The organism is Paraburkholderia eburnea (assembly GCF_002917095.1).
Lineage (GTDB): Bacteria > Pseudomonadota > Gammaproteobacteria > Burkholderiales > Burkholderiaceae > Paraburkholderia > Paraburkholderia eburnea.
In genome coordinates, this window is record NZ_PQGA01000012.1 from 1 (window position 1) to 115343 (window position 115343).

General features: G+C 64.4%; 106 protein-coding genes and 5 tRNA genes (1 of these 111 running past the window's edge). 73 read left to right on the forward strand and 38 right to left on the reverse strand.

From position 1 onward, the window contains the following. Positions 1–192: 192 nt before the first annotated feature. Both B0G62_RS20105 and B0G62_RS20110 read right to left on the reverse strand, forming a co-directional pair. A complete protein-coding gene (locus B0G62_RS20105; RefSeq protein WP_103705981.1) occupies positions 193–915 on the reverse strand; it encodes an SAM-dependent methyltransferase in 723 nt (240 codons plus the stop codon). Further along, a complete protein-coding gene (locus B0G62_RS20110) occupies positions 912–1550 on the reverse strand; it encodes a Maf-like protein (RefSeq protein ID WP_103705982.1) in 639 nt (212 codons plus the stop codon). Before B0G62_RS20110 ends, B0G62_RS20105 begins: the two co-directional genes overlap by 4 nt. A gap of 439 nt (positions 1551–1989) precedes the next feature. Between B0G62_RS20110 and B0G62_RS20115 the strand changes: the two genes are divergently transcribed. The 22 genes from B0G62_RS20115 to nagZ all read left to right on the forward strand — a co-directional run bounded on the left by B0G62_RS20115 (position 1990) and on the right by nagZ (position 22565). Continuing rightward, a complete protein-coding gene (locus tag B0G62_RS20115) occupies positions 1990–2607 on the forward strand; it encodes a DUF177 domain-containing protein (protein WP_103705983.1) in 618 nt (205 codons plus the stop codon). Between the two features lie 142 nt (positions 2608–2749). Beyond that, positions 2750–2929 (forward strand): 50S ribosomal protein L32, encoded by a 180-nt coding sequence (gene rpmF / locus B0G62_RS20120; RefSeq protein ID WP_018441573.1) that lies wholly within the window; start codon positions 2750–2752, stop codon positions 2927–2929. 154 nt (positions 2930–3083) lie between these two features. Continuing rightward, positions 3084–4250, forward strand: coding sequence for a phosphate acyltransferase PlsX (gene plsX, locus B0G62_RS20125; RefSeq protein WP_103705984.1), 1167 nt, complete (start codon positions 3084–3086; stop codon positions 4248–4250). Continuing rightward, a complete protein-coding gene (locus B0G62_RS20130) occupies positions 4250–5239 on the forward strand; it encodes a beta-ketoacyl-ACP synthase III (RefSeq protein WP_103705985.1) in 990 nt (329 codons plus the stop codon). The genes plsX and B0G62_RS20130 overlap by 1 nt, the downstream gene beginning before the upstream one ends. 135 nt (positions 5240–5374) lie before the next feature. Further along, positions 5375–6313: an ACP S-malonyltransferase gene (gene fabD, locus B0G62_RS20135; RefSeq protein WP_103705986.1), complete on the forward strand. Its 939-nt coding sequence runs from the start codon at positions 5375–5377 to the stop codon at positions 6311–6313. 30 nt (positions 6314–6343) lie between these two features. Then, positions 6344–7093, forward strand: a complete 750-nt coding sequence (gene fabG / locus B0G62_RS20140; RefSeq protein WP_103705987.1) for a 3-oxoacyl-ACP reductase FabG — start codon at positions 6344–6346, stop codon at positions 7091–7093. Positions 7094–7262: 169 nt separating this feature from the next. Next, a complete protein-coding gene (gene acpP, locus B0G62_RS20145) occupies positions 7263–7502 on the forward strand; it encodes an acyl carrier protein (protein ID WP_014897657.1) in 240 nt (79 codons plus the stop codon). A 204-nt stretch (positions 7503–7706) separates the two neighbouring features. Continuing rightward, positions 7707–8948: a beta-ketoacyl-ACP synthase II gene (gene fabF / locus B0G62_RS20150; protein WP_103705988.1), complete on the forward strand. Its 1242-nt coding sequence runs from the start codon at positions 7707–7709 to the stop codon at positions 8946–8948. Between the two features lie 18 nt (positions 8949–8966). Beyond that, positions 8967–9470, forward strand: a complete 504-nt coding sequence (locus tag B0G62_RS20155) for a hypothetical protein (RefSeq protein ID WP_103705989.1) — start codon at positions 8967–8969, stop codon at positions 9468–9470. Positions 9471–9671: 201 nt separating this feature from the next. Then, entirely contained in the window at positions 9672–10271 is a 600-nt protein-coding gene (gene rpoE, locus B0G62_RS20160) for an RNA polymerase sigma factor RpoE (RefSeq protein WP_027795258.1), read from the forward strand. 84 nt (positions 10272–10355) lie between these two features. Next, complete coding sequence (locus B0G62_RS20165) at positions 10356–11027, forward strand: sigma-E factor negative regulatory protein (RefSeq protein WP_103706110.1); 672 nt, start codon at positions 10356–10358, stop codon at positions 11025–11027. 5 nt (positions 11028–11032) lie between these two features. After that, on the forward strand, positions 11033–12103 hold the full coding sequence (locus tag B0G62_RS20170; RefSeq protein WP_103706111.1) for a MucB/RseB C-terminal domain-containing protein: 1071 nt from the start codon (positions 11033–11035) through the stop codon (positions 12101–12103). A 20-nt stretch (positions 12104–12123) separates the two neighbouring features. Further along, entirely contained in the window at positions 12124–13662 is a 1539-nt protein-coding gene (locus tag B0G62_RS20175; protein WP_103705990.1) for a DegQ family serine endoprotease, read from the forward strand. A gap of 49 nt (positions 13663–13711) precedes the next feature. Continuing rightward, positions 13712–14038, forward strand: a complete 327-nt coding sequence (locus B0G62_RS20180) for a glutaredoxin family protein (RefSeq protein ID WP_103706112.1) — start codon at positions 13712–13714, stop codon at positions 14036–14038. Positions 14039–14224: 186 nt separating this feature from the next. After that, positions 14225–16018 carry a translation elongation factor 4 gene (lepA, locus tag B0G62_RS20185; RefSeq protein WP_103705991.1) on the forward strand — a complete coding sequence of 598 codons (1794 nt, stop codon included), beginning with the start codon at positions 14225–14227 and terminating at the stop codon, positions 16016–16018. A gap of 21 nt (positions 16019–16039) precedes the next feature. Next, complete coding sequence (gene lepB, locus B0G62_RS20190) at positions 16040–16936, forward strand: signal peptidase I (protein ID WP_103705992.1); 897 nt, start codon at positions 16040–16042, stop codon at positions 16934–16936. Between the two features lie 155 nt (positions 16937–17091). Further along, a complete protein-coding gene (gene rnc / locus B0G62_RS20195; protein ID WP_103705993.1) occupies positions 17092–18186 on the forward strand; it encodes a ribonuclease III in 1095 nt (364 codons plus the stop codon). 54 nt (positions 18187–18240) lie between these two features. After that, a complete protein-coding gene (gene era, locus B0G62_RS20200) occupies positions 18241–19146 on the forward strand; it encodes a GTPase Era (RefSeq protein WP_103705994.1) in 906 nt (301 codons plus the stop codon). 68 nt (positions 19147–19214) lie between these two features. Further along, complete coding sequence (gene recO / locus B0G62_RS20205; protein ID WP_244193317.1) at positions 19215–20222, forward strand: DNA repair protein RecO; 1008 nt, start codon at positions 19215–19217, stop codon at positions 20220–20222. Further along, a complete protein-coding gene (gene pdxJ / locus B0G62_RS20210) occupies positions 20219–20986 on the forward strand; it encodes a pyridoxine 5'-phosphate synthase (protein ID WP_103705995.1) in 768 nt (255 codons plus the stop codon). Before recO ends, pdxJ begins: the two co-directional genes overlap by 4 nt. 55 nt (positions 20987–21041) lie before the next feature. Then, on the forward strand, positions 21042–21449 hold the full coding sequence (gene acpS, locus B0G62_RS20215; RefSeq protein WP_103706114.1) for a holo-ACP synthase: 408 nt from the start codon (positions 21042–21044) through the stop codon (positions 21447–21449). Positions 21450–21524: 75 nt separating this feature from the next. Continuing rightward, positions 21525–22565 carry a beta-N-acetylhexosaminidase gene (gene nagZ / locus B0G62_RS20220; RefSeq protein ID WP_103705996.1) on the forward strand — a complete coding sequence of 347 codons (1041 nt, stop codon included), beginning with the start codon at positions 21525–21527 and terminating at the stop codon, positions 22563–22565. Between the two features lie 95 nt (positions 22566–22660). Here nagZ and B0G62_RS20225 read toward each other — a convergent pair whose 3' ends face one another. From B0G62_RS20225 to earP, 4 genes are all read right to left on the reverse strand, one after another. After that, on the reverse strand, positions 22661–24046 hold the full coding sequence (locus B0G62_RS20225) for a sigma-54-dependent transcriptional regulator (protein ID WP_103705997.1): 1386 nt from the start codon (positions 24044–24046) through the stop codon (positions 22661–22663). Between the two features lie 446 nt (positions 24047–24492). Further along, positions 24493–24705: a CsbD family protein gene (locus tag B0G62_RS20230; protein WP_103705998.1), complete on the reverse strand. Its 213-nt coding sequence runs from the start codon at positions 24703–24705 to the stop codon at positions 24493–24495. 283 nt (positions 24706–24988) lie between these two features. Further along, on the reverse strand, positions 24989–25546 hold the full coding sequence (efp, locus tag B0G62_RS20235; protein ID WP_103705999.1) for an elongation factor P: 558 nt from the start codon (positions 25544–25546) through the stop codon (positions 24989–24991). 216 nt (positions 25547–25762) lie between these two features. After that, positions 25763–27004, reverse strand: a complete 1242-nt coding sequence (gene earP / locus B0G62_RS20240; RefSeq protein ID WP_103706000.1) for an elongation factor P maturation arginine rhamnosyltransferase EarP — start codon at positions 27002–27004, stop codon at positions 25763–25765. Positions 27005–27229: 225 nt separating this feature from the next. Between earP and uvrC the strand changes: the two genes are divergently transcribed. The 7 genes from uvrC to B0G62_RS20275 all read left to right on the forward strand — a co-directional run bounded on the left by uvrC (position 27230) and on the right by B0G62_RS20275 (position 31761). Continuing rightward, complete coding sequence (gene uvrC, locus B0G62_RS20245; RefSeq protein WP_103706001.1) at positions 27230–29434, forward strand: excinuclease ABC subunit UvrC; 2205 nt, start codon at positions 27230–27232, stop codon at positions 29432–29434. Positions 29435–29559: 125 nt separating this feature from the next. Then, a complete protein-coding gene (pgsA, locus tag B0G62_RS20250) occupies positions 29560–30150 on the forward strand; it encodes a CDP-diacylglycerol--glycerol-3-phosphate 3-phosphatidyltransferase (RefSeq protein WP_103706002.1) in 591 nt (196 codons plus the stop codon). A gap of 223 nt (positions 30151–30373) precedes the next feature. Further along, positions 30374–30449 (forward strand) — tRNA-Gly (locus B0G62_RS20255). 69 nt (positions 30450–30518) lie between these two features. Beyond that, positions 30519–30594: transfer RNA gene (locus B0G62_RS20260), tRNA-Gly, on the forward strand. A gap of 73 nt (positions 30595–30667) precedes the next feature. Then, a tRNA-Cys gene (locus B0G62_RS20265) sits at positions 30668–30741 on the forward strand. A 131-nt stretch (positions 30742–30872) separates the two neighbouring features. Further along, complete coding sequence (locus B0G62_RS20270) at positions 30873–31145, forward strand: DUF2164 domain-containing protein (RefSeq protein WP_103706003.1); 273 nt, start codon at positions 30873–30875, stop codon at positions 31143–31145. A gap of 94 nt (positions 31146–31239) precedes the next feature. After that, complete coding sequence (locus B0G62_RS20275) at positions 31240–31761, forward strand: GNAT family N-acetyltransferase (protein WP_103706004.1); 522 nt, start codon at positions 31240–31242, stop codon at positions 31759–31761. A gap of 7 nt (positions 31762–31768) precedes the next feature. Here B0G62_RS20275 and B0G62_RS20280 read toward each other — a convergent pair whose 3' ends face one another. From B0G62_RS20280 to B0G62_RS20290, 3 genes are all read right to left on the reverse strand, one after another. Continuing rightward, positions 31769–32638 (reverse strand): cytochrome c oxidase assembly protein, encoded by an 870-nt coding sequence (locus tag B0G62_RS20280; RefSeq protein WP_103706005.1) that lies wholly within the window; start codon positions 32636–32638, stop codon positions 31769–31771. A gap of 72 nt (positions 32639–32710) precedes the next feature. After that, positions 32711–33160, reverse strand: coding sequence for a copper chaperone PCu(A)C (locus tag B0G62_RS20285; RefSeq protein ID WP_103706006.1), 450 nt, complete (start codon positions 33158–33160; stop codon positions 32711–32713). Between the two features lie 24 nt (positions 33161–33184). Continuing rightward, positions 33185–33811, reverse strand: a complete 627-nt coding sequence (locus tag B0G62_RS20290) for an SCO family protein (protein WP_103706115.1) — start codon at positions 33809–33811, stop codon at positions 33185–33187. 401 nt (positions 33812–34212) lie between these two features. Here B0G62_RS20290 and otsB point away from each other — a divergent pair, with 401 nt between their 5' ends. Then, a complete protein-coding gene (gene otsB, locus B0G62_RS20295) occupies positions 34213–34971 on the forward strand; it encodes a trehalose-phosphatase (RefSeq protein WP_103706007.1) in 759 nt (252 codons plus the stop codon). 121 nt (positions 34972–35092) lie between these two features. Then, positions 35093–36487: an alpha,alpha-trehalose-phosphate synthase (UDP-forming) gene (otsA, locus tag B0G62_RS20300; protein WP_103706008.1), complete on the forward strand. Its 1395-nt coding sequence runs from the start codon at positions 35093–35095 to the stop codon at positions 36485–36487. An 88-nt stretch (positions 36488–36575) separates the two neighbouring features. Here otsA and B0G62_RS20305 read toward each other — a convergent pair whose 3' ends face one another. Next, positions 36576–38411: an ABC transporter ATP-binding protein gene (locus B0G62_RS20305; protein ID WP_103706009.1), complete on the reverse strand. Its 1836-nt coding sequence runs from the start codon at positions 38409–38411 to the stop codon at positions 36576–36578. 725 nt (positions 38412–39136) lie between these two features. Here B0G62_RS20305 and B0G62_RS20310 point away from each other — a divergent pair. From B0G62_RS20310 to B0G62_RS20330, 5 genes are all read left to right on the forward strand, one after another. Next, positions 39137–40201 carry a glycosyltransferase family 4 protein gene (locus tag B0G62_RS20310; RefSeq protein WP_103706010.1) on the forward strand — a complete coding sequence of 355 codons (1065 nt, stop codon included), beginning with the start codon at positions 39137–39139 and terminating at the stop codon, positions 40199–40201. A 285-nt stretch (positions 40202–40486) separates the two neighbouring features. Further along, entirely contained in the window at positions 40487–41392 is a 906-nt protein-coding gene (locus B0G62_RS20315; protein ID WP_103706011.1) for a hypothetical protein, read from the forward strand. Positions 41393–41542: 150 nt separating this feature from the next. After that, on the forward strand, positions 41543–42007 hold the full coding sequence (locus B0G62_RS20320) for a DUF2214 family protein (RefSeq protein WP_103706012.1): 465 nt from the start codon (positions 41543–41545) through the stop codon (positions 42005–42007). 301 nt (positions 42008–42308) lie between these two features. Then, a complete protein-coding gene (locus tag B0G62_RS20325; protein WP_103706013.1) occupies positions 42309–43259 on the forward strand; it encodes a hypothetical protein in 951 nt (316 codons plus the stop codon). Then, positions 43259–43519 (forward strand): hypothetical protein, encoded by a 261-nt coding sequence (locus B0G62_RS20330; RefSeq protein ID WP_103706014.1) that lies wholly within the window; start codon positions 43259–43261, stop codon positions 43517–43519. Before B0G62_RS20325 ends, B0G62_RS20330 begins: the two co-directional genes overlap by 1 nt. A gap of 93 nt (positions 43520–43612) precedes the next feature. Here B0G62_RS20330 and B0G62_RS20335 read toward each other — a convergent pair. The 4 genes from B0G62_RS20335 to B0G62_RS20350 form a co-directional block, all read right to left on the reverse strand. After that, positions 43613–43687: transfer RNA gene (locus B0G62_RS20335), tRNA-Val, on the reverse strand. Positions 43688–43736: 49 nt separating this feature from the next. Further along, positions 43737–44483 (reverse strand): DNA polymerase III subunit epsilon, encoded by a 747-nt coding sequence (gene dnaQ / locus B0G62_RS20340; RefSeq protein WP_103706015.1) that lies wholly within the window; start codon positions 44481–44483, stop codon positions 43737–43739. A gap of 62 nt (positions 44484–44545) precedes the next feature. After that, a complete protein-coding gene (rnhA, locus tag B0G62_RS20345) occupies positions 44546–44995 on the reverse strand; it encodes a ribonuclease HI (RefSeq protein WP_103706016.1) in 450 nt (149 codons plus the stop codon). Next, complete coding sequence (locus B0G62_RS20350) at positions 44992–45813, reverse strand: class I SAM-dependent methyltransferase (protein ID WP_103706017.1); 822 nt, start codon at positions 45811–45813, stop codon at positions 44992–44994. The genes rnhA and B0G62_RS20350 overlap by 4 nt, the downstream gene beginning before the upstream one ends. A gap of 20 nt (positions 45814–45833) precedes the next feature. Here B0G62_RS20350 and gloB point away from each other — a divergent pair, with 20 nt between their 5' ends. The 6 genes from gloB (at position 45834) to B0G62_RS20380 (ending at position 54914) form a co-directional block, all read left to right on the forward strand. Next, on the forward strand, positions 45834–46697 hold the full coding sequence (gene gloB / locus B0G62_RS20355; RefSeq protein ID WP_103706018.1) for a hydroxyacylglutathione hydrolase: 864 nt from the start codon (positions 45834–45836) through the stop codon (positions 46695–46697). A gap of 153 nt (positions 46698–46850) precedes the next feature. Then, positions 46851–48503: a transglycosylase SLT domain-containing protein gene (locus tag B0G62_RS20360; protein ID WP_103706019.1), complete on the forward strand. Its 1653-nt coding sequence runs from the start codon at positions 46851–46853 to the stop codon at positions 48501–48503. A gap of 624 nt (positions 48504–49127) precedes the next feature. Next, positions 49128–50270, forward strand: coding sequence for a glutamine-hydrolyzing carbamoyl-phosphate synthase small subunit (gene carA, locus B0G62_RS20365; protein ID WP_103706020.1), 1143 nt, complete (start codon positions 49128–49130; stop codon positions 50268–50270). 160 nt (positions 50271–50430) lie between these two features. Continuing rightward, complete coding sequence (carB, locus tag B0G62_RS20370; RefSeq protein ID WP_103706021.1) at positions 50431–53685, forward strand: carbamoyl-phosphate synthase large subunit; 3255 nt, start codon at positions 50431–50433, stop codon at positions 53683–53685. A gap of 206 nt (positions 53686–53891) precedes the next feature. Further along, positions 53892–54368 carry a transcription elongation factor GreA gene (gene greA, locus B0G62_RS20375; RefSeq protein WP_027817269.1) on the forward strand — a complete coding sequence of 159 codons (477 nt, stop codon included), beginning with the start codon at positions 53892–53894 and terminating at the stop codon, positions 54366–54368. Between the two features lie 87 nt (positions 54369–54455). Then, positions 54456–54914 (forward strand): DUF4149 domain-containing protein, encoded by a 459-nt coding sequence (locus B0G62_RS20380; RefSeq protein WP_103706116.1) that lies wholly within the window; start codon positions 54456–54458, stop codon positions 54912–54914. A gap of 77 nt (positions 54915–54991) precedes the next feature. Here the strand turns inward: B0G62_RS20380 and yhbY are convergent, their stop codons facing one another. Continuing rightward, complete coding sequence (gene yhbY / locus B0G62_RS20385) at positions 54992–55531, reverse strand: ribosome assembly RNA-binding protein YhbY (protein ID WP_103706022.1); 540 nt, start codon at positions 55529–55531, stop codon at positions 54992–54994. Positions 55532–55793: 262 nt separating this feature from the next. Between yhbY and B0G62_RS20390 the strand changes: the two genes are divergently transcribed. From B0G62_RS20390 to phoR, 11 genes are all read left to right on the forward strand, one after another. Then, positions 55794–56456 (forward strand): RlmE family RNA methyltransferase, encoded by a 663-nt coding sequence (locus tag B0G62_RS20390; RefSeq protein ID WP_103706023.1) that lies wholly within the window; start codon positions 55794–55796, stop codon positions 56454–56456. Between the two features lie 220 nt (positions 56457–56676). After that, entirely contained in the window at positions 56677–58569 is a 1893-nt protein-coding gene (ftsH, locus tag B0G62_RS20395) for an ATP-dependent zinc metalloprotease FtsH (protein WP_103706024.1), read from the forward strand. Positions 58570–58803: 234 nt separating this feature from the next. Next, positions 58804–59619: a dihydropteroate synthase gene (gene folP, locus B0G62_RS20400; RefSeq protein WP_103706117.1), complete on the forward strand. Its 816-nt coding sequence runs from the start codon at positions 58804–58806 to the stop codon at positions 59617–59619. Positions 59620–59731: 112 nt separating this feature from the next. Continuing rightward, complete coding sequence (glmM, locus tag B0G62_RS20405; protein ID WP_103706025.1) at positions 59732–61084, forward strand: phosphoglucosamine mutase; 1353 nt, start codon at positions 59732–59734, stop codon at positions 61082–61084. Positions 61085–61518: 434 nt separating this feature from the next. Continuing rightward, positions 61519–62550 carry a phosphate ABC transporter substrate-binding protein PstS gene (pstS, locus tag B0G62_RS20410; RefSeq protein WP_103706026.1) on the forward strand — a complete coding sequence of 344 codons (1032 nt, stop codon included), beginning with the start codon at positions 61519–61521 and terminating at the stop codon, positions 62548–62550. Between the two features lie 235 nt (positions 62551–62785). After that, positions 62786–63766: a phosphate ABC transporter permease PstC gene (gene pstC, locus B0G62_RS20415; RefSeq protein ID WP_103706027.1), complete on the forward strand. Its 981-nt coding sequence runs from the start codon at positions 62786–62788 to the stop codon at positions 63764–63766. Next, a complete protein-coding gene (gene pstA / locus B0G62_RS20420; protein ID WP_103706028.1) occupies positions 63763–64659 on the forward strand; it encodes a phosphate ABC transporter permease PstA in 897 nt (298 codons plus the stop codon). Before pstC ends, pstA begins: the two co-directional genes overlap by 4 nt. A 15-nt stretch (positions 64660–64674) precedes the next feature. Beyond that, on the forward strand, positions 64675–65511 hold the full coding sequence (gene pstB, locus B0G62_RS20425) for a phosphate ABC transporter ATP-binding protein PstB (protein ID WP_103706029.1): 837 nt from the start codon (positions 64675–64677) through the stop codon (positions 65509–65511). Positions 65512–65555: 44 nt separating this feature from the next. Beyond that, positions 65556–66260 carry a phosphate signaling complex protein PhoU gene (gene phoU / locus B0G62_RS20430; RefSeq protein ID WP_103706030.1) on the forward strand — a complete coding sequence of 235 codons (705 nt, stop codon included), beginning with the start codon at positions 65556–65558 and terminating at the stop codon, positions 66258–66260. A gap of 120 nt (positions 66261–66380) precedes the next feature. Continuing rightward, positions 66381–67082, forward strand: a complete 702-nt coding sequence (gene phoB, locus B0G62_RS20435) for a phosphate regulon transcriptional regulator PhoB (RefSeq protein WP_027817258.1) — start codon at positions 66381–66383, stop codon at positions 67080–67082. A 128-nt stretch (positions 67083–67210) separates the two neighbouring features. Continuing rightward, positions 67211–68524 carry a phosphate regulon sensor histidine kinase PhoR gene (gene phoR / locus B0G62_RS20440; protein WP_103706031.1) on the forward strand — a complete coding sequence of 438 codons (1314 nt, stop codon included), beginning with the start codon at positions 67211–67213 and terminating at the stop codon, positions 68522–68524. A gap of 115 nt (positions 68525–68639) precedes the next feature. Here phoR and ppk1 read toward each other — a convergent pair whose 3' ends face one another. Then, complete coding sequence (ppk1, locus tag B0G62_RS20445; protein ID WP_103706032.1) at positions 68640–70703, reverse strand: polyphosphate kinase 1; 2064 nt, start codon at positions 70701–70703, stop codon at positions 68640–68642. Between the two features lie 236 nt (positions 70704–70939). On the opposite strand from ppk1, the gene ppx reads away from it, so the two are divergent. After that, the gene (ppx, locus tag B0G62_RS20450; protein WP_181315622.1) at positions 70940–72529 is read left to right on the forward strand and encodes an exopolyphosphatase; all 1590 of its coding nucleotides are present in this window, start codon (positions 70940–70942) and stop codon (positions 72527–72529) included. 104 nt (positions 72530–72633) lie between these two features. Here ppx and B0G62_RS20455 read toward each other — a convergent pair whose 3' ends face one another. The 4 genes from B0G62_RS20455 to B0G62_RS20470 form a co-directional block, all read right to left on the reverse strand. Beyond that, on the reverse strand, positions 72634–73443 hold the full coding sequence (locus B0G62_RS20455; protein WP_103706034.1) for a GNAT family N-acetyltransferase: 810 nt from the start codon (positions 73441–73443) through the stop codon (positions 72634–72636). A 275-nt stretch (positions 73444–73718) separates the two neighbouring features. Continuing rightward, positions 73719–74198 carry a phosphohistidine phosphatase SixA gene (sixA, locus tag B0G62_RS20460; protein WP_103706035.1) on the reverse strand — a complete coding sequence of 160 codons (480 nt, stop codon included), beginning with the start codon at positions 74196–74198 and terminating at the stop codon, positions 73719–73721. Between the two features lie 100 nt (positions 74199–74298). Next, positions 74299–75921 (reverse strand): NAD(P)/FAD-dependent oxidoreductase, encoded by a 1623-nt coding sequence (locus B0G62_RS31390; RefSeq protein ID WP_143886051.1) that lies wholly within the window; start codon positions 75919–75921, stop codon positions 74299–74301. Between the two features lie 226 nt (positions 75922–76147). Next, positions 76148–76224, reverse strand: a tRNA-Pro gene (locus B0G62_RS20470). Positions 76225–76484: 260 nt separating this feature from the next. On the opposite strand from B0G62_RS20470, the gene imuA reads away from it, so the two are divergent. The 3 genes from imuA to B0G62_RS20485 are packed head-to-tail and all read left to right on the forward strand — an operon-like array spanning position 76485 to position 82427. Next, positions 76485–77306 carry a translesion DNA synthesis-associated protein ImuA gene (gene imuA, locus B0G62_RS20475; protein WP_103706036.1) on the forward strand — a complete coding sequence of 274 codons (822 nt, stop codon included), beginning with the start codon at positions 76485–76487 and terminating at the stop codon, positions 77304–77306. Then, positions 77227–78954: a Y-family DNA polymerase gene (locus B0G62_RS20480; protein WP_103706037.1), complete on the forward strand. Its 1728-nt coding sequence runs from the start codon at positions 77227–77229 to the stop codon at positions 78952–78954. Before imuA ends, B0G62_RS20480 begins: the two co-directional genes overlap by 80 nt. A gap of 35 nt (positions 78955–78989) precedes the next feature. Continuing rightward, complete coding sequence (locus B0G62_RS20485) at positions 78990–82427, forward strand: error-prone DNA polymerase (RefSeq protein ID WP_103706038.1); 3438 nt, start codon at positions 78990–78992, stop codon at positions 82425–82427. A gap of 60 nt (positions 82428–82487) precedes the next feature. Here B0G62_RS20485 and B0G62_RS20490 read toward each other — a convergent pair whose 3' ends face one another. Then, the gene (locus B0G62_RS20490) at positions 82488–83405 is read right to left on the reverse strand and encodes a dTDP-4-dehydrorhamnose reductase family protein (protein WP_103706039.1); all 918 of its coding nucleotides are present in this window, start codon (positions 83403–83405) and stop codon (positions 82488–82490) included. A gap of 15 nt (positions 83406–83420) precedes the next feature. Continuing rightward, positions 83421–83621 carry a heavy-metal-associated domain-containing protein gene (locus B0G62_RS20495; protein WP_103706040.1) on the reverse strand — a complete coding sequence of 67 codons (201 nt, stop codon included), beginning with the start codon at positions 83619–83621 and terminating at the stop codon, positions 83421–83423. A gap of 145 nt (positions 83622–83766) precedes the next feature. Between B0G62_RS20495 and cueR the strand changes: the two genes are divergently transcribed. The 3 genes from cueR (at position 83767) to B0G62_RS31745 (ending at position 85215) form a co-directional block, all read left to right on the forward strand. Then, on the forward strand, positions 83767–84192 hold the full coding sequence (cueR, locus tag B0G62_RS20500) for a Cu(I)-responsive transcriptional regulator (protein ID WP_103706041.1): 426 nt from the start codon (positions 83767–83769) through the stop codon (positions 84190–84192). A gap of 312 nt (positions 84193–84504) precedes the next feature. Then, positions 84505–84651, forward strand: coding sequence for a DUF3563 family protein (locus B0G62_RS20505; protein WP_103706042.1), 147 nt, complete (start codon positions 84505–84507; stop codon positions 84649–84651). Between the two features lie 219 nt (positions 84652–84870). Further along, positions 84871–85215 carry a hypothetical protein gene (locus B0G62_RS31745; RefSeq protein ID WP_167401317.1) on the forward strand — a complete coding sequence of 115 codons (345 nt, stop codon included), beginning with the start codon at positions 84871–84873 and terminating at the stop codon, positions 85213–85215. Between the two features lie 15 nt (positions 85216–85230). Here B0G62_RS31745 and B0G62_RS20510 read toward each other — a convergent pair whose 3' ends face one another. Together B0G62_RS20510 and B0G62_RS20515 are read right to left on the reverse strand one after the other, a co-directional pair. Continuing rightward, entirely contained in the window at positions 85231–86076 is an 846-nt protein-coding gene (locus B0G62_RS20510) for a 23S rRNA (adenine(2030)-N(6))-methyltransferase RlmJ (protein WP_103706043.1), read from the reverse strand. A 221-nt stretch (positions 86077–86297) separates the two neighbouring features. Next, positions 86298–87269: a potassium channel beta subunit family protein gene (locus B0G62_RS20515; protein WP_103706044.1), complete on the reverse strand. Its 972-nt coding sequence runs from the start codon at positions 87267–87269 to the stop codon at positions 86298–86300. 276 nt (positions 87270–87545) lie between these two features. Between B0G62_RS20515 and B0G62_RS20520 the strand changes: the two genes are divergently transcribed. Both B0G62_RS20520 and B0G62_RS20525 read left to right on the forward strand, forming a co-directional pair. Beyond that, positions 87546–88349 (forward strand): 3-hydroxybutyrate dehydrogenase, encoded by an 804-nt coding sequence (locus B0G62_RS20520; protein ID WP_103706045.1) that lies wholly within the window; start codon positions 87546–87548, stop codon positions 88347–88349. Positions 88350–88364: 15 nt separating this feature from the next. Further along, on the forward strand, positions 88365–89684 hold the full coding sequence (locus tag B0G62_RS20525) for a DUF3734 domain-containing protein (protein ID WP_103706046.1): 1320 nt from the start codon (positions 88365–88367) through the stop codon (positions 89682–89684). Positions 89685–89791: 107 nt separating this feature from the next. Here B0G62_RS20525 and B0G62_RS20530 read toward each other — a convergent pair whose 3' ends face one another. Next, on the reverse strand, positions 89792–90991 hold the full coding sequence (locus B0G62_RS20530; protein ID WP_103706047.1) for an amino acid aminotransferase: 1200 nt from the start codon (positions 90989–90991) through the stop codon (positions 89792–89794). A 448-nt stretch (positions 90992–91439) separates the two neighbouring features. Here B0G62_RS20530 and uvrB point away from each other — a divergent pair, with 448 nt between their 5' ends. The 6 genes from uvrB to B0G62_RS20560 all read left to right on the forward strand — a co-directional run bounded on the left by uvrB (position 91440) and on the right by B0G62_RS20560 (position 97777). Then, a complete protein-coding gene (uvrB, locus tag B0G62_RS20535) occupies positions 91440–93521 on the forward strand; it encodes an excinuclease ABC subunit UvrB (RefSeq protein WP_103706048.1) in 2082 nt (693 codons plus the stop codon). A 331-nt stretch (positions 93522–93852) separates the two neighbouring features. After that, entirely contained in the window at positions 93853–94401 is a 549-nt protein-coding gene (locus tag B0G62_RS20540) for an iron transporter (protein WP_103706049.1), read from the forward strand. 149 nt (positions 94402–94550) lie between these two features. Continuing rightward, on the forward strand, positions 94551–94892 hold the full coding sequence (locus B0G62_RS20545) for a cupredoxin domain-containing protein (RefSeq protein WP_407671228.1): 342 nt from the start codon (positions 94551–94553) through the stop codon (positions 94890–94892). A gap of 68 nt (positions 94893–94960) precedes the next feature. Then, complete coding sequence (locus tag B0G62_RS20550; RefSeq protein WP_103706051.1) at positions 94961–95806, forward strand: FTR1 family iron permease; 846 nt, start codon at positions 94961–94963, stop codon at positions 95804–95806. Continuing rightward, positions 95803–97227 (forward strand): 4Fe-4S binding protein, encoded by a 1425-nt coding sequence (locus B0G62_RS20555; RefSeq protein WP_103706052.1) that lies wholly within the window; start codon positions 95803–95805, stop codon positions 97225–97227. Before B0G62_RS20550 ends, B0G62_RS20555 begins: the two co-directional genes overlap by 4 nt. Positions 97228–97357: 130 nt before the next feature. Beyond that, positions 97358–97777 carry a GlcG/HbpS family heme-binding protein gene (locus tag B0G62_RS20560; protein ID WP_103706053.1) on the forward strand — a complete coding sequence of 140 codons (420 nt, stop codon included), beginning with the start codon at positions 97358–97360 and terminating at the stop codon, positions 97775–97777. Between the two features lie 378 nt (positions 97778–98155). Here the strand turns inward: B0G62_RS20560 and hemP are convergent, their stop codons facing one another. The 4 genes from hemP to B0G62_RS20580 form a co-directional block, all read right to left on the reverse strand. Next, positions 98156–98419, reverse strand: a complete 264-nt coding sequence (gene hemP, locus B0G62_RS20565; protein ID WP_103706054.1) for a hemin uptake protein HemP — start codon at positions 98417–98419, stop codon at positions 98156–98158. 177 nt (positions 98420–98596) lie between these two features. Further along, positions 98597–99082, reverse strand: coding sequence for an SRPBCC family protein (locus tag B0G62_RS20570; RefSeq protein ID WP_103706055.1), 486 nt, complete (start codon positions 99080–99082; stop codon positions 98597–98599). 31 nt (positions 99083–99113) lie between these two features. After that, the gene (locus tag B0G62_RS20575; RefSeq protein ID WP_103706056.1) at positions 99114–99512 is read right to left on the reverse strand and encodes an OsmC family protein; all 399 of its coding nucleotides are present in this window, start codon (positions 99510–99512) and stop codon (positions 99114–99116) included. Positions 99513–99668: 156 nt separating this feature from the next. Next, complete coding sequence (locus B0G62_RS20580; RefSeq protein WP_103706057.1) at positions 99669–100550, reverse strand: pirin family protein; 882 nt, start codon at positions 100548–100550, stop codon at positions 99669–99671. A 122-nt stretch (positions 100551–100672) separates the two neighbouring features. Here B0G62_RS20580 and B0G62_RS20585 point away from each other — a divergent pair, with 122 nt between their 5' ends. Then, positions 100673–101716 (forward strand): LysR family transcriptional regulator, encoded by a 1044-nt coding sequence (locus tag B0G62_RS20585; RefSeq protein ID WP_103706058.1) that lies wholly within the window; start codon positions 100673–100675, stop codon positions 101714–101716. Positions 101717–102220: 504 nt separating this feature from the next. Here B0G62_RS20585 and B0G62_RS20590 read toward each other — a convergent pair. The 9 genes from B0G62_RS20590 to B0G62_RS20630 form a co-directional block, all read right to left on the reverse strand. Next, on the reverse strand, positions 102221–102640 hold the full coding sequence (locus B0G62_RS20590) for an ExbD/TolR family protein (RefSeq protein ID WP_103706059.1): 420 nt from the start codon (positions 102638–102640) through the stop codon (positions 102221–102223). An 18-nt stretch (positions 102641–102658) separates the two neighbouring features. Then, positions 102659–103399 (reverse strand): MotA/TolQ/ExbB proton channel family protein, encoded by a 741-nt coding sequence (locus B0G62_RS20595; protein WP_103706060.1) that lies wholly within the window; start codon positions 103397–103399, stop codon positions 102659–102661. Between the two features lie 87 nt (positions 103400–103486). Further along, on the reverse strand, positions 103487–104221 hold the full coding sequence (locus B0G62_RS20600) for an energy transducer TonB (protein ID WP_103706061.1): 735 nt from the start codon (positions 104219–104221) through the stop codon (positions 103487–103489). Positions 104222–104484: 263 nt separating this feature from the next. Further along, positions 104485–104745: a (2Fe-2S)-binding protein gene (locus tag B0G62_RS20605; RefSeq protein WP_103706062.1), complete on the reverse strand. Its 261-nt coding sequence runs from the start codon at positions 104743–104745 to the stop codon at positions 104485–104487. Positions 104746–104994: 249 nt separating this feature from the next. Further along, entirely contained in the window at positions 104995–105852 is an 858-nt protein-coding gene (gene murI / locus B0G62_RS20610; RefSeq protein ID WP_227473028.1) for a glutamate racemase, read from the reverse strand. Positions 105853–105949: 97 nt separating this feature from the next. Beyond that, positions 105950–106429, reverse strand: a complete 480-nt coding sequence (bfr, locus tag B0G62_RS20615; protein ID WP_103706064.1) for a bacterioferritin — start codon at positions 106427–106429, stop codon at positions 105950–105952. A 239-nt stretch (positions 106430–106668) separates the two neighbouring features. Continuing rightward, the gene (locus B0G62_RS20620) at positions 106669–108192 is read right to left on the reverse strand and encodes a fumarate hydratase (RefSeq protein ID WP_103706065.1); all 1524 of its coding nucleotides are present in this window, start codon (positions 108190–108192) and stop codon (positions 106669–106671) included. Between the two features lie 67 nt (positions 108193–108259). Then, entirely contained in the window at positions 108260–108865 is a 606-nt protein-coding gene (locus B0G62_RS20625) for a TIGR00645 family protein (protein WP_103706066.1), read from the reverse strand. 233 nt (positions 108866–109098) lie between these two features. Next, complete coding sequence (locus tag B0G62_RS20630; RefSeq protein WP_103706067.1) at positions 109099–110004, reverse strand: DMT family transporter; 906 nt, start codon at positions 110002–110004, stop codon at positions 109099–109101. Positions 110005–110304: 300 nt separating this feature from the next. On the opposite strand from B0G62_RS20630, the gene acs reads away from it, so the two are divergent. The 4 genes from acs to B0G62_RS20650 form a co-directional block, all read left to right on the forward strand. Further along, complete coding sequence (acs, locus tag B0G62_RS20635) at positions 110305–112287, forward strand: acetate--CoA ligase (protein WP_103706068.1); 1983 nt, start codon at positions 110305–110307, stop codon at positions 112285–112287. A gap of 103 nt (positions 112288–112390) precedes the next feature. Then, on the forward strand, positions 112391–112756 hold the full coding sequence (locus tag B0G62_RS20640) for a DUF4212 domain-containing protein (RefSeq protein ID WP_103706069.1): 366 nt from the start codon (positions 112391–112393) through the stop codon (positions 112754–112756). Then, complete coding sequence (locus B0G62_RS20645; protein WP_103706070.1) at positions 112753–114771, forward strand: VC_2705 family sodium/solute symporter; 2019 nt, start codon at positions 112753–112755, stop codon at positions 114769–114771. The genes B0G62_RS20640 and B0G62_RS20645 overlap by 4 nt, the downstream gene beginning before the upstream one ends. A 109-nt stretch (positions 114772–114880) precedes the next feature. Beyond that, positions 114881–115343 carry the 5' portion of a YebB family permuted papain-like enzyme gene (locus B0G62_RS20650; protein ID WP_244193318.1) on the forward strand. The gene runs 149 nt beyond the window's last position, so 463 of the gene's 612 nt are visible here — the first part of the coding sequence; its start codon is at positions 114881–114883; its stop codon lies beyond the right edge, outside the window.

A 115343-nucleotide genomic window follows, 5' to 3' on the forward strand; every position in this document is an offset into this window, starting at 1 on the left:
TTTCGACCTGCTCGACGACCGACAGCTTAAAAGCCAGGCTGTAGTCCCGTTGCGTCCGCTTGATCCCTTGCTCCACCTGACACCTCCTCGATTCGTCGGAAAAGTGTCAACCTAGTTCAGGACGGGTCAGCGGATAAAAAATGGCCGCTGCGTTTTGCGCAGCGGCCATTTTATTTTGGCGACAACGGTTGCTTAGATCGCGAGCAGCAGGAAGATCGCGGGCCGTTTTTGCAGGTCCGGCCCCGGCTTCTTCTTCCAGTCGGACACGGCGCGGCTCAGGATCGTCTCGGTCGGCAGCGTGAGGTCGGCGGCCACGCACACGAGCGTCGAAGGCGCGCAGGTGGAGAGCAGCGTATCGAGCATCGATTTGTTGCGGTACGGCGTCTCGATGAAGATTTGCGTCTGCTTTGCCTTGCGCGAGGTCTGTTCGAGTTCGCGCAGCTTTTTCGTGCGCTCGTTCGCGTCGACGGGCAGGTAGCCGTGGAACGCGAAGCTCTGGCCGTTCAGGCCCGAGGCCATGAGTGCGAGCAGGATCGAGCTGGGCCCGACCAGCGGCACGACCTTGATGCCGCGCTCGTGCGCGCGGCGCACCAGCAGCGCGCCGGGATCGGCCACGGCGGGCACGCCGGCTTCCGAAACCAGCCCCGTGTCGATGCCGGCCAGCAGCGGCGCGAGCAGCTTGTCGATCGCGCCGGCGGGCGTATTGACGTTCAGCTCGCTGATCTGGATTTCCTGGATCGGCCGCGTGGTGCCGACGCGCTTGAGGAACGCGCGCGTGGTCTTGGCGTTCTCGCCGATATAGCTCGCAAGCGTCCCCGCGCGTTCGCGCACCGGCGTGGGCAGCACATAGGCGAGCGCGGCTTCGTCGCCGTCGCCCAGCGTGTTCGGGATCAGGTAGAGGGTGCCCGTGCTCACGATTGCGCCTCCAGCAGCGGATAGCCCGCGGCCAGCAACATGCGCGTGAGCGCGATGAGCGGCAGGCCGATCAGGGCGGTGGGATCGTCGGATTCGATGGCTTCGAGCAGCGCGATGCCGAGACCTTCGGATTTGGCGCTGCCTGCGCAGTCGTACGGCTCTTCGGCGCGCAGATAGGCGTCGAGCGCCGCGTCCGGCAGATCGCGAAAACGCACCTTCGTCACGACATCGACGCTATCCGTTTGGCCAGTCGACGTGTCGAGCAGGCTCAGGGCACTATGGAACAACACTTCGCGGCCGCGCATCGATTGAAGCTGTTCGAGCGCGCGCTCGTGCGTGCCCGGTTTGCCGATCTGGCGGCCGTCGAAGGTGGCGACCTGGTCGGAGCCGATCACGAGCGTGCGGGCCGCACCGGCGGGCAGGGCGGCGGCGACTGCGCGGGCCTTTTCCCCGGCGAGGCGCAGCGCCGTGGCTTCGGGCGTTTCGCCCGCGCGCGGCGTTTCGTCGATGGCGGGCACGGCGGTGCTGAATGGAATGCGCAGGCGTTCGAGCAGCTCGCGGCGGTAGCGCGAGCTGGACGCGAGGATCAGCGCGGGGCGACCCTGGGTTTGTGCGGACGGGGAATCTGGCAGCATGATCGGAAATTAAGCGGAATCTGGGCGGGAACACTTGAGCGGCGGTGGCCGGCAAGGCTGTATCAAAGCGCTAGAAACAGGGGCGGATTTCGCCGCGTGCTGTCAAAAAGCGCTCGCCTCATGGCCGGCCGCATGACGGCTTGCGGGCAGAAGCTTAAGTGTTTGACTCACAAAGATAAAGGCGATATGATTTTGGGCTTTTCATCGGTACGTTCACCTCTTGCGTCTGTCAACGCAGATCAAGGGCGGGTACGCAAAGGCGCAGCGCTACGGAAACCCGGCGCGCGCAAAGTGTACGCGTATAGCGAAGTACAGCGAGCAAGTGCGCGACGTAGCCGATGCAGTGGGGATCAAGCGGAATCAAGCAGCAGGATCAGGCCGTTCACATCAACCGGCCTGCATCGCTTGCAGGTCACATGTCTGAAGCAGGAGAGCGCACATGACCGAACAGCTCAACCCACGCGATATCGATATTTTTGAATTCGCGCGCAGCGCCCGCGATGCCGCCGGCATGGTCCGGATCGCACAGTTGCCGCGCATATTGAATGAAGTTCCGGCCGACGCGCCCGATCGCGACACCGCGTTCACCTGGCAGGCCGAGGGCTTCACGCAGCCGGAATTGCAGGATGACGGCACCCATGCTCCGCAGCCGTATCTGCGGCTCGTGATCCACGGCGGCGCCTGGCTCGCGTGTCAGCGGTGCCTCGCTCCCTATGAGCAGGCCTTCAATGCCGATGCGGTCTTCCGTATCGTCCAGACGGAAGAAGAGGCGGATGAGTTTCCGCTCGACGACGATGAAGTCGAAGTGATCGTAGGCTCGCGCCATTTCGATCTCGTCGACTTGATCGAAGAGGAGTTGTTGCTCGCCTTGCCGCTCGTGCCGAAGCACGAAGTCTGTCCGGAAATTCACGAAAGCCTCGCCTCGGGTCCCGATGGCGCGGAAGGCGTGGATTCCGTGGACGACGTGCCGGAGCAGGAGATCGAGACGGAAGAGCGCATCAACCCTTTTGCGGCGCTCGAATCGCTCAAAAAGGACGGTCCCGGCAGCAAGCACTGAGCGTCAGTCATCTGACGTATCGGGCGGCCGCAGGGGCAGCAGTATCAGATACGTGGGCCTGAGCCCGGAGTCCGGCCATCCCCCAGGGTGGCGGCGGCCGGATCGGGCTGTGTTAGAATTCGGAAAATTTTCAGGAGTTATCATGGCAGTTCAACAAAACAAGAAGTCGCCGTCGAAGCGCGGCATGCACCGCTCGCACGATTTCCTCACGGGCGCGCCGCTGGCTGTCGAGCCGAGCACGGGTGAAGTGCATCTGCGTCACCACATCAGCCCGAACGGCTACTACCGCGGCAAGAAAGTCGTCAAGACCAAGAACGACTAATCGTTCCAGCGTGCGGCGCAGCGGCCCCGGGTGCTCCTCGGGGTTATCTGGTCACGCCGCACATGGCGATTCCGTTCGCTTGACCATTGTTCGGCTCGGCAAAAAAGGCGGCATTCAACTGCCGCTTTTTTGTGCCTGAAATTCGTCGCATTCCATGACTGTTACGCTCACGATAGATTGCATGGGAGGCGACCACGGCCCGTCGGTGACGGTGCCCGCCGCAGTCCATTTCGTCCGCTCCCACCCCGACGCGCATCTGCAACTCGTGGGCATCGAGACGGCGATCCGCGCCCAGCTCAAGAAGCTCAAGGCGCAGGACCTCCCCGCACTTTCCGTCGTTCCCGCCACCGAGGTCGTCGAAATGGACGATCCGGTCGAAGTCGCCCTTCGCAAGAAGAAAGACTCGTCCATGCGCGTCGCGCTCAATCGCGTGAAAGAGGGCGAGGCGCAGGCTTGCGTGTCGGCTGGCAACACCGGCGCGCTGATGGCCGTGTCGCGCTACGTCCTGAAGACGCTGCCCGGCATCGAACGCCCGGCCATCGCCTTTGCGCTGCCCAATCCGCGCGGCTACACGACGATGCTCGACCTTGGCGCGAACGTCGATTGCGAACCGCAGCATCTGCTGCAGTTCGCCGAGATGGGCCATGCGCTCGTCGCCGCGCTCGAAGGCAAGGATCGTCCGACCATCGGGCTCCTGAATATCGGCGAAGAAGTCATCAAGGGCAACGAAACCATCAAGCGCGCCGGCGAACTGCTGCGCGCGAGCACGCTGAACTTCCGCGGCAACGTCGAAGGCAACGACATCTATAAGGGTAGTGTCGACGTGATCGTGTGTGACGGCTTCGTCGGCAATGTCGCGCTCAAGACGTCGGAGGGCCTCGCACAGATGCTCAACGACATGATCAAGGAAGAATTCGGCCGCTCGTGGTTCACGAAGCTGATGGCGATCGCCGCCTTGCCCGTGCTGATGCGCTTCAAGAAGCGCGTCGATCACCGCCAGTACAACGGCGCGGCGCTGCTCGGCCTGAAAAGCCTCGTCATCAAGAGCCACGGCTCCGCTGACGCCTACGCGTTTGAGTGTGCGATCAATCGCGGGTATGATGCCGTCAAAAATGGCGTGCTGGAGCGTCTCACCCGCGCCATGGAAGACAACGCCGGTTCAATCGAGCCGGCGGCCGGCAGCCAGAGCGCTGCCGTGTCGACTCCCGACAGCCCGGCCGCGAGCGCAACCGCGAGTGCACCAGGTCAGGCGGCAGACGCCGCCCAACCCGTCCCGCCCGCCGCGACACCCACCTCGAAGGCATCATCCTCGAAGGCATAATGGCTCAACCGACTCTCTATTCGCGCGTGCTCGGCACGGGCAGCTTCCTTCCGCCTGAGCGCGTCACCAACCAGGATCTGGCCGAGCGCCTCGCCGCCCAGGGCGTCGAGACGAGCGACGAGTGGATCGTCGCCCGCACGGGCATCCATGCGCGTCACTTCGCGGCGCCGGACGTCACCACGAGCGATCTCGCGCTTGCCGCGTCGCAGCGTGCCATCGCCGCCGCCGACGTCGATCCGCAGGCCATCGACCTCATCATCGTCGCCACCTCGACGCCCGATTTCGTGTTTCCGAGCACCGCCTGCCTGCTGCAGAACAAGCTCGGCATCCGCAATCACGGCGCGGCGTTCGACGTGCAGGCCGTGTGCTCGGGCTTCGCGTACGCCGTTTCGGTGGCCGACAGCCTGATCCGCAGCGGCCAGCACCGCACGGCGCTGGTGGTGGGCGCGGAAACCTTCTCGCGCATTCTCGATTTCAAGGACCGCACGACCTGCGTGCTGTTCGGCGACGGCGCGGGCGCCATCGTGATGCAGGCTTCGGAGCAGCCGGGCGTGCTCGCGAGCGCGCTGCACGCGGACGGCAGCTACGCGCACATCCTGTGCACGCCGGGCCACGTGAACGGCGGTGTGATCGCGGGCAACGCGTTCCTGTACATGGACGGCCCGGCGGTGTTCAAGCTCGCCGTCAACGTGCTGGAGAAGGTCGCGCACGAGGCGCTCGACAAGGCGCAGCTCACGGCCGACCAGATCGACTGGCTGATTCCGCACCAGGCCAACATCCGCATCATGCAGGGCACCTGCCGCAAGCTCGGCCTGCCCGCCGAGCGCATGGTGGTCACGGTGGGCGAGCACGGCAATACCTCGGCGGCATCGATTCCGCTCGCCCTGGACGTCGCCGTGCGCGACGGCCGCATCAAGCGCGGCCAGAACGTGCTGATCGAAGGCGTGGGCGGTGGTTTCACCTGGGGTGCTTCCATCATCCGCTACTGATTTCCGAGCGGGCTTTCGCGCTCCCGCCTCGCCGGCCGCTCGCACTTGCCTCGATGGCAAGTTGGCGCGCAATCGGCCCGCGGCGGTTCATTCGAGCGCATCGCCCATCCGTTTTGACCGAATTTTGAGGAAGCCATGAAATTCGCATTCGTTTTTCCGGGCCAGGGCTCGCAGGCCGTCGGCATGCTCGACGCCTTCGCCGACAACGCCATCGTGCGCGAGACGCTGCAGGAAGCGTCCGACGCGCTGGGCCAGGACATCGGCAAGCTGATCGCCGAAGGTCCGGCGGAAGAGCTCAATCTCACCACCAACACGCAGCCGGTCATGCTGACCGCCGCTTACGCCGTCTATCGCGCGTGGCAGCAGGCAGGCGGCCCGGCTCCGGCGATCGTCGCGGGCCATAGCCTCGGCGAATACACGGCGCTCGTCGCCGCAGGCGTGCTCGCGTTCCGCGACGCCGTGCCGCTCGTGCGTTTTCGCGCCCAGGCGATGCAGAACGCCGTGCCGGTCGGCGAGGGCGGCATGGCCGCCGTGCTCGGTCTCGACGACGACACCGTGCGCGCGGTCTGCGCCGAAGCGGCCGCTCAGAGCGGCGGCGTGGTCGAAGCCGTCAATTTCAACGCCCCGGCGCAGGTCGTGATCGCAGGCCACAAGGCCGCGGTCGAGAAGGCCTGCGAAGTCGCCAAGGCGAAGGGCGCCAAGCGCGCGCTGTCGCTGCCGGTCTCGGCGCCGTTCCACTCGTCGCTGCTCAAGCCCGCATCGGACCAGCTGCGCGAGTACCTCGCGAGCGTCACGCTGAACGCGCCGGTCATCCCGGTCGTCAACAACGTGGACGTGGCCTTCGAAACCGATCCCGCGAAGATCCGCGATGCGCTCGTGCGTCAGGCCGCCGGTCCGGTGCGCTGGGTCGAATGCGTGAAGGCGATCGCGGCTCAGGGCGCGACGCACGTGGTCGAATGCGGTCCGGGCAAGGTCCTCGCGGGCCTGACGAAGCGCATCGACGGCAATCTGGTCGGCGCCTCGGTGCTCGATCCGAAGTCGCTCGAAGAGACGCTTGCGCTCCTCAACGCTTAACTCGCGCATAACTCGCAACGGATTCGAACGATGGAAAAGACTCTCGACAATCAAGCCGCGATCGTGACCGGCGCCACGCGCGGCATCGGCCGTGCAATCGCCCTCGAACTGGCGCGTCAGGGCGCGACGGTGATCGGCACGGCGACCAGCGAAGCGGGCGCGCAGGCCATCACGGCAGCGTTTGAGGAAGCAGGCGTGAAGGGTCGCGGCGCGGTCCTCAACGTCAATGATGCCGCTGCGGCAGAAGCGCTCATCGACGCAACGGTCAAAGAATTTGGCGCACTCGCGATCCTCGTCAACAATGCGGGCATCACGCAGGACAACCTGGCGATGCGCATGAAGGACGACGAGTGGGACGCGGTGATCGACACCAACCTGAAGTCGGTGTTCCGTCTGTCGCGCGCCGTGCTGCGCCCGATGATGAAGGCCAAGGGCGGCCGCATCATCAACATCACGTCGGTGGTCGGCTCGTCGGGCAACCCGGGCCAGGCCAACTACGCGGCGGCCAAGGCCGGCGTCGCGGGCATGACGCGCGCGCTCGCACGCGAGATCGGCAGCCGCGGCATCACGGTGAACTGCGTGGCGCCGGGCTTCATCGATACCGACATGACCAAGGATCTGCCCGCCGAGCAGCAAGCCGCGCTCAAGCAGCAGATTCCGCTGGGACGTCTGGGCAGCCCGGAGGACATCGCTCACGCGGTGGCTTTCCTGGCTTCGCCGCAGGCGGGCTATATCACGGGCACGACGCTGCACGTGAACGGCGGCATGTATATGTCTTAACCGGATTCAGGTACTATCCGCGCCTTGAAGCGTCCGGCGAATTCATCCGTGGGACGCGGTCGCGGACAGCCGTTTCCGGAACCGCGCTGCGCTGCTTTTCTGCCAGGTCAAACCTGATAAAATGCGCGCACTCGCATTCATGAGCTAACTTTTTTCCCTTGGAGGGGTAATGGACAACATCGAACAGCGCGTCAAGAAGATCGTCGCCGAACAACTGGGCGTCGCCGAAGCTGAAATCAAGACCGAAGCTTCGTTCGTGAACGATCTGGGTGCAGACTCGCTCGACACCGTCGAACTGGTGATGGCCCTCGAAGACGAATTCGGCATGGAAATCCCGGACGAGGAAGCCGAGAAGATCACGACGGTCCAGCAAGCGATCGACTACGCTCGCGCGAACGTCAAGGCCTGATACGCCTTCTTCCTGTCGGGGCCGGCGCGCAGTTTGCGCGCGAGTAGTATTGACGGCCCGCGAGGACGCTCGCCCGTGAAACCGCGTACGGCCGCCGCACTCGTTGCGGGGCATCTGCCGGTCAACTAGCCACAGGGCTCACAGGAGCATTTCCTGTGGCCTCTGTGGCTTTTGTTTTTGTCATCTATGGAAAAGGGGTTACCCGTGAGCCGCCGTCGAGTTGTTGTTACAGGCCTGGGGCTGATTTCGCCTGTTGGCAATAATGTTGCCGACGGCTGGGCCAATCTGGTCGCCGGGAAGTCCGGCATCGCCAACATCACGAAGTTCGATGCGACGAACTTTTCGACCCGCTTTGCCGGGGAAGTGAAGGGCTTCAACGTCGAAGACTACATGCCGGCGAAAGAAGCGCGCCATATGGATACGTTCATCCATTTCGGCATCGCAGCCGGTATGCAGGCGCTCAAGGATAGCGGCCTCGAAGTCACTGAAGCGAACGCGGAACGCATCGGCGTGAACGTCGGCTCGGGCATCGGCGGTCTGCCGATGATCGAAGTCACGCAAACCGAACTGCTCAACCGAGGCCCGCGCCGCATCTCGCCGTTCTTCGTGCCGGCCTCGATCATCAACATGATCTCCGGCCATCTGTCGATCAAGTTCGGCCTGAAGGGCCCGAACCTGTCGATGGTCACGGCATGTACGACCGGTTTGCACTGCATCGGCGAAGCGTCGCGTCTGATCGAATACGGCGACTGCGATGTGATGATCGCGGGCGGCGCGGAATCGACCGTGTCGCCGCTCGGTATCGGCGGCTTCGCGGCGGCGCGTGCGCTTTCGCAGCGCAACGACGATCCGGCGACGGCGAGCCGTCCGTGGGACAAGGACCGCGACGGTTTCGTGCTGGGCGAGGGCGCAGGCGTGATGGTGCTCGAAGAGTACGAACACGCGAAGGCGCGCGGCGCGAAGATCTACGCGGAAATCGGCGGCTACGGCATGAGCGGTGATGCTTATCACATGACCGCTCCGCTGGAAGACGGCGACGGCGCACGCCGCTGCATGCTGGCGGCGCTGAAGAACGCGGGCATCAACGCCAACGAAGTGAACTGGCTGAGCGCCCACGGCACCTCCACGCCGCTCGGCGACCTTGCGGAAACCACGGCGATCAAGCGCGCGTTCGGCGACCACGCGAAGAACATCGTCGTGAACTCGACCAAGTCGATGACGGGCCACCTGCTGGGTGGCGCGGGCGGCCTGGAGTCGGTGTTCACGGTGCTGGCCGTGCACAACCAGATCTCGCCGCCGACCATCAACATCTTCAACCAGGATCCGGCTTGCGACCTGGACTACTGCGCGAACACCGCGCGGGACATGAAGATCGATGTCGCGCTGAAGAACTCGTTCGGTTTCGGTGGCACGAACGGCACGCTCGTCTTCAAGCGTCACGCCTAAGCCTTTATCGGGGCTAACGTGATCGCTCCGGGCGACACCGCGGCCGTGCCGGCGCAGCTTTATTCGCCGGCCGGTCGCGACTCTCTTTCTCCTACGCGGCGCGTGCATGCGCCGCGTATCGCCTTGCGTGCGTCCTGGACGCTACAGGCCTTGCTTCTTGCGAGTATCTCGATCGCCTCGCTGGCGCTCTATTCCACGCTTGCACCGTGGTTCGGCGTCTGGCGGGCGTTGCCGCCGGCATTCGCCGCCGGTGCCGCGGGCGGTCTGGCTTTCGCGGCCTGGCGCCGCGCGCAACCGGCTTTCATCGAAATCGGGATCGATCGCTTCGCGGCGTTTTCCCGCTCGGGAACCCGTCTCGTGGATGGCCGCCTGAGCGGGGCAGCGCAATGGGGCGGGGCTTGGCTTTCGCTCGTTGTCGAGGCGAGCGGGCGTAGCCGCAACATCCTCATTGCCGCCGATTCGGTCGATGCCGAGTCGTTTCGCCTGCTCGCGGTCGCCGCGCGCAGCGCGTCCGGGCGCTGAACAGCCCCGTTTTTCTCCGCGCTTTTCCTTCCTGATCCTGCCGGCTCTTGCGGTTGGCGATAGCGTCCCCACTTAGCTCAGTTCCACCTCCGGCGGTCGGCTGTAAAGACTGTAACCGCTGTAACGCGCGTAACGTGGCGCCGTGGCGGTGACGCTACAATGAGGCCCCGCGTCCACTTCATGAGCTAACGGACTTTTCAGGTGAGCGAAAAAGAAATTGACCAGGTGCTGGTCGAGCGCGTGCAAAAAGGTGACAAGGCCGCGTTCGAACTGCTGGTCTCCAAGTACCACCGCAAGATCATCCGCCTGATCTCGCGCCTCGTGCGGGACCCCGCGGAGGTCGAGGACGTGGCCCAGGACGCCTTTATCAAGGCGTACCGGGCACTGCCGCAGTTCCGTGGCGAATCCGCTTTCTATACGTGGTTGTACCGTATTGCGGTCAATACGGCGAAGAACTACCTTGCGACCCAGGGAAGACGCGCCCCCACTTCGACGGAAGCCGATGCAGAAGAAGCTGAAACTTTCTCGGACGCCGATCAACTAAGGGATATCAACACGCCCGAGTCGATGTTGATGAGCAAGCAGATCGCCCAGACGGTCAATGCTGCAATGGCGGTTCTACCGGAAGAGCTGCGCACCGCCATTACTCTTCGGGAAATTGAAGGTTTGAGCTACGAGGAAATCGCGGAAATGATGGGTTGCCCGATCGGCACCGTCAGATCGCGAATTTTCCGCGCTCGCGAAGCCATTGCGGCAAAATTGCGTCCGTTGCTGGACACACCGGAAGGCAAGCGCTGGTAAAAAGCCACGCTCGCGCCGGGCACGGACGCAAGTCATTAGAGTGAGTGTGTCACTGCGGGGCTCTGTAAGAAAATGGGGAGCATCATGGGGTCGGTTTCGATGCAATCGGTGTCAAGCTCGCACGGCGAGCGTCTGTCCGCCTTCGTCGACGGCGAATTCGCCGCTGAATTTGCAACTGAGGCGGACACGCAGGCGCATCTGAACGCTATTTTTTCCGGATTCGACGACGAGGACCGCAAGGCCTGGTCGGCGTATCACTTGATCGGCGACGCGCTGCGCTCGGACGACCTGGCGATGAGTCAGGCCGCAAGCCAGTCGTTCATGGCCGGTTTTGCCGCACGTTTCGACGCGGAGCCGCATGTGCTGGCGCCTGCCGCCGTCGCGGCGGCTACCGCTGCGGGCACGCATAACGGTCGCGTCGCGCGTATTCTGTCGCTGCGCCACCGTGTCGTGCCGTCGCTGGCCATCGCCGCTGCGGCCGCCACGCTGACGTGGATCGTGGTGCCGCAGATGCGCGGCGTCGGCATGGCCGGCGGCTCGCAGATCGCCGCGCTCCAGCCCGCCGGCGACAACGTCCAGCGCGTGGCCATGAACACCGTGCCCGTGCAAACGGCCGCCGTTCAGGATGGCAATATCATCCGCGACGCACAACTGGACGCCTATCTCGAAGCGCACCAGCAGTTCGCGCAGCAGCCGGTCATGTCGGATTCGATGCCGCTGATCCGCTCTGCCGCCCTTACCACGCAAGGCCAGTGAGTCTGATGCAGACATTGCGGTTGAATAACAATACATTCTGGGGGCGGTTGCCGGCATTGCTGTGCTGTGCAGCCGTAATGTTCACCGCTCTGTCTGCCGCCACGCGTGCGCATGCACAAGGCGCGTCTTCGGTTTCTATTGCCGATCCCGCCACGCGCCAGAGCGCCGCACAGTGGCTCGACCGCATCCAGCAGGCCGCCCAGCAGCAGAATTACATCGGCACCTTTGTCTATCAGCGCGGCAATTTCGTGCAGTCGTCGCGCATTACGCATTACGCGACGAAGAGCGACGGCGAGTTCGAGCAGCTCGAAAGTCTCGACGGCAAGCCGCGCAAGATGCTGCGTCACAACGACGATCTCTACACGTTCGTGCCGGAGCGCAAGCTCTGCGTCGTCGAAAAACGCCAGAACAAGGACGCGTTCCCCGCGCTGCTCGCCACGAGCGGCGACCAGGTGCTGTCCGTCTATGACCCGAAGATGCTCGGTTCCGACCGCGTGGCCGGTATCGACAGTCAGGTCATCGAACTCGATCCCAAGGACGCTTACCGTTTCGCCTACAAACTGTGGGCGGATGCGAAGACGGGCCTGCTGCTGCGCTCGCAGACGCTCGATCCGTCGAATGGCCAGGTGCTGCAGCAACTGTCGTTCACGCAGGTCAGCATCGGCGTGCCGGTGGACAAGGCGCCGATCGCCGCCGGCATGCGTAACACCGCCGGCTGGACCGTGGTGCGTCCGCCGCTGCAAAGCGTCGATATGGAAGCGCAGGGCTGGACCTTCGGGCAGACCGCGCCGGGCTTCGTCAAAATCCGCGAACTGCGCCGTCCGATGGCCGCGCGCGACGCCAACGAGCCGCCGATCCCGGTCGATCAGGCTGTATTCTCGGATGGCCTGTCGGCGGTGTCGGTGTTCGTCGAACCGGTCGAGCACAACAGCCGCAAGGAAGGCGCGGGCAGCAATGGCGCGACCCATGTGCTGGTGAAGCGCAGCGGCGATTACTGGATCACGTTGCTCGGCGAAGTGCCTCAGGCCACGTTGCAGCAATTCGCGTCTGCCATAGAATACAAGGCTCCCAAGTAACTCCTTCGGCCGAATACGATATGACGATCCTCCCGCTGCGCAAATTCTTCGCGGCCGCGGTGGTGGCGGTGTGCCTGCCGTTCGCCCCGCACGTGGCATCGGCGGCGCCTGCCGCCAATTTGCCGGACTTCACCGATCTCGTCGACAAGGTGGGTCCGTCGGTGGTCAATATCCGCACCACCACGCGCGTGACGCTCTCGCAGAGCGGGAGCTTGCCGCCCGGGATGGATAACGGCGACATGTCGGAATTTTTCCGGCGTTTCTTCGGCATTCCGTTGCCGCAAGGTCCGGGTCAAGGACAGGGGCAAGGGCAAGGCGGTGGCCAGTCGCCGCGCGGTGGCGGCCAGGGCGGCAGTCAGGGCGGTCAGGACTCCGGCCCGGACGGCGGCAGCGACAGCGAACAGAACACCGGCGTCGGCTCGGGCTTCATCATGACGAGCGACGGCTACGTGATGACCAACGCGCACGTCGTGGACGACGCGGACAGCATCTACGTCACGCTCACCGACAAGCGCGAATTCAAGGCCAAATTGATCGGCGTCGACGACCGTACGGACGTGGCCGTGGTCAAGATTCAGGCGAGCAACCTGCCGGCCGTGAACGTCGGCGATTCGAACAAGGTGCGCGTGGGCGAATGGGTCGTGGCGATCGGCTCGCCATTCGGCCTCGAAAACACCGTGACCGCGGGCATCGTGAGCGCCAAGGGGCGCGATACCGGCGACTATCTGCCCTTCATCCAGACCGACGTGGCCGTGAATCCCGGTAACTCGGGCGGCCCGCTCATCAACATGCAGGGCGAGGTGATCGGCATCAACTCGCAGATCTACAGCCGCACGGGCGGTTTCATGGGCATCTCGTTCGCGATTCCGATCGACGAGGCGATGCGCGTGGCGGATCAGCTCAAGACGACCGGCAAGGTCACGCGCGGCCGGATTGCCGTGGCGATCGGCGAGGTCACCAAGGACGTGGCCGATTCGCTCGGTCTGCCCAAGGCACAGGGCGCGCTGGTGTCGAGCGTCGAGCCGGGCGGCCCGGCCGAGAAGGCGGGCATTCAGCCGGGCGACATCATCCTGAAGTTCAACGGTCAGTCCGTGGACACCGCGACCGATCTGCCGCGCATGGTGGGCGACACCAAGCCCGGCACCAAAGCGACCGTGACGGTGTGGCGCAAGGGCCAGACGCGCGATCTGCCGATCACGATCGCCGAAATGCAGGCGGACAAGGGCGCGAAGGCCGACCAGAAGAAGGCGCCGGAGCCGAAGCCGCGACCGGCGAACGCCCTGGGCCTGTCGGTGACGGACATTCCGGCCGATCAACTGGGCCAGCTCAAGATCAAGGGCGGCGTGGTGGTCGACTCGGTGGATGGGCCAGCCGCGCGCGCCGGTTTGCAAAAGGGCGACATCATTCTGCGGGTGGGCGACACCGATATCACGAACGCGAAGCACTTCCAGGACGTCACCTCGCACCTGGATTCGCAGAAGATGGTCGCTATTCTGGTGCGCCGGGGCGACAATACGCAGTTCGTGCCGATCCGCCCGCGTGGCGCCGGCCAGAAATAAGCAAACGCCAGCCAGCGACGAACGAGCCAGCACCATGCCCACCACGCCCATGCGTACCTCGACCGCCACCCAGCCTCGCGCGGTGGCGCGCGCGAGCGCGCATCTGGTCCTGTACGGCCGGGCGTGGTGCCATCTGTGCGAAGACATGCGCGAAGCGCTCGAACCGCTCGCGGTCGCGGCGGGTGCGCGTCTTGACGTGATCGATGTCGATTCGGACCCCGAACTCGTCGCCCGTTACGACGAACTCGTGCCGGTGCTGGTATGTGACGGTATCGAACTCTGCCGATACCGGTTGGACGAGGCGCGCGTGCGCGCCACGCTGGGACTGAGCGCCGACGCGCCTTATGTGCCGAAAAAGCCGCCGAGCGGAACCTGACGAAGGCCCTTTATCCCTCGTCAATTTAGCCACCAGGACTCTACCTTGGCACGACACCTGCAGGACTTCACCGCAGGGTTCGCCCCTGGCACCCCTTTTCGGCTAAAATAGTTCGGTTTTTCATCTGTTTACGAGGCGTGCCCAGCTTGTCGTTGGGGCGCGCCTTTTTCGCTTGATCGGTACTGAATGGATCATATTCGTAACTTCTCGATCATTGCGCACATCGACCATGGCAAGTCGACGCTCGCCGATCGCATCATCCAGCTGTGCGGTGGCCTGTCCGACCGCGAAATGGAATCGCAGGTGCTCGACTCGATGGATCTCGAGCGCGAGCGCGGCATCACCATCAAGGCGCAGACCGCGGCGCTCTCGTACAAGGCACGAGACGGCAAGGTCTACAACCTGAACCTGATCGACACGCCGGGCCACGTCGACTTCTCCTATGAAGTCAGCCGCTCGCTGTCGGCTTGCGAAGGCGCGCTGCTCGTGGTCGACGCCAGCCAGGGCGTCGAGGCGCAGACCGTGGCGAACTGCTACACGGCGATCGAGCTCGGCGTCGAAGTGGTGCCGGTGCTCAACAAGATCGACCTGCCCGCCGCGAACCCCGAGAACGCCATCGCCGAAATCGAGGACGTGATCGGCATCGACGCGACCGACGCCACGCACTGCAGTGCGAAGACCGGCCTCGGCGTGGAAGACGTGCTCGAATCGCTCATCGCGAAGGTGCCGCCGCCCAAGGGCGATCCGGACGCGCCGCTGCAGGCGCTCATCATCGACTCGTGGTTCGACAACTACGTCGGCGTGGTCATGCTCGTGCGTATCGTCAACGGCACGCTGCGTCCGAAGGACAAGATCAAGCTGATGGCCACCGGCGCGCAGTATCCGGTCGAGCACGTCGGCGTGTTCTCGCCGAAGTCGCGCGACCTGGAGTCGCTGTCGGCAGGGCAGGTGGGCTTCATCATCGCGGGCATCAAGGAACTCGCCGCCACCAAGGTGGGCGACACCGTCACGCTCGTGAACCGGCCGGCGGCCGAGCCGCTGCCGGGCTTCAAGGAAGTCAAGCCGCAGGTGTTCGCGGGTCTCTACCCGGTCGAGGCAAACCAGTACGACGCGCTGCGCGAATCGCTCGAAAAGCTCAAGCTCAACGATGCGTCGCTGCAGTACGAGCCGGAAGTTTCGCAGGCGCTGGGCTTTGGCTTCCGCTGCGGCTTCCTCGGCCTGCTGCACATGGAAATCGTGCAGGAGCGTCTGGAGCGCGAATTCGACATGGACCTCATCACCACGGCCCCGACCGTGGTGTACGAGGTCGTGCAGGCGGACGGCACGCTGATCAAGGTCGAGAACCCGGCGAAGATGCCGGAGCCCTCGAAGATCGGCGAAATCCGCGAGCCTATCGTCACGGTGAATCTGTACATGCCGCAGGACTATGTGGGTTCGGTGATCACGCTCTGTACGCAGAAGCGCGGCAGCCAGATCAACATGCAGTACCACGGCCGTCAGGTGCAGCTCACGTACGAAATCCCGATGGCGGAAATCGTGCTCGACTTCTTCGATCGCCTGAAGTCGGTCTCGCGCGGCTACGCGTCGATGGACTACGAGTTCAAGGAATACCGCACGTCGGACGTCGTGAAGGTGGACATGCTGATCAACGCCGAGAAGGTCGATGCGCTGTCCATCATCGTGCACCGTTCGCAGTCGCAGTATCGCGGCCGCGAAGTCGCGGCGAAGATGCGCGAGATCATTCCGCGCCAGATGTACGACGTGGCGATTCAGGCCGCGATCGGCGCGCACATCATTGCGCGTGAGAACATCAAGGCACTGCGCAAGAACGTGCTCGCCAAGTGTTACGGCGGCGACATCTCGCGTAAGAAGAAGCTCCTCGAGAAGCAGAAGGAAGGCAAGAAGCGGATGAAGCAGGTTGGCTCCGTGGAAATTCCGCAGGAGGCCTTCCTTGCGATCCTGCGCGTCGAAGACAAATAAGCCCGAACAACGGACCACTACATGAATTTTGCGCTGATCCTTTTTGTGCTCGTCATCTTGACGGGCATCGCGTGGGTTGCAGACAAGCTGGTTTTCATGCCGCGCCGGCGCCTCGCCGCCGATGCGGCCGTTGCCGAGTTCGACCGGCAGCAGCAACGCGTGGGCGAGCGTTTCGCCGACGAGAATGCGCCCGTCACGCGTCAGAACCTGCGTAACGAAAAGCTGCGCCAGCCGTGGTGGCTCGAATACACGGCGAGCTTCTTCCCGGTCATCCTGGTCGTGTTCCTCGTGCGCTCGTTCGTCGTGGAGCCGTTCAAGATTCCGTCGGGCTCGATGGTGCCGACGCTGCTGGTGGGCGACTTCATCCTCGTGAACAAGTTCGACTACGGCATTCGCCTGCCGATCACCAACACGAAGGTCACCTCGGGCCGTCCGCTCGAACGTGGCGACGTGGTGGTGTTCCGCTATCCGAAGGACGAGTCGGTCGATTACATCAAGCGTGTGATCGGCCTGCCGGGCGACGTGGTCGCGTATCAGGACAAGCAGCTCACGATCAACGGCCGGCCGGTGCCTGAAACGCCGCAAGCCGATTACTTCGACGAAGAGCGCATTGGCTACGCGAAGCAGTTCACCGAAGATCTCGGCAACGGCCGCACCAACAACATCCTGAACAACCCCGCAGTGCCGCCGTTCGTCGTGGGCGCGGATGACTATCCGTATCGCGACAACTGCCAGTACAACGCGCGCGGGGTGATCTGCAAGGTGCCCGCGGGTCATTACTTCATGATGGGCGACAACCGCGACAACAGCGCGGACAGCCGCTACTGGGGCTTCGTGCCTGACGCGAATATCGTCGGCCGTGCCTTCTTCATCTGGATGAACTTCAGCAGCCTGAAGCGCATCGGTTCGTTCGAGTAAAACGCATCGTGCGACGTGCGCGTGTCGGATAAACGATACGCGCCTCGCATCTTCGCGCGCTACTTGAAGAACCCGCGGCAACGCCGCTTCATCACGGTTTTTCGCCTGCCGCCCCGCGTTTTCGCCGGGGGCGGCGGGCGCGTTATACTCTCCCCATGCCCCAATCTCCGTTGGAAAGCCGTTTGCGCTACGAATTTCGCAATGCGGAATTGTTGCGCCAGGCTCTCACCCACCGCAGTCACAGTGCCACGCATAACGAACGCCTCGAATTCCTCGGTGATTCGGTTCTGAATTGCGCGGTGGCGGCCCTATTGTTCCAACGTTTTGGCAAGCTGGACGAAGGCGATCTCTCGCGTGTGCGCGCGAATCTGGTCAAGCAGCAGTCGCTGTACGAGATTGCTCAGGCCCTGAATATCGCCGATGGCCTGCGTCTGGGCGAGGGCGAACTGCGCAGCGGCGGCTTCCGCCGCCCATCGATCCTGGCTGACGCGCTCGAAGCGATCTTCGGTGCCATCTTCCTCGATGGCGGCTTCGACGCCGCCCAGACGGTCATCAAGCGCCTCTACGTGCCGATTCTCGATCACATCGATCCGCGCACGCTCGGCAAGGATGCCAAGACGCTGCTGCAGGAATACCTGCAAGGCCACAAGATCGCGCTGCCCACCTATACGGTGGTGGCCACGCATGGTGCGGCGCACAATCAGCAGTTCGAAGTCGAATGCACGGTGCCCAAGCTCGATGTGAAGGTTTCGGGTTCGGGCGCCAGCCGTCGCGCGGCCGAGCAGGCTGCCGCGAAGAAGGCGCTCGACGAGGTGATGGCGGCCGCCCCCGCGCTGGTCACCAAGCCGCGCCGCTCGAAGGGCGCGCGCGCACCGAAGCCCGATCTGGAGGTCGTGCCGGGCGTGACCGGCGTGCAGGGCGCGCTCGATCTGCGCGCGCCGGAGCGCCGTGCGCGCGGTGAGCGTCCCACTACCGTCGCAGCGGCTGCCGCGGCGGCGGCAGCGGGTGAGGCCGCGCCGCTCGCGGTGATCCGCGCGGCGCACGTGCAGGACAAGGGTGCTGAAAAGGGCGCCGAGAAAGCCCCTGAAAAGACCGATCGCTTCGACGCCGTGCCTTCGGCTGCTTCGATCGCACCGCGCGCTTCGCGCAGTCACACGCAACATGGCGCACCGGACGACAAACCGTCGTCCGAAACCAGCGCCGACATCGGCGCGGCCGTGCCCGTGCGCGCAGCCGACGCCGGCCACTGATTCCACCCGGGCGCGCGATCCACGCGCGCCCCGTTTTATTTCCCTGGTCCGATCATGAACGCTCCCACTTCCACTCCTGCCGGTTTTCGCTGCGGCATGGTCGCGATCGTCGGCCGTCCGAACGTTGGCAAATCCACGCTGATGAATGCGCTCGTCGGCCAGAAGATCAGCATCACCTCGCGCAAGGCGCAGACCACGCGCCACCGCATCACCGGCATCAACACGACCGAAGACGCGCAGTACATCTTCGTCGATACGCCGGGCTTCCAGACGCGTCACAGCACGGCGCTCAACCGCTCGCTGAACCGCGCCGTCACGTCGACGCTGAGTTCCGTCGATGCCGTGCTGTTCGTGATCGAAGCGGGCAAGTTCGGTCCCGACGACCAGAAGGTGCTCGACCTGATTCCGCCGGGCGCGCCCACGATCCTGATCGCCAACAAGATCGATCAGGTGAACGACAAGGCCACGCTCTATCCGTTTATCCAGGAAGTGCAGAAGCTGCGCGAATTCCGCGAGATCGTGCCGCTGTCGGCCAAGAATGCGGATGACATCAAGCGTCTGCTGGCGACGCTCAAGCCCTACCTGCCCGAAGGCGAGCCGATCTACGGCGAAGACGACCTGACCGATCGCAGCGAGCGCTTCCTGGCCGCCGAGATCCTGCGCGAAAAGGTGTTCCGCTGGACCGGCGACGAACTGCCGTACACCAGCACCGTGATCATCGAAAAATTCGAGCAGGAAGGCCGTCTGCGCCGCATCTTCGCGACCATCCTCGTCGAGCGCGATACGCAGAAAGCCATGGTGATCGGCCAGAAGGGCGCCAAGCTCAAGCAGATCAGCACCGAAGCGCGTCTCGACATGGAAAAGCTGTTCGACGGTCCCGTGTATCTCGAAACCTTCGTGAAGGTGAAGAGCGGCTGGGCCGACAACGAAGCCGGCCTGCGCGCCTACGGCTACGAGTAACGCGCAGCCCCGCGATCCCGGAACGCAACCCAGCGACGACAGCAATCTCAAGGTGCGAGTGAGCGGGCATGAGTGACGGCGAAGCCGGAACCCTGAACGACGACTGGTCCGCGCCCGACGCGGGCGCCGACGACGCCGATTTCGAATCGCCCGGCGGCGATGCGACGCGCGCGCGGCGTTCGTCGGGTTCGAACATCCCGAGCGGCAAAAGTGGCGCGACCGCGCGCAGCCGTCGTCCGCGTCTGGCGGCATCGGGCGGCCGCGATATGAGCGAAGGCGCCGACGCCACGCTCGAGCGCCGCGCCACGCCTCGCAAGACCACGACCCGCTCGCAAGCGCCGCGCGCCTCGCGCGGCACGTCCGACTATCGCGTTGCCGAGCAGCCCGCCTTCGTGCTGCACAGCTATCCGTACCGGGAAACAAGCCTCATCATCGACGTGCTTTCGCGCGATCACGGCCGCGTCGCGCTCGTCGCGAAGGGCGCGAAGCGCCCGCATTCGGCGTTGCGCGGCGTATTGCAGACCTTCCAGCCGCTCACGCTGAACTGGACCGGCAAGGGTGAAGTGCGCACGCTCACCGGCGCCGAATGGGTCGGCGGCATGTTGCCGCTCGCGGGAGACGCACTGCTGTGCGGCTTCTACGTGAACGAGCTGCTGGTCAAGTTTCTCGCCCGCGAAGACCCGCATCCCGCACTCTTCAACCATTACGTCGTCACGCTCACGCGCCTCGCGCACGATTTGCCGCCCGTGCAGGTGCTGCGATCGTTCGAGCGCGTCCTGCTGCGCGACACCGGTTACGCGCTGGCGCTCAACCGCACCGTCAACCGCAAGACCGTGATGGCCGAAGGCCGCTACGTCTTCGATCCCGAGCGCGGCGTGCGCGAGGCGTCGGACGAATGGCCCTCGCAATGGCCGGTGCTGTCCGGCCAGACGTTGCTCGATATGGAAGAGGACGATTACCATCGACCCCAGACCGTCGCGCAGAGCAAGGCGCTGATGCGTTTCCTGCTGAACACTTACCTTGGCGGCACGCCGCTCGCGACGCGCCAGATCCTGATCGACCTGCAGAACCTATGAGCTTCTTCCTGACTTCGCCCAACGTGATCGACCTCGGCATCAATATCGATCACGTCGCCACGCTGCGTAACGCGCGCGGCACGACCTATCCCGATCCGATCCGCGCGGCGCTGCTCGCCGAAGAAGCGGGCGCCGATGCGATCACGCTGCATCTGCGCGAGGACCGCCGCCACATCGTCGATGCCGACGTGCGCAAGCTGCGCCCGCTGCTCAGGACGCGCATGAATCTCGAATGCGCGGTGACGGCCGAAATGCTCGACATCGCCTGCGAGATCCAGCCGCACGATGTCTGCCTCGTTCCCGAAAAGCGCGAGGAACTGACGACCGAAGGCGGTCTCGACGTGGCGGGGCAGTTCGACGCGGTGGCCGCCGCTTGCCGTCAACTGGCCGACGCGGGCATCCGCGTGTCGCTCTTCATCGACCCGGACGAAACACAGATCCGCGCCGCGCACGAAGCAGGCGCGCCCGTGATCGAGCTGCACACGGGCCGTTACGCCGAAGCGCACGAAGCCGCCGAGCAGCAGCGCGAATACGAGCGCGTGGTGGCGGGCGTGAACTGCGGCGTGGGCCTGGGCATCAAGGTCAACGCGGGCCACGGCCTGCACTACACCAACGTGCAGCAGATCGCCGCGATCGAGGGCATCCACGAACTCAACATCGGCCACGCCGTGGTCGCGCACGCGATCTTCGCGGGCTGGGAGAACGCGGTGCGCGAGATGAAGGCGATCATGGTCGCGGCGCGCCTCGCGGCCGCGCGCGCTTAAGCACAAGCAAGCGTATTCGCGCTGCGCACGCGGCGCAATGAACGACGAGGAACGCATGGCGATCTACGGCATCGGCACCGACATCATCCAGATCAGCCGCGTCGCGGCGACGATGGAGCGCACCGGCGGACGGTTCGCCGAGCGCATCCTCGGCCCCGATGAGCTGAAGGTGTATCACGCCCGCAAGGCGCGTTCGGAGGTGCGCGGTCTCGCCTATCTGTGCACGCGCTTTTCCGCGAAGGAAGCGTTCTCGAAGGCGATCGGTCTGGGCATCCACATGCCGATGACCTGGCGCGCCGTGCAGACGCTCAACGCGCCCGGCGGCAAGCCTTATATGCTGGCCTCGGGCGAGCTTGCGCTCTGGCTCGACGAGCGCGGCATCACCACGCAGGTGACGATCACCGACGAGCGCGACTACGCCGTCTCGTTCGTGATCGCCGAGACCGACCAGCCGCGCAGCTAAACTCCCGTTGCTGTTTTCCATTCCGCCGCGCACGTCTTGACGTGGTTCGACGCGGCACTAATGCTCGACTAATCGATGAAACGAATTCCCGGACCGGTGATGCTCGACGTGGTCGGCACGACGCTCAACGATGACGACGTGCGCCGCCTCGCGCATCCCTCCACCGGCGGCGTGATCCTGTTCGCGCGCCACTACGAAAACCGTGCGCAACTGGTCGCGCTGACCGATGCGATCCGCGCCGTGCGCGACGATCTGCTGATTGCGGTGGACCACGAGGGCGGGCGCGTGCAGCGCTTTCGTACCGACGGCTTCACCGTGCTGCCTGCGATGGGGCGCTTGGGCGCGCTGTGGGACAAGGACGTGCTGCTCGCGACCAAGCTGGCCACCTCGGTCGGCTATATCCTGGCCGCCGAGTTGCGCGCCTGCGGTATCGATTTGTCCTTCACGCCCGTGCTCGATCTGGGCTACGGCCAGTCGAAGGTGGTGGGCGACCGCGCGTTCCATCGCGATCCGCGCGTCGTCACGCTGCTCGCCAAAAGTCTGAACCACGGTCTCGCGCTCGCCGGCATGGCGAACTGCGGCAAGCACTTTCCGGGACACGGCTTCGCGACGGCTGATTCGCATGTCGCCGTGCCGGTCGACGAGCGTCCGCTCGAATCGATCCTCGGCGAGGATGCGCAGCCTTACGACTGGCTCGGCCTGTCGCTGGCGGCGGCCATGCCCGGCCACGTGATCTATCCGAAGGTCGATGCGAAGCCGGCTGGCTTCTCGCGCATCTGGGTCCAGGAGATCCTGCGCGATCGCCTGCGCTTCACGGGCGCGATCTTCAGCGACGATCTGTCGATGGAGGCCGCGCGCCAGGGCGGCACGCTGACCGAAGGCGCGCGTGCGGCGCTGGAGGCGGGCTGCGACATGGTGCTGATCTGCAACCAGCCGCACGAAGCCGAGAAGGTGCTCGACGCATTGCGCACCGAGGAGCCCTCGCGCGAGCGCAAGGCATCGGCCAGACGCATCAGGAAACTGCACGGACGCGGCAAGGCGCTGAGCTGGGACAAGCTCGTGGCCGATCCTGCGTATCTGTCGGCGCAGGCGCTGCTGCGTAGCGTGATGCCTTGAGCGCAGAAGCCTGAAGCAGAAACGGCGGCTCCTTCGATAAGAAGAGCCGCCGTTTCTGTTTCGGGCTGGGCGTCCGGTGTGTCCGGGACGCTCGCTTAATTGAGGCGCATCCGTTGCAGCTTGTTATAGAGCGTCTTGGGGCTGATGCCGAGCAGCGACGCCGCGCGATGGCGCGTGCCGCCCACGGCGTCGAGCGTCGCGCGGATCAGCATTTCCTCGACATCGGCGAGCGGGGTGCCGACCGTCACCTGCACGCGGCCGCCGTTCGAATCGCGTCCCGACGCGCCGCTGCTTTCCTCGGCCTGCAGCGTTTCCAGCACGTCGCCCGACGCATGCCACGCGCGCTTCACGCGCTCCTGCAATTCGCGCACGTTGCCGGGCCAGTCGTAGGCCAGGCACTCGCGCACGAAGGAGGGCGCCACGAGCCGCGTCGTGCCCGTGAGGCCGCGCGAATGCGCCTCGAGATTCATTTCGTCGACGCAGGCGGCGGCCAGCAGCGCCGCGTCTTCCTCGCGTTCTCGCAGCGGCGGCAGTTGCAGCGCCGCGGCGTCCAGGCGCAGCCACAGATCTTCGTGCAGCATGCCCTGCCGGACCGCGTCGCGCGGCACGGCACGCGTGGCCGCGATCAGGCGGAAATCGGTGCCCACTTCGCTGCTGCCGCCCACGCGCATGAAGGTCTGCGAGTCGAGTGCGCGCAGCAACGCTTCCTGCTGCGGGCGCGGCAGTTCGGTGAGTTCGTCGATGAAGAGCGTGCCGCCGCTTGCGTGATCGACCAGACCCGGCTCGCGCTGCTCGGCGCCGTTGAAGGCACCGCGTTCGTGGCCGAACAGAATGCTCGCGAGCGGCCGGCCGCCGGCGGCTTCGGCGGCGATGGCGCGCCCGTCGCACACCACGAACGGACCCTTGCGCCGGCGGCTGAGCTGATGCAGCGTACGCGCCGCGACTTCCTTGCCGGTACCGGGCTCGCCGTGCACGAGGATCGCCGATTCGGTGGGCGCGAGCTGCTCGATCGCGTCGTACACGTGCTGGATCGCGCTGCTGCGGCCAAGCATCGGGCCGAAGCGGCCGAGCAGACGCAGGCTTTCGCGCAGCGTGCGCACTTCCTCGGTCAGTTCGTACGGACGCGGGATGCGCGCAAGCAGGCTGCGCAGCCGCGGAATGTTGACGGGTTTGAGCAGATAGTCCCAGATGCCGTGGCGCAGGCCTTCGATCGCGCTTTCGACGGTCGCATTGCCGGTCATCACGATCACGGGCAGCGCGCCGCCGGGCGGCTGGGCGGGCAGGTGAGGCAGCAGTTCGAGGCCTCCGCCATCGGGCAGATTCAGGTCGACGAGCACGACATCGGGGATGAAGCGCCCGAGTGCGGCGCGCGCGTCGGCCAGAGTGGCCGCCGTATCGACGGAGAAGCCGTCGGCGGCCAGGATGGCGGAGAGGCCTGACAGGCTATTAGGATCGTCTTCGACAATCAGGGCGTGTGGCATGGCGGAATCGGCTTACCGAGGGGCAAGAAGCGGGCAAGAAGCGAGGCGAGAAGCGGGGCGCAAAGTGGCCGGACCGGCGCGATCGTCCACGCCGTGTCGCCACGCAAGGCGAGGGGCGCGACGTAGCGGCGCGCCAGGGCGCACGATACGGAGTTAGTCACCGAGAGCACCTGCGTGTCTCGAGTCAGATTGTTCAGTTCCGGTCCTCCCCAGATTGGCGCGTGGCAAGCCGCGCTGGCTGCGGCGTTTTCGAATCACGATGAATCATTCGCCCGCAAGCCAGTCGCGCCGTACTTCCGCGCAGACCCGATGCGCCGCGCGATGCGGCGCTCGGGCCGTACTGCCCCCATGCTGCTGTTAGTCCGTCGGCAAGCCGCTTGAGCCGCTTGAACTGCTTGAGCCGCTATTGCCGCGGACTGACCTGGTATCCCGCTATGTTTGCCTGCTCAATCGTCGATCGGACGATGCGCGTCAAACCAGCGTTTCACTTCCTGCTCCGCTTCGTCACGCGTCTTGCCGTAACGCTCCTGGATCAGCCCTGCGAGACGATCGAGGTGTCCCTCGGCCTTGGTCAGCTCGTCGTCCGTCAACTCGCCCCATGCGGCCTTGGCCTTGCCGATCATCTGTTTCCACTTGCCTGCAGCGATGTCATTGTTCATCTGTTTCTCCTGGTTTCGGTGGAAGGGCGCTTGCGCGCTATCTCAAAACGAAATCAGCAGGAACCATGCCATGAGCGTCTGGCCTCGCCGCTGCAACATACGGTAATTTTAAGCGACTGCGAAACCGGTAAGGTTTTCCCATGCAGTCACAAACATACACGCTCGGGAAAAAAAGAAAAAGCGCCCCGAGGGGCGCTTTTTCGATTGCATCCGCCACGCATGGAGATTCGCATTGCGGCTGCTTTCGCGCTGCCGTGCGGCGCACCTGGCGCCGCGTTTGGGCTTATGCGCGGCTGCGGTACTCGTTCGTACGCGTGTCGATTTCGATCTTGTCGCCGATGTTGCAGAACAGCGGCACTTGCAGCTCGAAGCCGGTGTTCAGCTTGGCGGTCTTCAGAACCTTGCCCGACGACGTGTCGCCCTTGACAGCCGGTTCCGTGTAGGTGATTTCGCGCACGAGCACGGTCGGCAGTTCGACCGAGATCGCCTTCTCGTTGTAGAACACGACTTCGCAAGCCATGCCGTCTTCGAGGTAGTGCAGGGCGTCGCCCATCATCTCGCCTTCGACTTCGTACTGGTTGTAGTCGGCGTCCATGAACACGTACATCGGGTCTGCGAAGTACGAGTAGGTCACTTCCTTGCGCTCCAGCACCACGACGTCGAACTTGTCGTCGGCCTTGTACACGGTTTCCATGCCGGCGCCGGTCAGCAGGTTCTTGAACTTCATCTTCACGACGGCCGAGTTACGGCCCGACTTGTTGTACTCGGCCTTCTGCACGACCATGGCGTCGTTGCCGATCATGACGACGTTGCCGACGCGGAGTTCCTGTGCGGTCTTCATAAAAAACTGTCCTGTCCAGATTACAGATTAAGTAGCTTTCAGTGTGCGCGACGGCAAACGTCGCAAGCGATTCGCTCTATCCACGCGTGTGCACGGCATGGTTCATTGCGGGTCGGAAGGGTGTTTAAACCGGATCCGAAGCCATTCAAGTGCCATCGAAGCGCTTGAGGCCCCCGCCTGATGCACCGCTTGAGACGGCTGCCGTCGGGTAACCGCTTATTTTAACTGACTTTTTGCGAATTCGGCTAGATTTCCGCCGAGATCGCCGGCTTGCGCGAGTTCTTGCGCCCACGCCTGCGCGCGCGCCTTGTAGGCGGGCAAATGGCGGGCAAATTCGCTCCAGTTCGCGCGGCCGTCGGGTGCCGTGTCGCCTTCGTGCGCCCAGTTGCCGTTCCAGGCGTGCCAGAACTGTTCGAGCGCGCGCCGGGGCGCCTCGCCGAGCGTGCGGGCGTAATGATCGAGCGCGGCGTCGAGCTTGGGCAGATGGGCGTCGTCTCCTTGGGGGTAGATATGCCAGACGAACGGGCGCGCCGCCCATTGCGCCCGCACGAACGAATCCTCGCCGCGCACGAAGTTGAGGTCGCTGGCCCAGAGCAGTGCGTCGTAGCCGCGTTGTTCCGTGAAGGCGAGTCCGTGCGCGGTCAGCGCGCCGCGTTCGGCGCGCACGCTGGCGCCGAACGATTCCACGCCGAAAAAGCGTGCCAGCGCCCCGGAGATGCGGCCTTGCGGCACCAGCAGGACGATGGGCGTCGGGCTGTCGCGCCATTGCTCCAGCAATGCGTCCACGGCGGGATTCTCATAGGCGAACAGCGATATCACAGTGGCCTCGGGACCCGGCGGCGGGCCGCCCGTGACGCTTTGCCACCATGCGGCGCGCGCCTGCGGCGACGCTTCGAACGCCGCGCGCGCCGCGTCGAGATCGCCTTCCTTCAACACGCCGCCCGTTCCCTTGCCCAGACCTGGGAAGAAGAAATGCTTGAGCAATTCATGGCGCGGGTGCGGCGAAGGGCGCAGATGGAAATCGGCCACCCAGTCCTCGGCGCTCAGATATTCGAGGTTGAACCACACCGGCTTGCGCTCGCGCTGCGCCATCGCGGCCACATAGACGGGCGGCAATTCGCAGGCGAAGGCTTCGATCACCACATCGGCGATCTGCAAGGTCTCGCCCGCGTGCGTGGGCTCGTGCCAGTGCTCGATCACGACGCCTTCGACGGTCTGCGTCGCCCGCTGCGGATCGAGCGCGGGACACAGCCGCTGGAAGGACAGCAGGTCGTCGACGAAGAGGCGCACTTCCCAGCCGTGCTCGTGCGCGAGCTGGCGCGCGAGACGCCAGCACACGCCGATGTCGCCGAAATTGTCGATCACGGCGCAGAAAAGGTCGCAGGCGATGCGCGTCGATGACGGCGCGGCTTGTGTGTACGGTGGTGCGTCGGCGGGGCGGCTTGAGTCGTGGGGCATGATGGCGAGCGGACGCGATGAGCGAGGGGGGGGAACCGGTGGCGCGGACGGCAGGATCGCCGGTGTGCCTGCCGGCACGGCAGGCAAGCGGGTTCGGGGCCGCACGGAATGATCTAAACTTGCGATTCTAAGACACCCGCATGACGGCGTCGCGAAGGCGGCACGGCTTGCCGCATCACGCAAACGCGAACGCAAATTCAACGCAAACCCGACGCCCCCCACTGGATGACCGCTTCGACCGAACCCGACGTTTTCGACCCGAAAGAGGTGCTGGCGCAACTGCCGCATCTGCCCGGCGTCTATCGCTATTACGACGCGCAGAATGCGGTGCTCTACGTGGGCAAGGCGCGCGACCTGAAGAAGCGGGTTTCGAGCTACTTTACGAAGACGCAGCTTTCGCCGCGCATCGCCATGATGGTCACGCGCATCGCGCGCATCGAAACCACGGTCACGCGCTCGGAAGCCGAGGCGCTGCTGCTCGAAAACAACCTCATCAAGGCGCTCGCGCCGCGCTACAACATCCTCTTTCGCGACGACAAGTCTTATCCGTTCCTCAAGCTCACGGGCCACAAGTTCCCGCGCATGGCGTATTACCGGGGGGCGGTCGATCGCAACAACCAGTATTTCGGCCCGTTCCCGAGCGCTTACGCCGTGCGCGAAAGCATCCAGATCCTGCAGCGCGTGTTCCAGTTGCGCACCTGCGAGGATTCGGTGTTCAACAACCGCACGCGACCTTGCCTGCTGCATCAGATCGCGCGCTGCACGGCGCCGTGCGTGGGGGCGATCAGCCAGGAGGACTACGCGCGCGACGTGAGCAACGCGTCGCGCTTCCTGCTTGGCCGCCAGGGCGAGGTGATGAAGGAGCTGGAAACCAAGATGCACGCCTTCGCCGCCGAACTGAAGTTCGAGCAGGCCGCGGCGGTGCGCAACCAGATGAGTTCGCTCTCGACCGTGCTGCATCAGCAGGCGATCGAAACCGGCAGCGAGAGCGACGTCGATATCCTCGCGGTGGTGGCGCTGGGCGGGCGTGTCTGCGTGAATCTCGCGATGGTGCGCGGCGGGCGGCATCTGGGCGACAAGGCCTACTTCCCCGCGCATGTCGAGCGTGCGTTGACGGACGACGAGGGCGGCGTGGCCGAGGAAATCGCCGACGAAACGGTGGTTGCGGCGGCAGCGCTCAAGTCGTTGCCGTCGCTTGCGCGCAAGGCGCTGGTGGAGAGCGCCGCGGCGCATGCGCAGGAGGCCGATGAGGCTGACGCGCTTGACGACGCTGAAGCGCCCGATCCGCTCGCCATCGCTGCGGATCTCGACGATGAAGCGGGCGAGGAGGGCGACGCGTCCGCCCCTAAACCGTCCACGCGCCGCGCGCGCGCGGGCGGCATCGAATCCGAAGTGCTCGACGCCTTCATTGCGCAGCACTACTTCGGCAATCGCGTGCCGCCGGTGCTGGTGGTGAGCCACCCGCCCGCGAACCGCGAACTCGTCGATGTGCTGTCGGAGCAGGCCGGCCACAAGGTCGCGCTGGTGCGCCAGCCGCAGGGCCAAAAGCGCGCATGGCTCGCGATGGCCGAGCAGAACGCGCGGCTCGCGCTGGCGCGGCTGCTGTCGGAACAAGGCTCGCAACAGGCGCGCACGCGCACGCTTGCGCAACTGCTCGGGCTTGAACTCGACGATCTCGCGCACCTGCGCATCGAGTGTTTCGACATCAGCCACACGATGGGCGAGGCGACTCAGGCGTCGTGCGTGATTTATCACCATCACAAGATGCAGTCGAGCGAATACCGGCGCTACAACATCACCGGCATCACGGGCGGCGACGATTACGCCGCCATGCGCCAGGTGCTCACGCGCCGCTACGAGAAAATGGTCGCCCAGTCGGCGCGCAACGAAAACGACGCGGCGCAGACGCTGCAGGCCGAAGCCACCGATCCCGCCGATCCGGGCGTTTCGCCCGACGGCGCCGAGCCGGTCGCGGCGGGCAGCACGTTGCCCAATATCGTGCTGATCGACGGCGGTAAAGGGCAGGTCGAGATCGCGCGCCAGGTCTTTGACGAACTCGGACTCGACCCTGCGATGCTGGTGGGCGTGGCGAAGGGCGAGGGACGCAAGGTCGGCCTCGAAACGCTCGTGTTCGCCGACGGCCGCGCGCCGCTCGAACTCGGCAAGGAGAGCGCGGCGCTGATGCTGGTCGCGCAGATCCGCGACGAGGCGCACCGTTTCGCGATCACGGGTATGCGGGCCAAGCGCGGCAAGACGCGGCAGACTTCGCGGCTCGAAGAGCTTGAAGGCGTGGGCGCGAAGCGGCGCCAACGCCTGCTTGCGCGCTTCGGCGGCCTGCGCGGCGTGATGGCCGCGAGCGTCGAGGATCTGGCGAGCGTCGAAGGCATTTCACGCGCGCTCGCCGAGCAGATCTACCAGCAATTGCATTGATCCGTTTGCATCCCGTGCCTGCCGCCAGACGTTTGCCGCCTTACGTTTGCTTGTGGCAGGTGCAGCGACGCGGCACAATTGCATCTCCCATAATTGCAATTTCCCCTGACGGACTGCGCCACCCGATGCCGTTCAATATCCCGATTCTCCTGACGTGGCTGCGGATCGTGCTGATTCCGCTCGTGGTTGGCGTGTTCTATTTGCCGCAGACAATGCTCAGCCCGATGCAGCAAAACACCTCGGCGATGCTGATCTTCGTGCTGGCGGCGCTCACCGACTGGTTTGACGGCTTTCTCGCGCGCAAGTGGAATCAGACCTCGTCGTTTGGCGCGTTCCTCGATCCGGTCGCCGACAAGCTCATGGTCACCGCCGCTTTGCTCGTGCTCGTGCACCTGCAGCGGCTCGACGCCGTGATCGCGCTGGTGATCGTGGGTCGCGAGATCGCGATCTCGGCGCTGCGCGAATGGATGGCGCAGATCGGCGCCTCGAAGAGCGTGGCGGTGAACCAGCTCGGCAAGTTCAAGACCGCGTGCCAGATGGTGGCGATTCCGATGCTGCTGTTCTACGCGCCGCTGACGATCGGCGGGACGACGCTGTTCGATTCGCGCGTGTGGGGCACATGGCTGATCTACGTGGCGGCCGTGCTGACGATCTGGTCGATGCTCTACTACATGAAGCTCGCGTGGCCGCAGATTCGCGAGCGAGGCAGCCTGTAAGAGCCCGTAAGCGATCTTGGCCGGGGGCTTTCCTGCCCGTTGCATGGAAGCCCTCGCGAAGCCCCCGCGAATCTTTTTTCAAAAAGTTCTCACGAAGGGGTTGACACGATTCAGCGGCTTATACATAATCTCACTTCTCCGCTGCACGACAAGCAGCAAACGAAGCAGATGCGGTGGAGATGGCCGAAGATAAGTGGCAAATCAACGGTGATGCAGTAAATATGCGGGAGTAGCTCAGTTGGTAGAGCGCAACCTTGCCAAGGTTGAGGTCGCGAGTTCGAGCCTCGTCTCCCGCTCCAAATTAAGGTGCGGCGTTTTGTAGAAATACGAAACGAAGTGCCAGGCGGTTAAGCAGTACGGTAGGTTATGCGGGAGTAGCTCAGTTGGTAGAGCGCAACCTTGCCAAGGTTGAGGTCGCGAGTTCGAGCCTCGTCTCCCGCTCCAATTCGAAAGGGGAAGCAGCGCTTCCCCTTTTGTTTGGCGAGCCGAAAGGCCTTCGCACAAACAGTCCGCTTTTGGCGCGATAGCAAAGCGGTTATGCAGCGGCCTGCAAAGCCGTTTAGGCCGGTTCGACTCCGGCTCGCGCCTCCAGGCAAGACGAGAAAAGCCACCTTCGGGTGGCTTTTCTTTTTTCTGCGCTGGATTCGCCATCACGGCTCGCATGTTCCCCATGCGGTGCGTGCAGGCACAATACCCGGAATATTCTCTTCCGGATTCTCCTCATGCCCATCGAACTTACCGAAGACGAACGCGCGGCCGCGATCGCGTCGATCCAGCGCTACTTCGAAGCGAACATGGAAGAGCCGATCGGCAACATTGCCGCAGGCGGCCTGCTGGCCTTTTTTCTCGAAGAGATCGGGCCCGCTGTCTACAATCGCGCGATCGCCGAGGCGCAGGAGCGCATGCAGGCCCGCATCGTCGAGCTCGATATCGATCTGCACGAAGAGCCGTTTCAGTACTGGCGCAAGTTCGAAGCGCCGCGCCGCCGCAAGTGATGCCGCAGATCGCGCTTCGAGCGCTCGCGCGGTTTGTGAGCCGCGCACGCTGCGAGGCATAATCAGCCTTTCAGCAAGCTTCGATGGACATCCCATGACTGCGCCGTTTCCCGCCGTGCCTTCTGCCACTTCATCCGCGTCGCCTGAGTTGCCGACTGCGCAACTCGACTGGCAGTGGAGCGCTTTCGACGCCCTCGATGCCCGCGATGTCTACGCCATGCTCGAACTGCGTTCGGCGGTATTCGTCGTCGAGCAGAACTGCGTGTATGGCGATATCGACGGACTCGACGCTGATGCATGGCATCTGTTCGCCTGGGGCGAACGTGACGGCGTGCGCAAGCTGGCGGGTTATCTGCGCGTGCTGCTGCCCGACGCGAACGACGCCGACGTGCGGATCGGCCGCGTGGTGACGTCGCCGGATTTTCGCGGCATCAAGCTCGGCAACGGCCTGCTCGAACACGCGATCGGACATATCGCGCAGCAGTGGCCCGGCGTGCCGATGCGGCTGCATGCCCAGGCGCATCTGCAGAAGTTCTACGGTGCGTTCGGTTTCACGCCGGTTTCAGACATTCACGACGAAGACGGCATTGCGCACGTCTGGATGCGTTCAGCGTAAAGGCAGCCTAGCCGTGCTGCGCGGCCTCTGACGCGCTACCTGGCGCACGTACGCGCGGCACAGGCTTGAGGCGTTCGCGCGCCGACAGCCGCATCCAGTGACGCAGAGCGATCAGCGCGCCGATCACGCTCATCATCGATCCCGGAATCCACAACAGCAGGCCGCCGATCTGCTGGTCGCGCATCGGCGAGAGCCAGGTGAACGCGCGGCCGCAGATCGAATAGACGGGATAGAGCTCGCGCGGCGTGAAGAAAATGAACGCGCCCAGGATGATCTGCGGCGGGATCGCCGCGATCACCACCAGCACGCGCTTGCCGGGCGCGAGGCGCGCGGGCGGCGCGGGCCGCGGGTCGAGCACGAGCCACCAGAACAGCAGCCCGTCGATCACCATGCTCCAGTTCATGACGCGGTAGAGGCGCCAGTCGAGCATCGCGATAAAGTGAATCGGCGAGAGCAGCCAGAAGTAGATCAGCCCCACGAAGAGCGTCACCGCGACGACCGGATGCATGACGATGTCGAGCGCGATGCGTACTGGCCGCGCGGCCAGCGCAGGCCGCACGAAACGCTGCCGCCACGCGAACGGGATGCCCGCGCGCAGCGCCGCGCCCGGGTAGGCCAGCGCGATGAAGAACGGGCCGAGATGATGGAGCACGAGATGCTGCGCGCGGTGCATGAAGAACTCGTGCTCGAAGAAGTAGTCGAGCCGTGTGTGCAGCGCAACGTACAGCGCGCCGAGGCCGAACCAGAACGAAATCTGCCGCGCGAGCGAGACGCGCGCATGACGCTTGCCGCGCGCAAACAGGACCGCCGCCACGGCGATGGCGATAACGACCGTCGGCGACGGTTCCCAGGGATCGAGCCAGTAGAGCGGGTTCATCGCGGGCTTAGGGCATCGGGTTCATCGCGGACTTAGGGAATCGGGTTCATCGCGGGCCTTGCGTCATGACCATTACTGCTGCGACGGCGGCTTTACCGCGAACGGTGTGTCGAGCGTCGTGCCGTCCGAGAACTTCAGCTTCATGTGCACGGTGTCGCCTGGCGCGACCTTGTGCTTCGCGTGCTCCAGCATCAGGTGATAGCCGCCCGGCGCGATTGCCAAGGTGCCGTGCGCGGGCACCGTCGCCTGGTGCACCATCACCATCTGCTGCGTCGAGCCGTTCGAGACGGTCTGATGCAGCATCACCATGGCGTAGTCGTCGCTGGAGATATCGACGAGATCGACGCTCTGCTCGCCATCGTTCCTGAGCGTGACGTAGCCCGCAGCGGGCAGGTCGTTCGGCAGCCAGCGCACCCACGCATTTTGAGCACTGAGCGCCGCGCCCGCGGCTTGCGCCGCCGGGGCCAGGGCCGCGATCGTGCAGGCGAGGGCGGCAGTGAGGGACTTGAGTTTCATCGTCATGGCGATTCCTGTGGCGGGGGCGGCTCAGACTGGCGCGTCGATTGCGTCGATTGCATCGATCACGCGGCGCACGTCATGCGCAATGGCGTCCGGCGTATCTTTGTCGGTGGCGAGCAGGCGCGCGCGGCCTTGCGCGTCGAACACGTAGACCGCCGAGCTATGCGTGACTTCGTAGCTGCCGTCGGAATCGCGCTTCTCCATCTGGTAGGCCACGCGATAGCGCTTCGCGAGCGATTCGACCTGCGCGTCGCTACCGGTCAAACCTACCGCGTGCTGCGCATCGAACGCGTCCACGTAGGCATGCAGCGCCTGCGGCGTGTCGCGCGCCGGATCGACGCTGATGAAAAGAATGCGTACGCGCTGCGCATCGGGGCCGAGTTTTGCTAGCACCTGCATCAGACGCGCCATGGTTTCCGGACAGACATCCGGGCAATGCGTGTAGCCGAAATACACGAGCGTCGTCTTGCCGCGCAGATCCGTGGCGCTCATGGGCTGGCCGTTATCGGCGGTCAGCGCGAAATCGAGATCGGGCAGGTGGCCGCTGACGTCGGTGAGCTGCCAGGGCGTGGTCGGCTGCGAACATGCGCCCAACAGCGCCGTGCCTGCAATCGCCGAAAGCAGCGCCGTGTTCACGGCCGTCTGACGGATCAGACGGGCTAGGCGCCTGGCGGCCAACACGTCGGCGAAGATGGAAAACAAGGCTGTCTCAGCGGCTCGATGGAGGTTTGATGCAGCACGGCTGGCTGCGGCATGTCGATGGACTGTAGCAAAATTGAAGGTTCGCGGTCGCCGGCCGGCTGTTATGGCCGGGTTTAGAGACGTGCCCGGGCGCGGGGGAGACCCGCAGACGCATCGATGCCAATCCGAAGCATTGGCATCGAAATACGCGTCAAACGGCGCAATACGACCCAAAACGCCGCCGAAAGCGGCTTGCGAGGCCTGTTTTCTCGAAAATTGAAGTGATGCGCGGTAAGATGCGCTCACTTTGCCCGGCAGGCGCCAGCCCGCCGGACGCTTACCCGGCCCACGCGCCGAGGGACGAAACGAACGCGATGCAATCAACTCCGCAACATCCTTCGCAAGACCTTCCGGTTGAATTGCCGTTCGACAGGACGGCATTTTTCTTCGACTTCGACGGCACGCTCGTCGACCTCGCGCCCACGCCCGACGGCGTGCTGGTGCAGCCCGACATGCTGGCGCTGCTCGGTGCGCTGCGGCGCGCGACGCACGGCGCCGTGGCGATCGTCTCCGGTCGCGGCATCGACAGCATCGACAGCTTCCTCGGCATGCCGGACCTGCCGATCGCCGGCCTGCACGGCGCGGAACGCCGCGACGCCAATGGCGACACCCAGCGCGTCGGCTTCAATGACCAGCGCCTGCTGCATATGGAGCAGGTGCTGGCGGAAGTGGTGCGCACGCACGCCGGCATGTTGCTGGAGATCAAGGGCGCCGCGCTCGCGCTGCACTACCGCAACGCGCCGGAGCACGAAAATACCGCGCGCGCCGCCACCGAAAAGCTCGCAGCCGAATTCGCCGACGCTTACGTGCTGCAGCCGGGCAAGATGGTGTACGAGATCAAGCCGAAGGACGTCGACAAGGGCCGCGCGCTGCGCGCCTTCCTGAACGAGCCGCCATTCGCGGGCCGCACGCCCGTGTTCGCAGGCGACGATCTGACCGACGAAAAAGGCTTCGCCGTGGTCAACGAAATGGGCGGTCTGTCGATCAAGGTCGGCGGCGGCGAGACCATCGCCAGAACACGCGTCGAATCGGTCGACGCATTGCTCGCGTGGCTTGCGGCGCTCGGCGCCTGATGCCGGCGTTGCCCTCGATCACCTCGTTGGTCGCTTCTTCGGCCTCATCTGTCTTCGCGCCCGTGCCCGCATCGCCGGCATGGGCTCGCTCTGTTTCACCCCAGCACGGAACCTGTAACTCATGAGCCGACTCATCATCGTGTCGAACCGGGTCGCGCCGATCTCCGAAGGCGGCCCGGCCGCCGGCGGTCTAGCGGTCGGCGTGTACGACGCGCTCAAGGAAACCGGCGGCATGTGGTTCGGCTGGAGCGGCGATGTGCTCTCCTCGGGCCAGCCGCAGATCCAGCTCGAAGAGCGCGGGCCGGTCACCTTCGCGACCATCGGCCTGCTGCGCCGCGACTACGACCAGTACTACCGCGGCTTCTCGAACGCCACGCTCTGGCCCGCGTTCCACTATCGCGCCGATCTGCTCCAGTACGACCGCCACGAATACGAGGGCTATTGCCGCGTGAATGCGTGGCTCGCGCAGCAACTCGTGCCGCTGCTGCACGAAGACGACGTCATCTGGGTTCACGACTACCACCTGATTCCGTTTGCCCAGGCGCTGCGCGCGGCGGGCGTGAAAAACCGCATTGGCTTCTTCCTGCACATTCCGTTTCCGGCCTCGCAGGTGTTGCTGGCGGTGCCGCCGCATCGCGAGCTGGTCGATGCGCTGTGCTCGTTCGATCTGCTCGGCTTCCAGACCAAACCGGACGTGCGCGCGTTCTGCGATTACATCGTGAACGAGGCGGGCGGCACGGTCGAAAAACACGCCGACGGGCTCACGCGCATCGACGCCTTCGGCAAGACGCTTTGCGTGAACGACTATCCGATCGGCGTCTATCCCGACGAAGTCGCGGAACTCGCCAAGGCCGGCGAGCGCGGCAAGCCGGTGCGCACGCTCAAGTCCACGCTGCATGGCCGCAAGGTCATCATGAGCGTGGACCGGCTCGACTACTCGAAGGGGCTGGTCGAGCGTTTTCGCGCCTTCGAGCGCTTGCTGGAGCATTCGACGGCGCAGCGCAACAAGGTCTCGTTCGTGCAGATCGCGCCGCCCACGCGCGCGGATCTGCACGCCTATCAGGACATCCGCCTGCGTCTGGAGGCGGAGTCGGGCCGCATCAATGGCCGTTTCGCCGAACTCGACTGGACGCCGATCTGGTACATCCATCGTCAGTACGAGCGGGCCGTGCTGGCGGCGCTGTTCCGTGCCTCGCACGTGGGCTATGTCACGCCGCTGCGCGATGGCATGAACCTTGTGGCGAAGGAGTATGTGTCCGCGCAGGATCCCGAAAATCCGGGCGTGCTGGTGCTCTCGCGCTTCGCGGGCGCGGCGCAGGAATTGTCGGGCGCGCTGATCGTCAATCCGCTCGACACCGACGGCATGGCCGAGGCACTTGCCACCGCGCTCGCGATGCCGCTCGCCGAACGGCTCACGCGCTACAACGACATGATGGTGCAACTGCGCGAGAACAATGTTTCGGTGTGGCGCGACCGCTTCATGCGCGATCTGACCGGGCTGGGCGCATCGGTTTGACCTGACGCTGAAAAAGAAAAAGCCGCTTCGTTCGAAGCGGCTTTCTTGCTTTTGCGGGCCGTGCAGCGCGCGAGCCTGCGCCTGAGTCTCAGGCGACGTGTTTTTCGTCGCTTTTCTTGTTGCCCAGATGCAGCGTCGAGTGCTTGCCGTACTGCTTGGCGAGCAGATCGCGATAGAGGCCCGGACGGTTGCGCAGCTCGTCGGGCGTGCCGTCGTCGATCACCTTGCCGGTGCTCATCACGATGATGCGGTCGAAGTTGTTGAGCGTTGACAGCCGGTGGGCGATGGCGATCACGGTGCGGCCCACCATCAGCCGGTCGAGCGCCTGCTGGATCGCCTCTTCCGATGCGCTGTCGAGTGCCGAGGTGGCTTCGTCGAGCAGCAGGATCGGCGCATTCTTGAGGATCGCGCGCGCAATCGCGATGCGCTGACGCTGACCGCCCGAGAGCTTCACGCCGCGGTCGCCCACGATCGTGTCGTAGGCTTCGGGCATCGCTTCGATGAAGTCGGCGCAGCGCGCCTCGCGGGCGGCGGCGAGGACTTCCTCGCGGCTCGCCTCCGGACGGCCATAGGCGATGTTCTCGTAGATCGAGCGGTGCAGCAGCGAGATATCCTGCGGCACCAGCGCGATGGCATGGCGCAGGCTTTCCTGCGTGACCTGGGCGATATCCTGGCCGTCGATCCTGATCGCACCGCCCTGGGTTTCGTAGAAGCGTTGCAGCAGCGCGAGCACGGTGGTCTTGCCCGCGCCCGACTTGCCGATCAGGCCCACGCGCTGGCCAGCCTGAATGTGCAGGTCGAAGTGGTCGAGAATCGGCTTGCGGTGCGGATAGGCGAAGGTCACGCCCTCGAAATCCACGCGGCCGCCTTGCGCCACGAGTTCGGTGGCGTCGTTGCGGTCGGGCATGCCGTGCGGCTCCAGCAGCGTCTGCACGGCTTCGGCCAGACGCGCGACGTGCTGCGTCACGTCCACGAGCGCCACGGCGAGGTCGCGCGTGCCGTGCAGGATCGTGAAGCCGAGCGAACTCACCAGCACGATGTCGCCCGAGGTCGCCTTGCCCTCGTTCCAGAGCCACAGCGCCCAGCCGAGCAGGCCGGCCGAGAGCATCGCCGTAATGACGGCGTGCAGCAGGCGCAGCTTTTCCAGATAGAGCAGGCTGGAGCGGCGTGCGTCGAGTTCGGCCTTGACGGTCGCGCCGAAGCGGTTCTGCTCGCGAAACGTCATGCCGAAGGCGCGCACGAGGGCCATGTTGCCGATCACGTCGACCAGCTCTCCATCCACGGCGGCCGCCTTGGAGGCGAACGCGTGGTGACGCGCCGAGCCGCGGCCGGCCAGCTTGAAGAGGATCACGGAAAGGATCGCCGAGCACAGCAGCAGACCCCCCGCCATCAGCGGATTCACCGCGGTGATCATGACGATCGCGCCCACCACCGCGATGCAGGGGGGCAGCACGTTCCAGGCCGTGGTGTTCTCGGCGGTGTAGACGGCGTTGGAGGTGGCGGTGATCCGGCTGGCCAGCGTGCCGGGCTGCTTCTCCGCGTAATAGGTGGGGGAGTGCCCGCTCAGATACTGGAAGAGGTCGCGCCTCAGGTCGCCGGTCACGGCGACGAAAGTGTGGGCGGCGAACCAGCCGCCGACCCGCCAGAGCAGGTTATCGGCGGCGATCAGGCCGACGAGGATGGCGAACGCAGTCCACAGGGGGCCGGGATGGTGGCGGCCCGCGCCGAGCACGTCGATCAGATGCTTGATCGCGTATTGCGAGGCGAGCGCGCAGCCGACGGCCGCAAAAACGCTCGCCAGCACGATGGCATGAGCGAGCGGGTGGCGCTTGATGTAGCGGAAAAGAAACGCGAGCGGATGCCGCGCATAGCTCGCGAGCTTTGCGTTGTGGGCGTTACGCTGGGCGATGGTCAGATGTTCCAATTGATCGGTGGTCGGTCTGACGGAGCTTGGTCCGTGCAAGGTAGTAAAAGAGGAAGAAAGGCGCCAGCGGCAAACCTTGGTGGATCCCCGCATTGTAAACACGCGTGGCGCATGACGCATCGCCTGTGCCCGGCGGGAGGCGAATCTTATCGCGAGCGGGCGATGCTGCGTGTTCCTTCCCGACAGCGTGTCGCGCCAGTGGTTCAACAGGTTTTCAGGGCGCTTTTAGAGATACAATTACGGATTGCATTCAGGATTACCGTGTGCTTGTCCATCTGGCACTTTGTCCTGGTGCAGCCGTCGTTGCAGTTCGTGTCGGGACGTGGCCGTGATATCGGCGCGTTGCCGGGAAAACGTAGCCCTAATTTAGAACTGTCTTTGAAAACAGTGGGTTGCGGAATGTTTCCGGTTTGTAACAACGTAAAGACTTTGAAATGTTCTAGCCGGTAGCGGGCGCAAGCCCGGATAATGCCGTCTCGAAAAGCGTAGGGAATTTGACAGCTTGCATGTCAACGACCGCGAACCCTGCGCGTTTACCGCCTGAGCCGCCGCATGTGTCTTTCCACACTGCACAGCTGCGTCGGATTCTGTGTGCCGGGCTGCCGGCGCGGTTAGCGGTATGGAACGCCTGGTGAGGCGCGCGGCAAGGATGCCGCAGCACGCAAGGTCGATTGTCAAATTTGTAGCACTTAGCCCGATTTATTACGAGGAAGGAGTTCACCACTATGCGAATCGCTCAAATCGCTCCCTTGCACGAGGCGGTTCCTCCCAAGCTCTACGGCGGCACGGAACGGGTGGTCTCCTACCTGACCGAAGCGCTGGTCGAGCAGGGTCACGACGTCACGCTGTTCGCAAGCGGCGATTCGATCACCTCGGCAAAGCTCGAAGCGTTCTGGCCGCAGGCACTGCGCCTCGACCCGACGATCCGCGATGTGATGGCTCCGCACATGCTGCTGCTCGAAGAAGTCCGCCGCCGCGCCGACGAATTCGATGTGCTGCATTTCCACATCGATTACTACCCGTTCTCGCTGTTCCAGCGCCAGGAAGTGCCGTTCGTCACGACGATGCACGGCCGTCTCGACCTGCCGGAACTGCAGCCGATCTTCAACGCGTTCAGCGATGTGCCGGTCGTCTCGATCTCGGACAACCAGCGCCTGCCGCTGCAGCAAGCCAACTGGCAGCAAACCGTCTATCACGGCCTGCCGGAAGACGTGCTCACGCCGATCCCCAACGTCGAGCCGGGCTACCTCGCGTTCCTCGGCCGCGTTTCGCCGGAGAAGGGTCTTGACCGCGCGATCCGCATCGCTGGCCAGGCCGGCATGAAGCTCAAGGTCGCCGCCAAGATCGACAAGGCCGACCGCGCCTACTACGAAGAAGTCATCAAGCCGCTGATGGCGCTGCCGCACGTCGAGTACATCGGCGAAATCGGCGAGGCCGAAAAGCGCGAGTTCCTCGGCAACGCGCACGCACTGGTGTTCCCGATCGACTGGCCGGAGCCCTTCGGTCTCGTCATGATCGAAGCCATGGCTTGCGGTACGCCGGTGATCGCGTTCAAGCGCGGCTCGGTGCCCGAAGTCATCGAAAACGGCGTCTCGGGCTTCGTCGTCGAGGACGAAATCGGCGCGGTCGCCGCGCTCAAGCGCCTGCCGACGCTGCCGCGCGAAAAGGTGCGCGCCGCATTCGAAGCGCGTTTCTCGTCGAAGGTGATGGCGAAGAACTACGTCGCCGTGTACGAAGAAATGCTGCGCCAGAAGCGCCGCACCGTGCTGCGCGAAGTCAACGCCAGCTAATAAGCCGTATGTCCCTGGGCGCGCCGCGCGCGTCCAGCGTCACACCAACGCCCCGGTGCCCGCGCACTGGGGCGTTGTCGTATCTGCGCTACCTCATGAACCACGACGGACGCGGCGTATCGCCTGCGCCCGCGAGCGTGAGAGGCGCGGGCAATGTCCCTATAATGGCCGTTCCGCGTCAACCGCGGCTAGCTCATGAAATCAGCGCAAGACCACAGCGACAGCTTTGCATGGGACCCGAGTAAGGGGCTGAAACCCCCACTCCGATCGACACAGGAGAGAGCCTTGCCGAGAACCCGACCGACGCGCGCCGCCACCGTTCCCGGTGCCGGGACGCTGTTCGCGCTGCGCGCGATCGGACTCGTCATTCTTGCGCGCTGGCTCCACTCGATGGGGGAGATGAGCCACTTCCTCACCGCGCTGGAGGCGATGGCGTCATCGCCGGTCGCGTGTCTGAATATCGTTTTTCTGTTTCTGCTGATCGTGTTGCCTGGCGCCAGGGCGCGGGTCGAACGGCCGTTCCATCCGCTGCCGCAATGGCTGCGTCAGGCGTTGCGTTTCTTCGGCCTGCTGGGGTGCCTGTTCGCGCTCTGGTCGATTGGCGCGTTTGTCTGGTTTGCCGGCTGGCGGCGTGCCGTGCATGCCGTCGCCGAAACCAACGGCTGGCTCGTCGTCGCCCCCGCGCTCTATGCGGCCGTCGTGTGGATTTGCCGACCGCGCGCGCTGTGGCGCACCAATATCGCGGCGCGCCGCTTTGCGCTCGGGCGCTATGCCGTGTCGATCGACGCGGCCACGCGCACGACCATTGTCTGGCTCGAAAGCCGCAAGCTCGGGCAGTACGATGCGCGCGAGTTGTCGGTGCGCTGGCCGCAGGGCGCACAGGGTCAATCTGCTGCGAGTCGTGCCGTGGCTGCGACCGTTGCGCCCGACGATATCGTGACATCTACGGTTGTCGATGCGCACGCAACGGTTGCGCCGGCCGCGGCGCCTGGCACGAGCCTCGTCCCCGTTGTGCCCGCGCGTACGCAAACGCACACGCGAACTCGCGAACTCCGTCCGAAAATCGAATTGTTGTGGGATTCGCCGGCGGCGGCCGGACACAACCGTCAGACCGTATTCCGCGTGCGTCTCGCGACGGTGAGCGACCGCGAAGCGGCCCGCGCGCTCGACAACGCGTTGAGCCAGGCGTAAGTGATTGTGCCCGGTCGGCTGGATCGACCGCGTAGTTTGACCGACCGTTAAAATTTCAGGCTGCACCGCTTCACGAGCCGTTCCTGCGCGAAGTTGCATCTGCTTCGATTCGCGCATGTTTGCCGATCCCGTCGTCTCGAAGGAGTCGCAATGCTCATACGCTGGTTGCTGGCCGCCATCCATCTGCTCGCCTTTGGCTTTGCGCTCGCCTCGATCCTGCGGCGCACGCGCGGGCTGCGCCGCTGCACCTCCACCGAAGACCTGCCGATGATCTTCCGCGCCGACAACGGCTGGGGCGGCTCGGCCGTCGTGCTGATCCTCACTGGAGTCGCACGCGTTTTTGGCGGCTTCGAGAAGGGCGCTGATTATTATCTGCACGCGCCGCTCTTTCACGTGAAGATGGCCGCGCTCGTGCTGATCCTGGTGCTGGAGATCGTGCCGATGAGGGCGCTGGTGCGCTGGCGTTTGGCTGTGAGCCGTGGCGATGTGCCGGATCTGACCGCCGCGCCGAAGTACGCGCGCATTGGCGTGTGGCAGACGGTGTTGCTCGTCGTGATGGTGTTTGCGGCGGCTGGGATGGCTCGGGGGATTGGTGTGGAGGCGGGCGCGGAGTGAGGCGTCTGACGCTTGCCTCAGTTTCGTGTGGTCACGAAAACCTCCACCAGTGGCGCCCTGTCACGCTAAAACGAGCTTTGGCATGGCGCGCTTTACGCCATATTTTGCACCATTGTCCTTTGGCAATCCGTCCACAAGAACTGCGCGTAACGTGAAGAATCCGGAGCATTGCGGCAGTACGCCGCGGCTGCTTGCGCTGTTCACCGGATGCTCAACGCATCAAATGTGTTCCGCTCGATTTGGCGCAAGGATGGTCGCCTGGTGACGTGCTAATAAGCACGCACAACCAGGCGGAGGTCATATGTCGTTACCCGAATGGGGCCATTCTTATAATGCGCTCTATGTGCCGCTCAAGGGCGGTTGGCAGTGTGCATTGGTGCCCGCTAGCGATATTGAAGAGGTGGACCGCGGCTGGAAGCTTCCTTATGAGGAGCGCCAGGAGCGTGAAGAACAAATAGCGCAGGACCGTCGGGATTTCGATCGGCTATTCCGGGTTAGCATTTCTCGCAGAGCAGCGCGTATCTCTGGTGAATTCATTGCCTACGCGAGCTTCATCGGCAAGCATGTACGCGGGCGATGGCCCACACCAATCGACGGCGAAGACATCACGCGCATCCTGCGTGAAGCGGTTCGCGGTGGCCTGATCGTTCCCGCCATCGACCGCAACTGGAGTGGCAGTACCGGCGTATCGAAGCGCTATGCGCCGCAAACCCGGCACGAAACGAATCGGAGCGGCGGTGGTGGCGCCGTCACCGGTACGCCGCGCACCAGGACTTTTCACGAGTCGGTGATGGAATCGATGGGCCTCGATGCCGACGGCGCAACGGCTTACATCGAAAAGTACAACGCGATGGTCGCGCGCATCGACGCAATACTGGCAACGAACGCCGCCAAACGCGCAGCGGCCCTGGCGGCCAGCTGGGGCGACGATTCGCCGGGCGTGGGGCAGGCGGCAGGCGCGGTGCCCGGCGACGAGGGCAACGACGATCTGCCCACCGACGATACGGGCGAGACCTCAACGTCACTCGGCGACGCCCAGCCATTCGAGTATCACGGCGATTCATCCAGGAGCGGCCTGATAGAGCTTGCTGTGCGCGGTGTGAGTGAGGAAGATGAGGCTGGGTGTTTCTCGCAGTACGAGCGGGACCTCGACCTGTGCGAAGCGCTCGGAGGCCCGATGGGCGGCGAGCGTGGAAAGGCAATGTGCAAACAGAACGCGTTTCAGAATTACCAACAATGTCGAGGATATTGATGGCAAATCATCCCCCATACTCTGTCGTTCTGACCTATTCGGAGGAGCGTCAGCAATTGACGGTTCAAACCGTTGACCGCAACAGACTGGCCCCGCATGTTGCCGGAAAGCTCGAAATGCCGATCCTGCTGGATGAATACGACTTCAAGCTCGATGATGAATTTGCGCGTCGACTCGGTGTCGCCGTGCTCAACCTCATAGCGCTTGGTCAACCCGATATCAGGCAGTACATGTCGGTGACGCAGCAACCGAAGGAATGAAGGCAGTCGCGCGGCCGACAATGAAAAAAGCCCCGTTGCTTGCGCAACGGGGCTTTTTATCTTCGGTGCTTGTCTTTACCAACACCAGAATCCTGGTGGGTAGTACTGGGATCGAACCAGTGACCCCTGCCGTGTGAAGGCAGTGCTCTACCGCTGAGCTAACCACCCGAAGAGATTGAAATTATGCCGGGCATTTTCAATCTTGTAAAGCCCTTTTTTAAGTATTTTGCGCAGTCGCGGTAATCTCTTCTGCGGGCATCGGTTGAGTACGCCAGACCGACGTCCCCTTGACCGCTTTGTCGAGACCGTCGAGCAGCGCTTCATGCGCGCTCAGTTCGTCGGCGCTTGCCGCAATCACGGGGAGCGCGAGTGTATCGAACTTCACGCGCGGCGTCGCGACTGCGCCTGCCGTTTCGGTGGCGCTCGACATATCGATCACGAGGCTTTCCTGGCCGCGCGTCATCGCGAGGTAGACCTCGGCGAGCAGTTCCGAGTCGAGCAGTGCGCCGTGCAGCGTGCGGTGCGCGTTGCTGATGCCGAAGCGGTCGCACAGCGCGTCGAGCGAATTGCGCTTGCCCGGGAACATCTGCTTGGCCTGCACCAGCGTGTCGATCACTTCGCCGCAATGTTCCAGGAAGCGCGGTTTGCCGACCAGCGCGAGCTCGGCGTCGAGAAAGCCGATATCGAACGGCGCGTTGTGGATGATGATGTCGGCATCGCGAATGAAATCGAGAATCTCGTCGACGACTTCGGCGAACTTCGGCTTGTCCGAGAGGAACTCGGTCGTGAGGCCGTGGACGGCGAGCGCGCCCGGATCGCTATCGCGTTCCGGGTTCACGTAGAAGTGCAGGTTGTTGCCGGTCAGCCGGCGGTTCAGCAGTTCGACGCAGCCGATTTCGATGATGCGGTCGCCCGTGCGGGGGTTCAGGCCGGTGGTTTCGGTGTCGAGAATGATCTGGCGCATGGCGTGTCGGGCGTGAAGCGAAAGTATGGGGTAGCAAGAGAGGCGAGGGCGGTGCGCCCGGCTCAGAGTTCGTTGAGCGTGGCGACGCCGCGGTTCGCGAGCGCGTCGGCGCGTTCGTTCTCCGGGTGGCCGGCGTGGCCCTTGACCCAGCGCCATTCGACCTGATGCTGCGCGACGAGGGCGTCCAGACGCTTCCACAGGTCGTCATTCTTGACGGGCGTTTTCGCGGCCGTCATCCAGTTCTTCTTCTTCCAGCCGTGGATCCACTCGCTGATGCCTTTCTGCACGTATTGCGAGTCGGTATGCACGATCACCTTGCACGGGCGCTTGAGCGCTTCGAGCGCGGCGATCACGCCCATCAGCTCCATGCGGTTATTGGTCGTGCCGGGCTCACCGCCGAACAGTTCCTTTTCCTGGGTGCCAAAGCGCAGCAGCGCGCCCCAGCCGCCGGGGCCGGGGTTGCCCTTGCAGGCGCCGTCGGTAAAGATTTCGACGAAATCGGATGTACTCATGAGTCCTTGTTGCGTGTAGGGGATGGCGTGGTGGCGGCGGCCTTCAGGCTCGGCGCCAGCACGGGTTTCTTGACCTTCAGCGGCCCGACGAGGCGCATGCCGCGCACGCGCTTGATCGCCGTCACCATATAGACCGCGCCGAAGATCGCCCACCAGCGGTCGCCGGCGGCCTCCATAAATTCATAACGGCCCAGCCACTTGTCGGTCGAAAGCGGCGGCCGGTAGCAGCCAAAGCGGCCGCGCTCGAGCTCGAAGCCGAGCAGCTTGATCCAGTCCTTCAGGCGCGTGAACGCGATCAGATCCTGGCGGGCCGGCAAGAACGGGTGCCCCGTGAGCTTGCTCGCCGATTGCCGCGCGCCCCAGAGCGACAGCGAATTGAAGCCGACGATCACCAGTTGGCCTTCGGGCATCAGCACGCGTTCGGCTTCGCGCAGCAGGCGATGCGGGTCGCTCGTGAATTCGAGCGTGTGCGGCATCACGATCAGATCGACGCTCTGCGCCTCGAACGGCAAATCGAGATAGTCGCACCAGACCGTACTGCGTCCGGACGGCGCATGCAGCGCCGGCGCACGCGGCGGTTCGGCGCCAGGCACGGTGTAGGGCGCGCTTGCCGCGCTGGCGGCATCGAGCACGAGGCCGCGGCAGGACATGCGGTTTTCGCGCAGCGCATCGAGTTGCGGCAGACCAAGCTGCAGCGCATGGTAGCCGAACACGTTCGACACCATGCGGTCGAGCTGTTCCTGCTCCCAGCCGAGCACATACCTTCCAGCCGGCGAAGCGGTCCAGGCGGGCCAGTCTATAATCGTTCGGTCAGACATGTCGAAGAATACGTCGCCCCATGAAGAGTCCGCTTGAGCACGCGAGCGCGCCGGTCAATCACACCGGCGCAACGGCCGCTGAACTCGAATACATACCGGTTCCGGCTTTTGAAGATAACTACATCTGGGTCGTGTCGGACGGCCGCAATGCCGTTGCCGTCGATCCGGGCGACGCCGCGCCGGTTCGCGCCTGTCTGGCGAAGCGGGGCTGGCGGCTCGCCGCTATTTTACTCACCCATCACCACAACGACCATGTCGGCGGGGTCGCCGATCTCCTTTCGGATGAGCGCGTGCCCGTGTACGGCCCGGCCGGCGAGGCGCTCGGCCCGCTCGACGCCTTCGTCACGCGCGTGAAGGGCGGCGACGCCGTGCATCTGGACGCGCCTTCGCTCGATTTCAGGGTGATGGACGTGCCGGGCCATACGCGCGGCCATATCGCTTATTTTCAGGACGCGGATAGTCGTGGTGCCAGCGGCACGCCGCATCTCTTCTGCGGCGACACGCTGTTCGCGTGCGGCTGCGGGCGCCTTTTCGAGGGCACGCCCGCGCAGATGCTCGCATCGCTCGACTCGTTCGCGGCGCTTCCGGGCGCCACCCAGGTGCACTGCGCGCACGAGTACACGTTGTCGAATATCCGCTTTGCGCTGGCCTGCGATCCGCACAATCGGGCGCTGCACGACTGGAGCCGCGAGGCGGCCGCGCTACGCGAGCGCGGCGTGCCGACCTTGCCGACCACGATCGCGCACGAGCGTGCGGTGAACCCCTTCCTGCGCGCCGACGACCCCGCCGTGCAGGCGACGCTGGCCGAGGCGCTGCACGAAACGGTGCCGGACCGGCTGGCCGCTTTTACGCTGATGCGCGAGTGGAAAAACCGGTTCCGCTAACCCACTGAACTGCGTGGGTATGCTCAACCCAAACGTATGGAACGTCGTCCAAGCTGCGGATTTTCATGGTTTTTTTCCAATTAATCCGATTGACGGAAACGTGTGCGTTACGTACTATCGGCTGCAAATTCCAGCCATTGCAAGTAGACGTTCATGCGATTTATTCTAAGCGCGCTGCTGGTCCTCATGCTCGCCGCCTGTGCGAGCGGGGGGCCGAACGCGAATTCAGCCAGTTCACTTTCTCCCTCCGATCCGCAGGCCCGCGCCGACGCGATCCGCAAGACCTCCGCCGCGAAAGAAACGATTAACGTCGATCAAGGTTCGGTCGACCAGCTCACGAGCCCGGACGCCGATCTCTGGGGCCGCATCCGTCGCGGCTTCCAGATGCCCGATCTGCAAAGCGATCTCGTCGATATGAACGCCCAGTGGTATGCGCAGCGTCCGGACTATGTCGCGCGCATGACCGAGCGTTCGCAAAAATATCTGTACCACATCGTCGAAGAGCTCGAAGCGCGCCATATGCCGACCGAGCTCGCGCTGTTGCCGTTCATCGAGTCCGCCTACAACCCGCAGGCGCTGTCGGTCGCCAAGGCCGCGGGCATGTGGCAGTTCGTGCCGGGCACCGGCAAGACCTATAACCTCAAGCAGAACATGTGGCAGGACGAGCGCCGCGACGTGCTGGCCTCGACCAGCGCCGCGCTCGACTATCTCTCGCGCCTGCACGACATGTTCGGCGACTGGTATCTGGCGCTGGCCGCCTATAACTGGGGCGAGGGCAATGTGCAGCGCGCCATCGCGCGCAACCAGGCGGCCGGACTGCCGACCGACTACCAGAGCCTGCGTATGCCGAGCGAGACGCGCAACTACGTACCCAAGCTCCAGGCGGTCAAGAACATCGTGATGAACCCGCAGCAGTACGGTCTCACGCTGCCCAGCATCCCGAACCACCCGTATTTCGTCACCGTCACCACCTCGCACGATATCGACGTGGATGTCGCCGCCAAGCTGGCGAACATGACGCCCGACGAGTTCCGCACGCTCAATCCGTCGTTCAAGAAGCCCGTCATTCTGGGCGCGACCGATCCGCAGATCCTGCTGCCGTTCGACAATGCCAGCGCCTTCGAGCGCAACCTGAAGTCGTATTCGGGCCAGTTGTCGTCGTGGACGGTCTATACGACCGACGCGCGCACGACGCCTGCGGCCATTGCGGAAAAGATCGGCGTGGATGCGGACACGCTCATGTCGGTCAACAAGATTCCGGCGGGCATGCGCCTGAAGCCGGGTTCGACGCTCGTAGTGCCGCGCACCGACGATGCCGACGACGAAGACATCAGCGCCGACGTGGCCGAAAGCGCCGTGCTCGCGATGGAGCCGGACGTGCCCGACACGCGCAAGATGCTGATCCGCGTGCGCCGCAAGCAGTCGATGGAAATGGTCGCGAGCCGCTACGGCGTTTCGGTCGGGCAGCTCAAGGCGTGGAACAAGACGCGCCGCGATGCCGTGGCACCTGGCCAGGTGCTCGTGCTGCACGTACCGGTCGGCAAGGCGATGCCGAGCGAACCGGGGCCGGAGCGCCTCGCGACCAACGTTTCGGGCGGTGGTGTGGAGCGTATTGGCACGCGCGTCGCGGAGTCGGGTTCGAAGTCGCGTTATGATAAGAAGCACGGTCGCGCACGCACGGAAGTCGTGAAGGTATCCGAGCCAGTCAAGGAAAAAGCTTCCAGCGCAGCGCCCAGCAAGGCGTCGAAGGGTGCGGCAAGCCGCTCGAAGGCCGAAACCCACACGCAGAAGCACAAGTCCAAATAGCGGCTGGCTTAGGGTGTTCAGCCGTGCGTTGCGGGGGCAACGCATGGTGGTTTCGCTCCGATCACTTGGGCTATTTCAACGCCGTCATCCCGCCGGATGACGGCGTTTTCATTTGTGCCGCGAAAGAGAAAGAGTGGGGCAGACCATAAGCTGTCCCCGAATAACCGCGCCGCGGTGTCCGCGTGGGGCGCCTATAGTGATAGGCGATGAAAAGCGCTGCAGCGCGCCCGGGGTCCAGCAGAAAATTCGGGCGCGTTCCAGCCGCATTTCACACGGTTGTCATCTCGAAATTTGGAAGGAAGGCTCATTTCACGCTATAATTCGAAGGTTTGAGCTTATCAACCCGCACCCTAGCGCCTACCTCTCCCCATCCGTTCATCCGCCGCCCGCGCTTTCCACGTCCAAGGCTGGCTGCCGCCCGATCAAGCGCCACAAACGCTCCATTCTGGCAGGCGCCCGACGCAGTTCACTGCGAGCCTGACGACACCGAATAGCCGCGCAAGGCGCGCGCCGCGCGCGCATCTCGTCCACGACGCCGATGCCGACGCCGCAGCCGCGCCCAGGTCGCAAGATCGCAACGTCGGACAACAGGTCGGCACAGGGTGCTCCCCCAAGGAGTCTCCCGTGTTGCCGTCATTCTCTCCCGCTCTGCTCGCGCTCGCCGACGGCACGGTCTTTCGTGGTTACTCGATCGGCGCGCCCGGCCATACGATCGGTGAAGTCGTGTTCAACACGGCCATCACCGGTTATCAGGAAATCCTGACTGACCCGAGCTACGCTCGCCAGATCGTCACCCTCACGTATCCGCATATCGGCAACGTCGGCGTCAATGCCGAAGACGTCGAAGCCACGAAAGTCCATGCCGCCGGCCTGATCATCCGCGATTTGCCCGTGCTCGCCTCGAACTTCCGTATGGAGCGCACGCTCGGCCAGTATCTGAAGGACGAAGGCGTGGTTGCCATCGCCGGCATCGATACGCGCAAGCTCACGCGCATCCTGCGCGACAAGGGCGCGCAAAACGGCGCGATCCTTGCCGGTTCCGACGACGAAGCCAAGGCCATCGAACTCGCGCGTTCGTTCCCGGGGCTCGCGGGCATGGACCTGGCGAAGGTCGTCTCGACCGACAAGGCCTACCCGTGGAACACCACGGAATGGCATCTGGGCGAAGGCTACGGTACGCAGTCGGCGCCGAAGTACAAGGTCGTCGCGTTCGACTACGGCGTGAAGCAGAACATCCTGCGAATGCTGGCCGAACGTGGCTGCGATGTCACGGTGCTGCCGGCGCAATCGACGGCTGAAGACGCGCTCGCGCTGAACCCGGACGGCGTGTTCCTCTCGAACGGCCCCGGCGACCCGGAGCCGTGCGATTACGCGATCAAGGCGGCGCAGGCATTCATCGAGCGCGGCATCCCCACGTTCGGCATCTGCCTCGGTCACCAGATCATGGGTCTCGCCGTCGGTGCGAAAACCCTGAAGATGAAGACGGGCCATCACGGCGCGAACCATCCGGTCAAGGATCTGGGCGATGGCCGCGTGGTCATCACGTCGCAGAATCACGGTTTCGCGGTGGACGCCGCTACGCTGCCCGCGAATGCGCGCGTCACGCACGTGTCGCTGTTCGACGGCACGCTGCAAGGGTTCGAGCTGACCGACAAGCCCGCGTTCTGCTTCCAGGGCCACCCGGAAGCGTCGCCGGGTCCGCAGGACATCGGCTACCTGTTCGACCGCTTCACGGCGCTGATGGACAAGTCGAAGGCGGCCGCGTAAGCGCTGCGCAGGCGCTGCACGGAGCCGAAGCGAAAGAGTAGAGCAGGGTGCGCAGCGAGCCGGTTTGAAGCAGTTTGCAAACACGGCCCACGCGCGCACCCGGGCGGCAAGATGTAAGCCGTCAGACGTAAAAGACACAGGAATATTTAGCGAGAGCGTTATGCCCAAGCGGACAGACATCAAGAGCATTCTCATCATCGGCGCGGGTCCGATCATCATCGGCCAGGCGTGCGAGTTCGATTATTCGGGCGCGCAGGCGTGCAAGGCGCTGCGTGAAGAAGGCTACAAGGTCATCCTCGTCAACAGCAATCCGGCGACGATCATGACCGACCCGAACACGGCCGACGTCACCTACATCGAGCCGATCACGTGGGAAGTGGTGGAGCGCATCATCGAGAAGGAGCGCCCGGACGCGATCCTGCCGACGATGGGCGGCCAGACCGCGCTGAACTGCGCGCTCGACCTGCATCACCACGGCGTACTGAAGAAATATAACGTCGAGCTGATCGGCGCATCGCCGGAAGCCATCGACAAGGCCGAAGACCGCCAGAAGTTCAAGGACGCGATGACCAAGATCGGTCTCGGTTCGGCGAAGTCGGGCGTCGCGCACTCGATGGAAGAGGCGCTCAAGGTGCAAGGCGAAATCGCCGAAGCCACCGGCACGGGCGGCTATCCGGTCGTGATCCGTCCGTCGTTCACGCTCGGCGGCTCGGGCGGCGGCATCGCGTACAACCGCGAAGAATTCGAAGAGATCTGCAAGCGCGGTCTCGATCTGTCGCCCACGCGCGAACTGCTGATCGAAGAATCGCTGCTCGGCTGGAAGGAATACGAGATGGAAGTGGTCCGCGACAAGGCGGATAACTGCATCATCGTCTGCTCGATCGAAAACCTCGACCCGATGGGCATCCACACCGGCGACTCGATCACCGTTGCACCGGCGCAGACGCTCACCGACAAGGAATACCAGATCCTGCGCGACGCCTCGCTCGCTGTGCTGCGCGAGATTGGCGTGGACACGGGCGGCTCGAACGTCCAGTTCTCGATCGACCCGAAAACGGGCCGCATGATCGTGATCGAAATGAACCCGCGCGTTTCGCGTTCGTCGGCGCTGGCATCGAAGGCTACGGGTTTCCCGATCGCCAAGGTCGCGGCGAAACTGGCTGTCGGCTACACGCTCGACGAGCTGAAGAACGAAATCACGGGCGGCGCAACGCCCGCATCGTTCGAGCCGACGATCGACTACGTCGTCACGAAGATTCCGCGTTTCGCGTTCGAGAAGTTCCGCGAAGCCGATCCGCGCCTCACCACGCAGATGAAGTCGGTGGGCGAAGTGATGGCCATCGGCCGCACGTTCCAGGAGTCGTTCCAGAAGGCGCTGCGCGGTCTTGAAGTGGGCGTGGACGGTCTGGACGAAAAGACCACGAGCCGCGACGAAATCATCCGTGAGATCGGCGAAGCCGGTCCGGACCGTATCTGGTTCGTGGGCGACGCGTTCCGTGTGGGCATGACGCGCGAAGAGATCTTCGAAGAAACCGCGATCGACCCGTGGTTCCTCGCGCAGATCGAAGAGATCATCAAGAAGGAAGCCGCGGTCAAGGGCCGCACGCTCGCAAGCCTCACGAAGGACGAGCTGAAGTACCTCAAGCAAAGCGGTTTCTCGGATCGCCGTCTGGCGAAGCTGCTCGGCGCGAACGCAGCGGATGTGCGCAAGCGCCGTATCGAGCTGAACGTGCGCCCGGTCTACAAGCGCGTGGACACGTGCGCGGCCGAGTTCGCGACCAAGACCGCCTATATGTACTCGACCTATGAGGACGAGTGCGAGGCCAACCCGACCAGCAACAAGAAGATCATGGTGCTGGGCGGCGGCCCGAACCGGATCGGCCAGGGTATCGAGTTCGACTACTGCTGCGTTCACGCCGCGCTCGCCATGCGCGAAGACGGCTACGAAACCATCATGGTCAACTGCAACCCGGAAACGGTTTCGACCGACTACGACACGTCCGATCGTCTGTACTTCGAGTCGCTCACGCTCGAAGACGTGCTCGAAATCGTCGACCTGGAAAAGCCGGTTGGCGTGATCGTGCAGTACGGCGGCCAGACGCCGCTGAAGCTCGCGCTCGACCTCGAAGCGAACGGCGTGCCCATCGTCGGCACGTCGCCCGACATGATCGACGCGGCCGAAGACCGCGAGCGCTTCCAGAAGCTGCTGCAGGACCTGAACCTGCGCCAGCCGCCGAACCGCACCGCGCGCGCCGAAGACGAAGCGCTCAAGCTCGCCGACGAAATCGGCTATCCGCTTGTCGTGCGCCCGTCGTACGTGCTGGGTGGCCGCGCCATGGAAATCGTCCACGAGCCGCGCGACCTCGAGCGCTACATGCGCGAGGCCGTGAAGGTGTCGAACGATTCGCCGGTGCTGCTCGACCGCTTCCTGAACGACGCGATCGAATGCGACGTGGACTGCATCTCCGACGGCACCGACGTATTCATCGGCGGCGTGATGGAACACATCGAACAGGCCGGCGTGCACTCGGGCGACTCGGCTTGCTCGCTGCCGCCGTACTCGCTGTCGCAGGCCACGGTCGACGAACTCAAGCGTCAAACCGCCGCGATGGCCAAGGCGCTGAACGTCGTCGGCCTGATGAACGTGCAGTTCGCGATCCAGCAAGTGCCGCAGGACGATGGTTCGAAGAAGGACGTCATCTACGTGCTGGAAGTGAACCCGCGCGCGTCGCGTACCGTCCCGTACGTGTCGAAGGCGACCAGCCTGCCGCTCGCGAAGATCGCGGCGCGTGCGATGGTCGGCCAGAAGCTGGTGGATCAGGGCGTGACGAAGGAAGTGGTGCCGCCGTACTTCAGCGTGAAGGAAGCGGTGTTCCCGTTCATCAAGTTCCCGGCCGTCGACCCGGTGCTCGGACCCGAAATGCGTTCGACCGGCGAAGTGATGGGCGTGGGCAAGACGTTCGGCGAAGCGCTGTTCAAGTCGCAGCTCGCGGCGGGTTCGCGTCTGCCGGAATCGGGCACCGTCTTCATCACCGTGATGGATTCGGACAAGCCGAAGGCGGTCGAAGTCGCGCGCATGCTGCACGAACTCGGCTACGCGATCGTCGCCACGCGCGGCACCGCAGCCGCGATCGAGGCCGCGGGCGTGCCGGTGAAGGTCGTCAACAAGGTGAAGGACGGCCGCCCGCACGTCGTCGACATGATCAAGAACGGCGAGATTTCGCTGGTCTTCACGACCGTCGATGAAACGCGCGCGGCAATCGCCGATTCGCGTTCGATCCGCATGAGCGCGCAGGCGAACAAGGTCACGTACTACACCACGATGTCCGGCGCGCGCGCCGCCGTCGAGGGACTGCGTTACCTTAAGAACCTGGAAGTCTATGATTTACAAGGCCTCCACGCTCGCCTAAACTAAGGCTTCGATTGCCTGTCCAATATTAACGAGGCAGGCAAACATAGCTGAATGTGCCGCGGTTAAGCGGCGTCCCAACAGGGCTTTGAGGCTGCGCCAGCATGCGCCGCCGCCCTCGCGGGATGCACTTAACCGCGGTGATTTTTTTTAAGGCCGCAATCTGTTGCATGCGGCATCAATACGGCCCCAAGCGGCTGAACGAGTTGTTTATGAGCACGATTCCCTTGACCAAGCGCGGTGCAGACCAGCTTCGCGGAGAACTGCAGCGCCTGAAATCCGTCGAGCGTCCGGCGGTCATCAATTCGATCGCCGAAGCGCGCGCGCAGGGCGACCTCTCGGAAAACGCGGAATACGACGCCGCGAAAGAAAAGCAGGGCTTCATCGAAGGCCGCATTGCCGAAATTGAGTCGAAGCTGGCGGCGGCGCAAGTCATCGACCCGGCCACGCTCGAAGCGGATGGCCGCGTCGTGTTCGGCTCGACCGTCGATCTCGAAGACCTCGAATCGGGTAATACGGTCACGTACCAGATCGTCGGCGACGACGAAGCCGATCTCGAACACGGTTTGATTTCGGTGAGCTCGCCCATCGCACGCGCGCTGATCGGCAAGTCCGAAGGCGACGTCGCGGCCGTGCAGGCGCCCAGCGGCGTGCGCGAGTACGAAGTCATCGAGGTTCGCTACGTCTGACGAGGCGCGATCATGGGTCACGATGTGAAAAATGACGTGAGCGCCGACATTCGCGCGGCCCAGCCGGGCGTTGTGCACGCCTCGCTCGTGCCGCATCGCCTGTTCGCGCTGCTCGCCATGCTGTGGGTGGGCAGCCAGTTGACGATCGGCTATGCGGTGGCGCCGGTGCTGTTCGCGTCGCTCGACCGTATGTCGGCGGGGGCGCTGGCGGCACAGCTCTTTCGCATCGAAGGCATGATCGGGCTGGTGAGCGGCGTGGTGCTGCTCGTGCTCGCGAATCTGTTCGTGCGGCGCGGGGAGGCGGGGTATCGCCGCCTGCGCTGGCTGCTGGTGGGCATGCTGCTATGCGTGGTGGTCGGCTATTACGCGCTGCAGCCGTTCATGAACGCCATGCGTATGAACGCGCTGCAGGCGGGCGTGGATGTCGCGCATTCGGCGTATGCGAGCCGGTTCGGCATGCTGCACGGTGTATCGAGCCTGTTCTACCTGGTCGAGAGCCTGCTGGGCGCGTGGCTCGTCTGGCTGCTGCCTTCCACGCGGCGCTAAGTCATCGAGGCGCCAGGCCGCTGCCCATTTGGGGCGTGCCGGGCGAAAAAAAAGCGCGGCACACGGGCCGCGCTTTATTATTTCGAGCCTTGGTGGACTCGCTTCGAGCTGGTCTGACGCTTCTTGGCGCGCTTGATGTTGCCGCCTTGCGTGACGCGTTCGTTGCCCTTGACCGTCACCTTTTGCGCCTTCGGCTTGCGCATCGGGTTTTCGCTGGGCTTGACGACCTTCACGACGCGCGGGGCGCGCTTACCGGCTTCGCGTGCGCTCGGCACGTCGCCGGAGGGGCGCGTCACGGTGCCGCGGGCGCCGGCGCGCGCCGTCGTGGTCTTCGCCTTCTCTTCTTCGGGCTTGTAGATCACGAGCAGCTTGCCGATGTGCTGAATCGGCGCTGCGTTCAGGCGATCGCAGATTTCCTCGTAGATCGCGACGCGCTCTTCGCGCTCGTCACCGAACACGCGGACCTTGATGAGTTGGTGCGCGCCAAGGTGAACCTGGATTTCCTTGATGACGGCGTCGGTCAATCCCTCGGCGCCGATGAGCACGACCGGTTTGAGGGCGTGAGCCTGGGAACGCAGTTCGGAGCGCTGTTCGGCAGTAAGAGAAAGGGCGGGCATGGGATGTGGCAGACTCGACTAAAATGACGGCGCTCGCCGGGCAGCCTGACAGACCTCAAAAACGAGGGGCAGGCGCGCAGGAAGGCAAAAAGCGCGTCGGAAACAACGGAAAACCGTGGAGAACGGCGTGGCGCGGGCTGATGCGGGCAGATGTGGCGGTGCAAACACGCCAGCTTGAGCCGCACGGGCCGCGACGGCCGCACGAATTAAACGCGTATTATCCGCTAAAAGCGCGACATCACGCAGCAAGAGTTCATTCTTAATGGCAAAAAACCGCTTCAACACGTCGTGGCTTCACGACCATATCAACGATCCGTACGTGAAGTTGGCGCAGCGGGAGGGTTATCGCGCCCGCGCCGCGTACAAGCTCAAGGAAATCGACGAGCAGGACAAGCTGATCCGCCCAGGCATGGTCATCGTCGACCTGGGCGCCGCGCCCGGCAGCTGGAGCCAGTACGCGCGCAACAAGCTCGCGCAAAGCTCGAAACGCGACGAACAGCGTCAGGGCGGCATCGACGGTACGATCATTGCGCTCGATATTCTGCCGATGGAGCCGATCTCCGACGTGCAATTCCTGCAGGGCGACTTCCGCGAGGACAGCGTGCTCGAACAACTGGAAGAAATCGTGGGCGGTCGTCCGGTCGACCTTGTAATTTCGGATATGGCGCCCAATCTATCCGGGGTCGCGCTGGCGGATGCCGCGCGTATCGAACACGTCTGCGATCTCGCGCTCGAGTTTTCGCAGAATCATTTGAAACCCGATGGTGCCCTTTTAGTAAAATGCTTTCACGGCAGTGGTTACAGCCAGATCGTCGAGAAATTCAAGCATCAGTTCAAGGTCGTGGCCGCGCGCAAACCCAAGGCTTCGCGCGATAAATCGTCCGAAACGTTTATATTGGGCAAACATCTGAAGCGACCCCGTTAACCTCGGGCATTACGCAAGGATCGGTTCCAGTGTGTCAGGCGGCTCGCAGGGACGGTAAAAAATGGCCCGGATAGGCTCCGGGACGTTGTCCTGACAGGCCGCGCCGGCTATTTATGCCTTAGCGAAACGTTATGGCGAGGCCCTGCGTACTGGATTAGAATGCTTTGGTGGTGTCGCAAGGCAAATGTAGGCGCCCGTCTATGAGTGAAGGAGTGGTGCTTTGAACAACAACATGTTTTCGAAAGCAGCAGTGTGGCTGGTGATCGCACTGGTGCTGTTTACGGTGTTCAAGCAGTTCGACAAGCCCCGTGTCCAGGAAGGCGTTTCCTATTCGCAGTTCATGGACGACGCGAAGAACGGCAAAGTCAAGAGCGTCGTGGTGCAGGGGCGGAACCTCACGGTCACTCCGGCAGATGGCCAGAAATACCAGATCGTCTCCCCGGGCGACATCTGGATGGTCGGCGACCTGATGAAGTACAACGTGCAGGTGAGCGGCAAGGCTGACGAAGAGCCTAACGCGCTCGTCTCGGCGCTGTACTACCTCGGGCCGACGATTCTCATCATCGTGTTCTGGTTCTACATGATGAGGCAGATGCAGGGGGGCGGCAAAGGCGGGGCGTTTTCGTTCGGCAAATCGCGCGCCCGGCTGATTGACGAGAACAACAACGCGGTCAACTTCTCCGACGTCGCGGGTTGCGACGAAGCCAAGGAAGAAGTGTCCGAACTCGTCGATTTCCTGCGCGATCCGCAAAAATTCCAGAAGCTGGGCGGGCGCATCCCGCGCGGCGTGCTGCTGGTCGGCCCTCCGGGTACCGGCAAGACGCTGCTGGCGCGCGCCATCGCCGGCGAAGCGAAGGTGCCGTTCTTCAGCATTTCGGGTTCGGACTTCGTGGAAATGTTCGTCGGCGTGGGCGCGGCCCGCGTGCGCGACATGTTCGAGCAGGCCAAGAAGCACGCACCCTGCATCGTGTTCATCGACGAAATCGACGCGGTCGGCCGTCATCGCGGCGCCGGCATGGGCGGCGGTAACGACGAACGCGAACAGACGCTGAACCAGATGCTGGTCGAAATGGACGGTTTCGAGGCGAACTCGGGCGTCATCGTGATCGCGGCAACCAACCGTTCGGACGTGCTGGACAAGGCGCTGCTGCGTCCGGGCCGTTTCGACCGCCAGGTCTATGTCGGCCTGCCGGACATCCGTGGTCGCGAGCAGATCATGAAGGTGCACCTGCGCAAGGTGCCGATCGCCAACGACGTCGACGCAGCGGTCATCGCGCGCGGTACGCCGGGTTTCTCGGGTGCCGATCTCGCGAACCTCGTGAACGAAGCCGCGCTGTTCGCGGCGCGTCGCGGCAAGCGCATTGTCGAAATGCAGGATTTCGAAGACGCGAAGGACAAGATCTTCATGGGTCCGGAGCGCAAGTCGGCCGTGATCCGCGAAGAAGCAAAGCGCGCCACGGCGTATCACGAGTCGGGCCACGCGGTCGTCGCGAAGCTGTTGCCGAAGGCCGATCCGGTGCACAAGGTCACGATCATCCCGCGCGGTCGCGCACTGGGCGTCACGTGGCAGTTGCCGGAGCACGACAACGAGACGTATTCGAAGGACTATCTGCTTGACCGTCTCGCCATCCTGTTTGGCGGTCGTGTGGCCGAAGAGCTGTTCATGAACCTGATCAGCACGGGCGCCTCGGACGACTTCAACAAGGCTACGCAGACCGCTCGCGCAATGGTTACGCGCTTCGGCATGACCGACGCGCTCGGACCGATGGTCTACGCCGACGACGAAAACGACGGCGGTCCGTTCGGCAAGGGCTTCACGCGTGCGATTTCGGAAGCGACGCAGCAAAAGGTCGATGCGGAAATCCGTCGCGTGCTGGACGAGCAGTACAGTCTGGCCAAGCGTCTGCTTGACGAGAACCGCGACAAGGTCGAAGCCATGACCGCCGCGCTGATGGAGTGGGAAACGATCGACGCCGATCAGATCAACGACATCATGGCGGGCCGTCCGCCGCGCTCGCCGAAGAGCGCACCGTCCGCGAGCGACGCTTCGTCGTCGGGCGGCAGCACGGGCACCGAGGTCAAGCCGGGCAGCAGCGCCACCGCGCCGGCCTGATACGCTGGGGTTAGCCAGATCGAGTAAAGTTGCGGGCCGGTGTGATCTTCACACCGGCTCGTTTGCATTTCTCGCCACAATGCCGCGCTATGCCTCACGCAATGCCATGGCTAGTGGCTGCATTTCGTTACACATCTGACGTTTCTTGACGTGCCCAATCTCACATCGCAGGGTAACCTGCCCGAACCGCTGATCTGCGGTCGTTTCACGCTGACCTTCGAGCGTCCGCTCGTCATGGGGATCCTCAACGCGACGCCGGATTCGTTCTCGGACGGCGGCAGCTACATCGCCTTCGACGACGCAATGCGTCGCGCCGAGCAGATGCTGCGTGATGGCGTGGACATCATCGACATTGGCGGCGAATCGACCCGCCCCGGTGCGCCGCCCGTGCCGCTCGACGAAGAACTCGCACGCGTGATTCCGCTGGTCGAGCGCCTGAAGGGCGCGAACGTGCCGCTGTCGATCGATACCTACAAGCCGGAAGTGATGCGTCACGCGCTGGCGGCCGGCGCGGATCTGATCAACGACATCTGGGGTTTTCGTATGCCGGGCGTGATCGACGCGGTGCGCGAAAGCCATTGCGGCCTGTGCGTGATGCACATGCTCGGCGAGCCGCAGACGATGCAGGTGGGCGAACCCGATTACGTCGATGTCGTGCGCGAGGTGCGCGAATTTCTGCAGGCGCGCTGCGCCGAACTCGAAGGCGCGGGCGTCGCGAAAGCGCGCATCAGCGTCGACCCGGGTTTTGGTTTCGGCAAGTCGGTGGTCGAGCATAATTACGCTTTGCTCGCGCACTTGCCCGAGACGGCGCCGGAAGCCGCCGCAGGCGTCGCGCCTTATCCGATACTCGCGGGAATGTCGCGCAAGTCGATGCTCGGCGCGCTGGTGAACCGGCCGGCGCCGGAGCGCATCGTCGCCAGTGTGGCGGCGGCGGTGTGCGCGGCGCAGAAGGGCGCGGCGATCATCCGCGTGCACGACGTCGCGCCGACCGTGGATGCGCTGAAGGTCTGGGGCGCCATGCGCGAGGCCGAACGTGCCGGGTTGCGATAGTCGCGATAGTCGCGACCGCAGCGAAAGCAGCAGGGCGTTGAGAGAAGAGGGCGCGACCGGGCATAAAGAGGCTTCGGGCGCCGTACAACAGTGTCAATGTGAGGTTTGAGGTATGGGACGTCGTTATTTCGGAACCGATGGGGTTCGCGGCAAGGTCGGCGTGGCGCCGATCACGCCGGATTTCGTGCTGCGTCTCGGCTACGCGGCGGGCAAGGTGCTGGCGGGGGCCGCACCGGCTTCGGGGCCGCGCCCGGCCGTGCTGATCGGCAAGGACACGCGCATTTCGGGTTATATGCTCGAAGCGTCGCTGGAGGCGGGGCTGTCCGCCGCCGGTATCGACGTGATGCTCGCGGGGCCGATGACGACGCCCGGCGTCGCCTATCTCACGCGCGCGCTGCGTCTGGCCGCGGGCGTGGTGATCAGCGCCTCGCACAATCCGTATTTCGACAACGGCATCAAGTTCTTCTCCGCCGACGGCAACAAGCTGCCCGACGAAGTCGAAACGCAGATCGAAGCGCAGATGGAGCTGCCGCTCGACTGCGCACCGTCTGAGCAACTGGGCCGTGCACGCCGTCTCGACGATGCGCGCGGGCGCTACATCGAGTTCTGCAAGAGCACGTTCCCGCAGGCGTTCAGCCTGCGCGGCCTGAAGCTGGTCGTCGACTGCGCAAACGGCGCGGCCTACGACATTGCGCCGCACGTGTTCCACGAACTGGGCGCGGACGTGATCCCCATCGGCGTGTCGCCGAACGGCTTCAACATCAACGACGGCGTGGGTGCGACCGCGCCCGATGCGCTCGTGCGCGCGGTGCGCGCGAACCATGCCGATCTCGGCATCGCGCTCGACGGCGACGCGGACCGCCTCCAGATCGTCGACGCCCAGGGCCGTCTCTACAACGGCGACGAGCTGCTCTACGTGCTGGTCAAGGATCGCATTGCGACCGACGGCAAGGTCGAAGGCGCGGTCGGCACGCTGATGACCAACCTGGCGGTCGAGCAGGCGCTCGACGGCCTTGGCGTGCAGTTCGTGCGCGCCAACGTGGGCGACCGCTATGTGCTGGAACAACTGCGCGAGCGCGGCTGGCAGATCGGCGCGGAAGGCTCGGGCCACATTCTCTCGCTCGACCGCCATACGACCGGCGACGGCATCGTCTCGGCGCTGCTGGTGCTGGCGGCGATGAAGCGCAGCGGGCAGACGCTCGCGCAACTGCTCGACGGCGTCACGCTGTTCCCGCAGAAGCTCATCAATGTGCGTATTGCGCAGGGCGCCGACTGGAAGGGTGACGCCTCGATCCAGAAGTCGATCGCCGACGCGCAAGCCGAACTCAAGGGGCGTGGCCGCGTGCTGATTCGCGCGTCGGGCACCGAGCCGGTGTTGCGCGTGATGGTGGAGGCGCGCGAAGAGCGCGACACGCTCCACTATGCGGAATCGATCGCCGAGACCGTCAAGCGCGCCATTGCCTGATCGGGTCCGATCTGGCGTGATCCCGAAAACCTGGCCGCCCGGCCAGGTTTTGCCATAAACAGACGCGGCACCTTCCATGCGGCAAGGGGCCGCGTCTGTGTTTCAGGCGCTCCACGACTGTCCGGCGCGACGATTTTTTTGCTGTTCGAGCAAACGTTCCACCGGCGGTTTCAGAAGCCTTTCAAACGCTCCCTCACGGGGCTACGGGTGCGACCCCGCGGCTTCGTCAAAGGCCCGCCCCACGGCCTGCCACACGCGCCAGCACTCGCTGTCCGGTCGTCTATACACCTGAAGTAAGCGCCTTCTCCATTCTTCCCCTGCCTTTCAGCCGGTAATCGCACTGTCACGACTGCTTCATGAATCGTCACGGTACTGTCACAAAGAGGCCCTATTCTTCGCCCTGTCGTTCATCCGCTCACACATCTGGAGGTCTCATGAAATTGATGCAAACCGCGCTCGCTGGCGTTGCTGGCGCGCTCTTCGCGATCGCAGCCCACGCTGCTGACATCACTGGCGCGGGCAGCACCTTTGCGGCACCGATCTACACGAAATGGGCGGATGCCTATCAAAAGTCGGGCGGCGGCAAGGTGAACTACCAGGGCATCGGCTCGTCGGGCGGTATCAAGCAGATCGTCGCCAAGACGGTTGACTTCGCAGGTTCGGACGCTCCGCTGAAGGACGACGAACTGGCCAAGGAAGGCCTGTTCCAGTTCCCGACGGTGGTGGGCGGCGTCGTGCCGGCCATCAACGTGCCGGGCATCAAGGCTGGCGAACTGACGCTGTCGGGCGAAGTGCTCGGCGACATCTACCTCGGCAAGATCAAGAAGTGGAATGATCCGGCCATCGTCGCACTGAACCCGAAGGTCAAGCTGCCGGATCTGGACATCGCCGTGGTTCGCCGCGCCGACGGTTCGGGCACCAGCTTCATCTGGACGAACTACCTCTCGAAGGTCAACGCCGAGTGGAAGAGCAAGGTTGGCGAAGGCTCGACCGTGGCATGGCCGACGGGTACGGGCGGCAAGGGCAACGACGGCGTCGCGGCCTTCGTGCAACGCCTGCCGGGCGCGATCGGCTACGTCGAATGGGCGTACGCCAAGCAGAACCACATGGTCTACACTGCCCTGAAGAATGAATCGGGCGCGGTCGTCGAGCCGGGCACGGAAACGTTCAAGGCCGCAGCGGCTGGCGCAGACTGGAAGAAGTCGTTCTACCAGATCCTGACGAACGAGCCGGGCAAGGACGCATGGCCGGTCGTCGGCGCAACCTTCGTGCTGCTGCACACGGCGCAGGACAAGCCGGATCAAGGCAAGGAAACGCTCAAGTTCTTCGACTGGGCCTTCAAGAACGGCACGCCGGCTGCTGACAGCCTCGACTACATCTCGCTGCCGCAGTCGGTTGTGAGCGAAATCAAGTCGCAGTGGAAGGAAAAGGTCAAGGACGCCGGCGGCAAGGCCATCGCCGAATAAGGCGGTCTGACCGTGTAGCGCTACGGGCCGCCGCGATACCGCGTGCGGCCCGTGCTGCTTCCTGGTTACGCGTTATGCATCCGTAATACGGTGCAAAACAGTCGTAATTCACCCGCTTCGATGTACCGCTTTTGGGCTTTTAGCCGGTCGCTTGACCGGGCCCAGGCGGCAGTCGGTTTCAGAACCGCATAAACGTCGTGAGCCTTGCGCTCGCGGCAACTGGATACAGGTCATCATGTCCGACGTCCCGCTCGTCTCGAACCCGCCCGGCAGCACGCAACAGGCGCCCAGCCCGGCAGGGGACATCATTTTCGGCGGCCTCGCGCGCGGCGCCGCCATCGTCACGCTGCTGCTGCTTGGCGGCATCATCGTGTCGCTGATCGTCGCTTCGTTGCCGACGATCCAGAAGTTCGGCTTTTCGTTCCTCTGGTTGGCCGACTGGGATCCACCCAGCGAGAAGTTCGGCGCGCTCGTGCCCATCTACGGCACGATTGCCACGTCGATCATCGCGCTCATCATCGCCGTGCCGGTGAGCTTCGGCATCGCGCTGTTCCTGACCGAACTCTCGCCCGCCTGGCTGCGCCGCCCGCTTGGCATCGCCATCGAACTGCTGGCCGCGATCCCGTCGATCGTCTACGGCATGTGGGGCCTGCTCGTGTTCGCGCCGATCTTCGCGCAATACTTCCAGCGCCCGCTTGGCCAGTGGCTCGGCAACGCGCCGCTGATCGGGCCGCTGTTCCAGGGGCCGCCGATCGGTATCGGCATTCTGTGCGCAGGCGTCATCCTCGCGATCATGATCATTCCGTACATTGCCTCGGTGATGCGCGACGTGTTCGAGGTCACGCCCGTGCTGCTCAAGGAGTCGGCTTACGGCATCGGCTGCACGACGTGGGAAGTGATGTGGAAGATCGTGCTGCCCTTCACCAAGACCGGCGTGATCGGCGGCGTGATGCTCGGCCTTGGCCGCGCGCTCGGCGAAACCATGGCGGTGACGTTCGTGATCGGCAATACCAACCTGCTCGACAACGTCTCGCTGTTCTCGCCCGGCAACAGCATCACCTCGGCGCTCGCCAACGAGTTCGCCGAAGCCGAACCCGGCTTGCACACGTCCGCGCTGATGGAACTGGGTCTGATCCTGTTCGTGATTACCTTCATCGTGCTGGCGATCTCCAAGCTCATGCTGCTGCGCCTTGAAAAGTCGGAGGGTGCGCGATGAGCGAACCGATGATGAAAATTCCCGGGGCGATCTACGGCCCGGAACTCGACAGGATGCGCGGCAAGCTGCAAAGCCGCCGCCGCGTGACCAACGCGATCGCGCTGACGATGTCGCTCGCGGCGATGGGCTTTGGCCTGCTGTGGCTCGTGTGGATTCTCTATACGACGCTCTCGCTCGGTGTCGGCGGACTGTCGATCGAACTCTTCACGCAATCGACGCCGCCGCCGAACACCGATGGCGGTGGGCTGGCCAACGCGATTCTCGGCAGCCTGCTGCTGGTCGGCATCGCGACGCTGGTGGGCACGCCGATCGGCATTCTGGCGGGCGTGTATCTGGCCGAATACGGCCAGAAGGGCTGGCTCGCGAGCCTCACGCGCTTCATCAACGACATTCTGTTGTCGGCGCCGTCGATCGTCGTGGGTCTGTTCGTGTACGCGCTCGTGGTGGCGAAGATGGGCCACTTCAGCGGCTGGGCCGGTGCGATTTCGCTGGCGTTGCTGCAGATCCCCATCGTGATCCGCACGACCGAGAACATGCTCAAGCTGGTGCCGAACGCGCTGCGCGAAGCGGCTTTCGCGCTGGGCACGCCGAAGTGGAAGATGGTGCTGTCGATCACGCTCAAGGCGTCGATCGCGGGCATCGTGACGGGCGTGCTGCTCGCGATCGCCCGTATCGCCGGCGAAACCGCGCCGCTGCTGTTCACGGCGCTGTCGAACCAGTTCCTCTCGGCGGACATGAACCAGCCGATGGCGAATCTGCCGGTCACGATCTACAAGTTTGCGATGAGCCCGTTCTCGCAGTGGCAGTCGCTTGCGTGGGCCGGTGTTTTCCTGATTACGCTGGGCGTGCTGGGTCTGAATATCCTCGCACGCACCATCTTTTCGAAAAAGTAAGGGCGGAGTCATCCGATGAATATGGCAGAGAGTCACCTCAACACACCCGCGCCGACAGGCTTCGACCCCGCCCAGGGCAACCGTGGCGCGATGTCGTCGCGTCCGAAGATCGAGGTCAAGGATCTCAACTTCTTCTACGGCAAGTATCACGCGCTCAAGAACATCAACCTGGAGATCCCCGAAGGCAAGGTGACGGCGTTCATCGGCCCGTCGGGCTGCGGCAAGTCCACGCTGCTGCGCACCTTCAACAAGATGTACGCGCTCTATCCGGAGCAGCGTGCCGAGGGTGAGATCCTGATGGACGGCGAGAACCTGCTGTCGACGAACAGAGACATCTCGCTGCTGCGCGCGCGCATCGGCATGGTGTTCCAGAAGCCGACGCCGTTCCCGATGTCGATCTACGACAACATCGCGTTCGGCGTGAAGATGTTCGAGAAGCTGTCGCGCCCGGAAATGGACGACCGCGTCGAATGGGCGCTCACCAAGGCCGCGCTGTGGAACGAAGTGAAGGACAAGCTCGGCCAGAGCGGCTACGGCCTCTCGGGCGGCCAGCAGCAGCGTCTGTGTATCGCGCGCGGCATCGCGATCCGTCCGGAAGTGCTGCTGCTCGACGAGCCGTGCTCGGCGCTCGACCCGATTTCGACGGGCCGCATCGAAGAGCTGATCGCCGAACTCAAGAGCGATTACACGGTGGTGATCGTCACCCACAACATGCAACAGGCCGCGCGCTGCTCGGACTACACTGCGTACATGTATCTCGGCGAGCTGATCGAATTCGGCGATACCGAGAAGATCTTCATCAAGCCGGTCCGCAAGGAAACGGAAGACTACATCACGGGCCGCTTCGGCTGATCCGTCCGGTGACGCGCAAAGCGCAAGAAGAAGGGAGAAAAGACATGTCCGACAAGCATCTGTCCAGCCAGTTCGACGCCGACCTGAACCTCATTTCGTCCAAGGTTCTGGAAATGGGCGGTCTCGTGGAGTCGCAGATCATCACGGCGATGCAGGCGCTGAACGAGTTCGACGGCGAAGCCGCCGAGCGCGTGATCGTCGCCGAAGACCGCCTCAACACGATGGAAGTCGAGATCGACGAAGAGTGCAGCAACATCATCGCGCGCCGTCAGCCGGCCGCGCGCGACCTGCGCCTCGTGCTGGCGATTTCGAAGACCATCACGAACCTCGAACGCGCCGGCGACGAAGCCGAAAAGATCGCCAAGCGCACGAAGCGCCTGATGGAAGACGGCGCCTCGCGCGCGGTCAACATCGCCGAGATCAAGGTCTCGGGCGAAATGGCCGTGTCGATCCTGCGCCGCGCGCTCGACGCGTTCGCGCGTCTGGATACGGTGGCCGCCGCGCAGATCGTGCGCGACGACAAGGCCATCGACGAGGAATTCCGCGCGTTCGTGCGCAAGCTGGTGAGCTACATGATGGAAGATCCGCGCACGATTTCCGCGGGCCTCGACTATCTGTTCATCGCCAAGGCGATCGAGCGCATCGGCGACCACGCGAAGAACATCGCCGAGTTCATCATCTACATCGTGAAGGGCACCGACGTGCGGCACAAGTCGCGCGACGCGCTCGAACGCGAAGCGCTCAGCTAAGTTGCGTGCCGGGGAGGAATCGCGCTTTGAGAGCGCGTTTTTTATGTCGCGATCTGAAATCGATTCCGCCCCGACATTTTCGTAATCCGTATCAACAGGTCTTTAGGTCAAGAGGTGCCGATGCCTAGCAGCATTCTCGTCATCGAAGATGAGCCCGCTATTTCCGAGCTGATTTCGGTGAACCTGCAGCACGCAGGTCATTGCCCGATCCGCGCCTACAACGCGGAGCAGGCGCAGAATCTGATCAGCGATGTGCTGCCCGATCTCATCCTGCTCGACTGGATGCTGCCGGGCAAGTCAGGCGTGAATTTCGCGCGCGACCTGCGTAACAACGAGCGCACGAAGCACATTCCGATCATCATGCTGACCGCGCGCGGCGACGAGCAGGACAAGGTGCTCGGCCTCGAAATCGGCGCCGACGATTACGTCACCAAGCCGTTCTCGCCGAAGGAACTGATGGCGCGCATCAAGGCGGTTCTGCGCCGCCGCGCGCCGCAGCTCACGGAAGACGTCGTGGCGATCAACGGCCTGAAGCTCGATCCGGCGACGCATCGCGTGGCCGCTCATGCGGAAGGCTCGGAGATCAAGCTCGATCTCGGCCCGACCGAGTTCCGCCTGCTGCACTTTTTCATGACTCACCCGGAACGCGTGCACAGCCGCACGCAGTTGCTCGACCAGGTCTGGGGCGATCACGTATTCGTGGAAGAGCGCACGGTGGACGTGCATATCAAGCGTCTGCGCGCCGCGCTGAAGCCCGCTGGCTGCGACGCCATGATCGAAACGGTGCGCGGCAGCGGTTATCGTCTCGCGAAAAGCGCTTAAATCACCAATCCTCTGAGTCGCTGCGCCGATTACCGCAGTTACACGCCGGTGCCGCGTTTCGCGCAGCGCTGGCGCTCCGAATCCGCAGCGCCCCGGTACGGACTGTCACTCTTTTCGATTGCAGGAACATGAACATCATCTGGGTGCGCGCCCTCGCATCGATCGTGCTGCTTGCGCTCATCTGCACGGGCACAGGCGTGCTCTTCGGCGTCAAGTTCGCGCTGGCTGTCGCCGTGGCGGCGCTGGCCGGCCAAATGGCTTTTAGCACCTTCCACAAGCAGCGCCTCTGGCGTCTGCTCGATGCCCCCGTGTACGGCGAAGTGCCGAGCGCGCCCGGCGTGTGGGGGGAAATCTACTACCGTCTGCACAAGCTCGCGAAGCGCTGGCACGCCCAGGTCCGCCAGGTCGAGCAACAGCACTCGCGTTTCATCCAGGCGATCCAGGCATCGCCCAACGGCGTCGCCATGCTCGACGATCACGATCAGATCGAGTGGTGCAACGCCATCTCCGAAGTGCATTTCGGCCTCGATGCGAAGCGCGATCTGCGTCAGCACATCACCCATCTCGTGCGTCAGCCCGACTTCGTGCGCTATCTGAACTCGCACGATTACAAGGATATGCTGATCATGCGCGGCATGGGGGTGAAGCGCCAGAACGTGCTGTCGGTGCAGGTGTTTCCCTATGGCGATAACCGCAAGCTCGTGCTCTCGCAGGACATCACCGAACTTGAGCGCACCGACGCCATGCGGCGCGACTTCGTCGCCAACGTCTCGCACGAGCTGAAGACGCCGCTCACGGTGCTCTCGGGCTTTCTGGAGACGATGCGCGAGTTGCCGCTGTCCGAGGAAGAGCGCATGCGCTACTTCGATCTGATGGAGCAGCAGGCTTCGCGCATGCGCCACATCGTCACCGACCTGCTGGTGCTGGCCAAGCTCGAAGGCGAGGCGCGTCTGCCCGGCGACCAGATCATCGACATGCGCGCGGTGCTCGTCCACGTGCGCGAGGATGCGGAAAGCCTTTCGGGCGGCCATCACAACATCACGGCCGATTTCGACGACGGCTTGAGCGTCACCGGTTCGGAGACCGAAATATTGAGCGCGCTCGGCAATCTCGCGACCAACGCGGTGCGCTACACCCCCGAGGGCGGTGGCGTGCAGTTGTCGTGGCGTCTCGAAGGCGGCAACGCGGTGTTCTCGGTGACGGACAGCGGTTATGGCATTCCCGCGAGCGACATTCCGCGTCTTACGGAGCGGTTCTATCGCGTCGATCGCAGCCGCTCGCGCGATACGGGCGGCACGGGGCTGGGTCTCGCGATCGTCAAGCACGTGCTGCAACGCCACGATGCGGCGCTCGAAGTGAAGAGCGAGGAAGGGCGGGGCAGTACCTTCACGGTGCGCTTCCCGGCCGCGCGCACGACGCGTCGGCAGCCCGCGCCGGCCTGAGCCTGAATCCGGACTAATCGCTGAGGTTTGCCGAATAAAAAAGCCGCTTCGTCATCGTGACCGAAGCGGCTTTTTTGCATCTCGCGCCCGTGGGGGCAACGGGCGCTCGACGACGTTACGGACAGAACTTCGTGAGCAGGCTCATCTGCGCGTTGCGGATCGCCTTGCCCGCGCGGCGGCGCTTGTAGTGACCGTCGCTTTGCATGAGCCACGCCGATTGATTGTCGCCGAGGAAACACGACAGCCCTTCGGCAATCACGCGGCGCTTCAGGCGCCGGTCATGGATCGGGAACGCGACTTCGACGCGACGGAACAGGTTGCGGTCCATCCAGTCGGCGCTCGACAGATAGACGTGTTCCGCGCCGCCCGCGTAGAAGTAGTAGATGCGATGGTGCTCAAGGAAACGCCCGACGATCGAGCGCACCGTGATGTTATCGGACAGCCCCGGCACGCCGGGTTGCAGCGAGCACACGCCGCGCACGATCAGGTCGATCTTCACGCCCGCCTGCGATGCTTCGTACAACTCGTCGATCACCGTGGGTTCGAGCAGCGCATTCATCTTCGCGACGATGCGCGCTTTCTTGCCGGCGCGGGCGGCGTCGGCTTCGGCGCGAATCGATTCGACGAGCTTCGGGTGCAGCGTGAACGGCGACTGCCACAGTTCGTTGAGCTGCAATTCGCCGCCGATGCCGGTGAGCTGCTGGAAAACGTGGTGCACGTCCTCGCACATCTTCGGCTCCGAGGTCATGAGGCCGAAGTCGGTGTAGAGGCGCGCCGTGCGCGGGTGATAGTTGCCGGTGCCCAGGTGCACGTAGCGGCGCAGTTGCATGCGGCCGTTCACGGGCGTGCGGCGCACGATCAGCATCATCTTGGCGTGGCACTTGTGGCCCACGACGCCATAGACCACATGCGCGCCGACCGCTTCGAGCTGCGAAGCCCAGTTGATGTTGGTTTCTTCGTCGAAGCGCGCGAGCAGTTCGACCACCACCGTGACTTCCTTGCCGTTGCGCGCGGCCTGCATGAGCGCGTCCATCAGCGGCGAGTCGGTGCCGGTGCGGTAGATGGTCTGCTTGATGGCGACCACGTTCGGATCGTTGGCGGCCTGCAGCAGCAGCTCCAGCACGGGCTGGAAGCTTTCGTACGGGTGATGGAGCAGGACGTCGCCCTGATCGATCACGTCGAACATGCTGGCGCTCGCGGCGATGCGCTGCGGAATCGCGGGCACATGCGGCACGAACTTCAGATCCGGGCGGTCCACCATCTCGGGCAACTGCATGAGACGCACGAGATTGACGGGGCCATCGACGTAGTAGCAGTCCTTTTCATCGAGGCCGCTTTCGTCGAGTAGACGCTTGACCAGATGCAGCGGCGTTTCCGCCGACACTTCCAGGCGCACCGCGTTGCCCAGATGGCGCGCGGGCAGTTCGCCCTGCAGCGCGACGCGCAGATTGGTGATTTCGTCTTCGTCGACGAAAAGCTCGCTGTTACGCGTGATGCGGAACTGGTTGCAACTGCGCACGACGAGGCTCGGGAACAGTTCGCCCACGAAGCGCTGCAGCAGCGAGCCGAGCAGCACGAAACCGTGCTGGAAGCCCGACAGTTCCTGCGGCATGCGCACGAGACGCGGCAGCGCGCGCGGCGCCTGCACGATGCCCATCACGGCCTGACGCCCGAAGGCGTCCTTGCCTTCGAGTTCGACCACGAAGTTCAGGCTCTTGTTGAGCACGCGCGGGAACGGATGGGCGGGGTCCAGGCCAATCGGCGTGAGGACCGGCAGCAGCTCGTCGAGGAAGTATTGGCGTGCCCAGCTGGTCTGCGCCTCGTTCCAGGCGTCGGTGCCGTGGAAGTAGATGCCTTCCTGTTCGAGCGCCGGCAGCACGGTGTCGTGCAGCATGCGGTACTGGCGATGCACGAGACGCTGCGCGCGTTCGACCACGAGGTCGTAGACGTGCTGCAGCGACATCCCGTCGGGCGAGAGCGCACCCGGGTTGTCGCGCATCTGCTCCTGAAGCCCGGCCATGCGGACTTCGAAGAATTCGTCGAGGTTGCTGCTGGTGATGCAGATGAAGCGCAAGCGCTCCAGCAGGGGAACGGATGGGTCGGCGGCCTGTGCGAGGACACGCTCGTTGAATCCCAGAATGCCCAGTTCGCGGTTGAGAAGGGGATAGCGGATGGACATTGGTATTGAAAGCTGAATTTCAGAGGAAGATTCGAACGGACGCTCGGAAATTCTCACAGTAATGTGAATTTATTGTGACATTTGGTGTGTCATAAATTTTACGCCGTATTTTCACGCTGCCGACACCTTGGCCGGTAATCATGCACATTGGGTTAGGGCGCCCTCGCGGCGCCTTTCTTGCCATTTCAGACGATAACCGAGCGAGGAGCGCCATGGGGAAGTCGGGTACGCTTAAAATGGCATATTTGGACACTGCGGCCGCCGCTCAGAGAGCCAGGATGGCCGCGTTCGCACGCATGGAGCCCGCACCCTCGATGGTCACCAACCCGCAACTGCTTGCCGCCGTCGATCTCGGCTCGAACAGCTTTCGTCTGATCGTCGGCCGTGTCGAGGAAACCGACGCCGGCAGCCAGATCTATCCCGTCGATGCCCTGCGCGAACCCGTGCGACTTGCCGCGGGCCTCTCGAAGGACAAGATGCTCGACCGCGCGTCGCAGGTGCGCGGCTGGGACGCGCTCAAGCGCTTCGGCGAACGCCTGCGCGACTTCCATCCGGATCACGTGCGCGCCGTCGCCACCAACACGCTGCGCGTGGCCAAGAACGCCCGCGAATTCCTCGGCGAAGCGGAAAAAGCGCTGGGCTTCCCGATCGAAGTGATCGCGGGCCGCGAAGAAGCGCGTCTCATCTATGCGGGCGCCGCCCATTCGGTACCCGCGAGCGCGGGCAAGCGCTTCGTGGTGGACATCGGCGGCGGCTCGACCGAGTTCATCATCGGCTCGCACTACACGCCGATCCGCATGGAAAGCCTGTACATCGGCTGCGTGAGCCATAGCCGCCAGTTCTTCCCGGCCGGCAACGTCGACGAATACACCATGCGCCAGGCCGAACTGGCCGCCTCGCGCGAAATCCAGATCATCTCGGCGGACTATCGCAAGACCGGCTGGGATCAGGCGATCGGCTCGTCGGGCACGGCGCGCGCGCTTGCCGAACTCGTCGAGGCGAACGGCTTCAACGATCCAGGCATCACGCACGGCATTTCGCGCGGCGGTCTGGAGCGTCTGAAGCGCGCGCTGATCAAGGCGGAGAACGTCAACCGCCTGAAGCTGGTCGCGCTCAAGCCGGACCGCATTCCGGTGCTGGCGGGCGGCCTGTCGATCATGATCGCGGTGTTCGAGGAACTGGGCATCGATTACGTCGACACCACCGACGGCGCGTTGCGTCTGGGCGTGCTGTACGACCTGCTGGGCCGTTCGCAGCACGAGGACATGCGCACCGTCACCGTGGAGGGCTTCATGCGCCGTTACGGCGTGGATCGCGCGCAGGCGAGCCGTATCGGCGAACTGGCCATGAGCTTCTACGACCAGTTCGAGGAAGCCGACGCGGAGCGCCGCGAAGAGAACCGCATGTTCCTGAGCTGGGCGGCGTCGCTGCACGAGATCGGCCTGTCGATCTCGCATAGCGCGTATCACAAGCATTCGGCCTATATCACCAGCAACGCCGACATGCCGGGCTTCTCGCGCACCGATCAGGCGCGCCTGGCCGCGCTGGTGCTCGGCCACGTGGGCAAGCTCGGCAAGCTTTCGCAGACGCGCGACGTCGAATGGCCGCTGCTGTTCTGTCTGCGTCTCGCCGCGCTCCTGACCCGCCGCCGCGCGGATGTGGGGCTGCCGAAGATCACGGTCGTGCAGGAGCACAACGGCTATGAAGTGATGCTGCCCAACGCGTGGGTCCAGAACAATCCGCTCACCGATTACAACCTCGTCCAGGAAGCGGCGGAGTGGGGCAAGATCGGCATTCCGTATCGCGTGGTTTATACGGATGAGTGATCCGGTTCGACGGAGCTAAAAACGACAATGCCCGGCCTGAGAGCCGGGCATTGTGTTTTCAGGCGTCGTCTTTGGCCCGTCTTTGGCCGGTGCCAGCGGCGGCCTTAAGCGTCGCCGAGGAAGTGGCGCGCGTAACGTTCGTTGATGTCCGAGAGGCGGAACAGCGTGAGGAAGTCGGCGGTATTGAAGTCGGGGTCCCAGGCCGGTGCGCCGCAGATCTTCGCACCCAGGCGCAGATAACCCTTGATCAGCGGCGGCGGCACGGCGGATGCGCCGGTGCGCAATTCCTCGACCGGCAGCGGCGTATGCGGGAAGGCGCGGTACTCGGGGTCCGTCAGCGCATCGGCGCCGAGCGAGGTGTACAGATTGGCCGCATAGTGGCCGCCGTCGGCCATCGCGACGCTCGCGCAGCCGAGCATCGTCTCGTAGCCGTTGTGCTTCATGTAGGCGCCCAGACCGCCCCACAGCGACATGATGACCGAGCCGCTGCGGTAGTCGGGGTGCACGCACGAGCGGCCCACTTCGACCATCTTCGGGCGCAGGTGGGCCAGACGCGAGACGTCGAATTCGCTTTCGGCGTACAGGCGGCCGATGCGCGTGGCTTGGTGCGGCGGCAGCACGCGATAGGTGCCGACGACCTTGAGCGTGTCCAGATCGCGCACGAGCAGGTGATCGCAGTAGTTGTCGAAGGTATCGACATCGAGCCCGGCCGGGCCGGACAGGCGCGCGCCCATTTCCTCGGCGAACACGCGGTAGCGCAGGCGTTGCGCCTCGCGCAGTTCTTCGTCTGTGCGAGCCCAGGCTACCTGCAGGCGGTGCTGCGCGGTGACCGTCTCTTCGGCACGCGGCAGACTCCGGGTCGACTCGAAGAGGCTCAAGGCGAATGGCAGGGAGGGCGTCGGCAGATCTCGCATGGGGCGTCCTTCGAAAGGTAAGAGAACTTTCCCGGCAATGTAGTAAGGCGCGGTTACGGTTCCATGAAAACGCAATGACGATTCGATGACGCGCTGTAAGGCAGGCGCAGGCGATGCGCGGCCGCAGCCCGCGTGAGGCAGGCTGGGCGGGGGCTTGCGCGGTGGGGAGGAGGCGTTGCGTAGCGCCGCTGGAGGGGCGGCGCGGGGTGTTGGTGTGAGGCGACGCTGGTGCGAAGTGGCTGAGATCCGACGGGATCAGACGAGCTCAAACGGGCTCAGACGAGATCGGGCGTGATGGCGGCCAGCAGCACCGCTTCGCCGTCGCCGTTGCGCTCGCGGCTCTTGATCCAGTAGACGCCCGATTTTTTCACGGCCCAACTGCGGCGCACGTTGCCGTTTTCGTCCGCTTCGCTGCCCAGCAGGCGCGCCAGCACTTCGCCGAGCGTCGGCTGGTGGCCGACCACCACCACCGTCGAGGCGACGCCGTCGGGCCAGCCTGCGGCCTCCAGCACGGCTTCGACGCTGGCATTGGGCGCGAGCTCGCGCACCACGCGGTATTGATCGGTGAGCGCTTCAGCCGTCTGGATCGTGCGCGCGGCGGGACTGGCGAGGATCACGGCGTCGTCAGGCAGACGCGCGCGCAGCCAGCGCGCGACGTTCTGGGCCTGCTTGCGTCCGCGCGTGGTGAGCTGGCGGGCGAGATCGCTCGCGGCGATATCTTCGGCTTCGGCGTGGCGCCAGAGGATGAGATTCATGGGACGGCTCTCCTGGGGGAATGGAGGGATGCCGTCATTGTAGGGGGGAGCAGAGGCGCGGCGGCGTTGGGCGACGCCGCGCGCGCTCACTTTCGCGACGTCAGGACGCGTTGCCCGAGGTCATGTCGAGCGCGACCGCCTGCGCCACCTCGATGCCGTCGATCGCCGCCGAATAGATGCCGCCCGCATACCCGGCGCCTTCGCCGGCCGGATACAGACCCTCGACGTTCATGCTCTGGTAGTTGTCCTTGCGGCGAATGCGCAGCGGCGACGACGTGCGCGTCTCCACGCCCGTCAGCACGGCGTCGTGCATCGCAAAGCCGGCGATCTTCCTGTCGAGCTGGGGCAGGGCTTCGCGGATGGCTTCGATCACGTAGTCGGGCAGCGCCGTGCTGAGATCGGTCGGGTGCACGCCCGGCTTGTAGGACGGCACCACGGAGCCCAGCGACGTCGACGGCCGGCCGGCGATGAAGTCGCCGACCAGTTGGCCCGGCGCCATGTAATTGCCGCCGCCGAGTTCGAACGCCCGCTCTTCCCACTTGCGCTGGAACGCGATGCCCGCGAGCGGTCCGCCCGGATAGTCCTCGGGCGTGATGCCGACCACGATGCCCGCATTCGCGTTGCGCTCGGCGCGGGAGTACTGGCTCATGCCATTGGTGACCACGCGGCCGGGTTCGGAGGTCGCCGCGACCACCGTGCCGCCGGGGCACATGCAGAAGCTATAGACCGCGCGGCCATTGTTGGCGTGATGCACCACCTTGTAGTCGGCCGCGCCGAGTTCCTTGTGGCCCGCAAACTTGCCGAAGCGGCTGCGATCGATCACGCCTTGAGGATGCTCGATGCGAAAGCCCAGCGAAAACGGCTTGGCTTCCATGAACACGCCGCGATCGTGCAGCATCTGGAACGTGTCGCGCGCGCTGTGGCCGACGGCCAGTACGACGTGGTCGCACGGCAGCGTCTCGCCGGTCGAGAGCTTGAGCGCGCGCACCTTGCCGTTTTCGATGTCGATGTCTTCGACGCGGGTTTCGAAGCGCACTTCGCCACCCAGTTCGTGGATGGTCGCGCGCATTTTTTCCACCATGCTGACGAGGCGGAACGTGCCGATGTGCGGGCGGCTCAGAAACAGGATGTCTTCCGGCGCACCCGCCTTGACGAATTCATCGAGCACCTTGCGGCCATAGTGGTGCGGGTCCTTTATCTGGCTGTACAGCTTGCCGTCGGAGAACGTCCCGGCGCCGCCTTCGCCGAACTGCACGTTGGACTCGGGGTTGAGCACGGACTTGCGCCACAGGCCGAAAGTGTCCTTGGTGCGCTCGCGCACGGCCTTGCCGCGTTCGAGGATGATGGGCTTGAAGCCCATCTGCGCGAGGATCAGCCCGGCGAACAGACCGCACGGCCCCATGCCGATCACCACCGGGCGCGGACGCGTCGAGTGCTCGGGCGCCTTCGCGACGAAGCGGTAGGTCATGTCCGGCGTCACGCCGACATGCGGCTTGCCGGCGATGCGCTTGAGCACCTTCGCTTCGTCCTGAACCTCGATGTCGACGATGTAGGTCAGCTTGATATCCGAGCGCTTGCGGGCATCGTGCGCGCGGCGGAAGACGGTGTAACGGATCAGCCCGTCTGGCGCTACGCCGAGTTCCGCGAGGCGTCCCCGAATCGCGGCTTCAAGATCGCTTTCGGCGTGGTCGAGGGGGAGTTTGACTTCGGATAGACGTAACATGGGTGCCAGGGTGCTGTCGCCACGGGAATCGTGGCCGATCTGTATTTTATAGGCTCGTCGGCTTTTCAAATCGCACGAAGCCGGACGCGCGGAACACGAGCGCTTGACGCTGCGATCCGCCGCTGTGGTCTGCATTCCCCCGCGCGCTGGGAGTACGTCGACCAAGGCGGGAGAAGAAAATGAAAAAGGGGCTACAGGCCAATGGCGTGTAACCCCCTCGTATTGCTGGTCGGAGCGATAGGATTCGAACCTACGACCCTCTGATCCCAAATCAGATGCGCTACCAGGCTGCGCTACGCTCCGACGAATCGCCGATTGTAGCGGCACTGCGCCTGTCCCGTCAAATGGGTTTGCATTTTTCGTTCCTGCCTGCGTTCACCGCAACCCCAAAACCCTCAATCTCTCCCGAACCGTCCCCGAAAAACCTGCTTCCAGGAATCGCCCTGAATACTGTATAAATATACAGGATAACGGTCTCAACCCGATGTGCCGTCCCAACGTCCTCGTCATGCCCCATTCAGCGTTGGGCAGGGCGTCCTGTTTCCTTTTTCCAGAGCGCGATCATGGCAGCAGCACTCCAGCTAGCGGCAACTCTGCCGCCCCGGCTGCAAAGCCGGATCTGGCAAGGCAATCAGGTTGCGGCCACGGGCGCTCGCGCGGTGTCGAGCGGCCATGCCGCGCTCGATGCGTTGTTGCCCGGCGCGGGCTGGCCTGCGGGCAGCCTGACCGAGTTGCTCGTGGAGCTGGGCGGCGTCGGCGAAATGCGGCTGGTCGCGCCCGTGCTGCGCGCGCTCACCGCGCAGGCCAGGCGGCACGTGCTGCTCGTCGCGCCGCCGTGGCGGCCTTATGCGTGCGCGCTCCAGGCGTGGGGTATCGCGCTTGAGCACATCGTCTGGATCCGCGCGAGCGAGGACGAGGCGCCGTGGGCCGCCGAGCAGGCGCTCAAGCAGGACGGCATCGGCGCCGTGCTGCTGTGGCAGCCGAAGGCGCGCGCCGACGCGCTGCGGCGTTTGCAGGTCGCCGCGCAGGATTCGCAGGCGCTGGCGTTTCTGATGCGCCCGCCCGCGGCGCGCAGCCAGTCCTCGCCCGCGCCGCTGCGCATGGTCTGCACGCCGGTGCCGCCGCCTGAGGCGGATACGCGCCTGAATCGCCGTGAATGGATGCAGCACACCGGTGTCTGCGTCGATATTTTCAAGCGTCGCGGGCCGCCGCCCGCCCAGCCACTCGTCGTCACTTTGCCGTTGCAGGAGTCGGTGCTGCCCCAGCCGGGCGCCGCGCCGTTCATGCCGTGGCCCGGGGTCAATCATGCTGTGGATCGCCGTCACCTTGCCGTTGTTGCCGCTGGAAGCCGTCAGGCCGCCGTTTCTGTCGATGGAGTCGTCTGAGGGAGAAGGTCCGTACGAAGGTCCGTACGATGAAGCGGGCAAAGAAGCGAGCAAAGAAGCGGGCAAAGAAGCGAGCAAAGAAGCGGGCAAAGAAGCGGCTGAAAACCCGCCCGCCCGCTGCTACGCGCTCGCGGATCACGCGCGCATCCTGATCGCCGACCGCGATGCGTTCCGCCTTGGCGTGCAGCCTGGCAGCACGCGCGCGCATGCGCTCGCGCTCGCGCCGGGCCTCGTGTTGCTCGAAGCCGATCCAGCGCGCGAGACGCGGGCGTTCGAGGCGCTGGCGCTTGCGCTGCTCGCTTATACGCCGAAGGTCTCGCTCGCGCATTTATCGTCACCGTCATCGTCGCACTCGCATACGCTGTTGCTCGAAGTCGGCTCCGGCTTGCGGTTGTTCGGCGGCGTGCGCGCGCTGCTGGCGAAGGTCGCGGCCACCGTGGCCGATTGCGCTCATGCCGCGCGCATCGCCTGTGCTCCTACCGCGTGGGGCGCGTGGACGCTCGCGCAGGCACATGCGACTGCAGGGGCGCACGCCGCGCGGCGTTTTCGCGTGCTCAAGGAGGCGACGCTCGCACACGCGCTCGACGCGTTGCCGGTCACGCTCGCGCCGTTCGCCGCGCAGCACGAGCACGCGCTTACGCAGATCGGCTGCGCGACGCTCGGCGATCTGCGGCGCTTGCCGCGCGACGGCATCGTGCGGCGCTTCGGCGATGGCGTGCTCGCCTGGCTCGCGCAGGCGCGCGGCGAGGCGCCCGATCCGCGCGCGTGGTTTGTCGCGCCGCCGTCCTTTCAGGCATCGCTCGAACTGCAGGCGCGCGTGGACAGCGCCGAAGCGCTGCTGTTCGCCACGCGCCGTCTCGTGATGCAGCTGGCGGGCTGGCTCGCCGCGCAGCATGGCGCGCTTTGCGGCTTCGAGCTGCGTCTGGAGCATGAGCTGGCGTCGCGCCACGCGCCGCGCACGTCGAGTCTGCGGCTCACGTGGGCCGCGCCCTCGCGCGACGCCGGGCATCTGCTGTGGCTGCTGCGCGAGAAGCTCAACCAGACCGAACTCGCGGCGCCCGTGATCGGCCTCGCGCTGGTCGCCGATCAGGTGAGCGCGTACGCGCCGCCCACTGACACGCTGTTCCCGTCGCCCGAGGCATCGGATGCGTCGCTTGCGCAGCTATTCGAGCGCATCGGCGCGCGCATCGGCGAGCAGAACGTGTTGCAGTTGTTCGTCGAGGACGACCATCGGCCCGAGCACGCGATGTCGGCGCGCACTTATCGGGCGCCGGCGCGGGCATCCTCGCGCCGCCAGACGTCACGCACGCCGCGCAATGGGCACAAGACGAGCGCACAGGCCGCCGCGCCGGAAGACAACGCGCCGGTGCAGAGCGCCTTCGATTTGCCCGAGGTGCCGCTGCCGACGCAGCCGCGTCCGGCGTGGCTGCTCGAAAAGCCGCTCAAACTGGCCACGCGCGGCGATCGGCCGGTTTATCGCCGCCCGCTCAAGACGCTCACCCGCACCGAGCGCATCGAGGCGGGCTGGTGGGACGGCGAGGGCGCCGAGCGCGACTACTACGTGGCCGCCGACGACCAGGGACGCATGTTCTGGCTCTACCGCGAGCGCATCGGCGGCCAGTGGTATCTGCAAGGGCTGTTCGGCTGATATCGGCGGCCGCTTTGACTCGTATTTAACGCATCATGTCGAACCCTGGAACGGGCGCATCGTTGCCCGCGCAACTACCTGCGCACTCCGCCGCGCAGTTGCCTGCGCAGTTACCTGATTACGCGGAACTGCACTGCTTGACCAACTTCACGTTCCTGCGCGGCGCGTCGCGCCCGGGCGAACTGGTCGAGCAGGCGATCCGCAACGGCTACAGCGCGCTCGCCATCACCGACGAGTGTTCGTTCGCCGGCGTCGTGCGCGCCTGGAGCGCGCTCAACGATTACGACGAAGCACGAAAGAAAGCCCACGAAGCAGTCACATCGGCGCCCTTCGTGCCCTCGCTGCAACTGCTGATCGGCAGCGAACTGAACCTCGTCGACGAAAACGACGCGCCGTTCTGCACGCTCGTCGCGATCGCGATGAACCGCGAGGGCTACGGCAATCTCTGCGAGCTGATCACGCTTGCGCGCTCGCGTGCGGACAAAGGCCACTACCGCGTGCACCCGCACGACTTCACCGATCCCGAGCCGGCCCTCGCGCATCTGCGCCATCTGCGCGACTGCGTGCTGCTGCTCGTGCCGCAGCGCACGGCCACGCTCGCGCAGACGCTGCGCGCCGCGCACTGGCTCGCGGGCTTCGCGTCCGGGCGCGCGTGGCTCGCGCTCGAACTCTGGCAGACCGGCGGCGACGATACGCAGATCGAGGTGCTGCGCCACGTCTCGCAGGAAAGCGGCCTGCCGCTCGTCGCGGCGGGCGGCGTGCTGATGCATGCGCGCTCGCGCAAGCCCTTGCAGGACACGTTGAGCGCGGTGCGCATCGGCAAGCCGCTTACGTCGTGCGGCCGCGCGCTGGAGCCGAACGCGGAGCGGCATCTGCGCTCGCGCGTGCGCCTGAGTCATCTGTATCCGCCCGATGCGCTCGATGCGACGCTGGAGGTGGCGCGCCGCTGTACCTTCGACCTTGGCGAGCTGGCGTACGAATACCCCGAGGAACTGGTGCCCGCCGACGAAACGCCCACTAGCTGGCTGCGCGAACTCGTTATGCGGGGCGCGGCCGAACGCTGGCCCGAGGGCATGAACGAGAAGCGCGAGACGCAGATCAAAGAAGAACTCGAACTGATCACCGAACTGAAGTACGAAAAATACTTCCTGACCGTGCACGACATCGTGCGCTTCGCGCGCGAGCAGAAGATCCTGTGCCAGGGACGCGGCTCGGCGGCGAATTCGGTGGTGTGCTTCTGCCTGAAAATCACCGAAATCGACCCCGTGCGCATGAACATGCTGGTCGCGCGCTTTCTGTCCCGCGCGCGCAACGAGCCGCCCGATATCGACGTCGATTTCGAGCATCAGCGCCGCGAAGAGGTCATCCAGTACATCTACCGCAAATACGGCACGCGCCGCGCCGCGCTCGCGGCGACGCTCATCACTTATCGCTCGCGCAGCGCGCTGCGCGACGTGGGCAAGGCGCTCGGGCTCGACAACACGCTGATCGAAAAGCTCTCGGGCGCGCATCAGTGGTGGGATGGCCCGGATTCGATCGCGCATCATTTGCAGGAAGCGGGTTTCTCGCCCGATTCGCACGTCACGCAGCAACTGATCCGCCTCACGCGCGAGTTGCGCGGTTTTCCGCGTCATCTCTCGCAGCACGTGGGCGGTTTCGTGATCGCGCGCGACAAGCTCTCGCGGCTCGTGCCGATCGAGAATGCGGCCATGAAAGACCGCTACGTGATCGAGTGGGACAAGGACGATATCGACGCGCTGCGTCTGCTCAAGGTGGATGTGCTCGCGCTCGGCATGCTCTCGGCGATCCGGCGCTCGCTCGAATTCGTGGCGCTGCGGCGCGGACTGCCGCAGTTCGGCGTGAAGGACATGCCCATCGAGGACCCGGCCGTCTACGCGATGTGCGCTAGCGCGGACACGGTTGGCGTGTTCCAGATCGAGTCGCGGGCGCAGCAGAGCATGTTGCCGCGGCTGCGCCCGCGCACCTATTACGACCTCGTGATTCAGGTGGCGATCGTGCGGCCCGGGCCGATCCAGGGCGACATGGTGCATCCCTACCTCAAGCGCCGGCATGGCGAGGAGCGCGTCGAATACGCGAAAGACGAGCTGCGTCCGGTGCTGGCGCGCACGCTCGGCGTGCCGATTTTCCAGGAGCAGGTGATGCATCTGGCGATGGTCGCCGCCAAATACACCGGCGAGGAAGCCGACAAGCTGCGCCGCGCGATGGCCGCGTGGCGGCGCGACGGCAATCTGAAGCCGTATCAGGAGGATCTGACGGATCGCATGAAGGCGAGGGGCTACACGCAGGAATTCGCCGACCGCATCTGCAAGCAGATCGAGGGCTTCGGCGACTACGGGTTCCCGGAAAGCCACGCGGCCAGCTTCGCGCTGCTCGTGTACACGAGTTCGTGGCTCAAGCGCTATGAGCCCGCCGCGTTTCTGGCTGGGCTGCTCAACAGCCAGCCGCTCGGATTCTATTCGCCGTCGCAACTCGTGCAGGATGCGAAGCGGCACGGCGTGACGGTGCGCGCGCCCGATATCGCGATCAGCGAATGGGAGTCGGTGCTGGAAGCGCGCGGCAAGCCTGGCGTGCGGCTCGACGAGGACACCGCGCGGGTGCGCCGCACGCGGGCGGCGCATTACCGCGCGCGCCTGCAAGCCGCCGTGGCGCGCCGCGGCGTGCCGCGCCTGCCTGAGCTGATGCGTCGTTACCGCTGCAGCGGGCGCGTGCGTGCCGCGCAGGCGCCGCAGCATTACGGTAGCGGCGGCCCGGCGGTGCGGCTGGGCTTCAGCCTCATCAAGGGCTTTTCGGAGCATGCCGCGCGGCGTGTGATGGCGGCGCGCGCCCAGGCGCCCTTCGCCGATGTCGATGACCTCGCGCGCCGCGCCGCGCTCACGCGCCGCGAACTGGAGGCGCTGGCGGCGGCCAATGCGCTCGCGAGCATCGCGGGGCATCGGCGCGAGGCCTGGTGGGCCGTGACCGCGCAGCATGCGGTGCCCGCGCTATTGCGCGACGCGCCCGTTGCCGAGGCGCGCATCGATCTGCCGCGCGCCTCCGAGGGCGCGGAAATCGTCGCCGATTACGCGAGCCTGCGCCTCACGCTCAATCGTCATCCGCTCGAACTGCTGCGCGAGGGGCTGGCGAAGCAGCGCTTTCTCAGCGCGGCGCAACTGGCGCTGTGCGGCCACGGCAAGCTCGCGCGCGTGTGCGGCATCGTCACGGTGCGGCAGCGGCCCGGCACGGCCAAGGGGACGATTTTCGTTTCGCTGGAGGATGAGACCGGCTCGGTCAACGTGATCGTGCACGCGGCGCTCGTGGAGTCGCAGCGCAAGGAACTGCTGGGCGCGTCGTTGCTGGCGGTGGCGGGCGTGGTGCAGCGTCAGGGCGAGGTGGTGCATCTGGTCGCGAACCGGCTGGAGGACCACAGCCGGCTGCTCGGGCGTCTCGCGACGCAGAGCCGCGATTTTCATTGAAGGCGAAGAAGATGCGCGAAGGGCGCGCGGCGTTGGCTGGCCGCGCGCCAGACTGGCGTTTTACGGCTTCGCGTGCTCGGCCTCGAAGGCGTCGAGCACCGCGCGGATGCCCGCGTCGAACGGCGTGCGCCGGCCGATCCCCAACGCTTCGAGCCGCCCCGAATCGAGGTGGCAGTCACGCGGACGCGGCGTGGCATCGGCGGGTTCCGTCTGGGCGGTGAGTCGCGCGTCGATGCCGAGCGCGCGCGCGATGCGCTGCGCGATCTCGTACTTGGTCATCGGCTCGTCGCCGGACCATTGCGCGAGGCCCCGCACGGCGTCGCCGTCCGCGCAGCGCGTGAGCAGCTCGCGGATCACGAACGCCACGTCGGGCGTGAAGGTGGGGTAGCGCGTGGCCCATGCATCCATCACGGCGCTCGCGTTGCCCGCCTGCGCCGAGGCGCGGATGGCGGGCACGAGGCTCGTCACCGCCGACTCCTGCCAGGCGACGATCGGGCCGTAGAGCAGCGGCAAGCGCAGCACCAGGGCGTTGTCGGTGGCGTCGAGCAGCGCGCGTTCGCCTTCGAGCTTGCTGCGCCCGTAGGCGTTGAGCGGATTCGGCGCGGCGTCGGGCCGATAGGGCGGCGCGCTGCCGTCGAACACGTAATCGGTGGAAATCGACAGCACCCACGCGCCGCGCGGCTTTGCCGCCGCCGCGACGTGGCGCACCGCGTCGACGTTGAGCGCGCGCGCCGCAGCGGGGTCGTGCTCGCAGACATCGGGGCGGCGCTCCGCGGCGGCGATCACGATCGCGTCGGGCGCTTCGCGCGCGACGAAATCCTCGACCGCGCGCGCATCGCGCACGTCGAGCGCAACCTGCTGCGCGCCCACGCGGCTGAAGGCCGTCTGCACGACCTGCCAGCCGGTCTGGGCGGCCAGCTCACGCACGAGCGCGCGGCCCAGCAGCCCCGATGCCCCCGCTATGGCGACTTTGAACATGGCGCGCGCCTCGCGTCAGGCCGTGGCCGTGACCGTGTAGCCGGCCTCGTCGATGGCGGCCTTGAGCACGTCGGCGCTCTGGCTCGATTCGACGCTCACGCGGCCGGCGGCCAGGTCGATCTCGACCTTGGCGGCAGCGTCCTGCTCGTGGATCGCGCGCGTGACGGCGCCGACGCAGTGCTGGCAGCTCATGCCTTCGACGTTGAACTGGATCATGGTGAATTCCTTTTGATTGAGAGCAGAGGAAAAAAGCGCCGTCCGATTATGCCAGTGGTGTCTGGGCGATCCGGACGAAGCCGCTGGACCTTCCCATCGTGGGAAGGTGTACGATCAAAAAATGGGCAGATTGCAGGAGAGTGGCATGAACATCGGTGAAGCGGCGCGCGCCTCGGGCGTCACGGCGAAAATGATCCGCTACTACGAGAGCGTGGACCTGATTGCGCCGAAGGCGCGCACGGAGGCGGGCTACCGCGTCTACGGCATGGAGGAGGTCCACGCGCTGCGCTTCATCCGCCAGGCGCGCCGGCTGGGGTTTCTCGTTGACGATATCCGCCGTCTGCTGGCGCTCTGGCACGACCGCTCGCGCGCCAGCGCCGAGGTGAAGGCCATCGCGCTCCAGCACGTGGCCGAACTCGACCAGCGTATCGCCGAACTCACGCAGATGCGCGACACGCTGCGTCACCTTGCGGCCCATTGTCACGGCGACGACCGTCCGGACTGCCCGATCATCGAACGCCTCGCCGATCCGGAACCGGTTGCTGCGGTTGCACAGAGCATCAACGCTTGAGGTAGCGCAAATATTCGGCATAAGGCGCAACCCGTCTTTGCCGGTGATCGCAACTTTTGCGCTTTCGTGCACAATTCTGGTGCGATTTTCCGAATTAACTGCGAAGTCTACGCGAATCGCTCCGAAAATAGGCCGATAAATCATGAGGTTGCCAAATGTTCGTCGTGCACCATTCCAGATTGGAATGCACTGTATGCGAGCAATTCACTGGAAAAGTCAGGTGCAACCGTTATAATGCGGGTTATCCCTTACGAGGGTAATCCCTGATGCAAATCCACCGGGGATACATACCGATCCTTGGAGAACACCATCATGTTTGCGTACTTCCTCGAAAAGCTGAGCACCTGGTTCGAAACTGCAGAGCGCCGTCGCCGCGAAACGTACCTCGCCTCGTCGACCGACATCGTGCAACTCGAAAAGCGCATCCGCTCGCTCGAATCGAACGGCTACTCGCTGTAAGCAGTCCGCCGGCCCGTGCATCGGGGCCGCCGACTTGCCGCAAGCCCCGCATCTGGCGGGGCTTTATCATTTCTGGGCCGCTTGTGTGTCTGCATGCCTTGCAGTCTGAACCTTGCCACCGCGGTAAGGTAAAGTCCTTTTTGCGATTAGCCGACAACACAAAGGTATGCGCGACTCTGGATCGAGAGTCGGCGTCGCTATTCACTCCGGGGGCTTTTCATGGCGTCAGACCGTTTTTTTCGCCCATCGCTGGCCGTCGTGCTGACGGCGGCAGCCGTGGCGCTCGCGAGCGCGGGCGCGCACGCGGCAGGCAAGCCGTTGATTCTGGATACGGAGAGGGGGATCAACGACGGGCAATCGGGCACGGTGCTGCAGAACGCGCCGCTCTCGCATCAGCCCATGGTGCAGATGAAGTCGTTGCCCACGCTCAATGGGAACGGGACGGATGGCTCGCAGCCGATCATCGTCGCGCCCTATGTGGAAGTGCCGGGAGGCGGCGGGCGGCCGCCGCGTCCACGGACGACGCAACAACATGCGCCGCAGCAGTACGTGCCGCAGCAATAACGGCCGCCTGCGGCCTCAGTCGCCGCGCGATTCGATCTTGAACTGCGCGCCGTCGTCCAGGCCGAGCGTCTTCACGAGAAACGGCATGGTTTCCTTGAGCGTCGCCGCGAGCGTGTAAGGCGGGTTCAGGATGAACATGCCGCTGCCGAAGAGCCCGAAGCCATCTTGCGGCGGACGGCTGACCGACAGCGAAACGTGCAGCCAGCTCTTTTCCTGGATGCGCTTGAGTTGGTCCGGGAAGCGCTGCGATTCCGGACGCGTCACTTGTGGATACCAGACCGCGTAAGTGCCCGTGGCGAAGCGTTCGAGGCTTTCCGTCACGCATTTGATCGTGCGCGAATAGTCGCGCTTGTCCTCGAACGACGGGTCGATCAGCACCAGCGCGCGGCGCGGCGGCGGGGGCAGGAGCGCCTTGATGCCGTCGAAGCCGTCACCGGGATAGATCATCACGCGGCGGCCCGCGTCGCGAAAACGATGACGCAGCACGTCGATTTCGGTGCTGTGCAGCTCGAACAGGCGCATGCGGTCCTGCTCGCGCATCAGGCGCCACGCCAGATAGGGCGAACCGGGATAAAAGCGCAGATGGCCGTCCGGATTGAGCGCCGCCACTTCGTCGACATATTCCGAGAGCATCGGGGGCAGGTCGGTGCGGTTCCAGAGCTTGCCGATGCCCGTGTCGTACTCCGCGTTCTTGGTCGCATAGCCCTCGCGCAGCGCGTAGGCGCCCGCGCCGGCGTGGGTGTCGATATACCAGTACGCCTTGTCCTTCTTGCCGAGGTGATTGAGCAATTGCACGGTGACGGCGTGCTTGAGGACATCGGCGTGATTGCCGGCGTGAAAGGCGTGACGGTAGCTCAGCATGATGGGGCCAAAGGCAAGCTCGGGCGGCGGCGCGTCATATGCCTGTTCACGTATGAATCAGCAAGCGCGCGCGTGGCCCGATGGCGGGTGAGACGGACCGGCGGCGCACGGTGCGCGCCGCCGGAGAAGAAAGGCCGCGTATTGTACAGGTCGCACAGGCGTCGCGACCTGCGTTCACAGACACAGCCAGGATACCTGCGTGCCGCGCTGAGCGCCGCGGCTCAGTCGTAGGCAGCGCCAACGATCGCCTCGATCTTCTCCTTCACCTCGGGCGTGATCTTCTGCGCCACGTCGCGCGCCTTCATGTTTTCGCCGATCTGTTCCACCCGCGAAGCGCCGGTGATGACCGTGCTCACGTTCGGGTTCTTGAGGATCCACGCGAGCGCCAGTTGCCCGACGGTGCAGTCCAGTTCCTTCGCGAAATCCGCGAGCTTGCCGACGATCGCGTTCTTGTCCGCGTCCGTGACCTGCTTGCGCAGCCAGTCGTAGCCCTGCAACTGCGCGCGGCTGTCCGCCGGCACGCCGCCGCGATATTTGCCCGTGAGCAGCCCCGAGGCAAGCGGGCTCCACGTCGTCAGGCCAAGTCCGATGTCTTCATAGAGGCGGCGATATTCGTCCTCCACGCGACGGCGGTGGAACAGGTTGTACTGCGGCTGCTCCATGACGGGCTTATGCAGATGATGACGCTCCGCGATATCCCAAGCGGCGCGGATTTCGTCCGCGCTCCATTCCGAGGTGCCCCAGTAGAGCGCCTTGCCGCGCGAGATCATGTCGCTCATCGCCCAGACCGTTTCCTCGACCGGCGTGTTCGGGTCGGGACGATGGCAGAACACCAGATCGACGTAATCGAGCTGCAGGCGCTTGAGCGAATGGTCAATGGCGTCCAGCAGATATTTGCGATTGAGCGTGTGGTACTGGTTGGGCGCTTCGTTCAAGCCCCAGAAAAACTTGGTGGACACCACGTAGCTCACGCGCGGCCATGCGAGTTCTTTTAGCGCCTGGCCCATGATCGCTTCGGACTGGCCGCCTGCGTAGGCTTCGGCGTTGTCGAAGAAGTTGACGCCCGCGTCGCGGGCCGCGGCCAGCGATTCGCGCGCGAGATTGCGATCGACCTGGCTGCCGTACGTGACCCACGAGCCGATTGACAGTTCGCTGACCTGCAGGCCGGAGCGGCCCAGTCGCCGATAGTTCATGAACGTCTCCTTTGTGTAGAGCTGGCAAATTAGCACGATCCGCACGCATGCGCTGACGGGCCGCGCTGTGCTGACGCTGTGCTGCATCAAGCCCGCAGCGAATGAAGGTCGGTCGCCTGCCAGCTTCATGCGCGCGACAGACGGGTTCATGCACAATAGCGCGGTTGACTGCGGCGCAACATTGCTCCGGATGGCCTGGGCCGTTCGGCTGATTTGACTGCATGTGCGCGTCGAGGTCTCATCTTGTCCACTAGGTCCACTTTCCGGAGGTGCTTGATGTCGTCTCTCACCCTGAATTCGAAGCTCGATGGCAAGGTCGCGGTTGTTACCGGCGCGGCCAGCGGCATCGGCAAGCAGATCGCGCTCACGCTCGCCCAGGCCGGCGCCGCGGTCGCCATCGCCGACCTCAACCAGAGCGGCGCCGACGCCGTGGCCGAAGAGATCAAGGGCGCCGGTGGTAAGGCCATCGGCATCGCCATGGACGTGACCAGCGAAGAGGCCGTCAACGACGGCATCGACAAAGTCGCGGCCACTTTTGGCTCGATCGACATCCTCGTGTCGAACGCCGGCATCCAGATCGTGAATCCAATCGAAAACTATTCGTTTGCCGACTGGAAGAAAATGCAGGCGATTCACGTCGACGGCGCGTTTCTCACGACCAAGGCGGCGCTCAAGTACATGTACAAGGACGATCGCGGCGGCGTGGTGATCTACATGGGCTCGGTGCACTCGCATGAGGCGTCGCCGTTGAAGTCGGCCTACGTCACGGCCAAGCATGGCTTGCTCGGCCTCGCACGCGTGCTGGCGAAGGAAGGCGGCAAGCACAACGTGCGCTCGCACGTGATTTGCCCCGGCTTCGTGCGCACGCCGCTGGTGGACAAGCAGATTCCCGAGCAGGCAAAGGAACTGGGCATTTCCGAAGAGGACGTGGTCAAGAAGGTGATGCTCGGCGGCACGGTGGATGGCGTGTTCACGACGGTCGAGGACGTGGCGCAGACCGCGCTGTTCCTTTCGGCATTCCCGAGCGCGGCGTTTACGGGGCAGTCGTTCGTCGTCAGCCACGGCTGGTTCATGCAGTAACGCGGAGAGCCGGCCATGGCGCAGCGCAAGAAAGGGCAGGTTCAATCGAGCGCGGTCGGCGAAGAGGCCGTCGCGTATACCGGGGCGGGCACGCAGCCCCAGCAGGCGGGCGACGCACCGGGCCGGCCGCCGCATCAGGATACGCATGACCAGCCGCGCACGTCGCGCTGTAGCAGCGCGTCCGCGCAATGGGAAACCGTGGCGCTCACGTTGCAGGGCGGCGGCGCGCTGGGCGCCTATCAGGCGGGCGTGTACGAAGGCCTTTTCGAGGCCGGCATCGCGCCCAACTGGATCGCTGGCATCTCGATCGGCGCGCTCAATACGGCGCTGATCGCGGGCAATGCGCCCGAGCATCGCGTGGCGCGCCTGCGCGAGTTCTGGGAGACGATCTGCCAGCCGGCCTGGAGCCCGCCGTTGCCGGCCTTCCTGGAGCACGCGCTCTTCAACGCGGGCGACGCCGTGCGCAAGACCTTCACCGCATTCCAGGCGGCGGGCGCCGTCGTCGAAGGGCAGAAGGGCTTCTTCACGCCGCGCTTTCCGCCGCCGCTGCCCAATGCGTCCGGGCAGCCCGGCAAGGCGAGCTACTACGACACCACGCCGCTGAAGGCCACGCTAGAGCGTCTATGCGATTTCGATCGCATCAACTCGGGCGAGGTCCGCGTGTCGCTGGGCGCCGTGAACGTGGGCACGGGCAACTTCGTGTACTTCGACACCACCACCACCAGGCTGCGTCCCGAGCATTTCATCGCTTCGGGCGCGCTGCCGCCGGGTTTCGCAGCCGTGGAGATCGACGGCGAGTACTACTGGGACGGCGGCCTGATGTCGAACACGCCGCTCTACGAGGTGATCCAGACCACGCCGCGGCGCGATACGCTCGCGTTTCAGGTCGATTTGTGGAGCGCGCGCGGGCCGGTGCCCGACAACATCACCGACGTCCAGGGCCGCATGAAGGACATCCAGTATTCGAGCCGCACGCGTCTCGTGACCGACATGCTGCAACGCTCGCAGCGGTTCCGTCATGTGCTGCGCGAGGTGCTCGACCGCGTGTCGCCCGAGCATCGGCATGATTCGTGGGTCGAGCTGGCGGATGAACTCTCGTGCTCGAAGATGTACAACGTGATCCATCTGATCTATCGGCAGAAGGAATACGAAGGCCACTTCAAGGATTTCCAGTTCGGCACCACGACGATGCGCGAGCATTGGTCGAGCGGCCTGCAGGATATCCGCGCGACGCTGGAGCAGCCGGGCTGGCTCGACAAGCCCGACAACGACTCGGGCTTCGTCACGCACGATATCCATCGCGACGCTCGCGGCCACGGCAGCGGCCCGAAGTAAATCCCAGGCGCAGTCGCGACATGCCGCGGCAAAACAAAAGGCGTCCGTTCTTGCGAACGGACGCCTTTTTTATCGATTCGGCAGCGTCACGCTGCCTGCGTCGATGATTACTTCAGCACAGCCGATACGGCGCTTGCGACGGCATCGAGGTTGCGCGTGTTGAGCGCGGCCACGCAGATGCGGCCCGTGCTCACGGCGTAGATGCCGAACTCTTCGCGCAGGCGGTCGACTTGCGCCGCCGTGAGGCCCGAGTACGAGAACATGCCGCGTTGCACGTTGATGAAGTTGAAGTCGCGGTCGACACCGGCTGCGGCCAGGCGCTCGACGAGGCCCGTACGCATGGCGCGGATGCGGTTGCGCATTTCGCCGAGTTCGGCTTCCCACATTGCGCGCAGGTCGGCCGAGCCGAGCACCGCTGCGACCACCGAGCCGCCGTGCGTCGGCGGGTTCGAGTAGTTCGTGCGGATCACGCGCTTGAGCTGCGAGAGCACGCGTGCCGATTCTTCCTTGCTGGACGTGAGGATCGACAGTGCGCCGACGCGCTCGCCGTACAGCGAGAACGACTTCGAGAACGACGACGACACGAACACGTTGAGTTCCGTCGCGGCGAACAGGCGCACGACCTCGCCGTCTTCGCTGATGCCGTCACCGAAGCCTTGGTAAGCGATGTCGAGGAAGGGCACGAGTTCGCGCGCCTTCACGACTTCGATCACCTGCTTCCACTGGTCGACCGTCAGATCCACGCCGGTCGGGTTGTGGCAGCAGGCGTGCAGCACGACGACCGTGCCCGCGGCGTAGCCGTTGAGCGCCGAGAGCATGCCCTCGAAGTTCACGCCGTTGGTTTGCGCGTCGTAGTACGGGTAGGCGATGACTTCGAAGCCCGCGCTTTCGAACAGCGCGCGGTGGTTTTCCCAGCTCGGATCACTGATCGCGACCTTGGCGGCCGGGTTCACGCGCTTGAGGAAGTCGGCGCCGATCTTGAGCGCCCCCGTGCCGCCCAGTGCCTGCGCCGTGACGACGCGGCCTGCGGCAATCAGCGGCGAATCGTCGCCGAGCAGCAGCTTCTGCACCGCGGCGTCATAGGCGGCGATGCCTTCGATGGGCAGGTAGCCGCGCGGCAGACCGGCTTCCACGCGGGCCTTTTCCGCTTCGCGAACGGCGCGTAGCAGCGGAATCTTGCCTTCCTCGTTGGTGTACACGCCCACGCCGAGGTTCACCTTGGTCGCGCGCGCGTCGGCGTTATAGGCTTCGTTCAGACCCAGGATCGGGTCGCGGGGGGCGAGTTCGACAGCGGAAAAGAGGGACATGATGGTTCGGCAAAAGTGAAGGGAGAAGCTCGGTGGTCCGCGCGCCGCGGGTATGACGAAAGACTTCTGCCACGCGCCGGGTGCAGCCTGGACGCGCGGGGCGGCCGGCCACGCAACGCGCTATTGTAACGAATCCTCAAGCGGGTTTTTCGCCGACTGCGACGCCAGCGGGGCCTTTATTCCCGGTTTTTGCCCGCGCCCGCGCGCAAAAACCGCTTGATCCGCCTCTTGCAGCCGCGCGCCAGGCACCCCATCTGCATACGATCCGGCAGCGCAAAAACGCTCGCCGCTGCAGTTCCACGATGGTGTTCCTGATGTGGTTCCCTATCGGTCCCCTTTGCTCGTTTTTGCCTCCGGGTTCCCCGCCGCAAGCGCCCAAAGGCGCCTCGCGCCCGCCGGGTGGCGAAACGCTAGAATGTTTGTTTGCTCCGCGCACAGGATGTCATCCATGTCCGACCACACCGTCGCCGACGCGCCCGCGCTCGACGAGTCGAAGTTCGTCCACTACGACGGCTCGCCGTTCCAGCTCTACCAGCCGTACCTGCCGGCCGGCGACCAGCCGACGGCGATCGAGACGCTCGTCGAGGGCGTGGAAGACGGCCTGTCGTTCCAGACGCTGCTGGGCGTGACGGGTTCGGGCAAGACCTTCACGATGGCCAACACCATCGCGCGGCTGGGCCGCCCGGCCATCGTGTTCGCGCCGAACAAGACGCTTGCGGCCCAGCTTTACGCCGAATTCCGCGAGTTCTTTCCGCGCAACGCCGTCGAGTACTTCGTCTCGTACTACGACTACTACCAGCCGGAAGCCTATGTGCCGCAGCGCGATCTTTTCATCGAGAAAGACTCGTCGATCAACGAGCACATCGAGCAGATGCGGCTGTCGGCCACCAAGAGCCTGATGGAGCGCCGCGACGTGGTGATCGTGGCGACGGTTTCCGCGATCTACGGTATCGGCAATCCGTCCGAGTATCACAAGATGATTCTTACGCTGCGCCAGGGCGACAAGCTCGGCCAGCGTGACGTCATCGCACGCCTGATCGCGATGCAGTACAGCCGCAACGAGCAGGACTTCCAGCGCGGCACGTTCCGCGTGCGCGGCGACACCATCGACATCTTCCCCGCCGAGCACGCCGAAATGGCCGTGCGCGTCGAACTGTTCGACGACGAGGTGGAAACGCTGCAACTGTTCGATCCGCTCACGGGCCGGGTGCGCCAGAAGATTCCGCGCTTCACGGTCTATCCGTCGTCGCACTACGTGACGCCGCGCGAGACCGTGCTGCGCGCCGTCGAAACCATCAAGACCGAGTTGCGCGACCGGCTGGAGTTCTTCCACAGCGAAGGCAAGCTGGTGGAGGCGCAGCGGCTGGAACAGCGCACCCGCTTCGATCTGGAAATGCTCCAGGAACTGGGCTTCTGCAAGGGCATCGAGAACTACTCGCGGCACTTTTCGGGCGCGCTGCCCGGCGAGCCGCCGCCCACGCTCGTCGATTACCTGCCGGGCGACGCGATGATGTTCCTCGACGAATCGCACGTGCTGATCGGTCAGTTCAACGGCATGTACAACGGCGACCGCGCACGCAAGGAAAACCTCGTCGATTACGGGTTCCGGCTGCCGTCGGCGCTCGATAACCGGCCGCTCAAATTCAACGAATTCGAGCGCAAGATGCGCCAGGTGGTGTTCGTTTCGGCCACGCCCGCCGATTACGAGAAGCGGGTGACCGGCCAGATCGCCGAGCAGGTGGTGCGGCCCACGGGCCTCGTCGACCCGACGATCGAGGTGCGTCCGGCCTCCACCCAGGTGGACGACGTGCTGGGCGAGATCAACGAGCGTGTGGCCGTGGGCGAGCGCGTGCTGGTCACGACGCTCACCAAGCGCATGGCCGAGCAACTGACCGAGTTCCTCGCCGATCACGGCGTCAAGGTGCGCTATCTGCACAGCGACATCGACACGGTCGAGCGCGTGGAAATCATCCGCGACCTGCGTCTGGGCACCTTCGACGTGCTGGTGGGCATCAACCTGCTGCGCGAGGGTCTGGACATTCCCGAGGTCTCGCTCGTGGCGATTCTCGACGCCGACAAGGAAGGCTTCCTGCGCGCCGAGCGCTCGCTGATCCAGACCATCGGGCGCGCCGCGCGTAACGTGAACGGCAAGGCGATTCTCTACGGCGACCGCATCACGGATTCGATGCGCCGCGCGATCGACGAAACCGAGCGCCGCCGCGCCAAACAGATAGCGTTTAACGAAGAGAACGGCATCGTGCCGCGCGGCGTGGTCAAGCGCATCAAGGACATCATCGACGGCGTCTACAACGTGGACGACGCGCGCGCCGAACTGCGCGAGGAGCAGGAACGCGCGAGGTTCGAGGACATGTCCGAGAAGCAGATCGCCAAGGAAATCAAGAAGCTCGAAAAGCAGATGATGGACTACGCGAAGAACCTCGAATTCGAGAAAGCCGCGCAGACGCGCGACCAGCTCGCGGTGCTGCGGCAACGCGTGTTCGGGGCCAACGTGGGCGATCATCCGGCCTGAGGCCGATCGCGCGGGCGCAGGCCGCAATGAGGGAAGGGCGCACGGTTCATGACCGTCTGCGCCCTTTTTTATGAACCCGATGCGGATGGCCGAGGGCGCTCGCTTACTGTTAAGCGTGCGCCGAAAACAAATAGACAGCTCGCCGTAATCTTTCGTTAACCAAACATTGCTAAAACCCGGTTGCGAGAGGGTTTTCCTTACGACGCACTTTGTTCCCCCTCCGCATCGGTGTTAAACTCCCGTCATTATTGAGAATTGTTCGCATTAACATTTTCACGTTTATGCACTCGATGATTCGGTTGTACCTCTCATAAAAAAATCAGGAGTTTCGATGCGGATCCAATCTTTCGTGCGCGGCACTGCCGTCATCGCGGCTGCGGCCGCTGCGTTTTCGGTCCAGGCGGCCGAGTACCCGATCGGCAAGCAGCAGATTCAGGGCGGCATGGAAATCGGCGCGGTCTATCTGCAGCCGATCACCATGGAACCGGAAGGCATGATGCGTAAGGCATCGGATTCTGACGTCCATCTGGAGTCGGACATCCACGCGGTCAAGAACAACCCGGTGGGCTTCGCCGAAGGCGACTGGATGCCGTACCTGCAGGTGCACTACGAACTGAGCAAGCCGGGCACGAGCTGGACGCACAAGGGCGATCTGATGGCGATGGTCGCCAACGACGGCCCGCACTACGGCGATAACGTCAAGCTCAATGGCCCCGGCAAGTACCACCTCAAGCTCGTCATCGAGCAGCCGATGGAAACCGGCCATATGGCGTTCGGCCGCCACGTCGACAAGGAAACCGGCGTGGGTCCGTGGTTCAAGCCCATCACGCTCGAATACGATTTCCCGTTCGCGGGCATCGGCAAGAAGGGCGGCTACTAAGCGTGCCGCGAGCGGTCCGCGCGTGAGGTATCCACGGGATGCCGGCGGCGGGCCGCTTGCTGAAACAGCGATGAGGTCCCGCGTCTCGCGCATCCGACGGTGCGGGCGGCGCGCAGGACACCAAGGAGCAGGTAAGACTGATGACTGGAATGCGGAAGTTGGCGGCGTGGTTGGCGGTGTCCTTCGGGGTGTCGTTCTCAGGCATGGCGACGCTCGCGCACGCCGATGATCTGCCGACGTTCAAGCTCGAAATGAACGACGGCAAGCTCAATCCCGCGCGCATCGAAGTGCCGGCGGGCAAGCGCGTCAAGATCGAAGTGCGCAACACGGGCAAGGGCGCGGCGGAGTTCGAGAGCGTCCAGTTGCGCAAGGAAAAAGTGCTGGCGCCGGGCGCGGATTCGTTCGTGGTGATCGCGCCGCTCGATCCGGGCGAGTACAAGTTTTTCGACGATTTCCATCAGCAGGCGCAAGGCGTCATTGTTGCGAAATAAGCGTCGCGAAGTAAGCGTTACGAAGTAAGGATCGCGGCCGGCGGATGGCTGGCGGCAGGAGGTGTTGAATGGGTCAGGTATTGTTCATCGTTTGGCGGGAGAGTGTCGAAGCGCTGCTCGTCGTCGGCATTCTTTATGCGTGGCTGAAGAACGGCGACGCCGGCGCGCGGCGCGGCCTGCCGTATCTGTGGGCGGGCGTGGGCCTCGGCATTCTGGCCGCGGTGGCGCTGGGCGCGGCGCTGGTCGGCTTCACGGAAGTGCTGTCGGGCGACGCCCAGGACTACTTCCAGACCGGCATGGTGCTGGTGGCCTGCGTGCTGATCGTGCAGATGGTGCTGTGGATGAAGCAGCACGGCCGCACGCTCAAACGCGAGATGGAAGAGTCGCTGGAGAAGACCACACGCGATGCCAACTGGTGGGGCATCACGGTGCTGGTCGCGCTCGCCATCGCGCGCGAGGGCAGCGAGACGGTGATCTTTCTCTATGGCCTGGGTTTCGGCCAGTCGGGTCATGTCGATGCCAGCCAGTATCTGGCCGTGCTGCTGGGTCTTGGCCTCGCGTTCCTGACGTTCTATCTGCTGCAACTGGGCGGCAAGGTCTTCTCGTGGCGCCTCTTTTTCCGCGTCACGGAAATCATGCTGCTGTTCCTCGGCGCGGGCCTGTTCCAGACCGGCGTCGACAAGCTGATCGACAAGGAAGTCCTGCCCACCCTCGTCGATCAGGTCTGGAATTCGTCGGCGATCCTCGACGATTCGAGCACCTTCGGTTCGCTGGTCGCCACGCTCACGGGTTATCGCGCCCATCCGGCGCTGATGAACCTGATCGCTTACGCGGTGTACTGGCTCGTGGTGGGGTTCCTCGCGCGTCGCGCGAGCGGCCGTCACGCCGCCGCGACCGGGAGGAAGGCAGCATGAGTTGTGCATCGGCCCAGCCGCCCGGATTGCGGCGGCAGGGCAGGCTGGCCCAGGCGGGCCAATGGATGCAGCGGCACGGCGCGGTGATCCGCGGCGTGCAGTGGGTCGTGGTCGCCGTCTATGCGTTCCTGATTCTCGTGCCGGCGGTCATGCCGCTGCCCGACGACACCTCGCACCTCTGGAACAACCTCACGCTCGCGGCGCAGTTCGTGTTCTGGGGCATCTGGTGGCCGTTCGTGCTGCTCTCGATGGTGATGCTCGGGCGCGTATGGTGCGGCGTGCTGTGCCCCGAAGGCGCGCTCACCGAATTCGCCAGCAAATTCGGGCGCGGCCGGGCGATACCGCGCTGGATGCGCTGGGGCGGCTGGCCGTTCGTGGCCTTCGGCCTCACCACCATCTACGGCCAGATGGTGAGCGTCTACCAGTATCCGAAGGCGGTGTTGCTGGTGCTGGGCGGATCGACGCTCGGCGCGATGGTGATCGGTTTTCTGTACGGGCGCGAGAAGCGCGTCTGGTGCAAATATCTCTGCCCCGTGAACGGGGTTTTTGCGCTTCTGGCGCGCCTTGCGCCGTTCCGCTTCAAGGTCGATGAAGACGCGTGGCGCAACTCGTACACGCATGGCGAGCATGGCGGTCATCGCGTGATTCCCGTGAACTGCGCGCCGCTCGTGCCGCTGCGCAACATGAAGGGCGCCGCGCAATGTCATATGTGCGGCCGCTGCAGCGGTCACCGCGACGCCATCGCGCTGTCGTGGCGCTCGCCCGCCGAAGAAGTGGTCGAACTGGGCGACAGTCAGGCCAACGGCTGGGACACCGCGCTGATTCTCTACGGACTGCTTGGCATTGCCATCGGTGCGTTCCATTGGACCGGCTCGCCCTGGTTCATCGGCATGAAGCAATGGCTCGCGGGCTGGCTGATCGACCGCGATATCACCTGGCCGCTCGACACCAACGCGCCGTGGTTCCTGCTCACGCATTACCCGGAGCAGAACGACGTGTTCTCGTGGCTCGACGGCACCATGATCGTCGGCTATATCGTCGCGACGGGGCTGGTCTACGGCACGGCGCTGCTCGCGATTCTCGCGGCTGCCACAAGCGCGCTTGGGCGTTTCGACATGCGCCGCGTGCATCACTTCGCGCAGGCGCTGATTCCGCTCGCGGGCGCGGGCGTGTTCCTGGGTCTTTCGGCGACCACGCTCTCGCTGCTGCGCGCCGAACATGTGCCGCTCGACTGGGCGACCGAAGTGCGTATCGCGATTCTCGTCATCACGAATCTGTGGAGCGCATGGCTCGCCTGGCGCGTCACGGGCCGCTACAGCACGCGTTTCTGGCGGCGCGCTCTGGCGATGGTGGGCTTCGCGCTCGCGCTCGCGGTCGTCGATAGCGCGTGGTGGCTCATGTTCTGGGGCTGGACGCGTTGAGCATTTTTCCTGCGGCGCTGATATAGGCGGTATACGCCGCATTGGGGCGTCGCGACGCCAGTCTGGGTGCTACTCTCAAGAAACCGGGTCGACTTTAGGTCGCCCGGTTTTTTACTTTTCGGAGAGACGCATGCGAACGCGAGCAGTACTGACCGATGAAGACGTGATCCGGGTAGCCGATGCAGCCGTCGCGCACGCCCGCGCGAATGAATGGAACGTGACGATCGCGATCGTCGACGATGGCGGCCATCTGCTGTATCTGCGCCGCCTCGACGGCGCGCCGCCCATCAGCGCCGAGATGGCTCCGGCCAAGGCGCGCACGGCCGCGCTGGGACGTCGCGAAAGCAAGCTGTACGAGGATGCGATCCGCCAGGGCCGCACGGCGTTCCTGAGCGCGCCGCTCACGGCGATGCTCGAAGGCGGCGTGCCCATCGTCGTCAAGGGCGAGGTGATCGGCGCGGTGGGGGTATCGGGCGTGAAGTCCGAGCAGGACGCGTTGATCGCGCAGGCCGGCATCGCGGCACTGGGCAGCGCGCCAGGCGCGGATTAACGAAAGGGTTTACGAGGAGGGGGAGGTCGCGGTTATAATCGCGGCTCGGTATCGCTGATTCAAGATAAAACGCGAACCCTCGCTGCCTTCCCCATGCAGCAACAGCAATAGCGGCAAACAGCCGTAACATCGGCAAAAGCAAAAGCCGCGGACCATGCCGCGGCTCTCGCCCAGGACGGCTACGCTTCGCGCGCCGCTCCTGCTTGATAGTGGTGAGAACAAAAAAATGGCTTGGCTTGCTGTGACGGCCGGCTTGAAGCTTGAAGGATGTTGCACGAAGGGGTCTAGATCTCGCGTGCAAGCCGTCGTTGCTGGCTACTGCCCAACGCCTCTCGATGGAGGCGGTCCCCACAATACCCGGTACTAAAAACTAAAACCTCACTTGGTGAGAATCAGCTTGCCCAATCGCGTGGCACGCAGCTGATAAGTCTCGCCGTTGTGCAGGATGCTCACGTGGCTGCGGCCTTGCAGCAGGGCCGTGCTGTCCAGCGAGCGCTCGCTGCTTGCGGGCGTGGTGCTGGCCGGTTCGGTGCTGTTACGCGTGACGGCGGCAGGAGCGCTGACTTTCGGCGCTCGCGTGCCGGTCAACGTGGAACCCGGTCGGCGCAGGCTAAGTGTCGGTGAACGGTTGAATTCAGTCATGAACGTGACGCTCTGTCTGTGTCTCGATTCGATGTATGAATTCTAAATGATAATTGTTCTTATTTTCAATTGCGATAAATTGATCGAAATCGGACGCCGATAGCTTTATGCCCGATGCGCCCGCATGTTCCCGAAAAAACAATGCCCGGCGCAGGGCCGGGCGTCGTCAGCGGGGATTCAATGCAGCGGCGCTTCCGGCTCGCCCGGGCCCTGCACGTACTGGCGGATGAGGCGCACGGTGTCGATATCCGATTCCCGATACGCCGATTTCACGATCTCCGAAGTCTCGTGCTCTTCGCCCGTCTCGGCGGTCGGCAGCGTCGTGCTGTACTCGAAGCGCAGGAATAGCTCCAGCGCATCGGGCTGCTCGATCGTCATCGTGAGCGAGCCGCCCACGTAATCGGCGGTTGCGAGGATGTCGTAGCGCACGCTCTCGTTGGGCGTGAGCGTGACGCGGTCACGCACGGTCGCGTGGCCGTAGTGCAGCTCGCGCTCAAGGGTGTCGCCGTCGCGCGCGAGGATCGTGCAGCTATCGAGGCCGAGCACGAAGAGCTGCGGCTGCTCGGCGCGCAGCACGAGGCCCTCCCAGAGCTGCTCGCGCGTCATCGGCAGCACGAGCGGATTCGCCGGGTCGTTGATCTGGATGAGGTGTTCGAAATTCAAGGCGACGGCTTCCTGTGATGTCCGTCCGCATTCAAGCGGCAACGAGGCCCGAGCGGATGTGGATCGTGTTCGTGAGGACCTTGTGGACCGGGCAGGCGTTGGCGATCTGCAGGAGACGCTCGCGCTGCTCGTCCGAAAGCGGGCCTTCCAGCGCGATCTGACGATCGATCGTCGTGCCTTCGCTGCCGGTTTCCAGCGACAGCTTCACGCGCACGCCTTCGAGCGGCCACTCCTTGCGCTGCGCGTACATCTTCAGCGTGATCGAGGTGCAGGCGCCGAGGCTCGACAGCAGCAGCGAGAAGGGCGTCGGCCCGCGGTCGCCGCCGCCAAGCGATGCCGGCTCGTCGGCGATCCACGTGTGGGTGCCGTCGTCGAACTGGACCTGGTAGTTCGTCGAGCCAATGTGTGCGGTGACTGCGGTGTCGGCCATGCGCGCCTCGCGGACGGAACGGTTGAATGGAATCCGCCGCGCCCGGACACGAAGCCCGGTACGCGGCGTGCAAAACCTTATTGTGACAAAAAGTGGCGCAGGCTGTGGATTAGCGCTCGGGCTGGTGCGTCGCGCATGGCGCAGCCTGGCGCCGATTTAGTGCGAAATCCGCCCCATGCGCCCGGCCTGATAATCGAGCACGGCCTGGCGGATCTCCTGCTCGGTATTCATGACGAATGGGCCGTAGCGCACGACCGGCTCGTTGAGCGGCAGCCCGCCGATCAGCAGGACTTCCACCGGCTCGGTGGCATCCGCAGGCGCGGCGATCGTCACGGTCTCGCCGTCGCCCGCAAACGCCACCATCTGCTGCGCGCCGATGGCCTCGCCTTCGGTCCCGTAGCGCGCCGTGCCCGACACGCCATAGGCGAACACATTCCACGCAGGCGGCACCGGCTGCTCAACGCGCGCGCCGGGCGCGAGCGTGAAGTGCAGATAGAGGATGGGCGTGCGCGTCTCGATGGCCGCCTTCGCGCCCAGCGATTCGCCCGCGATCACCTTGACGGTAGCCTTGCCATCCGCAGAACGTCCTTGCGGAATGCCCGCGTGCGGCATTTCCTGATAGCGCGGCGCGATCATCTTGTCCGAAGCCGGCAGATTCACCCATAGCTGCAGGCCGTGCATACGGCCGCCGGTGCGCGTGAATTCGGGGTCAGGCATCTCGCTATGGATGACGCCGGCGCCGGCCGTCATCCACTGCACGTCGCCGGGGTTGAGCGTGCCCGAATGGCCCGCCGAATCCTTATGGCCGAAGCGGCCCGCGAGCATATAGGTGACGGTCTCGAAGCCGCGATGCGGGTGGTCGGGCGCGCCCTTGGCCGCGCCGGGCGCATAGTCGGTGGGTCCCATCTCGTCGAGCAGCAGGAACGGATCGAAATCCATCAGTTGACGGGTAGGGAAGGGGCGATGAACGACGAACCCACCGCCCTCGGTGGTGCGAACGGCGGGAAAAACGTGGGCGATCGAGCGGACGGCCGACATGGATATCACCTCGAAAAAATGGGAATTGAGCGATACGCGAAACAAACCGCTATTATAGGTAGCCGATTTGGCCTGTTTGACCGCCTGATCGCAATGGATTGTCCCATCGCTGGAACGACGACATGAAAATCGATTCGCACAACCTGAACGACCTGATGTACTTTTCGCAGGTGGTCGAACACGGCGGATTCTCGGCGGCCGAGCGCGTGCTCGGTATTTCCAAGTCGCGGCTGTCGCGCCGCGTGAGCGAGCTGGAGGCGTCGCTCGGCGTGCGCCTGCTGCAGCGCTCCACGCGCAAGCTGGCCCTCACCGAGGCGGGCGAGCTGTTCTACCAGCACTGCCGCGCGATGCTCGCGGAGGCGCAGGCCGCCGTGAACGTCGTGCAGTCGCTGCGCTCGTCGCCGCGCGGCACCGTGCGCGTGAGCGTGCCGGTCACGCTCTCGCAGACCATCTTTTCGCAGATCATTCCCGAATTCATGCATCGCTTCCCCGAAGTGCGGGTGGTGATGCGCGTGACCAATCGCGTGATCGATCTCTTCGAGGATTCCGTGGATATCGCGCTGCGCGTGCGCTCGGAGCCGCCGCAGAACGCCAACATCGTGGTGCGCCCGCTCTGGCGCACGGAACAGATGCTGGTGGGCGCGCCCAGTCTGCTCGCGCAGAACGCGCCGCCGCTCACGCCCGACGATCTCACGCGCTTCGAGACGCTCGACACGCCCACGAGCGACGGCCGCCATGTGTTCCATCTGATCGCGCCGGACGGCACGCGTCATTCGCACGAACACGAGCCGCGCCTCATCAGCGCCGATCTCACGACGATCCGCGAAGCCGCGCTGCAAGGGCTGGGCATCGCTGCGATGCCGGAGATGATGTACGGCGCCGCGCTGCGCTCGGGCAAGCTCTCGCCGGTCATGCCGGGCTGGACGCTGCCGGTGCCGCAACTCTATGCGGTGTTCCTCTCGCGCCAGGGGATGGTTCCCGCTGTGCGCGCGTTCGTCGATTACCTCGTCGAAGTGCTCGACGCCGACAAGAGCCTGCAGCAGGAATGCCCGCTCAAAAGCGATATCGATGCGTTGATCGCGAAGAACAGTATCGAAGCGCAGCAGCAGGCCGCGACCCACCGCATCCAGCACACGAAGCCGGCGAGCAATATCGAAACGGCCTGAAGCCGAAGGCGCGCGGCGCGCATTGAAGCTTTGCGAACCTGCACGCGCGTGCGCTTGTATGAAGGCTTTTTATGCGGTCGCCTCATATCGGCCCGTGTTTGTTTTTGTCATTTAAGCGTCACCGGCAATCGTTACTTTCAATGGCTTAAACCTTGTAGCCAGGAGGCGAGAGGCCTATATTGAAGTCCTCTCGCCAAGCACCGGTCTTGTGCGGGAATTGATGGCCGCTATCATAGCGAGCCTTCAGGGCCGAACGCGCAGTCCGTGTCGATCACGGCAGTCGCATGTGCCGACGTGAACCGAGCGATTGTCGGGGAGTGTCGCCACCGCCCGAATGCGCCGCGTGCGCTCGAAAAAAGGCCTTCATCCGACGATGAAGGCCTTTTACTTTGCGCCCGAATATTCTGGTATCCGAATTAATCAGCGCAAAAGAAAACGCGCGGCGAAAGGGCCGCGCGTGTCTGTCGATGCGACGCCCGGCGCGTGGCCGGCGTCACGTGTGCATCACTTGTGTGCCGGATCGGTCACGAAGCCGAGCTTCGTAAGACCGCCGCTCTGCGCGGCCGACATCACCTGTGCCACCTTCTCGTACTGGACCTTGCGATCCGCGTTCAGGTGCAGCTCCGGCTGCGGTTCCTGCTGGGCGGCCGCCGCGATCTTCGCGGTGAGCTGCTCGTCGCTCACGGCATTGCCGTCCCACAGCACCGTGCCGTCCGCTTCGATCGAGATGTTGATCTGCGCGGGCTTGGTGTCTTCCTTCTGACTGCTCGCGTGCGGCAGGTCGATCTTCACGGCGTGACGGATCACGGGGATCGTCACCATGAAAACGATCAGGAGAACCAACATGACGTCGACGAGCGGCGTCATGTTGATTTCGTTCATGAGGCCATCGTCGTCATCGCTGGCAAAAGGGCTCATCGCCATGTTGCTTGCCTCCGCGTATTAGTGGGTGCGTGCGGCGACGCGCAGGCTGCCGCTGGCGCTGTTGCCGCCCCTGGACGTCGACGACAGGCGTGCGCCCGTCACGAAGAAGGCGTGCAGACCGTGAGCGAAGCGGTTGAGCTTCGTGACGATCGCCTTGTTGGCGCGCGTGAGCGCGTTGTAGCCGAGCACTGCCGGAATCGCGACGAACAGGCCGAATGCCGTCATGATGAGCGCTTCGCCGACCGGACCCGCGACCGCGTCGATCGAGGTCTGGCCCGATGCGCCGATCGAGAGCAGGGCGTGATAGATGCCCCACACCGTACCGAACAGGCCGACGAACGGCGCCGTGCTGCCGATCGACGCGAGGATCGCGAGGCCCGACTGCATCTTCGCCACCGAGTCGTCCATCGTGTCCTTCAGGCAGCGCGTGACCCAGTCCGACACGTCCATGCGGTCATGCAGATGCGGTTGCGTCTGGTGATGGTGATCGGCGGCTTCCTGACCCGAGAGGGCGAGGGCGAGGAACGGGTTGTCTTCGCGCGTGCCGCTGCCGAGCTTCTTCACGCCGTCGGCGAGATCGTCCGAATGCCAGAACTGCTGCTCGGCGTTCTTCGTGAGGCGCTTGAGGCGCGCGACGTTCCAGCCCTTCACGACGATCACGCACCACGACAGCACCGACATGATGAACAGTGCAAGCGCGATGCCGCGCGTCACGAAATCCCCTTGCGCCCAGACGTGGGCGATACCGTAGTTCTGCATGCTTTTTTCCTTTAATTCAATTCATCAAAACAGTGTGATTCTCATTCAGACGCGCCGTGTTGGCGGCGCGCCTGACGCCTGCGCGACTCAATCGTGCAGGCTGAAATCGAACGGTTGCGTGTAAGCCGCGCGCACCGGCTGGCCGTCTTCCAGGTACGGCTTGCAGGAACTGCTGCGCATCGCGTCCATCGCGGCGTCGTCGAGACGGCTATAGCCGCTGGACTTGCGCAGCTCGATGTTCTCGATCTTGCCGCTCAGGCCCACCACGAAGTGCACGAGCGCCGTGCCGGTCTCGCCGCGGCGCTTCGAGAGCGTCGGGTAGTCCGGCTCGACGATGCGGCAGTCGAGGTGCGAGACATTCCTGGGTGCGGACAGCGCCATCACGGGCTTGGCCGGCGCGGGTGCTGCCGCCTGTGGCGCAGCGGGCGGCGTCGGCGCGGGGGGCGCCGGATCGGCGGGCGCGGGCGTTTCGATCGCGTGCTGCGAGGGCGCGGCGGCGACGGGCAGCGGCGGCGTAGGCGTCGGTTTTTGCTTCGGCTGGGCCTTGGGCTTTTCGCGCTTCACCGGCACCGGTTTGGGCGGCGGCGGAGTCGGCGTGGACTGGATCGCGGCCGGAGCGGCGAGCGGCTCGGGTTTGAGCAGCTCGGCCGTGATGGCTTGCGACTGGAGTGCGATGGGCCTGGCGTCGTCGTGGTGCGTGAGCACGACGGCGATGAGCGCGGCGTGCAGCGCGAGCACGATCGCCGTCGCGGTCACGACTCGGCGGTTCGTGCGGAAGACGGGAAACGTCAGCGCGGTGGCGGTGGTTTGAGAAGCCTGCATGTTAGCGTGGCCGCCCTGTATTCGACGGCGCACAAGGCAGACAACGCGTCGCTACGGGCAGCTTTATGGGCGAAAGATCAACAGCGAGATGCACACGGTAGTCACAAATCCGATCAGCAATTCCATCCCGTCCTCCAGAAAAAGGTGCGAGCGGTAGCTGGCTGGTCGTGAAACTGGCTTGCTGTCGGCGATAAAGCGCTCGGTTTTTTGAGCGTTGTTGCGGCGCGCGTCTCAGCAGACTTGAGTCGCGCGTCACGGGAAAATCAGGCGGCCTTGCGCTCGTAGAACGTCAGGGGAACCACATGCGGCACGGCCACGACCGGATGAGCGTGGTGATGCGTCACGCCGCAACGGCTTGCACACACGCCGCTTTGCGCCATCACGTCGCGAACGGATTCTTCGCACTTGCCGCAGCAGGTCGCGACGCCAAGCTCGAATTGCAGCTCGTCGAAAGAGTCCATGCCTTCCGCAATGGAGGCACGAATCGTACGGTCGGAGACGGACTTGCACACGCAGACAATCATGATGGAGCGCAATAGAGAGAGTTAATGCGAATTATTATCATTATGTTTGGCCCGTTTGGCAAGCATGCAGATGGAATTTTTGTAACAAAACCGGATGCTTAGCAGGGATTTTGCTCTGGATCAGAAGCACGCGAGAGCGGGGCGCGATCGCCGAGGCCGGTGGCAGGCGGGCGTCAGACGGGGCCAGAAGGAGAAAGACGGGCGTAAGAAAGGGGGCGGGAACGAGCGGCTTTTTCTGCCCTGTTGCGCTCAGACAGCGTGGGATTCGAGTTCGCGGGTGCGCCGCGAGGGGATCTGGACGCGCTCGACTGGCGCTTCCAGGTTGAGCAGCGCTTGCGCGAGCGCGCGCAAATGCTCGCCGTCGCTGGTCGAGCACAACCGCGCGTCGGCGGGAGATTCGTCGTCACGCGCCGACGCGCGCAGACCGTGCTGATCGAGCACGCGTTCGAGCTGACGGGCGATGGCCACGCTCGTATCCACGAGCGTCATGCGTTCGCCGACGATCGAGCGGATCGCGGCATCCAGAAACGGGTAGTGCGTGCAGCCGAGCACCAGCGTGTCGGCGCCGGCGTCGAGCATCGGCTGGACGTAGGCGCGCAGCAGTTCGACCAGTTCCGGCGAGTCGATGTCGCAGCGCTCGACCGCCTCCACGAGACCGTGGCCTGGCTGGCACAGCACGCGCAGATCGTCGGCATGACGCTCGACGAGCGCCTGGAAGCGCGCACTGCGCAGCGTCACCTGGGTGGCCAGCACGCCCGCGACGCGCGATTTCGACAACAGCGCCGCCGGCTTCACACCCGGCTCCACGCCCACGAGCGGGATCGGCAGGCGCGCGCGCACGAACTCGATCGACTGCGCCGTGGCCGTGTTGCAGGCCACCACCAGCGCCTTCGCGCCCTGCGCCACGAGCCATTCGCCGATCGCGAGCGTGCGGTCGGCGATGAAGTCGTCGTCGCGCTGGCCATACGGCGCATAGCGCGAGTCGGCCACGTAGACGACCTGCTCGGCGGGCAGATGCGCGCGCACGGCGCGCAGCACCGAGAGGCCGCCCAGCCCGGAATCGAAAATACCGATGGGCGCGGCGCAGTTGGGAGCCGGATGGTTCACGAGAGTCGGGAGGCGGAAACGGACGCTGGGAATGCTGAAATGGCGGCTTCAGGGTCACACCCGCGCGAGAGCGGGTGTGACCGTACGGCAATCAGAATCAGGATTCTACCGAACCCATCATGGTTTGCTGGTAATTCTGGATGCCGACCTTGTCGATCAGGTCGATCTGCGTTTCGAGCCAGTCGATGTGTTCTTCGGTGTCGTCGAGAATCTTCGTGAAGATTTCACGCGAGACAAAATCACGCACCGATTCGCAATAAGCGATGGCTTCCTTGCAGGTGCCCTGGGAGATGTACTCGAGCTTCAGATCGCATTCGAGCACTTCCTTGGTTTCTTCGCCGATCAGCAGCTTGTGCAGATCCTGCAGATTGGGCAGACCGTCGAGCATGAAAATACGTTCGATGAGCCAGTCAGCGTGACGCATTTCACCGATCGACTCGTCATATTCGTGCTTGCCGAGCTTTTCGAGGCCCCAATGCTTGTACATGCGGGCGTGCAGGAAGTACTGGTTAATCGCGGTCAGTTCGTTCTTGAGCTGCGCATTGAGATATTCGATGACTTTCTTGTCGCCTTGCATAGTTTTTCCTTCCTTGTAGGGGCGGGCAGGTTTTAACACTGGTTTCAAACAATAAACGCTCAATACACAAAAGCCAAGGCCGAATCTGCGCCAAAACGCGCCTAAATTGGCTATTTGCTGCGTGCTGAGAATTAGTCTCAGTACGCTTCGCGTTACTCAAAGAAAAACCGGGGCGCGGGGCCCCGGTTTTTAGTTCGGCGATGCTGCTGCCGATGAATTATCCCGCAGAGCGCGAATCATCAGGCCGTTGCGACCGGAATCTTGCCGATCTTCGCCTGCCATTCGGCGGGGCCCGTCTTGTGGACCGAGGTACCCGACGAATCGACCGCGACCGTCACCGGCATGTCCTGGACGTCGAACTCGTAGATCGCTTCCATGCCGAGGTCTTCGAACGCGACGACCTTCGAGCCGCGAATCGCCTTCGACACGAGGTAAGCGGCGCCGCCCACGGCCATCAGGTAGGCGGCCTTGTGCTTCTTGATGGCCTCGATGGCGACCGGGCCGCGCTCGGCCTTGCCCACCATCGAGATGAGGCCCGTTTGCGAGAGCATGAGCTCCGTGAACTTGTCCATGCGCGTGGCGGTGGTGGGGCCTGCCGGGCCAACCACTTCGTCGCGCACCGGATCGACCGGGCCGACGTAATAAATCACGCGGTTCTTGAAGTCCACCGGCAGCTGCTCGCCCTTGGCGAGCATATCGGCGATGCGCTTGTGCGCGGCGTCGCGGCCCGTGAGCATTTTGCCCGAGAGCAGCAGCGTCTGACCCGGCGTCCACGACGCGACTTCTTCCGGCGTGAGCGTGTTCAGATCGACGCGCTTGCTGGTTTCCGTGTTCGGTTCCCAGTTGACCTTCGGCCAGGCGTCGAGCGAGGGCGCTTCGAGCTTCGCCGGGCCCGAGCCGTCGAGCACGAAGTGCGCGTGGCGCGTGGCGGCGCAGTTCGGGATCATCGCGACGGGCTTCGAAGCCGCGTGCGTGGGCGCCGCGTGAATCTTCACGTCGAGGACGGTGGCCAGACCGCCCAGACCCTGCGCGCCGATACCAAGCGCGTTGACCTTCTCGTGCAGCTCGACACGCAGTTCTTCGATCCAGTCCTTCGGACCGCGCTTGATGATGTCCTGGATGTCGATGGATTCCATCAACGATTCCTTCGCCATCAGCATCGCCTTTTCAGCGGTGCCGCCGATGCCGATGCCGAGCATGCCCGGCGGGCACCAGCCCGCGCCCATCGTCGGCACGGTCTTGAGGACCCAGTCCACGATCGAATCGGACGGGTTCAGCATGACGAACTTCGACTTGTTCTCCGAGCCGCCGCCCTTGGCCGCCACCTGAATGTCAACCTTGTCGCCCGGCACGATCTCGTAGTGGATCACGGCCGGCGTGTTGTCCTTGGTGTTCTTGCGGCCGCCTTCGGGCGGCGAAACGATCGACGCGCGCAGGACGTTGTCCGGGTTCAGGTAACCGCGGCGCACGCCTTCGTTGATCATGTCGGTGACGCCCATCGTCGCGCCGTCCCAACGCACATCCATGCCGACCTTCACGAAGATCGTGACGATGCCGGTGTCCTGGCAGATCGGGCGGCGGCCTTCGGCGCACATGCGGCTGTTGGTGAGGATCTGCGCGATCGCGTCTTTCGCGGCCGGGCTTTCCTCCAGCTCATAGGCGCGACCCAGCGCCTCGATGTAGTCCTGCGGATGGTAGTAGCTGATGTACTGGAGCGAATCCGCGATGCTCTGGATCAGGTCTTCCTGCTTGATGACGGTCATGGCTAGCTTCTATGGGGACGGGGTGATTCGAATCGTGGAATTTTTTATTGTCGGTCAGGCGCCGGTCTTATTCCGGCGTCGCAGCGTCGCGCACGGGCACCGGATGGCGCGCGGCGAGATCGTGATAATGCTCGGGATGCGTATGCGTAGTGAGGCGGTCGATCCAGGCCATCACCAGCGCGGACAGCAGGAAGGCGACGTGAATGGCCACTTGCCAGATCACCGTGCGCTCGGACACGGCATCCGGATTGATGAAGGTTTTCAGCAGATGAATCGATGAAATGCTGATGAGCGCCATCGCGAGCTTCACCTTCAGCACGCCGGCGTTCACGTGATCGAGCCATTCGGGCTCGTCGGGATGGCCTTCCAGGCCCATGCGCGAGACAAAGGTCTCGTAGCCGCCGACGATCACCATGATGAGCAGATTGGAAATCATCACCACGTCGATCAGGCCGAGCACGGCGAGCATGATGCTCGTCTCGTCGAGCGACATCGCGTGGGTCACGAGATGCCAGACTTCCTTGATGAAGAGCACGCAGTAGACCGTCTGGGCGACGATCAGGCCCAGGTACAGCGGCACCTGGAGCCAGCGGCTCATGAAGATGATGCTGGGCAGCACACCCATGCGGCGGCGGGCGGGTGCGGCAGACGGCTCGGGGCGTGCGGCGGACATGGGCGTTTCACATAGGGCGGAAATCGGGCAGGGTCCACGCGGCGCCGGGCGCGCCGCGCCGAGTCTGCCGGATTCCTGCAGGCTCGCGCCGTTCGCGCCGCAGCTCCGCAGGGGCCGGGCGGGCGCTATTGTAACGCGTCGGCGCGACACTTCGCCGCGACGCAGGCAGCAAACCTGACAGCAAAACTTTCAGAGTCATTACGCCGGTGTCCGACGATGCTTCAGGACGCGATTCAGGACGCGATGGGCGGCACGCGTTTCGTCTTGAGGCTGGCGAGCGCGATGCCCGCGATCACGCAGGCGAGCGCGACGCCATGCGCGGGCGTGGGCCGTTCGCCCAGAAACACCATGCCGTAGACGGCGGCGGCTACCGGCAGCACGGCCGTGAAGACGCCCGCGATGCTGCCCGGCACGTGCCGGATGCCCATCATCCACAACACGAACGAGAACACGCTGGCCGACAGCCCATACCACAGCACGAGGCCCCAGATACCCACGGGCACGCTCGCATAGTCGAACGAGAATGCGCCGGACAGGCCGACCGGCAGCATCAGCAGGAAGCCGAACAGATGCGTGTACGCACAGATTTCGAGCGGCGCGAGCGTCTGCGTGAGACGGCGCGAAAGGATCACATAGAGCGATTCGCAGCAGACCGCGCCCAGCACCATCAGATTGCCGGTGAAGGAACCGGGGTTGGCCGTGCCCATACTGGCAGCCGGGTCCGCGTGCGCGAGATTGATGACGGCGATGCCGACGATGGCCAGCGCGATTGACGCGAAGGCGCGCGCATCGGGCCGCTCACGCAGGAAGAGCCACGAGAACAGCGCGACCACGGCCGGAATGGTGCTCGTAATGACGCCCGCCGCGACGGCGCTGGTGCGATGCACGCCGCCCAGCATCAGCAGCGTAAACCCGAATGTACCGAAGAGCGCCTGCAGGAACAGATTCAGCCATTCGTCGCGCTTCACACGGCGCATACGGGCGAGGCGCAGCAGGGGCCAGAGCACCGCGAGCGCGATCACGAAGCGCAGCAGCGCGAACAGCTCAACGGGCAAAAACGCAACGATCGTTTTGCCGATGCCGACGTTGCTGCCCACGAGCAGCATGGCGGCGACGAGAAAAAGTGAATGGCGGTTCAAGCTGGAATCCTGGCGCTCAGATCAGTTAGCATTCTAAATGGCCGTTTAAGAGGTCGCTATCGCTAATCGGCGGCCGGCCGGCGCGCTGCGTAAGTAGCGGGTAAGTTGCGACGCTTAATCTTCAACGCATGGACGCGCGTGCGGGTCCATGCGAGACGCAGCAAAGAACCGCAGCAAAGAAACGCCGCAGGCGCCCGAACACAGCGGGCGCGGCGGCACACAGGAGACGGCGCGCGCGGGCATCGAAGATGCGGCGCGCGTCCACGAGTTTGACGTTTCATCTTCACCAAGGGGTTGTCGATGTCTGCGATTGAATCGGTTCTTCAGGAACATCGTGTGTTTGCGCCGACCGCGCAAACGGTGGCAAACGCGACGGTGTCCGGCATGGACGCCTACAAGGCGCTCGTCGCCGAAGCCGAAGGCGATTACGAAGGTTTCTGGGCGCGTCTCGCGCGCGAAACGCTGAGCTGGCAAAAGCCCTTCACGAAGGTGCTCGACGAGTCGAAGGCGCCGTTCTACACCTGGTTCGAAGACGGCGAACTCAACGCCTCGTACAACAGCCTCGACCGTCATGTGGAAGCCGGCAACGGCGAGCGCGTCGCGATCGTCTTCGAAGCCGACGACGGCACCGTCACCCACATCACCTACCAGGATCTGCTCGCGCGCGTCTCGCGCTTCGCCAACGCGCTCAAGAAGCGCGGCGTGAAGAAGGGCGACCGCGTCGTCATCTACATGCCGATGTCGGTCGAAGGCGTGGTGGCGATGCAGGCCTGCGCGCGCATCGGTGCCACGCATTCGGTGGTGTTCGGCGGCTTCTCGTCGAAGTCGCTTAACGAACGCATGGTGGACGTGGGCGCGGTCGCGCTCATCACCGCCGACGAACAGATGCGCGGCGGCAAGGCGCTGCCGCTGAAGAATATCGCCGACGAAGCCCTCGCCATGGGCGGCTGCGACGCCGTTAAAACCGTGATCGTTTATCAGCGCACCGGCGGCAAGGTCGCGTGGCACGAAGGCCGCGACCACTGGATGCACGAAGTCTCGGCGGCGGAAAGCGACACCTGCGCGCCGGAACCCGTGGGCGCGGAGCATCCGCTCTTCATCCTCTATACGTCGGGCTCGACCGGCAAGCCGAAGGGCGTGCAGCACAGCACGGGCGGCTATCTGCTGTGGGCCGCGCAGACCATGAAGTGGACCTTCGACTACAAGAGCGACGACGTATTCTGGTGCACGGCCGATATCGGCTGGATCACGGGCCACAGCTACATCGCGTATGGGCCGCTCACGATCGGCGCGACCCAGGTGGTGTTCGAAGGCGTGCCCACGTTCCCGAACGCGGGCCGCTTCTGGGAGATGATCCAGAAGCACAAGGTCACGCTGTTCTACACCGCGCCCACGGCAATCCGCTCGCTCATCAAGGCTTCGGAAGCCGATGCGAAAGTGCATCCGAAGAGCTATGACCTGTCGTCGCTGCGCATCCTGGGCACGGTCGGCGAGCCGATCAATCCCGAAGCATGGATCTGGTATTACGAGAACGTGGGCGGCAAGCGCTGCCCGATCGTCGATACGTGGTGGCAAACGGAGACCGGCGGCCACATGATCACGCCGCTGCCGGGCGCGACGCCGCTCGTGCCGGGTTCGTGCACGCTGCCGCTGCCGGGCATCATGGCGGCCATCGTCGACGAAACCGGCCAGGACGTGCCGAACGGGCAGGGCGGCATCCTCGTCGTCAAGCGCCCGTGGCCCGCGATGATCCGCAACGTCTGGGGCCAGCCGGAACGCTACAAGTCGGGCTACTTCCCCGAAGAACTGGGTGGCAAGCTCTATCTGGCCGGCGACGGCAGCGTGCGCGACAAGGAAAGCGGCTACTTCACGATCATGGGCCGCATCGACGACGTGCTGAACGTCTCGGGCCACCGCCTGGGCACGATGGAGATCGAATCGGCGCTGGTGGCCAACCCGCTCGTGGCCGAAGCCGCCGTGGTGGGCCGCCCGGACGACACGACCGGCGAAGCCGTGGTGGCCTTCGTGGTGCTCAAGGCCAACCGCCCGCAAGGCGACGACGCCGTGAAGCTCGCCAACGAACTGCGCGCCTGGGTCGGCAAGGAAATCGGCCCGATCGCCAAGCCGAAGGACATCCGCTTCGGCGAAAACCTGCCGAAGACGCGCTCGGGCAAGATCATGCGCCGCCTGTTGCGCTCGCTCGCGAAGGGCGAGGCGATCACGCAGGATGTGTCGACGCTGGAGAACCCGGCGATTCTCGATCAACTCGGCGAGTCGCTTTAAGTCGGCTTTAAACCCGCTTTAAACGGGTTCAGGACGCCGCGCCTTGCGGCGTCCTCGCATTCATACCAATTGCCGCGCGTGCGCCTTTTTGCTACACAGGCGCATGGCCGCGCCACACACCCAACCGCCGAACAATGTCAATCCCGTGCCCGAGCCGCCGCCGGTCAGCGCGGCGATGGCGCTCGCGCACCGGCGCTACTGGCGCTTTAACCTGGCGCTCATCGGCGTGCTCATGACGATCGGCTTTGCGGTCTCGTTCGTCGCGCCGCTGTTTGCGCGCGCCCTCGAAACCGTGCGCTTCGCCGGCTTCAGCCTGCCGTTCTACATCGGTGCGCAGGGAGCGATTCTGCTCTACGTGGCGCTGGTAGCCATCTATATCGTGCTGATGCAGCGCGCCGACCGCGAACTGCAGGCCGCGCGCGAAGCCGAAGACGCCATCCGCGACGCTCGCCAGGCGCCGCAACGATGAAGCTCGCGCATCGGCTTATCCGCTCCTACGCGTTTTATACGCTCGGCTTTCTCGCCTTCGTCTACGTGATGTGGCGCATCGAACGCGTCACCGGCCCCGGCATGTGGATCGGCTACGTGTTCCTGTTCGTGCCGATCGCAGTCTATGCCGTGATCGGCCTGCTTTCGCGCACCTCGGATCTCGTCGAATACTACGTGGCGGGACGGCGCGTGCCCTCGTTCTTCAACGGCATGGCGACAGCCGCCGACTGGCTCTCGGCGGCCTCGTTCATCGGCCTCGCGGGCTCGCTTTACGCGAGCGGCTACGACGGCCTGGCGTACCTGATGGGCTGGACCGGCGGCTACTGCCTCGTGGCCTTCCTGCTCGCGCCCTACGTGCGCAAACTCGCGCGCTACACCATCGCGGATTTTCTCGGCACGCGCTTCTCCAGCAACCTCGTGCGCGCGCTGGCGGTGCTCGCGACCATCCTCTGCTCGTTCGTCTACCTGGTCGCGCAGATCCAGGGCGTGGGGCTGATCGCCGTGCGCTTTATCGGCGTGGATTTCGCGATCGGCATCTTTTGCGGACTGGCGGGCATTCTGGTGTGTTCGTTTCTCGGCGGGATGCGCGCCGTCACATGGACCCAGGTGGCGCAGTACATCATCCTGATCGCGGCGATCCTGATTCCGGTTTCGTTGATCGCGCATCGAGATGGTCTGGGCTGGGTGCCGCAACTCGACTACGGCCGGGTGATGCAGCGTGTGGAAACGCTCGAACGCGACGTGCGCGATGCGAGCGCCGAAGCGAACGTGCGCGACGAATACCGCCTGCGCGCGGCGCTGTGGCAATCGCGCCTCGACGCGTTGCCGCGCTCGTATGTGGAAGAGAAGACGCGCCTCATCGATACGCTTGCGGACCTGCGCCGCCACAACGGTCCGCTGCGCGACATCGATACGCTCGAACGCGACATCGCGCATTTCCCGCGCGACGAGCAGGCCGCGCGCGCGGCGTGGACGCAGCAGCGCGACGACCTGCTGGCGCAGGCGGCGCCGCCCGTGCCGATGCACGAAGCGTTTCCCGCCGAAAGCGACGACGCGCGGCGCATTCACGAGCGCAATTTTCTGTCGCTGCTGCTGTGCCTGTCGCTGGGCACGGCGAGCCTGCCGCACATTCTCACGCGCTACAACACGACGACCTCGGTGGCGTCGGCGCGCCGTTCGGTGGGCTGGACCTTGTTCTTCGTCGCGCTGTTTTATTTGACGGTGCCGGTGCTGGCGGTGCTGATGAAGTTCGAGATCCTTTCGCATCTGGTCGGGCTGCACTTCGACGATCTGCCGCATTGGGTGATGCAGTGGCGCCGCATCGAGCCGACCATGATCGGTATCGCCGATGTGAACGGCGACGGCATCGTGCACTGGAGCGACATCCGGATGCAGCCCGATATGGTGGTGCTGGCCGCGCCGGAAATTGCGGGGCTGCCTTATGTGATGTCGGGGCTGATTGCATCGGGCGCGCTCGCGGCGGCGCTATCGACGGCCGATGGATTGCTGCTGACGATTTCGAACGTGCTTTCGCACGATGTTTATTACCATATGGTCGATCCGAATGCGTCGAGTCAACGGCGCGTGACGATGTCGAAGATATTGCTATTGGGCGTGGCGTTGTTTGCTTCGTGGGTGGCTTCGCTGAATGCGGGCAATATTTTATTTCTGGTGGGCGCGGCGTTTTCGCTGGCGGCTTCGAGTCTTTTTCCGGTGCTGGTGCTGGGGGTGTTCTGGAAGCGCACCACGCGGCTTGGCGCGGTGGCCGGGATGGTGGCGGGGCTTGGGGTGTGCGTGTATTACATCGTTTCGACTTATCCGTTCTTTACGCAGCTTACGGGGTTCGAAGGGGCGAGGTGGTGGGGCATCGAGCCGATTAGCTCTGGAGTGTTTGGCGTGCCCGCGGGGTTTCTGGTTGCGATTCTTGTGAGTCTGGTGGATCGGAAACCGGATGAGTACACGGTCGCGCTGGTGGATTATATTCGGCATCCTTAGTTTTTGCGGTATCGGTATTTGATACTTGTAGTCCTGGTTTTTGAGCGTTTTTATCGGGATGGGGCGAGTGGGGCGTGGCGAACAAGAATGCGGTATCGCAATTCGCCTGGTGAGCTACCCGATGATTCATTTTTCTAAAAATCGCTGGTTTGACGATACGTTGGGCGTGGCGGTGTTGCTCGAAGTCGGCGACCTGGTTTTTATTCGCGTCAGGGCGAGGCCATTTTTAGAAGTGTCCGCCGCTACGGGATGCTGGAGCAATCACGTCGGGATCGTGGTCGATATGGCTGGCACGGAGCCGCTCATCGCCGAGAGTACGTTTCCTGTTTCGCGTTATACGACTTTGGGGCGTTTCGTCAGGCGGTCCGAGGCGGGGCGTTTTGCCGTATATCGGCTCGTGGGTGGAGGGTTGGAAGCGCAGCACGCAGACATTCGTCGCGCAGCGAGAAGACGGATCGGCGTGCTTTATGACACGGGCTTCAATCTGCGATCTTCGCGGCAGTTCTGCTCGAGATTTGTCCGCGAAGTGCTGGCCGAGGCGGTGGGCGTGGAGATCGGCTGCGTGCAGACAT

Bases quoted from the DNA above. Each gene is read 5' to 3' on its own strand.
- glmM (WP_103706025.1), top strand. From the start codon at position 59,732: ATGGGACGTCGTTATTTCGGAACCGATGGGGTTCGCGGCAAGGTCGGC.
- dnaQ (WP_103706015.1), bottom strand. From the start codon at position 44,483: ATGCGCCAGATCATTCTCGACACCGAAACCACCGGCCTGAACCCCCGC.
- B0G62_RS20590 (WP_103706059.1), bottom strand. From the start codon at position 102,640: ATGGCGATGAGCCCTTTTGCCAGCGATGACGACGATGGCCTCATGAAC.
- ppx (WP_181315622.1), top strand. From the start codon at position 70,940: ATGGCATATTTGGACACTGCGGCCGCCGCTCAGAGAGCCAGGATGGCC.
- B0G62_RS20270 (WP_103706003.1), top strand. From the start codon at position 30,873: ATGCCCATCGAACTTACCGAAGACGAACGCGCGGCCGCGATCGCGTCG.
- uvrB (WP_103706048.1), top strand. From the start codon at position 91,440: ATGTCCGACCACACCGTCGCCGACGCGCCCGCGCTCGACGAGTCGAAG.
- cueR (WP_103706041.1), top strand. From the start codon at position 83,767: ATGAACATCGGTGAAGCGGCGCGCGCCTCGGGCGTCACGGCGAAAATG.
- B0G62_RS20330 (WP_103706014.1), top strand. From the start codon at position 43,259: ATGGCAAATCATCCCCCATACTCTGTCGTTCTGACCTATTCGGAGGAG.
- B0G62_RS20575 (WP_103706056.1), bottom strand. From the start codon at position 99,512: ATGGCCGACACCGCAGTCACCGCACACATTGGCTCGACGAACTACCAG.
- B0G62_RS20175 (WP_103705990.1), top strand. From the start codon at position 12,124: ATGACGATCCTCCCGCTGCGCAAATTCTTCGCGGCCGCGGTGGTGGCG.
- B0G62_RS20520 (WP_103706045.1), top strand. From the start codon at position 87,546: ATGTCGTCTCTCACCCTGAATTCGAAGCTCGATGGCAAGGTCGCGGTT.
- phoB (WP_027817258.1), top strand. From the start codon at position 66,381: ATGCCTAGCAGCATTCTCGTCATCGAAGATGAGCCCGCTATTTCCGAG.
- acs (WP_103706068.1), top strand. From the start codon at position 110,305: ATGTCTGCGATTGAATCGGTTCTTCAGGAACATCGTGTGTTTGCGCCG.
- rnc (WP_103705993.1), top strand. From the start codon at position 17,092: ATGCCCCAATCTCCGTTGGAAAGCCGTTTGCGCTACGAATTTCGCAAT.
- era (WP_103705994.1), top strand. From the start codon at position 18,241: ATGAACGCTCCCACTTCCACTCCTGCCGGTTTTCGCTGCGGCATGGTC.
- efp (WP_103705999.1), bottom strand. From the start codon at position 25,546: ATGAAGACCGCACAGGAACTCCGCGTCGGCAACGTCGTCATGATCGGC.
- pstB (WP_103706029.1), top strand. From the start codon at position 64,675: ATGAATATGGCAGAGAGTCACCTCAACACACCCGCGCCGACAGGCTTC.
- otsA (WP_103706008.1), top strand. From the start codon at position 35,093: ATGAGCCGACTCATCATCGTGTCGAACCGGGTCGCGCCGATCTCCGAA.
- B0G62_RS20550 (WP_103706051.1), top strand. From the start codon at position 94,961: ATGGGTCAGGTATTGTTCATCGTTTGGCGGGAGAGTGTCGAAGCGCTG.
- pgsA (WP_103706002.1), top strand. From the start codon at position 29,560: ATGCCGTTCAATATCCCGATTCTCCTGACGTGGCTGCGGATCGTGCTG.
- B0G62_RS31390 (WP_143886051.1), bottom strand. From the start codon at position 75,921: ATGTTACGTCTATCCGAAGTCAAACTCCCCCTCGACCACGCCGAAAGC.
- nagZ (WP_103705996.1), top strand. From the start codon at position 21,525: ATGAAACGAATTCCCGGACCGGTGATGCTCGACGTGGTCGGCACGACG.
- B0G62_RS20560 (WP_103706053.1), top strand. From the start codon at position 97,358: ATGCGAACGCGAGCAGTACTGACCGATGAAGACGTGATCCGGGTAGCC.
- B0G62_RS20495 (WP_103706040.1), bottom strand. From the start codon at position 83,621: ATGATCCAGTTCAACGTCGAAGGCATGAGCTGCCAGCACTGCGTCGGC.
- B0G62_RS20640 (WP_103706069.1), top strand. From the start codon at position 112,391: ATGGCCGCGCCACACACCCAACCGCCGAACAATGTCAATCCCGTGCCC.
- B0G62_RS20285 (WP_103706006.1), bottom strand. From the start codon at position 33,160: ATGACGATGAAACTCAAGTCCCTCACTGCCGCCCTCGCCTGCACGATC.
- carB (WP_103706021.1), top strand. From the start codon at position 50,431: ATGCCCAAGCGGACAGACATCAAGAGCATTCTCATCATCGGCGCGGGT.
- acpS (WP_103706114.1), top strand. From the start codon at position 21,042: ATGGCGATCTACGGCATCGGCACCGACATCATCCAGATCAGCCGCGTC.
- fabG (WP_103705987.1), top strand. From the start codon at position 6,344: ATGGAAAAGACTCTCGACAATCAAGCCGCGATCGTGACCGGCGCCACG.
- B0G62_RS20540 (WP_103706049.1), top strand. From the start codon at position 93,853: ATGCGGATCCAATCTTTCGTGCGCGGCACTGCCGTCATCGCGGCTGCG.
- rnhA (WP_103706016.1), bottom strand. From the start codon at position 44,995: ATGAGTACATCCGATTTCGTCGAAATCTTTACCGACGGCGCCTGCAAG.
- greA (WP_027817269.1), top strand. From the start codon at position 53,892: ATGAGCACGATTCCCTTGACCAAGCGCGGTGCAGACCAGCTTCGCGGA.
- ppk1 (WP_103706032.1), bottom strand. From the start codon at position 70,703: ATGTCCATCCGCTATCCCCTTCTCAACCGCGAACTGGGCATTCTGGGA.
- B0G62_RS20360 (WP_103706019.1), top strand. From the start codon at position 46,851: ATGCGATTTATTCTAAGCGCGCTGCTGGTCCTCATGCTCGCCGCCTGT.
- B0G62_RS20485 (WP_103706038.1), top strand. From the start codon at position 78,990: ATGTCGAACCCTGGAACGGGCGCATCGTTGCCCGCGCAACTACCTGCG.
- acpP (WP_014897657.1), top strand. From the start codon at position 7,263: ATGGACAACATCGAACAGCGCGTCAAGAAGATCGTCGCCGAACAACTG.
- B0G62_RS20645 (WP_103706070.1), top strand. From the start codon at position 112,753: ATGAAGCTCGCGCATCGGCTTATCCGCTCCTACGCGTTTTATACGCTC.
- B0G62_RS20180 (WP_103706112.1), top strand. From the start codon at position 13,712: ATGCGTACCTCGACCGCCACCCAGCCTCGCGCGGTGGCGCGCGCGAGC.
- earP (WP_103706000.1), bottom strand. From the start codon at position 27,004: ATGCCCCACGACTCAAGCCGCCCCGCCGACGCACCACCGTACACACAA.
- gloB (WP_103706018.1), top strand. From the start codon at position 45,834: ATGAAGAGTCCGCTTGAGCACGCGAGCGCGCCGGTCAATCACACCGGC.
- B0G62_RS20390 (WP_103706023.1), top strand. From the start codon at position 55,794: ATGGCAAAAAACCGCTTCAACACGTCGTGGCTTCACGACCATATCAAC.
- B0G62_RS20625 (WP_103706066.1), bottom strand. From the start codon at position 108,865: ATGTCCGCCGCACGCCCCGAGCCGTCTGCCGCACCCGCCCGCCGCCGC.
- fabD (WP_103705986.1), top strand. From the start codon at position 5,375: ATGAAATTCGCATTCGTTTTTCCGGGCCAGGGCTCGCAGGCCGTCGGC.
- B0G62_RS20455 (WP_103706034.1), bottom strand. From the start codon at position 73,443: ATGCGAGATCTGCCGACGCCCTCCCTGCCATTCGCCTTGAGCCTCTTC.
- yhbY (WP_103706022.1), bottom strand. From the start codon at position 55,531: ATGCCCGCCCTTTCTCTTACTGCCGAACAGCGCTCCGAACTGCGTTCC.
- B0G62_RS20165 (WP_103706110.1), top strand. From the start codon at position 10,356: ATGGGGTCGGTTTCGATGCAATCGGTGTCAAGCTCGCACGGCGAGCGT.
- B0G62_RS20620 (WP_103706065.1), bottom strand. From the start codon at position 108,192: ATGACCGTCATCAAGCAGGAAGACCTGATCCAGAGCATCGCGGATTCG.
- B0G62_RS20325 (WP_103706013.1), top strand. From the start codon at position 42,309: ATGTCGTTACCCGAATGGGGCCATTCTTATAATGCGCTCTATGTGCCG.
- B0G62_RS20515 (WP_103706044.1), bottom strand. From the start codon at position 87,269: ATGAACTATCGGCGACTGGGCCGCTCCGGCCTGCAGGTCAGCGAACTG.
- plsX (WP_103705984.1), top strand. From the start codon at position 3,084: ATGACTGTTACGCTCACGATAGATTGCATGGGAGGCGACCACGGCCCG.
- folP (WP_103706117.1), top strand. From the start codon at position 58,804: ATGGGGATCCTCAACGCGACGCCGGATTCGTTCTCGGACGGCGGCAGC.
- bfr (WP_103706064.1), bottom strand. From the start codon at position 106,429: ATGCAAGGCGACAAGAAAGTCATCGAATATCTCAATGCGCAGCTCAAG.
- recO (WP_244193317.1), top strand. From the start codon at position 19,215: ATGAGTGACGGCGAAGCCGGAACCCTGAACGACGACTGGTCCGCGCCC.
- B0G62_RS20490 (WP_103706039.1), bottom strand. From the start codon at position 83,405: ATGTTCAAAGTCGCCATAGCGGGGGCATCGGGGCTGCTGGGCCGCGCG.
- B0G62_RS20350 (WP_103706017.1), bottom strand. From the start codon at position 45,813: ATGTCTGACCGAACGATTATAGACTGGCCCGCCTGGACCGCTTCGCCG.
- B0G62_RS20320 (WP_103706012.1), top strand. From the start codon at position 41,543: ATGCTCATACGCTGGTTGCTGGCCGCCATCCATCTGCTCGCCTTTGGC.
- pdxJ (WP_103705995.1), top strand. From the start codon at position 20,219: ATGAGCTTCTTCCTGACTTCGCCCAACGTGATCGACCTCGGCATCAAT.
- lepB (WP_103705992.1), top strand. From the start codon at position 16,040: ATGAATTTTGCGCTGATCCTTTTTGTGCTCGTCATCTTGACGGGCATC.
- B0G62_RS20170 (WP_103706111.1), top strand. From the start codon at position 11,033: ATGCAGACATTGCGGTTGAATAACAATACATTCTGGGGGCGGTTGCCG.
- B0G62_RS31745 (WP_167401317.1), top strand. From the start codon at position 84,871: ATGGCGTCAGACCGTTTTTTTCGCCCATCGCTGGCCGTCGTGCTGACG.
- B0G62_RS20280 (WP_103706005.1), bottom strand. From the start codon at position 32,638: ATGAACCCGCTCTACTGGCTCGATCCCTGGGAACCGTCGCCGACGGTC.
- B0G62_RS20115 (WP_103705983.1), top strand. From the start codon at position 1,990: ATGACCGAACAGCTCAACCCACGCGATATCGATATTTTTGAATTCGCG.
- imuA (WP_103706036.1), top strand. From the start codon at position 76,485: ATGGCAGCAGCACTCCAGCTAGCGGCAACTCTGCCGCCCCGGCTGCAA.
- B0G62_RS20605 (WP_103706062.1), bottom strand. From the start codon at position 104,745: ATGATTGTCTGCGTGTGCAAGTCCGTCTCCGACCGTACGATTCGTGCC.
- B0G62_RS20510 (WP_103706043.1), bottom strand. From the start codon at position 86,076: ATGCTGAGCTACCGTCACGCCTTTCACGCCGGCAATCACGCCGATGTC.
- otsB (WP_103706007.1), top strand. From the start codon at position 34,213: ATGCAATCAACTCCGCAACATCCTTCGCAAGACCTTCCGGTTGAATTG.
- hemP (WP_103706054.1), bottom strand. From the start codon at position 98,419: ATGACTGAATTCAACCGTTCACCGACACTTAGCCTGCGCCGACCGGGT.
- B0G62_RS20600 (WP_103706061.1), bottom strand. From the start codon at position 104,221: ATGCAGGCTTCTCAAACCACCGCCACCGCGCTGACGTTTCCCGTCTTC.
- pstS (WP_103706026.1), top strand. From the start codon at position 61,519: ATGAAATTGATGCAAACCGCGCTCGCTGGCGTTGCTGGCGCGCTCTTC.
- sixA (WP_103706035.1), bottom strand. From the start codon at position 74,198: ATGAATCTCATCCTCTGGCGCCACGCCGAAGCCGAAGATATCGCCGCG.
- B0G62_RS20480 (WP_103706037.1), top strand. From the start codon at position 77,227: ATGCTGTGGATCGCCGTCACCTTGCCGTTGTTGCCGCTGGAAGCCGTC.
- lepA (WP_103705991.1), top strand. From the start codon at position 14,225: ATGGATCATATTCGTAACTTCTCGATCATTGCGCACATCGACCATGGC.
- phoU (WP_103706030.1), top strand. From the start codon at position 65,556: ATGTCCGACAAGCATCTGTCCAGCCAGTTCGACGCCGACCTGAACCTC.
- B0G62_RS20225 (WP_103705997.1), bottom strand. From the start codon at position 24,046: ATGCCACACGCCCTGATTGTCGAAGACGATCCTAATAGCCTGTCAGGC.
- uvrC (WP_103706001.1), top strand. From the start codon at position 27,230: ATGACCGCTTCGACCGAACCCGACGTTTTCGACCCGAAAGAGGTGCTG.
- B0G62_RS20580 (WP_103706057.1), bottom strand. From the start codon at position 100,550: ATGTCGGCCGTCCGCTCGATCGCCCACGTTTTTCCCGCCGTTCGCACC.
- B0G62_RS20275 (WP_103706004.1), top strand. From the start codon at position 31,240: ATGACTGCGCCGTTTCCCGCCGTGCCTTCTGCCACTTCATCCGCGTCG.
- B0G62_RS20130 (WP_103705985.1), top strand. From the start codon at position 4,250: ATGGCTCAACCGACTCTCTATTCGCGCGTGCTCGGCACGGGCAGCTTC.
- B0G62_RS20505 (WP_103706042.1), top strand. From the start codon at position 84,505: ATGTTTGCGTACTTCCTCGAAAAGCTGAGCACCTGGTTCGAAACTGCA.
- B0G62_RS20595 (WP_103706060.1), bottom strand. From the start codon at position 103,399: ATGCAGAACTACGGTATCGCCCACGTCTGGGCGCAAGGGGATTTCGTG.
- B0G62_RS20585 (WP_103706058.1), top strand. From the start codon at position 100,673: ATGAAAATCGATTCGCACAACCTGAACGACCTGATGTACTTTTCGCAG.
- B0G62_RS20310 (WP_103706010.1), top strand. From the start codon at position 39,137: ATGCGAATCGCTCAAATCGCTCCCTTGCACGAGGCGGTTCCTCCCAAG.
- B0G62_RS20110 (WP_103705982.1), bottom strand. From the start codon at position 1,550: ATGCTGCCAGATTCCCCGTCCGCACAAACCCAGGGTCGCCCCGCGCTG.
- pstC (WP_103706027.1), top strand. From the start codon at position 62,786: ATGTCCGACGTCCCGCTCGTCTCGAACCCGCCCGGCAGCACGCAACAG.
- rpmF (WP_018441573.1), top strand. From the start codon at position 2,750: ATGGCAGTTCAACAAAACAAGAAGTCGCCGTCGAAGCGCGGCATGCAC.
- B0G62_RS20530 (WP_103706047.1), bottom strand. From the start codon at position 90,991: ATGTCCCTCTTTTCCGCTGTCGAACTCGCCCCCCGCGACCCGATCCTG.
- B0G62_RS20555 (WP_103706052.1), top strand. From the start codon at position 95,803: ATGAGTTGTGCATCGGCCCAGCCGCCCGGATTGCGGCGGCAGGGCAGG.
- B0G62_RS20525 (WP_103706046.1), top strand. From the start codon at position 88,365: ATGGCGCAGCGCAAGAAAGGGCAGGTTCAATCGAGCGCGGTCGGCGAA.
- phoR (WP_103706031.1), top strand. From the start codon at position 67,211: ATGAACATCATCTGGGTGCGCGCCCTCGCATCGATCGTGCTGCTTGCG.
- B0G62_RS20230 (WP_103705998.1), bottom strand. From the start codon at position 24,705: ATGAACAATGACATCGCTGCAGGCAAGTGGAAACAGATGATCGGCAAG.
- B0G62_RS20545 (WP_407671228.1), top strand. From the start codon at position 94,551: ATGCGGAAGTTGGCGGCGTGGTTGGCGGTGTCCTTCGGGGTGTCGTTC.
- pstA (WP_103706028.1), top strand. From the start codon at position 63,763: ATGAGCGAACCGATGATGAAAATTCCCGGGGCGATCTACGGCCCGGAA.